A 113,914-nucleotide genomic window follows, 5' to 3' on the forward strand; every position below is an offset into this window, starting at 1 on the left:
GCGATGCTTTTTCCTCTGCCGACCATCAGCTGGATGCCCGTGGCCTGCGTTGCCCGGAGCCGGTGATGATGGTGCGCAAAACCGTACGCAGCTTGCAGGATGGCGAGACGTTGCTGATCATCGCCGATGATCCGGCCACCACGCGCGATATTCCCGGCTTCTGCCGCTTTATGGAACATGGCTTGCTGGCGCAGCAAACCGACACGCTGCCCTATCAGTTTCTGATCCGCAAAGGCATGGCGGGTTAACGACAGCCGTACAGGCCGCCGTTAACTTCACTCTTCTGATCAGAAGCCGCCTGCTCAGGCGCGGCGACGCAGTAACCTCAGCGCGTTGGCGGTGACCAGCGCGGTCGCACCCGAATCCGCCAGCACCGCCAGCCAGAGTCCGGTCAGACCCAGCAGGGTTGTAACCAGGAAAATCGCCTTCAGCCCCAGCGCAATACCGATATTCTGACGGATGATGCGCCGAGTCCGGCGTGCCAGCGCAATCATCGGAGCCAGATTGCTGAGCTGATTACGCGTCAGGGCAGCATCGGCCGCTTCCAGCGCCACATCGGTGCCGCTGCCCATCGCAATGCCCAGCGTTGCCGCTTTCATTGCTGGTGCGTCGTTAATGCCATCCCCGACCATCGCCAGCGGCTGTTGCTGACTCAGTTCACGGATCGCCGCGACTTTATCGGCGGGCAGCAGACTGGCGCGATAATCAATATCCAGCTGGCGGGCTATGGTCGCCGCAGCGCGCGGATTGTCGCCGGTCAGCATCAGGCTCTCAATACCCAGCTTTTTCAGCGCCTTTAACGCCTCGACGGCATCGTCGCGCAGCTGATCGCGCAGAGCCAGCGCACCCAGCGCTTCGCCATTGCGCATCAGCACCACCAGAGTTTCACCTTCAGCTTCCTGTTGCGCTATCTGCGCATTTTGCTGCGGCGTCAGACCGGGCGCATGGCCGGGCGTCAGCAGCTGAATCTGCTGGCCAGCGACTTTCGCGCTGATGCCGCGTCCCGCCTGCACCTGCTGATCCTGCGCGTCAGGAATCACCAGATCACGCGCCTGCGCGGCCGCCACGATAGCGCTGGCCAGCGGATGGGTGGCACCCTGTTCTGCAGCGGCGCTCAGCGCCAGCATCTCTGACTCGCTGGTCGTGCCAAACCGCAGGATCTGCGTCAGCTGTGGCTTGCCCAGCGTCAGGGTACCGGTTTTATCAAACGCCATTCTGCGCACCGAACTCAGCCGCTCCAGCGCCGCACCGCCTTTGATCAGTGCGCCCTGTCGCGCCGCCGCAGCCAGCCCGGAGGTAATGGCTGCAGGCGTGGAGATCACCAGTGCACAGGGGCAGCCAATCAACAGCAGTGTCAGCCCTTTGTAGATCCACGGCTGCCAGTCGCCTGCGCCGAGCAGGGGCGGTACCACCATCACCAGCACAGAGAGCAGCATGACCAGCGGCGTGTAAATACGGCTGAACTGGTCGATAAAGCGTTCGACCGGCGCACGATGCGTTTCCGCTTCTTCAATCAGTTGCAGGATACGGTCGATCGCGCTTTCACCCGGCTTCGACACTACTTCCAGCATCACCAGTCGATCAACGCTGGTGGCACCGGCGAGAATTTTTTCGCCGCTGGCCCGCGTTACCGGCAGTGATTCACCGGTCAGCGCGCTTTCATCGAAACTGGCAAGCGGACTGATTAAGCTGCCATCGACCGGCAAGCGACTGCCTGCCGCGACTTCAATCACATCGCCGGGTTGCAGCGCTGCGAGTGGTACCTCAGTACGTTTGCCCTGTTCTAGGCGAATCGCCGATTCAGGCCGCAACGCCATCAGGCTGGTAACGCCGCTGCGCGCCCTGGAAGCGGCATAGCTTTCCAGCTGTTCACCCAGTTGAAACAGCACCAGCACCATCGCGGCTTCAGCGTGTGCGCCAATAATCAGTGCGCCAGCTGACGCCAGCGTCATTAATGTCTCAATAGTAAAAGGCGATCCGCTGCGCAGACGCTGCCAGGCGCCGCGCGCCACCGGGATCAGGCCGACCAGCGTGGTCAGCACAAACAGCCGATCGCCCCAGGCGGGCGCGAACTGGCTGAGAATGCTACTGGCAAGCACCAGCAGCGCCAGCAAAATCAGCATCCGGTTATGCTGCCAGCCCGGCGTAGCGGGGGATGTGGCCGACGTGGCTGATGGGGTTGCGAGCTGGAAGCCAGCTTTTTTCACCGCCTGTTCAACGGCGTTTTGTACATCCTGGTCAGCGTTGACCACCAGTTTCTCGCTGCTGAACAACACACGGGCGTCGGTCACGCCACTTACCTGACGGACAGCGGTTTCAATGGTGCGGGCACACGACGGGCAATCCATCCCGCTGACCTGCCAGCTAAAGGGATAACTGTCGGCGCCTCGCCGGTCACTTTCCTCAGCGGCGTCGGCGTCGTTGCCAGGGCTGCAGTTACTGTCACAGCAACAGCCTGCCGTCTCCGCAGGTACAGGCGTCGCGGCGTGGATAGAAAGGGAGAGGGGGCGGGCCTGGCGAACCTGGCACAGCGGTTTTGCTGCGGCGTGACTGGCACGGGGTTTGCCGCAGCCACAGGCGTGATGTTGATGCATATGACCTCCAGAGTGTAAGAATAGTGGGATGAGCAACGCAGCCCATCCTTTATCCTACACTCTGGAGTGAACTCCAGAGTCAAGGCTATTTTCTCAGACGACCCACAATGAGCGCACGATCATAAAGTGACCGGCGAAGTAGCAGGCGGCGACAATCGCGCTGTCGGCGGAAAAGCGGCGACGATAGTGTGAGATAAACCAGACGGCGTTGGCCAGCAGCAGCAGACCGGCACCAACCATGATCGAGAAGCTGTAATCGGTCGGGCGGAAGAAGTACTGCTCGGTCGCTATCCAGGTCATCACCAGCGTCATGCCGATAAAGGTGCAGACAGGCCAGCGCAGATCTTCCAGTCGGCTCCAGATGACGCCAATTAGGGCGGCACCGATGATGAGCAGCGTCAGCGGAATCGGCCAGAAGAAGGTCATGGTCATGCTGGCGGCGAAGCAGAGGGTATAAAGCAGGTGCGACAGGAAGAAAGCCCCGATGGCATAGAGCATCTGCTGACGCGGCAGCAGCGTTAACGCATCACCGACCAGCGTCGCCACCAGACCGGCCAGAATCAGGTAGTCCGTAGTCTGCAGCACCGGTGCCTGCCAGGCCAGCCCGACAAGCAGCAGCAGCGTGACCGGCTTAAATAACCAGCGTTGCCATTGCGGGCCGCGATAGGTGGCGTCGACATAGAGCCAGCCGGAGAAAAGTACAGCGAGGAAAGACCAGAGCATTGTTTCTCCCTTTTTTGTTCAAAATGGTGAAAGATCCCAAAATATCCCTTCCAGTTTAGGTTAAGCCTCTGAGATGTGACAATCAGGCAACTCTGGTTGTATGCTTTGCCGCCTGATTAATCATCCTGCAGGCATGAGAGCGCTATGAGCAAACCGCCGCTAATCTTTATCATCGTTCTGGCGATTATCGCCGTGCTGGCGACCCGTCAGTTCATTAAGCAGCGCCGGGAAGTGGCGGTGAATGACGCTTCACCCGAGCGTTCTCTGCAGGCTGAGGTCAGAACCAAACGTGAATTTCCTTCACCCAATCGCCGTTCACGGCAGCGGGAAGTGATCGCCGGGGAAGAGATGCGCTACGAGGTGCTGTTTCACCCGCTGAACGGCGCCAGCGACATCAAAGTGCAGCTTAAAGAGGCGGAATATCATCAGCTGGACAAGGGCGCCAGAGGCGAGCTGAAGATGCAGGGCACGCGCTTTATCAGCTTCACACCCCGGCAGTAACCGGCGGGCATTGCGCCCGCCTGGGATTATTTCTTGCGTGGGAAGTTTTTCTTCTGCCAGGCGACCAGTTCGAACACCCCGAACAGAAACACTTTGGCCTGGGTGACGCGGTCAATCGGCGGCGCATCTTTGGTCTGCGTGGTGCGCAGTAACACCAGCTGCAGGCCATGCATCAGGATCATGAAAATCAGCGCAACGTTGATAAAATAAGTCAGCGGTTTCGGGTAGGGATGAATCAGGTTAGCCAGTAAAAATCCCCACACGCATAGCATCAACAGACGCCCCAAATTAAGTAACATCCTGCGTCTCCTGTTGACGTTGATACAAACGATAAGCCACTTGTCCGGCTATTTTCTCGCGATAAAGATCCCACTCTGGCGGCACCGGCGGTGCGCCATTTTCCACTTCACTTTCAACGTAAATCAGCGCCTGGTCGGCCAGCCAGTGATTCTGCTCCAGCAACTGTAATGTCTGTTCCAGCAATCCCTGACGAAACGGCGGATCGATAAACACTACATCGAACGGTTCACCTGGTTGTGCCAGCCAGTTTAACGCATTGGTCTGAATCACGGTGCCATTACTGGCGCGCAACGTCTGCAGATTTTTTGTCAGCTGCTGCGCCACCGGACGTTCCAGCTCCAGCAGCGTCGCCGATCCCGCGTAACGCGACAGGGCTTCCAGTCCTAATGCGCCGCTACCGGCAAAGCAGTCGAGGCAGCGCGCCTCTGGCAGCACCGGGGCCAGCCAGTTAAACAGCGTCTCACGTACCCGATCGGTGGTCGGGCGCAGTCCGGCGCTGTCCGGCACCGGTAATTTGCGTCCGCGCCACTGGCCACCAATGATGCGAATCTGCCCGGCACCGCCTGTACTGCGGGGGTTTTTATTCATCTTGCTCACAACTCGTCATAATTTGTTGCGTAGTTTAACGGGCGAATCGGTGAGAAGAAACGTTAAAAAAGGGTGCTGTGGTGAGCTGGCTGGAAAGTGTTAGACTACTGAGTTGCTGAAGTCATGCATTATTCTGCGGTTTACGCCGGTCTGGCGCTGACCAACTTTCATTGATTTACCCCTGGAAACCACGCGCGACCGGGACAAAGCCATCGAGGAGTGTCGTCACACAATGGCAAAAGAGAAAAAACGTGGCTTTTTTTCCTGGCTGGGATTTGGCAAAGAGGAAGAGAAACAACCTGTCGCGGAGGAGCAGACACAAGAGGTCGCAGAATCCGCACAGCAGCAGGCAGAACAGGAAGCCCCGGCATTAGGCCAGGCTGAAGCGCAAGCGGAAGAGACTGTCGTTATCACCGAAACGGTGGCCGGACAGCAGCGTGAGGCGGAAGTCACCGCGGCAGCGCCGCATGAGTCGGCACCCGCGGTGCTCGATGAGGCTGAGCCGATTGAGGCCGATCCTGAAGCGTTACTGGAGGTCTCCGCACCTGAACATGACGCGACGCCGGTTATTGACGCCGACGACGTGGTCACGCCGATCGCTGACGAGGCTCCGGCAGATGCGCCGTTAAGCGAAGAAGAGCTGACCGCGCTGGCACTGGGCGACGCCCCGATCGTTGAAACCCCTGACAGCGAAGCGGACGCGCCGTTAAGCGAAGAAGAGCTGACCGCGCTGGCACTGGGCGACGCCCCGATCGTTGAAACCCCGCACAGCGAAGCGGACGCGGCATTAAGCGAAGAAGAGCTGACCGCGCTGGCACTGGATGACGCCGGGATCGTTGAAACCCCGCACAGCGAAGCCGAAGCGCCGTTAAGCGATGAAGCGCTGACGCCGGACGAGGCTGCGATCGTTGAAACCCCGGACAGCGAAGCGGAAGCGCCGCTGACTGAAGAAGAGCTGACCGCACTGGCACTGGGCGAAGCTGAAGTCACCGACACGGAACCGGCAGAGACATTATCCGATACCGTCAGCGATCTCCCGCTGGCCGCCGCGCCACTCATCGTGCAGGAGCAGGAGCGTCCCAGCAAAGAGGGCTTCTTTGCCCGCCTGAAGCGCAGCCTGGTGAAAACCCGTCAGAACCTCGGTTCCGGTTTTGTCAGCCTGTTCCGTGGCAAAAAGATTGATGATGAGCTGTTTGACGAGCTGGAAGAGCAGCTGCTGATTGCGGATGTGGGTGTGGATACCACTCGCCGCATCATCACGCATCTGACCCAGCAGGCAAACCGCAAGCAACTGCGTGACGCGGAAGCGCTCTACGGTCTGCTGAAAGCGGAGATGGCCTCGATTCTGGCAAAAGTGGATGCGCCACTTGAAGTCTCAGGCAAAACGCCGTTTGTCATCCTGATGGTTGGTGTCAATGGCGTAGGTAAAACCACCACCATCGGTAAACTGGCGCGCCAGTATCAGGCCGAAGGCAAATCCGTGATGTTAGCGGCTGGTGATACCTTCCGCGCCGCGGCTGTTGAGCAGTTGCAGGTGTGGGGTCAGCGCAACAACATTCCGGTGATTGCTCAGCACACCGGTGCAGATTCCGCTTCGGTGATCTTCGATGCTATTCAGGCGGCTAAATCGCGTGGCGTTGACGTGCTGATTGCCGATACCGCGGGTCGTCTGCAGAACAAATCGCACCTGATGGAAGAGCTGAAAAAAATCACCCGCGTGATGAAAAAACTGGATGATTCAGCGCCACACGAAGTGATGCTGACGCTGGATGCCAGCACCGGACAGAATGCGGTCAGCCAGGCACGACTGTTTAATGAAGCCGTTGGCGTGACCGGGATTGCGCTCACCAAGCTGGATGGCACCGCCAAAGGCGGCGTGATCTTCTCGGTGGCCGATCAGTTCGGTATTCCGATTCGCTACATCGGCGTCGGTGAAGGCATTGAAGATTTACGGCCGTTTAAGGCGGAAGATTTTATTGAGGCACTGTTTGCCCGAGAGGACTAATTAGGATGATTCGCTTTGAAGAGGTCAGTAAGGCATATCTCGGCGGACGTCAGGCGCTGCAGGGAGTAGATTTCCGTCTGCGTCCTGGCGAAATGGCGTTTCTGACCGGCCACTCCGGTGCCGGTAAAAGTACCTTGCTGAAGCTGATTTGTGGCATTGAGCGCCCGAGTGCCGGAAAAATCTGGTTCAGCGGCCATGACATTTCCCGCCTGCGTAACAGCGAGGTGCCTTTTCTGCGTCGTCAGATCGGCATGATTTTCCAGGATCACCACCTGCTGATGGATCGTTCGGTTTATGAAAATGTGGCGATCCCGCTGATTATCTCCGGTGCCAGCGGCGAAGATATTCGTCGTCGCGTTTCGGCGGCACTGGATAAAGTGGGTCTGCTCGACAAAGCGAAAAGTTATCCGATTCAGCTTTCTGGCGGTGAACAGCAGCGTGTGGGCATCGCCCGTGCGGTGGTGAACAAGCCAGCCGTGCTGCTGGCCGATGAACCGACCGGTAACCTTGACGACGCGCTGTCAGAAGATATTCTGCGCCTGTTCGAAGAGTTTAACCGCGTCGGCGTCACCGTCCTGATGGCGACGCATGACAGCGGTCTTATCGCCCGACGCAACTACCGGATGATGACGCTGAATCAGGGACGTCTGCACGGAGGCCACGATGGTCAATAAACGCATTAAACGTCCGGCTGCGCCGAAAGCGAAGCAGCAGTCGAAGAGTAAAGCGCTGAAGGGCGGCTGGCAGGAGCAGTGGCGCTATGCGCTGCGCGGCACGCTTTCTGATATGTGGCGTCAGCCGCTGGCCACCCTGCTGACGGTGATGGTCATCGCCATTTCACTGACGCTGCCCAGCGTCTGCTACATGGTGTGGAAAAACGTCAGCCAGGCGGCAACGCAGTGGTATCCGGCGCCGCAGTTAACCGTTTATCTCTCCAAAACGCTGGATGACACGGCGGCAGAAAACGTGGTGGCGCAGCTCAAGCAGGTCGAAGGCGTGGATAACGTCAACTACCTGACGCGGGAAGAGGCGCTGAACGAGTTCCGCAACTGGTCAGGCTTTGGCGGCGCAATGGATATGCTGGAGCAGAATCCGCTGCCTGCGGTGGCCATCATCACACCTAAGCTCAATTTCCAGAACTCAGACACCATGCAAAGCCTGCGCGATCGGGTAACCAAAGTGCAGGGCGTGGATGAAGTGCGAATGGATGATAGCTGGTTTGCGCGGCTGGCGGCGCTGACCGGGCTGGTGGGGCAGATCGCCTCAATGATTGGCGTGCTGATGATCGTGGCAGTGTTCCTGGTGATCGGTAACAGCGTCCGGCTCAGCATTTTTGCCCGACGCGACACCATTAACGTGCAGAAGCTGATTGGTGCCACTGACGGCTTTATCCTGCGTCCGTTCCTCTATGGCGGGGCGCTGCTGGGCTTCAGCGGCGCGGTGCTGTCGCTGCTGCTGTCGGAAGTGCTGGTGCTGCGTCTGCAGTCCGTTGTTGCCAATGTGGCGACGGTATTTGGTACCACCTTCTCGCTGGAAGGCTTCTCGTGGGATGAGGCGCTGCTGCTGTTACTGATTGCGGCGATCATCGGCTGGGTGGCTGCGTGGCTGGCAACGGTACAACATTTACGTCGATTTACGCCGCAGTAAACGCCTGCAACATTTTTTTGTTATAATGGTCCTCTGCTACCGATGGCGGGTGCAGAGGATATTTCCCCTCTTCCCTTCCTGTCATCTGTGTGTAAAATATTCACCGCTATAATTGAACTTGTGGATAACTTTACTACTCTAAGTAGCACAGATTGCTTTCGGATTCCGCGCGACGTTGACGTAATGTATCGTCTGCGCAGGGAAATGTGCGGCAATTCCACTGAATTTGTGAGGGTTTGAATGACCAAAGAAATGCAAACTTTAGCTATTGCTCCTCTTGGCAACCTGGAGTCTTACGTCCGGGCTGCGAATACCTGGCCGATGCTCTCGGCAGAAGAGGAAAAAGCGTTGGCTGAACGGCTGCATTACCAGGGCGATCTGGATGCGGCAAAGACGCTGATCCTGTCTCACCTACGCTTTGTAGTTCATATCGCTCGTAATTACTCCGGCTACGGTCTGCCACAGGCTGACCTGGTCCAGGAAGGCAATATCGGCCTGATGAAAGCGGTACGTCGCTTCAACCCAGAAGTGGGCGTACGTCTGGTTTCGTTTGCCGTGCACTGGATTAAAGCGGAGATTCACGAATACGTGCTGCGTAACTGGCGTATCGTGAAAGTCGCGACCACCAAAGCACAGCGTAAGCTGTTCTTTAACCTGCGTAAAACCAAGCAGCGTCTGGGCTGGTTCAATCAGGACGAAGTCGAGATGGTTGCGCGTGAGCTGGGCGTAAGCAGCAAAGATGTGCGTGAAATGGAATCGCGTATGGCCGCGCAGGATATGACCTTTGATATGTCTGCCGACGACGAGAGCAGCGAAGGCCGCTCTATGGCACCCGTGCTTTATCTTCAGGATAAAACCTCTGACTTTGCTGACGGCATTGAAGAGGATAACTGGGATGCGCACGCGGCTGATAAGCTGAGCTATGCGATGGAAGGTCTGGATGAGCGTAGTCAGCACATCATTCGCGCCCGCTGGCTGGACGAAGACAATAAAACCACGCTGCAGGAGCTGGCCGATCAGTACGGCGTGTCAGCCGAACGTGTCCGGCAGCTGGAAAAGAACGCCATGAAGAAACTGCGTATGGCGATCGAAGCGTAACGCACTTCGACATCTTAAGGGGCGACTTTATGTCGCCCTTTTTGTTTTTCTGCGCCTGACTATTCTACCGCCATTATCCATCCATCACTCTGCGCCCTGAAGCCACACGCCTGCATAAAGGCTGCCCGCACCTGCTGATCGTCACTGCCATCATCGGCAATCCACCAGTCCGCTATCGACCCATTCTGCCTGATCGTCTCTTCCAGTAAATATTGTCCCACCCCGCGTCGGCGCGTGACATCGCGCACCGACAGCCGGTGAATTTTGCCGTGGATCCCGGCGATTTCCAGCTGCAAACCCGCCAGCAGCCGGTCGTTAAAACGGGCAGCATAGAGACGATAGCGCTCATCCAGCTGCTGCTCCAGTTGTTCAATCTCCAGATCCGGCCAGACTTTGCCAAGATCGATGCGGTCCTGCGCGGTCAGCGTGGTTAAACGCTGGATAGTGAGCTTCATAACAAAAACCTCTGTAACAGGGGAAAGTGCAGCGAAAATGTACAACCAGAGTGCCACCACATTTTCATCAATAAAACAGGTCAAAAGATGGTCGGGATGCCAGGATGATAGTTGTAAACAGGGAGAGCGTGCGATCAATCCAGCATAACGCGCTGGCAAAGCGGTGAAAAACCGGCCGTTGCCTCCAGTGTATTATGCTGTTTCACTCAGTCAATTCTGAATATGTCAGTTGATTTACAGAAGAAACTTCCTGTTTAATAACCTGAAAAATAAAGCCTTATTAATAAAAAATGTCAGAAAAGTACGCTAACTCATTCATGCTTAATCAGTTTTCGACTTTATCTGACAGCATAAACACTCACAACATACACGACAAAACAAATGGGGTAGTCAGGATGAAAATGAAAGGTCGCGCATTACTGGCGGGATGTGTAGCACTGGCGATGAGCCATGCGGCGCTGGCTGAAGATATCAAAGTGGCGATTGTCGGCGCAATGTCTGGCCCGGTGGCGCAGTACGGCGACATGCAATTCGCCGGTGCGACTCAGGCAATTGAAGATATCAACGCCAAAGGCGGTGTTAACGGCAACAAACTGGTTGCGGTGAAATATGACGACGCCTGTGACCCGAAACAGGCGGTTGCGGTAGCGAACAAGGTGATTAACGATGGCATCCGCTACGTGATCGGCCATCTCTGCTCTTCATCCACCCAGCCCGCTTCTGACATCTATGAAGATGAAGGCGTGCTGATGATTACCCCGGCGGCGACCGCACCTGACCTGACTTCCCGCGGCTATAAACTGATTATGCGCACCACCGGTCTCGACTCCGATCAGGGTCCGACCGCCGCGAAATATGTGATGAGCGAGCTTAAACCTAAGCGTATCGCTGTGGTGCATGACAAACAGCAGTATGGCGAAGGCCTGGCGCGCTCCGTACAGGAGAGCCTGAAAAAGCAGGGCGCTAATATTGTGATGTTTGAAGGTATCACCGCTGGCGATAAAGATTTCTCTACGCTGGTGGCGCGCTTCAAGAAAGAGAACGTCGATTTCGTCTATTTCGGCGGTTACTACCCGGAAATGGGCCAGATCGTGCGTCAGGCACGTGCTGCGGGCCTGAAAACCCAGTTTATGGGACCAGAAGGCGTGGGTAACGCCTCGCTGTCCAACATCGCCGGTGCCGCATCTGAAGGCATGTTGGTGACCCTGCCGAAACGCTACGATCAGGTTGAAACCAACAAACCGATCGTGGAAGCGCTGAAAGCGAAGAAACTGGATCCAACCGGACCGTTCGTCTGGACCACCTATGCAGCTCTGCAGTCGCTGGCAACCGGCATGGAGCGCAGCAAGAGCGCTGAGCCGGACGCTATCGTGAAAAACCTTAAGGAAGGTGCCGCGGTGCCAACCGTGATGGGCAACCTGAACTGGGATGAGAAGGGTGATCTTAAGGGCTTTGAATTCGGCGTCTTTAAATGGCACGCCGATGGCACCTCGACTGCTGTGAAGTAAACCAGGCTGTTTTGTGGTGAGCGGGAGGCTGGTTAACCGGTTTTCCCTGACCAGCGACACGAACGCCTGGTGCTTGTCTGCCAGGCGTTTTTTGTACCCCGATCGCCCATGATCGGTTAAGTAAGGGTCAAGGTATGTCCGAGCAGTTCCTCTATTTTATTCAGCAGATGTTTAACGGTGTGACCCTTGGTAGCACCTACGCGCTGATCGCCATCGGTTACACCATGGTTTACGGCATTATCGGCATGATCAACTTCGCCCACGGCGAGGTCTACATGATCGGCAGCTATGTCTCCTTTATCGTGATTGCCGCCCTGATGATGATGGGCATCGACACCACCTGGCTGATGATTGCGGCCGGCTTTGTGATGGCGGTAATTATCTCCAGCGCCTACGGCTGGAGCATCGAGCGCGTCGCCTACCGGCCTGTGCGCTCGTCCAAGCGCCTGATTGCGCTGATCTCCGCCATCGGGATGTCGATATTCCTGCAAAACTACGTCAGCCTGACGCAGGGTTCACGCGACCTGGCGCTGCCGAGTCTGATTACCGGACAGTGGACGGTAGGCGAGAGCAACGGCTTTGCCGCTACCATCTCCACCATGCAGATTGTGATCTGGGTGGTGACGTTCCTGGCGATGCTGGCGCTGACCACCTTTATCCGCTACTCGCGCATGGGCCGCGCCTGCCGCGCCTGCGCTGAAGACCTGAAAATGGCCAGCCTGCTGGGAATTAACACCGACCGCGTGATCTCGCTGACCTTTGTGATCGGTGCAGCAATGGCCGCAGTGGCGGGCGTGTTGCTGGGACAATTCTACGGTTCAATCAACCCCTTCATCGGCTTTATGGCAGGCATGAAAGCGTTCACCGCCGCCGTGCTGGGCGGGATTGGCAGTATTCCGGGCGCGATGATTGGCGGCCTGGTGCTGGGCATCGCCGAGGCGCTGACCTCGGCCTATCTCAGCACGGAATATAAAGATGTGGTCTCGTTTGCCCTGCTGATTGTGGTGCTGCTGGTGATGCCGACCGGGATTCTGGGCCGCCCGGAGGTCGAAAAAGTATGAAGACTTCCTTTATCAATGCCCTGATCTCCTCGGTGATGCTGCTGGTGCTCGCCACCTTCTTTATGGGGCTGCGCCTGAATCTGGACGGCACTAATCTGGTGGTGCAGAACGCCGGTAGCGTGCGCTGGAACTGGATCGCCACAGGCTGTGCGGTGGTGTTTCTGTTTCAGCTGCTGCGTCCGGTATGGCAAAGTGGCCTGAAGAAAATTTCCGGTCCGGCGCTGGTGTTACCGGGTCTTGATGGCTCGACGCCGAAGCAGAAGCTGGTGATGGCGGTGCTGATTATCGCCGCCGTTGCCTGGCCATTCCTGGTGTCACGCGGCACCGTCGATATCGCCACCATGACGCTGATCTACGTGATGCTCGGTCTGGGCTTAAACGTGGTGGTCGGCCTTTCTGGTCTTCTGGTACTGGGTTATGGCGGCTTTTACGCCATCGGTGCCTACACCTTTGCGCTGCTGAACCACTATTACGGTCTCGGCTTCTGGCAGTGTCTGCCGCTCTCCGGCATAGTCGCCGCGCTGTTTGGTCTGCTGCTGGGCTTCCCGGTGCTGCGACTGCGCGGCGACTATCTGGCGATAGTGACGCTGGGCTTCGGTGAGATCGTGCGTATTCTGCTGCTGAACAATACCGCCCTGACCGGTGGGCCGAATGGCATCAGCCAGATCCCGAAACCAACGCTGTTTGGTCTGGAATTTGGCCGTACGCCGCGTGAAGGCGGCTGGGATACCTTCCATAACTTCTTTGGGCTGAAGTACGATCCCAGCGACCGCATTATCTTCCTCTACCTGGTGGCGCTGCTGCTGGTGGTGCTGACGCTGTTTGTGATTAACCGGCTGCTGCGGATGCCACTGGGCCGTGCCTGGGAAGCCCTGCGCGAGGATGAGATTGCCTGTCGTTCACTGGGTCTCAGCCCGACCCGCATCAAGCTGACCGCCTTTACCATCAGTGCCGCGTTTGCCGGTTTTGCCGGCAGCCTGTTCGCGGCGCGTCAGGGCTTTGTCAGCCCGGAATCCTTTACCTTTGTCGAATCCGCCTTTGTGCTGGCGATTGTGGTTCTGGGCGGGATGGGTTCGCAGTTTGCGGTGATTCTGGCCGCCATCCTGCTGGTGGTGTCACGCGAGCTGATGCGCGATCTCAATGAGTACAGCATGCTGGTGCTGGGTGGCCTGATGGTGCTGATGATGATCTGGCGTCCGCAGGGCCTGTTGCCGATGAAGCGTCCGCATCTGAAGCTCAGGACTGGTAAACAAGGAGAGCAGGCATGATTCAGCCTTTATTAGCCGTTGAAGGCCTGATGATGCGCTTCGGCGGTCTGTTAGCCGTGAACAATGTGGCGCTGGAGCTGCGTCCGCAGGAGATCGTTTCGCTGATTGGCCCCAATGGTGCCGGTAAAACCACCGTGTTCAACTGCCTGACCGGCTTTTACAAGCCAACCGGCGGGACGATCACATTGCGTGAGCAGCATCTGGAAGGGTTGCCGGGCCAGAAGATTGCGCGGATGGGCATTGTGCGGACGTTCCAGCACGTGCGTCTGTTCCGTGAGATGACGGTCATTGAGAACCTGCTGGTGGCGCAGCATCAGCATCTGAAAAGCGGCGTATTTTCCGGTCTGCTGAAAACCCCGGCGTTTCGCCGCAGTGAGAGCGAGGCGCTGGATCGTGCGGCGACCTGGCTGGAGCGGGTAGGGTTGCTGGATCTGGCTAACCGTCAGGCGGGCAATCTGGCCTATGGTCAGCAGCGTCGACTGGAGATTGCGCGCTGTATGGTGACGCGCCCGGAGATCCTGATGCTGGATGAACCGGCGGCGGGCCTTAACCCCAAAGAGACCCATGAGCTGGATGCGCTGATTGCGGAGCTGCGTGGCGAACATAAGGTGTCGGTGCTGCTGATTGAACATGATATGAAGCTGGTGATGGGGATTTCTGACCGTATTTATGTGGTCAATCAGGGAACGCCGCTGGCTAACGGAACGCCGGAAGAGATTCGTAATAACCCGGATGTCATTCGTGCCTATTTAGGAGAGGCCTGAGATGGCAAATGCGATGTTAACCATTGAGAACGTCAGCGCCCACTACGGCAAAATTCAGGCGCTGCACAACGTCAGCCTCTATATCAATCAGGGCGAAATCGTCACCCTGATTGGCGCTAACGGTGCCGGAAAAACCACGCTGCTGGGTACGCTATGCGGTGAACCGCGCGCGACGCAGGGCACCATTACCTTTGATGGCAAAACCATTACCGACTGGCAAACCTCGCGCATTATGCGTGAAGCGATCGCCATCGTGCCGGAAGGCCGACGGGTCTTTTCGCGCATGACGGTGGAAGAGAACCTGGCGATGGGGGGCTTTTTTGCCAGCCGTCCGGACTATCTGACGCGGATCAAGCGCGTTTATGAACTCTTCCCGCGTCTGGAGGAGCGTAAAATCCAGCGCGCCGGGACGATGTCGGGCGGCGAACAGCAGATGCTGGCGATTGGCCGTGCGCTGATGAGCCAGCCGCGCCTGCTGTTGCTGGATGAGCCGTCGCTGGGACTGGCACCGATCATTATTCAGCAGATCTTCGACACCATTGAGCAGCTGCGCAGCGAGGGAATGACGATTTTCCTGGTGGAGCAGAATGCGAATCAGGCGCTGAAGCTGGCGGACAGGGGCTATGTGCTGGAGAACGGGCATGTGGTGCTCGAAGACACAGGTGCAGCACTCCTTTCCAACGAAGCCGTCCGCAGTGCGTACCTCGGAGCTTAACATTCAGAGGCCTGGCTTGCTTGCCAGGTTGCGGTTGGGCAGTGCTCGCCATCCTCACGTACTACGTGTACGCTCCGGTGGCTGCGCGCTGTCCGCCCGCAACCTGCCTGCGCCGCCGACGGCCTTGAGTGTCGGTGTTAGAGGGGCCGCCATCGTCTTTTGCGTTTGGTGAAGTGAAAACCCGCTGCGGGCTTTTTTACTGCCCAGACGCTCTGCAAATTATGTAACCAAAACCTGGCAGCGGTGACGCGTTACCGCTGCGCTGCCAGCGTCTTCTTTTCCGCTATTCAGTCTGTCACCCGGCTGTCATCTTTCTGTTATTAATCCTTCATTTCCCCGTGTCATGTTACTTCGCGAAACAGAAATCCGTGATTTCACGCGTATTTACCTGCACAGGAAAATTCTATGTCCGTCGTTACCTTTCGTCGTAGCCTGATGAGCGTGCTGCTCGGTCTGACGCTCAGCAGCCATGCCATGGCCGCCACTGAGATCCCTTTCTGGCACTCTATGGAAGGCGAGCTAGGCAAAGAAGTGGATTCGCTGGCACAGCGTTTTAACCAGACGCATCCCGATTACAAAATTGTTCCGACCTACAAAGGTAACTACGAGCAGAGCCTGGCAGCAGGGATTGCGGCAGTGCGCAGCGGCAAAGCCCCTGCGGTGCTGCAGGTTTATGAAGTCGGTACAGCGACCATGATGGCCTCGCAGGCGATTGTGCCGGTGCATCAGGTCTTCAAAGACGCCGGTATCCCCTTTGATGAAAAGCAGTTCGTGCCAACGGTGGCGGGCTACTACAGCGACAGCAAAGGTCAGCTGATCTCTCAGCCGTTCAACAGCTCGACGCCAGTGCTCTACTACAACAAAGACGCCTTTAAAAAAGCGGGTCTGAACCCGGACCAGCCGCCGAAAACCTGGCAGGAGCTGGCGACGGATGCCGCCGCACTGCGCAAATCGGGCATGAGCTGTGGCTACGCCAGCGGCTGGCAGGGCTGGATCCAGATTGAAAACTTCAGCGCCTGGCACGCTCTGCCGGTAGCGACCAAAAACAACGGGTTTGACGGACTTGATGCGGTGCTGGAGTTCAACAAGCCGGTACTGGTTCGTCATATCGAGCTGCTGGAAGCGATGAACAAGAAAGGGGACTTCACCTACTTTGGCCGCAAAGATGAGTCCACCGCCAAGTTCTACAACGGCGACTGCGGTATCACCACCGCCTCATCCGGTTCGCTGGCTGATATCCGTCATTACGCCAAATTCAACTTCGGCGTTGGCATGATGCCGTATGACGAGACCGTGCCGAATGCGCCGCAGAACGCCCTGATCGGCGGTGCCAGCCTGTGGGTGATGAAAGGCAAAGATGCCGCAACCTACAAAGGTGTGGCTGAGTTTATGCAGTTCCTCGCTAAACCGGAAATAGCCGCGGAATGGCACCAGAAAACCGGCTATCTGCCGATTACCACCGCCGCCTACGAGCTGACTAAGCAGCAGGGCTTCTACGATAAGAATCCGGGCGCGGATATCGCCACCCGTCAGATGATGAACAAGCCGCCACTGCCGTTCACCAAAGGCATGCGTCTGGGCAATATGCCGCAGATTCGTACCGTGATCGACGAAGAGCTGGAAAGCGTCTGGACCGGCAAGCAATCGCCGCAGAACGCGATGGATAACGCAGTGAAACGCGGTAATGAGTTGCTGCGCCGCTTCCAGCAGCAGGTGAAGTAATCTCTCCTTGCGGGCTAGCTCAGGCTGGCCCCTCTCTTTGACGCCAGGTATGCCATGTCTTCATCTCGTCCGGTCTTTCGCACCAGTCTGTTGCCCTATCTTCTGGTGCTGCCGCAACTGCTGATTACCGCCATCTTCTTTCTCTGGCCTGCCGGTGAAGCGCTATGGTACTCGCTGCAAAGCCTCGATCCCTTTGGCATCTCCAGCAGCTTTGTCGGGCTGGAAAACTTCAGACGGCTGTTTGCCGATCCTTACTATCTGGATTCGTTCTGGACCACCATAAAATTCAGCGGCATGGTCACGGTGTTCGGCATGGTGTTCTCGCTGCTGCTGGCGGCGCTGGTGGATTATGTGGTGCGGCTGCGCCGTCTCTATCAGACGCTGTTGCTGCTGCCTTACGCCGTTGCGCCTGTGGTGGCCGCGGTGCTGTGGATGTTCCTGTTTAATCCGGGCCTGGGCCTGTTCAGCTATCTGCTGAACCACATCGGCTACAACTGGAACTATGCGCAAAACAGCGGTCAGGCGATGTTCCTGGTGGTGCTGGCATCGATCTGGCAGCAGATGAGCTACAACTTCCTGTTCTTCTTTGCCGCACTGCAATCGATCCCGAAATCGCTGGTGGAAGCCGCCGCGATTGACGGTGCCGGACCGGTGCGTCGCTTCTTTAATCTCTCTCTGCCGCTGATTACGCCGGTCAGCTTTTTCCTGCTGGTGGTGAATCTGATCTACGCCTTCTTCGATACCTTCCCGGTGATCGATGCCGCCACCGGCGGCGGACCGGTGCAGGCGACCACCACGCTGATCTACAAAATCTATCGCGAAGGCTTTACCGGTCTGGATCTCTCCTCGTCCGCTGCGCAGTCGGTGGTGCTGATGCTGCTGGTCATCGGGCTGACGGTGCTCCAGTTCCGCTTTGTTGAACGTAAGGTGCAATACCAATGATTGAGAATCGACGCGGGCTGGATCTCTTCAGCCACATCGTGCTGGTGCTGGGCGTGCTCACCATCCTGTTTCCGCTCTATGTCGCCTTTGTGGCGGCGACGCTGGATAACGAAGCAGTCTATCAGGTGCCGATGACGCTGGTGCCCGGCACGCACCTGTGGGAGAACATCTCGCGCATCTGGACGCACGGCGTCAACGGCAACGGGCCGGCGTTTGGCCTGATGCTGCTCAACAGCATGATCATGGCGCTGGGCATCACCTTCGGCAAAATCACGGTGTCGATGCTGTCGGCGTTTGCGCTGGTCTGGTTCCGTTTTCCGCTGCGTACGCTCTTTTTCTGGCTGATCTTCATCACCCTGATGCTGCCGGTTGAGGTGCGTATTTTCCCGACAGTGCAGGTGATCGCCGATCTCAACCTGCTCGACAGCTACAGCGGATTAACCCTGCCGCTGATGGCTTCGGCCACCGCCACCTTCCTGTTCCGTCAGTTCTTTATGTCGCTGCCTGATGAGCTGGTGGAGGCGGCGCGTATCGACGGTGCCAGCGCGATGCGCTTCTTCATCGACATCGTTCTGCCGCTGTCGAAAACCAATCTGGCGGCGCTATTCGTCATCACTTTTATCTACGGATGGAACCAGTATCTCTGGCCGCTACTGATCATCAACGACGCCAGCCTCGGCACGGCGGTGGCGGGGATCAAAAGCATGATCTCCACCAGCGGCTCACCGACCCAGTGGAACGAAGTGATGGCGGCAATGTTATTAACCCTAATCCCACCGCTGGTGGTGGTGTTGGTCATGCAGCGTGCCTTTGTGCGCGGTCTGGTTGAGAGTGAGAAATAAGATGGCAGGCGTAACCCTTCAGGCAGTAACTAAATCCTACGATGGCAAAAATCAGATCATCCAGCCGCTGAATGTCACCATCAATGACGGCGAATTTATGGTGATGGTCGGGCCATCCGGCTGCGGTAAATCGACCCTGCTGCGCATGGTGGCCGGACTGGAGCGCGTCAGCTCCGGCGATATCTATATCGACGACCGGCGCGTTACTCAGGAAGAGCCAAAAGATCGCGGGATTGCGATGGTGTTCCAGAACTACGCGCTCTATCCCCATATGTCAGTAGAAGAGAACATGGCCTATGGCCTGAAAATCCGTGGCATGGGCAAAGAGCAGGTTCGCCAGCGGGTGCTCGACGCGGCGCGCAGTCTGGAGCTGGATCACCTGCTGATGCGTCGGCCTCGCGAACTCTCCGGCGGACAGCGGCAGCGCGTGGCGATGGGCCGCGCGATCGTGCGTGAACCGGCGGTCTTTCTGTTTGATGAGCCACTCTCCAACCTTGATGCCCGCCTGCGGGTGCAGATGCGGCTGGAACTGCAGCTGCTGCATCGCCGCTTACAGACCACCAGCCTCTATGTCACCCACGATCAGGTGGAGGCGATGACGCTGGCGCAGCGGGTGATGGTGATGAACAAAGGGGTGGTCGAGCAGCTCGGCACGCCAGTCGAGGTATATGAGCGTCCCGCCAGCCAGTTTGTTGCCTCGTTTATTGGCGCGCCCGCCATGAATCTGCTGAAAGGGCAGTTCAGCAGCGATGGATCACGCTTCGACCTCGACGCCTCGCACGCTCTGCCGCTCAGCGACAGTAAAGCGAAATGGGCTAACCGGCCGGTGGTGCTGGGCATCCGGCCAGAGCACATCCGGCTCAGTAGCCGCGAGCAGGGCGGCGTACCGCTGCGGGTCGATACGCTGGAAATGCTGGGGGCTGATAATCTGGCACATGGCCGCATCGGTGACACGCCACTGGTGGTACGCTTAGCCCACAGTGAACGTCCGCAGCCAGGCAGTACGCTGTGGCTGCATCTGCCGTCAGATGCGTTACACTTCTTCGATTCAACCCATGGAAAGCGTCTGGAATGAGCACACAACACTGGCCCTATCCCCACATCGTCGCCCATCGCGGCGGCGGTAAACTGGCACCGGAAAATACGCTGGCTGCGATCGACACCGGCGCGAAATATGGTCATCAGATGATTGAATTTGATGCCAAATTATCGGCCGATGCGCAGATCTTCCTGCTGCATGACGACACGCTCGATCGCACCAGCAACGGCTGGGGCGTGGCGGGTCAGCTGCCGTGGGAGAAGCTGTCGCAGCTTGATGCGGGCAGCTGGTTTGGCAACGCATTTACCGGTGAAAAGCTGGCGCGGCTGGATCAGGTGGCGGCACGCTGCCGTCAGCATCAGATGATGGCGAACATCGAAATCAAACCGACCACCGGCAGCGACGCTGAAACCGGACGCGCCGTGGCGCAGGCTGCCGCGATACTGTGGCAGGATCAGGTCGCACCGTTGCTCTCTTCGTTCTCTTTTGAGGCGCTGGAAGCCGCGATGAAGGCAGAGCCGCAGTTGCCGCGTGGCCTGCTGTCGCACAGCTGGGATCCGCAGTGGCAGGAGAAAACTGCTGCGCTGGCGTGTGTCTCAATTCATCTTAATCATAAGGTGCTGACCACTGAGCGGGTCGCCGAACTGAAAGCCGCAGGCCTGAAGATTCTGGTTTATACCGTGAACAGCCCGGATCGGGCGCGGGAATTGCTGAAATGGGGCGTCGATGCCATCTGTACTGACGCCATCGACATCATCGGCCCCGATTTTAGTTAGTTCTGGTTTAGATTCTGATTCTGATTCTGCTGGCCCGGCTGCGTGGTAATCACCCGCTGCTGGGCGCTGTTCCGCTGTTCCTGCATTTTACGCTGCGTGTCCTGCGTCTGACGCTGCTGATCCTGGCGCAGCTTCAGCTGTTGCTGCTGCTGCTGGGTCTGCATCTGCGACTGCATCCGCTGCTGGCTGGGGTTATAGCCAGGTTTATTCGGATCGTTAGTGCTGTTCAGCGTGTTCGCCTGACTGGCGAAAGGCAGCAGAGCGGCCAGAATAATCATCCACTTTTTCATCACTCCTCCTTCCTTAAAGCGACAGGGTTTTGGGTGCACAACCGCGTACACCGATATCAGGGTCGTAGCCATAAGTTTACCCGATATCACAGACCTTACTTTCCGATCTATTCCTGATTTGACTTAACCCCGGTTATTTTGCTGTATTTGTAGGCACTTGCAGAAATGATAAAAAAATGTAAATAACAATATGGGATGGTGGCAGGATGAAAATGCAGCAAACAGTGCGTCAGCTTAGCTGGTCGCTGGTGATGAGTTTCACCGTCGTGGCAGGCGCTAACGCCGCGCCAACGCAGGCTCCTCCGGTCTCCTACGGCGTGGACAGTGATACTTTTCACCCGGTAAAAGCGCAGCACGGCATGGTTGCGTCAGTGGATGCGATGGCAACACAGGTTGGCGTGGAGATCCTGCGTCAGGGCGGTAATGCGGTGGATGCCGCGGTGGCGGTGGGCTTTGCGCTGGCCGTGACCCATCCGCAGGCGGGCAACCTCGGCGGCGGCGGTTTTATGCTGCTGCGCACTGCCTCTGGCCGCGCCACGGCTATCGATTTCCGTGAGATGGCACCGGGACACGCGTCGCGTGACATGTTCCTGGATAAGCAGGGCAACGCCGACAGCAAGCTCTCGCTGACATCACATCTCGCCTCCGGCACGCCGGGCACCGTAGCCGGACTGGCGCTGGCTGCGCAGAAATATGGCACTCTGCCGCTGAGCACGCTGCTGGCACCGGCGATCAAACTGGCGCGTGATGGTATTCCGGTTAACGACGCGCTGGCGGACGATCTGAAAACCTACGGCAAAGAAGTGCTGATCACCCATCCCAACAGCAAAGCGATTTTCTACAAACCGGACGGCACACCGTGGCAGAAGGGCGATAGGCTGGTGCAGAAGAACCTGGCTCACAGCCTGCAACTGATTGCCCGTCAGGGACCGGATGCGTTTTACAAAGGTGAAATCGCGGATGAGATCGCCGGAGAGATGGCGCAACATGGCGGCTTGATCAACAAAGCTGACCTGGCGGCCTATCGTGCGGTCGAGCGTAAGCCAATTAGCGGAACATACCGTGGCTATGAAGTCTTCTCAATGCCGCCGCCGTCATCCGGTGGCATCCACATCGTGCAGATTCTGAATATCCTGGAGAACTTCGATCTGGCGAAGATGGGCTTTGGCAGTGCTGATGCCATGCAGGTGATGGCGGAAGCGGAGAAATATGCCTACGCGGACCGCTCGGAATATCTCGGCGATCCCGATTTCGTGAAGGTGCCGTGGCAGGCGCTGACCAGTAAAGCCTATGCCAAAACCCTGGCGCAGCAGATCGATGTGGCAAAAGCGCGACCTTCCAGCGAGATCAAACCGGGCAAGCTCGAACCTTATGAAAGCAATCAGACTACCCATTTCTCGGTGGTGGATAAGCAGGGGAATGCGGTCGCGGTGACTTATACGCTTAACACCTATTTCGGCAGCGGAATTGTGGCGGGCAACAGCGGCATCCTGATGAATAACGAGATGGATGACTTCTCAGCCAAGCCAGGCACGCCCAATGTCTACGGGCTGGTTGGCGGGGAAGCGAATGCGGTGCAACCGGCGAAACGTCCGTTGTCATCGATGTCGCCGACCATCGTCGCCAAAGGGGGAAAAACCTGGCTGGTGACCGGCAGTCCTGGCGGCAGCCGCATTATCACCACGGTGTTGCAGATGGTGGTTAACAGCATCGATTTCGGGATGAACGTGGCGGAAGCCACCAATGCGCCGCGCTTCCATCATCAGTGGCTGCCGGATCAGCTGCGGGTGGAGAAGGGCTTCAGTCCCGATACGCTGCGTCTGCTGGAAACCAAAGGTCAGCATGTGAAGGTACTGCCGTCGATGGGCAGTACGCAGAGCATCATGATTGGGCCGGATGGCATGCTCTATGGCGCTTCCGATCCGCGCAGCATTGATGATTTGAGTGCGGGTTATTGAGATTTAAAACTGCTGACAAACTCAAACCCGGGTGAATCTGACAGCAATAAATAAGCTTAATGCGCAGGGAACTGGGTCAGAAGAAGAAAGCGTCCCGCGCCAGGACGGCGCGGGCCGAGCATGTCATGGATGACGGCTTTTGCGTCTTTCCGATCTGACCCTGTTTCCTGCGCAGGCGCTAACTGACAGCGAACCTGGTCAGGGTTTATCAGCAGAAAGGGCGCCTTCGGTGCTCTTTCTGCTTCCACACGTCAGGCTTTAACCCGCGCCATATAATGCGCTTCGATCAGTTCACCGTGCCGCATTGCGAAGCCTTTAGCCGTTCCCTCAATCTCAAAACCGAAACGCTGATAAAGGGCGATGGCCGGGCCATTATCGACGAACACGGTCAGTTCCATTCGGCTCACCTGTAGCCAGTTGTCGCACAACGCGACCATTTCACGCATGAGTGCGGTTCCGACGCCACGCTGACGATAGCGTTCATCCACGCCCATACCCAGTGAGGCCACATGACGGCGTCTGGCACGCTCTTCCACATGCAGCGCACACTGACCGACGACCTCCTCATCAATACAGGCCACCAGCAGATGCGCATTCGACTGAGGCGTCGCGAGGCGGGTATGCCACATCTGGAGTGATGAGTGGGGCAAATGGAGTGTGCTGGCCTGGGTATCTGGCTGACCATAGATCCTGTGCAGCGCAGCAGCATCATCTGGCATGACATGGCGGACAACTATTTCACTCATGGTTTCTCCTTTAGTCCATTAAAACCCTTTAAACATCAAGGTATTCACCGCGTTAATCAAAGTAAAAAATGTGAAAATGACTTTACAGACGCGAATGATAATGATTATTATTGCCATGCGTTCTCGGGAGGTCGCCCGACAGCCTGAGAAAGCACGACATTGCTCACATTGCTTCCAGTATTATTTAGCCAGCTTATCCGCTGGCTTTTTTTTTGCCTGCCCTTCTTCAGTGCTTTTCAGTCACTGCTCAATGCTCATTCAACTATTTTGAACAGAGGCGTGAAGTTTTTCAGCTATCAATCAGACCCCCTCAGGGACAGACTATAAAAAACATTGAGGAGATTTGAACATGATTTATGTACGCAAAGCTGAAGAACGCGGTCACGCAAACCATGGCTGGCTGGATAGCTGGCACACATTCTCTTTCGCCAGCTATCACGATGCGAACTTTATGGGTTTCTCCGCGCTGCGGGTCATCAACGAAGATGTGATTGATGGCGGCCAGGGGTTTGGTACCCATCCTCACAAAGATATGGAAATCCTGACCTACGTGCTCTCCGGTACGGTTGAGCATCAGGACAGCATGGGCAACAAAGAGCAGATCCCGGCAGGGGAGTTCCAGATTATGAGCGCCGGCACTGGCGTACGTCATTCTGAGTACAATGCCAGCGAAAGCGAGCCGTTGCACCTTTATCAGATCTGGATCATTCCTGAGCGTACCGGTATCGAGCCACGCTACGATCAGCGCCGCTTCCCGGATGTGCAGGGGCGTCAGCTGGTGTTAAGCCCGGATGCCCGTGAAGGGTCGCTGAAAGTCTTTCAGGACATGACCTTATCGCGCTGGGTAATGGCTGCTGGCGAACAGGACAACGTCGCGATTGATGCGGGACGTCGTATCTGGATTCAGGTGGTGAAAGGTGATGTTACCGTTAATGGCAACGCGATCACCACCAGCGACGCCCTGGCGATCTGGGACGAAAGCGCGCTGACCATTGAAGCCAGCTCGGCTGCAGAAGTCCTGCTGTTTGATCTGCCACCGGTCTAAGCAGATAACGGGCGCGCATCGTCGCGCCCGGTTGGCAATTTTGTGACAGAAAAGTGATAGACTCATCGTACTTTAGCTTTAAGGGCGATCCCAGGCGCTACGATGAAGAAGAAAAGACCGGTATTACAGGACGTTGCCGATCGCGTCGGCATTACTAAAATGACCGTCAGCCGTTACCTGCGTAATCCAGAGCAGGTCTCCGTTGCCCTGCGGGATAAGATCGCGGTGGCACTGGATGAGCTGGGTTATATTCCCAATCGCGCCCCCGATATGCTTTCTAACGCCACCAGCCGCGCCATTGGCGTACTGCTGCCGTCACTTACAAACCAGGTTTTTGCTGACGTATTGCGCGGCATCGAAGCCGTCACTGACGAAGCCAACTATCAGACGCTGGTCGCCCACTTTGGTTACAACCCGCAAAAAGAGGAGCTGCAACTGCGCTCGCTGCTGGGCTGGAACATTGATGGGGTTATCCTCACCGAACGCACCCATACACCAGGCACGCTGCGCATGCTGGAAGTGGCCGGTATCCCGGTGATTGAGGTGATGGACAGCGTCACGCCCTGCCTGGATATGGCGGTAGGCTTTGATAATGTTGAAGCGGCCCGGCAGATGACGCAGGCAATCCTCAGCAAAGGTCATCGTCATACCGTCTACCTCGGCGCACGCCTGGATGAACGTACGCTGCAGAAGCAGCGTGGTTACGAAATCGCGATGCGCGAAGCGGGGCTGACGCCACGCAGTGTGATGATGGAAGATGCCTCTTCATTCAGCGCTGGCTGTGATCTGCTGCGTGAGGCGCAACGTCTCTATCCTGAAACAGATAGCCTGTTCTGTACCAATGATGATCTGGCGGTCGGCGCGATGTTTGAGTGCCAGCGCCAGGGATTGCAGGTGCCCTCTCAGATGGCGATTGCCGGTTTCCACGGCCATGACATCAGTCAGGTTGTCACGCCACAACTGGCGACAGTGCTGACGCCACGCGACCGCATGGGGCGTGAAGCCGCGGCGCTGCTGCTGGCGCGCATTGCCGGAGAAACCAGCACCTGCCAGCCGCTGGATGTCGGTTTTGAGATCAGTGAAGGTGGCAGCATCTGATTGTGGCGTTTTTATGAGTCAGCTCACACTTTCATGCATTTCCTGGTAAAAAGGTTGCCAGGCTGTTAAGCGGCCAGGAGAATGAGAAACGACATTGTTATCGGTAACATTGGCAAATTCTCACCTGCCGGAGCAGAAAAATGACAACGCAATCCCCGTCGCATCACGTTTTTATCCTGATGGGCGTTTCAGGCAGCGGAAAGTCTGCCGTCGCCAATCAGGTCTCTCACCAGCTGAATACAGCCTTTCTTGACGGTGATTTTCTCCACCCACGCGCCAACATCCTGAAGATGGCCGATGGTCATCCGCTGGATGACAACGATCGCCAGCCGTGGTTACAGGCACTGAACGACGCCGCGTTTGCCATGCAGCGCACCCAGGCAATTTCCGTGATTGTCTGTTCAGCCCTGAAGAAAAGTTATCGCGACATCCTGCGTCAGGGAAATGACAACCTGCGTTTCGTCTACCTGAAGGGCGATTTCGACACCATCGAAGCCCGCCTGAAAGCGCGTAAAGGCCACTTCTTCAAGCCGCAGATGCTGGTGACGCAGTTTGCGACGCTGGAAGAGCCGGGTAGCGATGAGCCGGATGTACTGGTGGTGGATATCGCGCATTCACTGGACGATGTGGTGGCGGCTACGGTTGCGACTATCCAGGACGCTATCAGCCAGGGTTAGAGATGAATACCGCAACACTCGTTTTGACCGCAGCAGGCTCCGTCCTGCTGCTGCTTTTCCTGGTGATGAAGGCCCGTATGCACGCCTTCGTCGCATTGATGTTAGTGTCCATCGGTGCCGGGCTGTTCTCCGGCATGCCACTGAATCAGATCGCTGAAACCATGCAGAAGGGGATGGGCGGCACGCTCGGCTTCCTCGCGATTGTGGTGGCGCTGGGCGCGATGTTCGGCAAAATCCTGCATGAAACCGGCGCAGTTGATCAGATCGCCATCCGGATGTTGAAAACCTTTGGTCAGAGCCGCGCCCATTACGCGATGGGCATTGCCGGTCTGATCTGCGCGCTGCCGCTCTTTTTTGAGGTGGCAGTCGTGCTATTGATCAGCATCGCTTTTGCAGTAGCACGGCGTACCGGCGGCAATCTGGTGAAGCTGGTGATCCCGCTGTTTGCCGGTGTGGCCGCAGCGGCGGCGTTCCTGCTGCCCGGACCGGCCCCGATGCTGCTGGCCTCGCAGATGCACGCAGACTTTGGCTGGATGATCCTGCTGGGTCTCTGTGCGGCGATCCCGGGCATGCTGATTGCCGGGCCGCTGTTTGGCAACTTCATTGGCAACCACGTTTCGTTCAGCGCGCCGCCGGAAGATCATCAACCGGATGTCGATGAGAGCAAGCTGCCGTCGTTTGGCTTCAGCCTCTCACTGATTCTGTTTCCGCTGGTGCTGGTTGGCCTGAAAACTATCGGCGCACGCTTCACGACCGAAGGCACCACCCTGTATGAGTGGCTGGAATTTATCGGCCATCCCTTCACCGCAATCCTGCTGGCGCTGCTGGTGGCGATTTATGGCCTGGCTTACCGTCAGGGTATGGATAAAGAGCGGGTAATGCAGGTGTGCGGCAGCGCGCTGCAACCGGCCGGGATTATCCTGCTGGTGATTGGCGCGGGCGGCGTGTTTAAGCAGGTGCTGGTGGACTCCGGCGTGGGTCCGGTGCTGGGCAATGCGCTGACCGGCGCAGGACTGCCGATTGCGCTGGCCTGCTTTATTCTGTCGGGTGCGGTGCGGGTGATTCAGGGATCGGCGACGGTCGCCTGTCTGACTACGGTGGGCTTAATCATGCCGGTGATTGAACCGCTGCACTACAGCGGCGCTCAGCTGGCGGCGCTGTCGATCTGCATCGGCGGTGGCTCAATCATTATCAGCCATGTGAACGATGCCGGTTTCTGGCTGTTTGGTCGCTTCACCGGGGCCAGCGAAGCGGAAACGCTGAAGACCTGGACGCTGATGGAAACCATTCTCGGCACTACCGGGGCTGTCGTAGGTATGATTGCTTTCGAACTGCTTTCCTGACCAACCCGGCGGGCTATCGGCCCGTCAGGTTTTTTTCCCGCGAGCGGGGGAAGAGTAAAAAAGGGAACAGCAGATAAGGCGCCACCACCAAAAGAACAATGACGCCGCGTGAATAGCCAGAGTCATTTATTCTCCTCACCCCGCAGGAAAAAACAGGCAAAATAAACAGTAGTAGCGCGACTAAGCCTATTTCATGCTGTGGCCCGGTAAACCATTGCAGATAACTGCAGAACCAGATCAGCTGAAACAGCAGGAAAATAAAATAGCTCGTCCTTCCTTCACGCCCCTCATAGTTAAACGTGCGCAGCAGACAGCTTTTGATAATCTGCAGCAGCCTGTTCATGCCCATTTTCTTCTTATCAGAGCAAAAACAACCAGCGTAATGGCGGCGGCAAGTAAGTAAACCCAGGCAAAATCAGTGACGTCAAGATGGATCAGCTGCACGTCATTCAACGCCGCTTTCCGGCCCGAGACGGATAATACGGTCAGTCCAGCTAAACAGAGTATATTTGCCAGAAAGAATAGTGCCTGAAAGGCTGTTTCTTTAGCCGCGGACAGGAAGGCAATTTTTCTGAAACCCCACCAGGCTACCAGATAAACCAGCAGCCAGAGCAACGCGCAGAGTAGCGGGGCAACCAGATAACTGCGCATATCTGTGATCACCCCTGAATGGCCGCTGTTGGCATACTGCAGCACTTCCTGAAGGGAGACGTAACCTGTTATCAGATAGAGCGCGCCGAAAAAAAAGGGTAATAACAACCTCATTATATAAATATTATTGTTCATTTGAATGCCGTGACTTTCTGATAATCAGGCTGAATTAATGCGGCTACCTGCCGGCTTGTCAGGTTAAAAGGACAAAGGTGCGCTTATAACTTCAGATAAGCCCGAATGCCATCGAGGAACATCTGAGTTGCCAGCATAATCAGAATCAATCCCATCAGCCGCTCCAGCGCATTAACGCCTTTATCACCCAGCAGCCGCAGGAACAGACCTGACATCAGCAGAATGCCCACCGTCACGCCCCAGGCGATCAGCAGCGCGCCGACCAGGTGCGACATCTGATGCGGATATTGATGCGACAGCAGCATCAAGGTCGCCAGCAGCGATGGCCCGGCTACCAGTGGAATCGCCAGCGGCACCAGGAAGGGCTCTTCACCCGCCGGTAAACCAGAACTGCTGCTTTCCGCCGACGGGAAAATCATTTTGATGGCGATAAGAAACAGGATAATCCCGCCGGAAATCGACACCGTTTCAGTACGCAGATTCAAAAATGCCAGGATGCGTTCGCCGGTAAACAGGAACAGCAGCATGATGATCAGGGCAATCAACATTTCACGGATCAGCACCACTCGCCGCCGTTTCGGCTCCAGATGCTTTAAAACCGACATAAAAATCGGCAGATTGCCCAGCGGATCCATAATTAACAACAATAATATTGTCGCTGAAATCATTTCAGTCATCGGTTTTACGCCATGTTGTTCACGAAAAAGCGGAGTTATTAGTTACGCTGCTGAAAAAGTTAGCGTAATCGAATTAATTCACTTGCTACCCGGCCTGCATTTTGTAGAGTGAAGGGACACAGGTAAATCTTATTATTACGCAGAGCGGCGTGAAAATAGCACGCCGCTCTCTCCTCTGAAATGAAAAGCAGGTGTAACTGCCTTAGACGGACACGACATGAAGAATGTAGGTTTTGTTGGTTGGCGCGGTATGGTCGGCTCCGTGCTGATGTCCCGCATGAGTGAAGAGCGTGATTTTGATGCAATCAATCCGGTCTTCTTCTCGACGTCGCAGCATGGTCAGGCGGCACCCGCATTTGCGGGCAAACAGCAGGGCACACTGCAGGATGCGTTTGATATTGAGGCGCTGCGGGCGCTGGATATCATTATTACCTGCCAGGGCGGCGACTACACCAGTGACGTTTATCCAAAGCTGCGCGCCAGCGGCTGGCAGGGATACTGGATTGATGCGGCCTCCACGCTGCGCATGAAAGATGATGCCATCATCATCCTCGATCCGGTCAACCATGCGGTGATTCGCCAGGGTATCGACAGTGGGATCAAAACCTTTGTCGGCGGTAACTGTACCGTCAGCCTGATGCTGATGTCGCTGGGCGGCCTGTTTGCTCAGGACCTGGTGGAGTGGGCTTCGGTTGCCACCTATCAGGCGGCCTCTGGCGGCGGCGCGCGCCACATGCGTGAACTGCTGACCCAGATGGGCATGCTGCACGATCACGTTGCGCCTGCGCTGCAGAACCCGGCCTCCGCCATCCTCGACATCGAGCGTAGCGTGACCGACTTCACCCGTTCCGGCACCCTGCCGACCGATAACTTCGGCGTGCCGCTAGCGGGCAGCCTGATCCCGTGGATCGACAAACAGCTGGAAAACGGTCAGAGCCGCGAAGAGTGGAAAGGCCAGGCGGAAACCAACAAGATCCTCGCCACCCGTAACGTCATCCCCGTTGATGGATTGTGCGTGCGCGTCGGGGCACTGCGCTGCCACAGCCAGGCCTTTACGCTGAAGCTGAAACGCGACCTGCCGCTGGCTGAAATTGAGCAGCTGCTGGCCTCTCACAATGAGTGGGTCAAAGTGGTGCCGAATGACCGCGAACTGACGATGCGTGAACTGACGCCCGCCGCTGTTACCGGTACGCTGACCACGCCGGTTGGCCGGTTGCGTAAACTGAATATGGGGCCAGAATATCTCTCTGCCTTCACAGTGGGCGACCAGCTGTTATGGGGCGCAGCCGAACCGCTACGTCGCATGCTGCGGTTGTTAACCAGCTAAACAGAAAACATCGCCAAAGGCCGGATTTATCCGGCCTTTTTTGTTTTTGTCGTACACGAAACAATCTGCCGTTTCGCTTACTCAGTGATCAACTTCCCTTTTTTGCCGGTCGGTAAAGATTATTTTGCTTTAGTCCATAGCAAGTGCCGTGACCAAGCTATGATTTAACCATGATGTGCCACAGGTAACTCTTGTGCTTTCCGGATTAAATGGTTGTGGTACACGGCAAAAACACTTTTCCCACGGAATGGCCTGACTTCTTTGTCGTTGTACGTATGGCTCAATGAAGAGCAGCGCAGGTGAACCGCGACAGGCTGTGTCGCGTTCATTTCGGCTGCCAATTATCACAGGAAGAAAGTCATGTCAGAGCTTCCCGATCGCGATGCGATCAATGCCCTGTTTGCGGGTAATTATGCCGACCCTTTTTCGTTACTAGGGATGCACCGAACTCAGCAAGGCCTTGAAGTCAGGGCATTGCTCCCCGAAGCGCTTGAAGTGTGGGTCATTGAAACCTCCACCGGGCGCAAACTGGCTCAGCTGGTGTGTGAAGATGCACGCGGCTTCTTCAGTGGCGTCATTCCACGCCGCAAAAACCCGTTCCGCTATCAGCTGGCGGTGAACTGGCACGGCCAGCAGAACCTGATAGACGATGCCTATCGCTTTGGCCCGCTGCTGCAGGAGATGGACCTGTGGCTGCTGGCAGAAGGGACGCACCTGCGCCCTTATGAGACGCTGGGTGCGCACGGTGACGTCATCGATGGTGTCTTCGGTACCCGCTTCTGCGTCTGGGCACCCAACGCCCGTCGCGTTTCAGTGGTTGGCGATTTCAACTTCTGGGATGGCCGCCGTCATCCGATGCGTCTGCGTCAGGAGCTGGGCATCTGGGAGCTGTTTGTACCGGGCGCGGTCAACGGCCAGCTCTACAAGTATGAAATCATCGACGCCAATGGCGAACTGCGCATCAAAGCGGACCCGTACGCGTTTGAAGCGCAGATGCGTCCGCAAACTGCGTCGATGATCTGTGGTCTGCCAGAGCCGGTTGAGATGAAAGCGGAGCGCAAGGCTGCCAACGCCTTTGACGCGCCGATCTCCATCTATGAAGTGCATCTGGGCTCCTGGCGTCGTCACACCGACAACAACTTCTGGCTGAGCTACAAAGAGCTGGCTGAACAGCTGGTGCCCTACGTCAAAGAGATGGGCTTTACCCATATCGAACTGCTGCCGATCAACGAACATCCGTTTGATGGCAGCTGGGGCTATCAGCCGCTGGGCATGTATGCGCCAACCCGCCGTTTTGGTACCCGTGACGAGTTCCGCGCCTTCATTGACGCCGCCCATGAGGCGGGCCTCAACGTGCTGCTCGACTGGGTGCCGGGCCACTTCCCCAGCGACGATTTCGGTCTGGCAAGGTACGACGGCACCGAGCTCTATGAGCACAGCGACCCGCGTGAAGGCTTTCACCAGGACTGGAATACCCTGATCTACAACTTTGGTCGCCGGGAAGTGAGCAACTACCTGTCGGGCAACGCGCTCTACTGGACGGAGCGCTTTGGCATTGATGGCCTGCGTGTGGATGCGGTGGCGTCGATGATCTACCGCGACTACAGCCGCAGCGAAGGGGAATGGGTGCCGAATCAGTACGGCGGCCGTGAGAACCTGGAAGCGATTGAGTTTCTGCGTCACACCAACCGTACGCTCGGCACCGTGGCATCCGGTTCGGTGACCATGGCCGAAGAGTCAACGGACTACCCTGGCGTGACGCGTCCCACCGAAGACGGCGGGCTGGGCTTCTGGTTCAAATGGAATCTGGGCTGGATGCACGACACCCTCGACTACATGAAGGTCGATCCCATCTACCGCAAGCACCATCACGACCTGATGAGCTTCGGCATGATGTACAACTACACCGAAAACTTTGTGCTGCCGCTGTCGCATGACGAAGTGGTGCACGGTAAGCGCTCGATTCTCGATCGTATGCCGGGCGATGCCTGGCAGAAGTTCGCCAACCTGCGTGCTTACTACGGCTGGATGTGGGGCTTCCCCGGCAAGAAACTGCTGTTTATGGGCAACGAATTTGCCCAGGGTCGCGAGTGGAACCACGACGTCAGCCTCGACTGGCATCTGCTGGAAGGGGACGACAACTGGCACCACGGCGTTCACCGTCTGGTGCGCGATCTCAACCACACCTATCAGTACTACACGCCGCTGCATCAGCTCGACTTCGATCCGGCAGGTTTCGAGTGGCTGGTGGTAAATGATGCGGAGCACTCCGTCTTCGCCTTTGTCCGTCGTGACCGTGAAGGCAACGAAGTGATCGTCGTCAGTAACTTTACGCCGGTGCCGCGTCCGGGCTATCGCTTTGGCGTTAACCAGCCTGGCTACTGGCGTGAAGTGCTGAATACCGATCAGCATGAGTATCACGGCAGCGACGTGCGCAATCATCGGGTGCATACCGATGAGCAGGAGAGCCACGGGCGACCGCAGTCGCTGAGCCTCAATCTGCCGCCGCTGGCAACGGTATGGCTGGTGCGGGAGGCTGAATGACCATCACTGCCGGAGATCCTGAACCGCTGGGTGCCAGTTACGATGGCAAAGGCGTTAACTTCACTCTGTTCTCACAGCATGCCGGGCGCGTAGAGCTCTGCCTGTTTGATGAGCAGGGCGCTGAACAGCGTCTTGACCTGCCTGGCCGCAGCGGGGATATCTGGCACGGTTATGTTCCGGCGTTAAAACCGGGACAGCGCTACGGCTACCGGGTGCATGGTCCCTGGGCGCCGCAGCAGGGACACCGTTTTAATCCGGCGAAGCTGCTGGTTGACCCCTGCGCCCGCGCAGTTGAGGGCGATGTACCGGATGACCCGCTGTTTCATGGCGGCGAGGCGCAGCCCGATCCGCATGACAACGCGGCGATTGCGCCGAAGTCACGGGTAGTCGCGGAGGATTTTGACTGGCAGGGCGATGTCGCCCCGCGCACCCCGTGGGGTAACACGGTGATTTACGAAGCCCACGTGCGCGGCCTGACGCAGCAGCATCCGGAAATTCCGGAAACGCTGCGCGGGACTTACGCGGCGCTTGGTCATCCTGTTATGGTGAATTACCTGCGCAATCTGGGGATTACCACCCTTGAGCTGCTGCCGGTGGCGCACTTCGCCAGTGAGCCGCGACTGCTGCAGCTCGGCCTCAGCAACTACTGGGGCTATAACCCCTTTGCGCTCTGGGCGGTGGATCCCCGTTACGCCTCCGGCCAGCCGGACGTGACGCCGTTGCAGGAGTTTCAGCAGGCGGTCAAAAACCTGCACGCCGCGGGTATCGAAGTGCTGCTGGATGTGGTGTTCAACCACACCGCTGAACTCGATGAGATTGGCCCGACGATCTCCATGCGCGGCATCGACAACGCCAGCTACTACTGGCTCGATGAGCAGGGCGATTATCAGAACTGGACCGGCTGCGGCAACACGCTGAATATTCATCATCCGCAGGTGATGACGTGGGCTTTAGAGGCGCTGCGCTACTGGGTGCGGGTCTGCCACGTCGACGGCTTCCGCTTTGACCTCGCGCCGGTGCTGGGCCGCACACCGGATTACCAGCGTGATGCGCCATTTTTTGAGGCCATACGCGCCTGTCCGCTGCTCTCTCAGGTCAAGCTGATTGCTGAACCCTGGGATATCGGCCCTGACGGCTATCAGGTTGGCCGTTTTCCGCCGCCGTTTGCTGAATGGAACGATCAGTTTCGCGACACCGCGCGTCGTTACTGGCTGCACGGCGACATAAGCAACGGCGAGTTCGTCCGCCGCTTTGCCGCCTCCAGCGATCTCTACCAGCATAATGACCGGCCGCCACACGCCACGGTTAACCTGATCACCGCCCATGACGGCTTTACGCTGTGGGATGTGGTGAGCTTCGAACGGAAACACAACGAAGCGAACGGGGAAGATAACCGTGATGGTCACGGCAATAACTACAGCCACAACCACGGCAAAGAGGGGCTGAACGTCAGCTTCGACGTGATTGAACGACGCCGTCGCAGCGTGCGGGCACTGCTGACGACGCTGCTGCTGTCACAGGGTACGCCGATGCTGCTGGCAGGCGATGAGCGCGGCCACACCCAGCGTGGCAATAACAACGCTTACTGTCAGGACAACGCCCTGAGCTGGCTTGACTGGCAGGCGGATGAGAAGGGATTAGTCGGATTTACCGCTGCACTGATCGAGCTGCGCCAGCGCATTCCGGCGCTGACCGCAGATCGCTGGTGGCAGGACGGTGACGGCAATGTGCAGTGGCTCAATGCTGGTGGCCAGCCACTGCAACACGATGAATGGGCACAGGGGATGCACAGATTGCAGATCCTGCTGTCCGGCCGCTGGTTAATAACAATAAACGCCACGGATACGGTGAATGACATCGTGTTACCAGACGGAGAATGGCGCGCCCTTCCTCCTTTCGCCGGGGACGACAACCCCATCCTGCTAACTGTCTGGCATGGTCCCGCACACGGTGTGTGCGTGTTCCAAAAGCAATCATAAGGAGTCAGACATGGTTAAGTTAGATAGAACAGATCACCTGATGCTGGCCCGCCAGCTCCCTACACAGACGGTTGCTCTGATCCTCGCTGGCGGACGCGGCACGCGCCTGGTCGATTTAACGGCCAAACGTGCCAAACCGGCGGTGCATTTCGGCGGCAAGTTCCGCATTATCGACTTTGCCCTCTCCAACTGCGTCAACTCCGGTATCCGACGGATTGGCGTGATTACTCAGTATCAGTCCCATACCCTGACTCAGCATATCCAGCGTGGCTGGTCGATCTTCAATGAAGAGATGAATGAGTTTGTCGATTTGCTGCCAGCGCAGCAGCGATTTTCGACCGAACAGTGGTATCGCGGGACGGCCGATGCCGTGACGCAAAACCTTGATGTGATTCGCCGCTATCAGGCGCAGTACATCGTGATCCTTGCCGGGGACCACATTTATAAGATGGATTATTCACGCATGCTGCTGGATCACGTGGTCAACGAGGCGAAATGTACCATCGCCTGTTTACCGGTGCCGGTGCATGAAGCCACTGCGTTTGGCGTGATGGCGGTGGACGAAGAGAACATGGTGATCGACTTCGTGGAGAAACCCGCGAAACCGCCCACCATGCCGGGTGATGATACCCAGGCGCTCGCCAGCATGGGGATCTACGTTTTCAACGCAGACTATCTCTATGAGCTGCTGGAAGAAGATCTGCAGACGCCAGGCTCTAACCATGACTTCGGCAAAGATATCCTGCCGAAAATCGTGGCAAGCGGCGAAGGCTATGCGCACTCCTTTGCGCTCTCCTGCGTACAGAACGACGACAATGCGCCGCCTTACTGGCGCGATGTCGGGACGCTGGAAGCCTACTGGCGCGCCAATCTCGACCTGGCATCGGTGATGCCTGAACTCGATATGTATGACGTCACCTGGCCGATTCGTACCCACATGGAGCCGCTGCCGCCGGCCAAATTTGTTCAGGATCGTTCCGGCAGTCACGGGATGACCATGAACTCGCTGGTCTCGGGGGGCTGCATCATCTCCGGGTCGGTGGTGGTTAATTCGGTGCTGTTCCCGCGGGTACGCGTTAACTCTTTTTGCAATATTGATTCAACTGTACTGCTGCCTGATGTGGTAGTGGGCCGATCGTGTCGTCTGCGTCGCTGCGTCATTGATCGCGCCTGCGAGTTACCCGAAGGCATGGTTATTGGCGAAAACCCGGATGAAGACAGTCGCCGGTTTCACCGTTCGGATGAAGGCATCGTACTGGTAACCCGCGCCATGCTGGCCAGACTGGCCAAAGCGGGGCTGTAAGCGATAAGCGAAACTTACGCAATCGGCACGCGGAGCGTGCCGGATAACTTAATGAGGTCGAGGATGCAGGTTTTACATGTCTGTTCGGAACTTTTCCCGCTGCTAAAAACGGGCGGACTGGCTGATGTCGTCGGGGCATTACCTCAGGCACAAATAGCGGGCGGCACGGATACGCGGGTACTACTGCCCGCTTTTCCCGCATTGCGCAAAGGCATACCTGATCTCCAGGTCGTGACAGAGCGAGAAACATTTGCCGGTCATGTACGTCTGCTATTTGGTGAATTTAACGGTGTGGGCATCTACTTAATTGATGCCCCCGGCCTCTACGATCGTCCGGGTAGTCCCTACCATGACGAATCGCAGTTTGCGTATGTCGACAACTATCTGCGCTTTGCGCTGCTGGGCTGGGTTGGCTGTGAACTGGCGTGCGGCATGGACGCGATGTGGCGTCCCGATATTGTGCATGCCCATGACTGGCACGCAGGCCTGACCTGCGCCTATCTGGAAGCGCGTGGTCGTCCGGCTAAATCGGTCTTCACCGTGCACAACCTGGCGTATCAGGGGCTGTTCATGGCGCACCACATGGAAGAGATTGGCCTGCCATGGTCGTTCTTTAACATGCATGGGCTGGAGTTCTTCGGTCAGATCTCCTTCCTGAAAGCGGGACTCTTTTACGCCGACCATATCACGGCGGTCAGTCCGACTTACGCCCATGAAATTACTTCTGCCGAATATGCTTACGGCATGGAAACCCTGCTGGCACAGCGGATGCGTGAAGGGCGTCTCAGCGGGATTCTTAACGGCGTTGATCCCTCTATCTGGGATCCGGCGCACGATCTGTTGCTCAGCGCGCGTTATAACCGCGACACGCTGGAAGCGAAAGCGGAGAACAAACGTCAGCTGCAGGTGGCGATGGGACTGAAGGTGGATGATAAAGCGCCGGTGTTCTGCGTGATCAGCCGTCTGACCAAACAGAAAGGGCTGGACCTGGTGCTGGAGGCGCTGCCCGGCTTGCTGGCGCAGGGCGGTCAACTGGTGCTGCTGGGCCAGGGCGATGCTGAACTGCAGCAGGGCTTCCTGGCGGCGGCGGCAGAGCATCCGGGCAGCGTCGGCGTGCAGATCGGCTATCACGAAGCGTTCTCACACCGTATTGTCGGTGGCGCAGACGTGATTGTGGTGCCGAGTCGCTTTGAGCCCTGCGGTCTGACACAACTTTATGGCCTCAAGTATGGTACGTTGCCATTAGTGCGCCGCACCGGCGGGCTGGCCGATACCGTGAATGACAGCTCACTGGAGAATCTGGCCGACGGCATCGCCAGTGGATTCAGTTTTGAAGATGCCAACGCCTGGTCACTACTTCGAGCCATCCGGCGCGCGTTTGTGTTGTGGTCCCGTCCTTCGCTCTGGCGCTATGTTCAGCGCCAGGCAATGGCGATGGACTTTAGCTGGCAGGTGGCAGCACAAGCCTACCGTGATCTCTACCAACGTTTGATGTAACGGATTGGGAAAACTGGATATGAATGCACCTTTCACTTACGCCTCACCAACGTTGACGGTTGATGCCTTAAAGCATTCGATTGCCTATAAATTGATGTTTACCATCGGCAAAGATCCCTCTATCGCCAATAAGCATGAGTGGCTTAACGCCTCGCTGCTGGCGGTGCGCGACCGGATGGTGGAGCGCTGGCTGCGTTCCAGCCGTGCTCAGCTGTCGCAGGATGTCCGGCAGGTCTATTACCTGTCGATGGAGTTTCTGATGGGCCGCACGCTGGGCAATGCGCTGCTAGCGATGGGGATTTATGACGATCTCAACCAGGCGCTGGATGAGATGGGCTTGGATCTGGCCGAGCTGATGGAAGAGGAGAACGATCCGGGGCTGGGCAACGGCGGTCTGGGTCGCCTGGCGGCCTGTTTCCTCGACTCGCTGGCAACGCTGGGCATGCCGGGCCGTGGCTATGGCATCCGGTATGACTACGGCATGTTCAAACAGAACATTGTGGAAGGTGAGCAGAAAGAGTCGCCGGATTACTGGCTTGAATATGGTAATCCGTGGGAATTCCAGCGTTTCAATACTCGTTACAAAGTGCGCTTTGGTGGCCGCGTCCAGCACGAAGGCGCGAAAGTGCGCTGGCTGGAGACCGAAGAGATCCTGGCGATGGCCTATGACCAGATCATTCCGGGCTTTGACACCGACGCCACCAACACCTTGCGGCTGTGGGGCGCGCAGGCGAGCAACGAAATTAACCTCGGCAAGTTCAACCAGGGCGACTACTTTGCGGCGGTGGAAGATAAAAACCACTCTGAGAACGTGTCGCGCGTGCTCTATCCGGATGACTCGACCTACTCAGGCCGCGAACTGCGTCTGCGTCAGGAATATTTCCTGGTCTCCGCGACGGTGCAGGACATTCTTAATCGTCACTGGCGGATGCATCAGACCTGGGACAACCTGGCGGATAAAATCGCTATTCACCTGAATGATACCCATCCGGTGCTGGCGATCCCCGAACTGATGCGCCTGCTGATCGACGATCATAAATTCAGCTGGGACAACGCTTTTGACGTCTGCTGTCAGGTCTTCTCCTACACCAACCATACGCTGATGACCGAAGCGCTGGAAACCTGGCCGGTCGATATGATCGGCAAGATCCTGCCGCGTCACCTCAGCATTATTTTTGAAATTAACGACTTCTTCCTTAAGACCATTCAGGATCACTATCCCGATGACCTGGATCTGCTGTCGCGCATTTCGATCATCGACGAAAACGATGGCCGCCGGATACGCATGGGCTGGCTGGCGGTGGTGGTCAGCCACAAAGTAAACGGCGTTTCGGAGCTGCACTCCAACCTGATGGTACAGTCGCTGTTTGCCGATTTCTCCCGCCTGTTCCCTGGCCGCTTCTGTAACAAAACCAATGGCGTTACGCCGCGTCGCTGGCTGGCGCTGGCGAACCCGGCGCTGTCAGAGGTGCTGGATGAGGAGATTGGCCGCAACTGGCGTACCGATCTCAGCCAGCTGGGCGAGCTTAAGGCGCAGATCGACTATCCGGCGTTTATTGAAAAAGTGGCGGTCGCTAAGTATCAGAACAAGCGTCGGCTGGCCGACTGGGTGGCGAAGAATCTGGACGTGGTGCTCGACCCGAACGCGCTGTTTGATGTGCAGATCAAGCGTATTCACGAGTACAAACGCCAGTTGCTCAACGTGCTGCATGTGATCACCCGATACAACCGTATCAAGGCCGATCCGCAGGCGGATTGGGTGCCACGCGTCAATATCTTTGCCGGTAAAGCGGCATCGGCTTACTACGTTGCCAAGCACATCATTCATCTGATCAACGATGTCGCCAATGTGATCAACAACGATCCGCAGGTGAAGAACAAACTGAAGGTGGTCTTCATCCCGAACTACAGCGTGAGCCTGGCGCAGATCATTATTCCGGCGGCCGATCTTTCTGAGCAGATCTCTACCGCAGGGACGGAAGCGTCTGGCACCAGTAATATGAAGTTTGCGCTGAATGGCGCGCTGACCATCGGTACGCTGGATGGGGCCAACGTTGAAATGCTGGATCACGTCGGTGAAGAGAACATCTTCATTTTCGGTAATACCACGCCACAGGTCGAAGCCCTGCGTAAAGGGGGCTATAACCCGCGTGACTATTACGAAAAGGATGAAGAGCTGCATCAGGTGCTGACTCAGATTGCTTCCGGTCTGTTCAGTCCGCAGGATCCGGGCCGCTACCGCAATCTGTTTGATTCACTGGTCAACTTCGGCGATCACTACCAGTTGCTGGCGGATTATCGCAGCTATGTGGATACCCAGGATAAGGTGGATGCGCTCTACCGTAAACCGGATGAGTGGCAACGCCGCGCGGCTAAAAACATCGCCGGAATGGGCTACTTCTCGTCGGACCGTACGATTCAGGAGTACGCTGATGAGATCTGGAATATCTCGCCAGTAAGGTTGTAAGGCGCGGGCAGTAAGGTTTCTGACTTTTTTGCGGCCGAGGGATCGGCCGCACTCTCCTGTGTTCTCTTTGCTCACCGCCCATCCTGCACCTCTTCAGCAGGTTCAGCCTCTTATCGCCTCTGCGTCCGTAAGTGCCTCTTGTGCGAGCCAGATCATTACACCCTGGCTGAGAATCGCTACTATGCGGGAAAGCAAAATGACCCTACAGGCAACAGCAGCAATGAGTGACAACATCAACCAGGAAATTACCTTCCGTAAACTCAGCGTCTTCATGATGTTTATGAGCAAGGGCAATATCGCCCGCACGGCGGAAGCGCTGGAGCTGAGCAGCGTCAGCGTGCATCGCGCACTGCATACGCTGGAAGAGGGCATCGACTGCCCGCTGTTTATCCACAAGGGCCGCAACCTGGTGCCGCTGCCTGCTGCCTGGACACTGCTGGACTATTGTCGCGATGTGACCACCCTGATGGGAAAAGGCATTGAAGAGGCGCGCAAAGTCGCAGGCATCGGCGGGGGGCGTCTGCGACTTGGCACGCTCTACTCCCTGACGCTGGAGACCATTCCCCGGCTGATCATGGGCATGAAGCTGCGTCGGCCGACGCTGGAGCTCGATCTGACCATGGGTTCCAATCAAATGCTGCTGAATATGCTGGAAGATGACGCGCTGGATGCGATTCTGATCGCCACCGATGACGGCGAACTCAGCGACGCACATTTTGATGTGATTCCGCTGTTTGAAGACAGGATCTTTCTGGCCACACCGGCCGGGGAGACGCGGGACGGAGCCGGTCCGGTGGATCTGCGTGATTATGCCGACCGTGATTTTGTCTCGCTGGCTGAAGGGTTTGCCACCTATGCCGGTTCGCAGGAGGCGTTTCAGATAGCCGGATTTGAACCGCGCATGGTCACCCAGGTGAATGACATCTTCTCGATGATAAGCCTGGTGCAGGCGGGCGTTGGCCTGGCACTGATCCCGGGACGGATGAAGAAGGTGTATGAAAACAACATTCAGCTGCTGACGCTCGCTGAGCCTTACCAGATGCGTCAGCAGATCTCGATTGTCTACTCACATCGCCGCGAACGGGATAATGACCTGCTGGCACTGGCGGCAGAAGGGCGGATGTACGCCCGCAGCCTTACTGACTCAGCCGTTTAACCAGATGGAGTGCAACCTCAACGCTGTTGCGCTCCAGACAAATCGCATCGCCCTGCCAGCCCGCCTGAAGCGTCAGGCCTGTCAGCACATTGCCAGGCGGCATCTCAATCGCCAGTCGGGCATCGCGCTGATTGGCTGAAACCATCGCATCATTCCACTGCACCGTACGCGCCATATTAAAGGCAAGATCGTCGGCAATCTTCTCCGGCTCCCAAATCACGCGTCCGGTTGAACCGCTGAGGTAAGCGCAATGGGGGCGGGAAAGGCTGACGGACCCGAACGCGCGCGCCAGTTCTGCGGCGGGCTTATCCAGCAGCGCGCAGTGCGACGGCACGCTCACCGCGAGTTTAATCGCTTTGCTGGCACCGGCATCCAGCGCTTTCTGCGCGACTACCGCCATATCCTCATCGCGGCCAGCAATCACAATCTGCGTTTCCGCATTCAGGTTGGCGATATAGGTGTTGCTGCCGGGCATCAGTTTCTCCAGACGACTCAGCGTCAGGCCGGTGATGGCAGTCAGGCCATATCCCTCCGGATAAGCCTGCTCCATCAGATCGCCGCGCAGCGCCACCAGCCGCAGAGCATCACTGAAATCCAGCGCGCCGGAAATCACCGCAGCAGGAAACGCACCAATCGACAGACCGCTGACGATATCGGGTTTCACCCCACTACGGATCAGCTCCCGCGCCCAGGCGACACCGCAAATCAGCAGACTGAGCTGTACGGCGCGCGTGTGGCGTAGTGCATCGGCACTGTCGAGCTGGTCAGTCTCGTCGCCCAGTACTGCACGCACGCTGTTTAACAGGGCGTCGCCGTCGGGCAGGTGCTGTAACATCCCGGCACGCTGAGTGCCCTGGCCGGGAAAGGTAAAGAGTATTTTCATTGTAGCTCCCTGCTCCAGGGTGAAGCGGTCAGTATCGGTCCGGTGACGGTTTTAACCAGCGCGCGGCCTTCACGCAGCCATTCGCTGAGGGCAAACGCGCCGGACGGCGTTTCTACCTGCGTATCGACCCGGCAGGCCAGCGTATCGGTTTGCGCCTGCCAGCGTTGCAGCACATCGCGCGTCAGCGGCTCTGGCGCGCGAATAACTAAATCAAGATCGCTGGCGGCATGCAGCGTGGGTTGCTGTGTTGCCAGTGCGTAACCGGTACTGCCGGTAATACCCCAGCGCCACGGCCAGTCGTGCTCACTGAGGGCAATCGCCGCGCCGACCGGCGCATAAGCGGTAAACGGCGAGGCAAGCAACTGTGCACGCGCCGCCAGCATCTCCGGCGTGACAACGCGAACGATATCCGCTGCATTGACCCATCCGGCGGCGCGCTGTTCGCGGCGCTCGCCGCGCACACCCACCGGTATCAGCCCGGTTTCGCTCCTGTCGCGCCGCACCACGACCGGAAGGCCCGGATGCCAGAACTGACTGACCCAGCTCTCACTGATGGCGGCTAAGGCGTTGCCGTCTCGCAGCCAGACCAGATCGTGGGGACGCGGAACAGAGCTCATATTACATTCCTGATGTCAGCGTAATGAACAGTGGTAATGACAAAATACAGAGAATGGAGCTGAGCAGCAGCACAGCCTCTGCATCCGGCGACTGCACGCCAAAGCGGTTGCCAAACACCACTCCGAAGAAACCGGCGGAGAGCGCAATCATCAGAATGGCGGTAATTGCCACCGGACCGCTGAGACCCAGCGCCAGCACCAGACCCCAGGCGATAAAGGGCTGAATCAGCAGCTTAGTTACCGTGCCGACGCCCACCACCGCGTTGAGTTTCAGTTTGCGTGCCGACAGGATGACACCGGTCAGGAAGAGTGCAGCGGCGGTAGCAGCCAGGCCCAGCGGTTTAATGGCGGCCAGCACCAGATCAGGCATTTTAACGCCCAGCGCTGATAACACCACGCCAATCAACGGCCCCAGTACGATCGGTTTTTTCACTGAACGCCACATCAGAATTGGCAGCATGGTCAGGGTTGAACCGTGTTCGGTGCCATCGGCAAACGCTTTTTCACGTTCCAGAATCAGCAGGCAAAGCGGTGTAAGCAGCACTGAACCACAGGCGATGGAGACCGCTACCGAGAGCGAGGTGGCACCATTTTCACCCAGCACGCTGGCCAGAATGGGCAGGCCCAGCGCGGCGTAATTTGGCAGCGCCACCGTCAGTGTTAACACAGCCGCATCCTGCGGTGACTTTTTGAAAACTTTTGTGGCCGCGAAATAGACAGCTCCATAGGTAATCCACATTGCGCCGGTAATAACCACAATCAGCGGCCATTGCGCCACGATGCCCGGCCAGGGCGTTTGTACCGTGGCACTGAACAGCGCGGCGGGCAGCGCAAAATCCATGACGAAAATATTCAGCAGAGAGACGTCTTTGTTGTTGACCATTCCGGCCTTACCGGCCCAGAAGCCCAGCAGCATGATGACAAAAATTGGAGCAAGGGCATGAACAATTATATAAATCATAAATCACCTGTATTTAAGAAAGAATTTTCTGTTAACAGCGATGTTTATAATTCTGAACACGGCCACTGCCCCGGGGCGCACTTAGCAATGCGCCCCGTCAGACCGGTTTCGGCAGGTTTATTTTTTTATTTAATTACCAGGTTGCGCGCATCCGCTCGCGAACCAGGGAGGAGCTGTGGCGATTGGATGCGCCCAGCCGGTTTTTCAGGCTCGGATCCTGGCGCGCATCGCTAATGGCTTTCTGCAAGGCGATCTCGACCATCGCCACATCGGCGTCAGAAGGTGCATCAGGATTGGCCACGTTCAGCAGATCGGAGAGCAGACCCAGCGTATGGAAGTTGCTGACGTCATAGGCCATCGGCGGAATGGTCGCCGCCAGTTTCTCCAGCGCTTCCACGGAACGCAGCGTGATACGCGCGGCGGACTCTTTACCCATCGCGTGCACCAGCACACCCTGATCGTTGAGCGCAATCAGGCGGTTGGCCTGATAACCGTGCGCCAGGAAGGCACCAGACATCGCTTTGCCAACAATCAGCCCAATTACCGGATGACCCGCAAGGCGTGCTTTGGCATAAGCGCCCGCAGCCCCGGCCAGCGCCTGATGAATACCGAACGCCTCTTCGCGACGGCCATAGGCCTGACTCGGTACGTCGATCACCGCCACAATCGGGCGTTTCACGTCGCTGTTCTTGTCCTCTTCCAGCGTTTCATTCACCACTTTCGCCAGCGTCCAGCCTTCCAGCAGACCGACTTCGCCCCGCGCGGCACGCGGATAGTGGTTTTGTGCATCGGGCACCACGGCGATAAAGCGCACGCTTTCGCCATTGAGCTGGCCGTCCGCCACCTGGACAGAGGCGCACAGGCCGCTGAGGCGCTGCGCATCAGGTGCAAGTTTTTCCAGCCAGGTTGCACCGCGGCTGTTTGTCTGGGTCATTATTTATCCTCCCGGGCGAAAAGCTGTTTAATCTGCGCCGTGTCCGCCTGCTGACGGGTGTCGAACTGTGTCAGACGTGGCAGGAAATCGGCATATTTATCGCTGCGGTGCTGCGCCGGAACGCCTTTGGCGATGCAGTCATTCATCGCACTTTTAACCGCATTGACGCCATCACCGACCAGCGCATCGACCAGGCCGCTGGCGTAGCGGATTTCACCGCCGGTCATGCTCCAGATAAACGGGCGATCGCGCGAGTCATACTCTTCAATGCCCGCTTCCTGTTCAATCACCTGCGGACCGTTCAGCCCCAGGCGCGCTTCACGCGTCACAATCAGGTAGCTGCACAGCGCAGCGGCGATGGACATCCCGCCAAAGCAGCCGACGGTACCGGCAATAATGCCGATAACCGGGGTATAGCGACGCAGGTCGACAATTGCGGCATGAATATCGGCAATCGCCGCCAGCCCCAGATTTGCTTCCTGTAAACGCACGCCGCCGGTTTCCAGGCAGAGCACCGCCTGAGTGGGTATTCCGTTGCGGTTGTCTTCGGCTGCCAGTTCCAGCGCCGCCGCCATTTTGGCACCGGAGACTTCGCCCATGCTGCCACCCTGGAAGGTGCCTTCAATGGCGATAACGACCGCAGGCTGACCGTTCAGCGTGCCGCGCGCCACCACCATGCCGTCATCTGACTGCGGCACCACACCCTGCGGGGCCAGCCACGGCGACATGATGCCTTCGAAAGGATCCAGCAGTTCGCGATAGCTGCCGTCGTCCAGCAGTGCACGGGCGCGCTCACGGGCGCGTAATTCAATAAAACTGGCATCGTTACGCATGGCTCACCTCCTCAAAAACCTGTTCAATACGGATACGCGCCACGCCGGGTGTCGCGCCGAAATCGTGAATAATCAGCTTTCCGGCAGGCAGACCGTTGGTTAAATTCAGGCGGTCAAACAGCGCCTTCCAGCGGGCGTCGCTGTTATCCAGTGAGGTGGTGATATCAATGCTAAGCGTTTGTCCTTCAGTTGCGGTGTACAGCACTTCCATATCACCGGAACCAACGACCCCTGCCAGAGCTTTACCGCTGAGTGCGCGGTTAGCAGGTAAAGATAATGTGATGTGTTCCATAATGGCCTCTAGAAATAAGAATGTTCAGGTGAACAGACCCGATCAATGAACAGCGTCGCGGCCAGCAAATCGGCGGCCCCGCCAGGCGAAGCGTTGAGCGACAGCATGCGCTGGTCGAGCTGCGCCAGCGCCTTCTGGCCGCCTGCTGTGCGACAGCCGCCAGACAGCAGCACGGCGCGTGCTCCCTGCTGCATCGCTTTCAGTCCGGTCATACCGGCCCGTGACAGCACGCAGGTATCGCTGAGCGAGGTCATGATCGCCATCAGCGCATCAAGGCGGGCTTCGCTTTCACTGGCACCCGTTGCACGACTTGTCAGCAGCTGTGGCAGCGCCAGCTTCATCACGTGAGGAAACGCCTGTTGCGCCTCTTCGCGTGCGCCGGGCACCTGATAGCGGTGCGTCGCTTTTAACCCTTTGCTGAACAGTTTTGGCGCGGCGCGGTCCGGCAGGCTGGCCAGCGCGGCTGCGGTGCGGGTCAGCTGGTCGGCACTGGCCGCGCCACCGTGCATGGCTGCAGCACTGACCAACAGTCCCAGCGCCCAGATCGCACCCCGATGGGTGTTGACGCCGCCGGTTGCCGCCATCATCTGCTGTTCACCGTCACGGCCCAGCCGACCCACCGTTTCGCGCAGGGCAATATCAGCAGGGCGCAGCCAGCTGTGACGGGCCAGCGCCAGAAAGGTCGGCACAAGGCTGTGAGCGGAACGCTCCATCAGCGCCAGTGTCAGGTCCTGATGCGCGCCGTTTCCCCGACTGTCTACCAGACCCGGCTTGGGGGTTAGCCGCGCTTCATCGGTCAGACAATCGCGCGCAATCGTCGCCAGCTGACTGGCCTGCGCCTCGGTTTGAGTCTGCGACAGAAGTTTCATTACCAGCTCCGGAATTTTGCCGGTGGGTTATAAAGACCACCCGACCATTCCACCAGGTCAGAGACGCTGCTGGCGGCGAGCAGTGAGCGGGTCGCATCTGAACGACGAATGCCCATATCTTCCGGATAGACCACTTTGCCGCTTTTACGCAGGGCCGCCACGCGCGCCGCATCGACGCCAAGGCCGATATCGGTGATGCCGGCTACCGCAGCGACCATCGCACGGCGCTCTTCAAGGCTTTCCGCGCGATAGAGATAGGCAATCCCCTCTTCGGTCAGCACGTGGGTGACGTCATCGCCATAGATCATCACCGGTGCCAGCGGCATACCGGTCGATTGCGCCACTTCAACGGCATCTAGCGTTTCAACAAAGGTCGGTTTGGCACCGGCCTGGAAGGTTTCCACCATCTGAACCACCAGCTTTTTACCGCGCTGCATCGGATCCGGTTCTGTGATCATATTGAGCCATGCAGGCGTGGCATGACGTCGGCCGTGCGGATCGTGGCCCATGTTAGGCGCACCGCCGAAACCGGAAAGGCGACCACGGGTCACGGTTGAGGAGTTTGCCAGGCCATCAACCTGCAGGGTGGCACCGATAAACATATCCACCGCATACTGACCTGCCAGCTGACAGAAGGCGCGGTTAGAGCGCATAGAGCCGTCGCTGCCGGTGAAGAAGATATCGGGACGGGCGCGAATGTACTCCTCCATGCCCAGTTCGCCACCGAAGCAGTGCACGCTCTCAACCCAGCCGCTCTCAATCGCCGGGATCAGCGTCGGATGCGGGTTAAGGGTCCAGTGCTTACAGATTTTGCCTTTCAGGCCAAGTTGTTCGCCGTAGGTGGGCAGCAGCAGTTCGATCGCGGCGGTGTTAAAACCGATACCGTGGTTAAGTGACTGCACCTGATGTTCGGCGTAAATGCCTTTAATCGCCATCATCGCCATCAGGATATGTTCCTGCTTAATCAGGCGCGGATCGCGGGTAAACAGCGGTTCGATAAAGAAAGGTTTATCGGCTACGACGATGTAATCGATCCAGGAGCCGGGAATATCGACGCGGGGCAGGTCGGTCTCGTCATCGACCAGCTCATTCACCTGGGCAATCACGATACCGTCACGGAACGCGGCGGCTTCCACCAGGGCAGGCGTATCTTCTGTACTCGGGCCGGTGTAAAGGTTGCCTTTGCGGTCAGCTTTATAGCCGGCAATCAGCGCGACGTTTGGACTCAGATCGACATAGAGGCGGGAATAGAGTTCGATATAGGTGTGGATTGCGCCTATTTCCAGCTGCCCGTCTTCTAACAACTGAGAAATACGCAGACTTTGCGGACCGGAAAAAGAGAAGTCGAGTTTACGGGCAATGCCTTTTTCGAAAATATCCAGATGCTCACTGCGGCCGACGCTCGGCATAATCATATGCAGGTCGTGTACTTTCGCCGGATTAACCTCAGCCAGGGTGCGCGATAAAAAATCGGCCTGCTTCTGATTATTCCCTTCCAGTACCACCCGGTCACCCGGTGCAATCAGTTTTTCGAATGCTTCTACAGCTCTTTCAGTAGGAATGACTTTGCCATCAACAGGGAAGGATGCCAGACGACGCGCTTTTTCACTGCGGCGCGTGTTCCATTCCCGGGCAGGCGTTTGGCCTGTGTTCATTTCAACCTCCTGATTAAAATAACGGTTGTTTCGTTTTTACTGAGGAAAGTTTGTGCTTTCTGATGACGTCGTTCAATTAAGCAAAAAGCCTGAACGTTATATTTACAGTAACAATAGGATGTGAACGTTTTGATATGCGAAGCAGAAAGAGTTGAGTTTAGGCGCTGACCAAAAATGTGATCGCATAAACGGATTTCTGTATAAAGAATGGTGTGAGCCTGGCATTTTTAATAAAAAGTACGTCGTACAAAAATAAACTCTGCTAAACGCTGAAAAGAGCAACCTGTCGGATCAGCACCCGGATACACCGACCCGCTATCGCAGACATAAAAAAAGCAGGCCGAAGCCTGCTTTCTGATGCTTTACTTAGGACAGTTTATGAAGCCAGTGACAGTGCGGGTTTGGCTTTCGCTGCCAGCCATTCGGTAACTCGCGCCTGCTGCTCTTTGGTCAGCCACATGCCCTGTTTGGTACGACGCCAGATAGCATCATCCAGCTCACGAACCCACTCATGCTGCACCAGGTAGCGTAACTCTGCTTCGTAAAACTCGTGACCGAAGTTCTCACCCAGATCGTCCAGGCTTTTCGCGCCAGCCAGCAGGGTTTCAGTACTGCTGCCGTAGGTGCGCGAGAAGTGGCGCGCCATATTTTCACTGATGAACGGATAGCGACGACGCAGGCTGGCCGCGTAATCTTCACGGGTGCCGGAGATATTTCCGCCTGGCAACACGCAGTTCTTCGTCCATGCCGGCCCCGCGTTCGGGTAGTACTTCGCCAGTTTCTCCAGCGCATGTTCTGCCAGCTTACGGTAGGTGGTCAGCTTGCCGCCAAACACCGACAGCAGCGGAGCCTGACCATTATCGTCGCGCACATCCAGGGTGTAATCACGCGTGATCGCCTGCGGCGAATCGGATTCGTCATCACACAGCGGACGGACACCGGAATAGGACCAGACGATATCGTCAGCGGTCAGCTGCTTTTTAAAGTGTCCGTTGAACACTTTCAGCAGATAGTCGGTCTCGCTGTCATCAATATTGACGTTTTTCGGATCGCCTTTGTACTCCACGTCGGTGGTACCGATGATGGAGAACTCATCCATCCACGGGATGACAAACACGATGCGGTTATCTTCGTTCTGCAGGATGTAAGCCTGCTTTTCGGTATGAACGCGTGGCACCACGATGTGGCTGCCCTTGATCAGGCGAATACCGTAAGGCGATTTCAGCTTCAGGCTGTCGTCGAATAGCTGTTTGACCCACGGGCCGGCAGCATTGACCAGGCCTTTCGCCTGCCAGGTAAAGGTTTTACCGCTGTCGACATCTTCCGCTTCGACCTTCCACAGGCCGCCTTCACGCCAGGCGCGGGTCACGCGGGTGCGGGTACGTACTTCGCCACCACGCTTCACGACTTCCTGTGCGTTCAGTACCACCATGCGTGCATCATCGACCCAGCAGTCAGAATATTCGAATCCGCGCGTAATTTCCGGCTTCAGGGCCGAATCCGCGCCAAATCGCAAACTTTTGCTGCCTGGCAGACTGGTACGCTTGCCAAGATGGTCATACATAAACAGGCCGGTGCGGATCATCCACGCCGGACGCAGATGCGGACGGTGCGGCAGACGGAAGCGCATCGGGAACGCCAGATGCGGAGCCATTTTCAGCAGCACTTCACGCTCGGCCAGTGCTTCACTGACCAGACGGAATTCGTAATGTTCAAGGTAGCGCAAGCCGCCGTGAATCAGTTTTGAACTGGCAGAGGAGGTCGCGCAAGCCAGATCCCGCGCCTCCAGCATTAACACCGACAGTCCGCGTCCTGCAGCGTCTGCTGCAATGCCGGCACCGTTGATGCCGCCGCCGATCACGATCAGGTCTTTGGTTTCCACGTCATCTCCTCCGATGTTCGGAATAGTTCACTAATGTTCGTTTTCGAGCATAATCATAATCGCAAACCAACATTGACGCCAGCTTTTAACCAGGTAAAAACATTTTTGCGTGATATAGCTAACATTCTGCCCACCAAAAAAACCGATAGCCGTAACGATTGTCAGGTTATCGGCGTGGATTCTCGGGTTACACTACGCGCTATTGTGACGCTGTTATGAGAGATCCCATGGAAACGTTCGAATGTATTGATGTGCAGCAGGCGCAGGCGCGTCTGGCGCAGGGTGCGCTGCTGGTAGATATCCGCGATCCGCAAAGTTATGCCCTGGGTCATGCGGCGGGCGCGTTGCATCTGACCAACAGCAACCTCAGCGATTTTGTCACTGGTGCCGATCACAGCCTGCCGGTGCTGGTGATGTGCTATCACGGCAACAGCAGCAAAAGCGCGGCACAATATCTGCTGGGACAGGGCTTCAGCGCGGCGTACAGCATTGATGGCGGCTTTGATGCCTGGCGTGCTGCCTTTCCTCAGCAGGTTGCCCTCGGCAGTGAATAGTTTGCCGCTCGTCACATGGAGAGTTACTGATGCGCATTACCCAATTTAATCAGCCCCGCATGGCGCAGGCCTTTGTTGACTACATGGCAACGCGGGGCATCACGCTGCGTATTGAGCATGAAAATCACTACGTCATCATGCTGGATGATGAGAGCAAGATTTCAGTGGTCGAAAACGAACTTCAGCAGTTTTTGCACGACCCTAACCATCCGCGTTATCAGGCCGCCAGCTGGCACAGCGGAAAAACCGACAGTGGCCTGCGCTATGAGCGCAGCAATATCTGGGCGAATATCCGTGAGCGTGCCGGTCCGCTGACCATGACGCTGATGGTGCTCTGCATCGCGATATTTATTCTGATGCAGGTCATGGGCGATCGTACCGTGATGGCGTGGCTCTCCTGGCCGGATGCCGATCAGCATCTTCAGGTCTGGCGCTGGTTCAGCCATGCGCTGCTGCACTTTTCACTGCTGCACATTCTGTTTAATCTGATGTGGTGGTGGTATCTGGGCGGCGCGGTTGAGAAGCGACTTGGCAGCGGCAAACTCTTTGTCATCCTGCTGATTTCGGCTCTGCTCAGCGGCTGGCTGCAGGCGAAGTTCAGCGGCATCTGGTTTGGTGGCCTGTCGGGCGTGGTCTATGCCCTGATGGGTTACTGCTGGCTGCGCGGGGAGCGCGATCCCGACAGCGGCGTCTATCTTGAACGGGGATTGATCGGTTTTGCACTGGTCTGGCTGGTGATTGGCTGGTTTGGCGTCTTTGGTCTGGCCATTGCCAACGCGGCGCACGTCGCCGGTCTGGTTGTCGGACTGGCGATGGCGCTGGTGGATACGCGTAAAGTCACGCGTCGTTAGACAGGATTATGCGGGTTAACAGGAGAGGAACGTGAAGCAGACGCAACGTCATGACGCGATTATCGATTTAGTGCGTCGTCAGGGATATGTCAGTACTGAGGAGCTGGTGGATCATTTTGAGGTCAGCCCGCAAACCATTCGTCGCGATCTCAACGATCTGGCCGATCAGAACAAAATTCAGCGTCACCACGGCGGCGCAGCGCTTCCCTCCAGCTCTGAGAATACCGCCTGGCACGACCGTAAAATGATGTGGTCAGCGGAAAAAGCGCGGATTGCCCAGCGCGTGGCCAGCCAGATCCCGGATGGTGCCACGCTGTTTATCGATATCGGCACCACGCCGGAAGCGGTGGCGCATGCGCTGCTCAACCACAGCGATTTGCGCGTGGTCACCAATAACCTTAACGTTGCGATGCTGCTGATGGATAAACCCGATTTCCGGGTCATTATCGCGGGCGGTGAAGTGCGGACCCGCGATGGCGCGGTAATGGGTGAAGCGACGCTCGACTTTATTTCTCAGTTCCGGCTCGACTACGGCATTCTGGGGATCAGCGGCATCGATATGGATGGTTCGCTGCTGGAGTTTGACTATCACGAAGTCCGCACCAAGCGCGCCATCATTGAAAATTCACGCTGCGTGATGCTGGTGGTGGATCATTCGAAGTTTGGCCGTAACGCCATGGTCAACCTCGGTAACATGAGTCTGCTTGACTACCTCTACACTGACAAAACGCCGCCTGCCAGCGTAATGAAGGTGATTGAGCAGCATGAGGTTCATCTCGAACTCTGCTGATTTCTGCCACGCCAGCCTCCCGGCTGGCGTTTTTCTTTGATTGCTGTCGCTTTTTTCCTCACTCCCGTCTTTACTTAACGGTTGCTGGCACCCGGTTGCCAGCCCGTGCGCTTTCTATTTTTGCTTCACCTCATTGCGTAACAGAAGGGAGTGATATGCCGCAGCAAAAATTTAACAAAGCCCGTTTTAATGCCGCCTTTACCCGCCAGTGGCAACAGTTAAGTCTCCGTTCCGCCCAGCAGATGACCCCGCACCAGGCGTGGCAGGCGGTCAGCGCCGCGCTGGCGGAGCTACTGGACGCGCAACCGGCACCGCGTCCGGCTGTGCGGCAGCGTCACGTTAATTACCTCTCGATGGAGTTTCTGATTGGCCGTCTGACCGGCAACAACCTGCTCAATCTCGGCTGGTATAACGACGTCAAAGCGGCGCTGGCTGAGCACGAGTTCGATTTGACGGAACTGCTGGAGCAGGAGGTCGATCCGGCGCTGGGCAACGGCGGGCTGGGGCGACTGGCCGCCTGCTACATGGATTCGATGGCAACGGTGGGGCAGTCCGCTACCGGCCACGGACTGAACTACCAGTACGGCCTGTTTCGCCAGTCTTTCGATGATGGCCAGCAGATTGAAGCGCCCGATGACTGGCAGCGTGAGCGCTATCCCTGGTTCCGCCACAACGCGGCGCTGGATGTGGAAGTCGCGATGGGTGGCCGGGTAGAAAAGCAGGAAAACGGCAGTGTAAGCTGGCTGCCCGATTTTACGCTGCGCGGCGAGGCCTGGGATTTGCCGGTAACCGGCTATCGCAACGGTGTGACGCTGCCGCTGCGCCTGTGGCAGGCAGTGAGTGCGCATCCGTTTGATCTCACGGCGTTTAACGACGGTAATTTTCTGCAGGCGGAGCAGCCGGGCATCGAGGCGGCAAAACTGACCAAAGTGCTCTATCCCAATGACAACCATCAGGCCGGCAAGCGGCTGCGCCTGATGCAGCAATATTTTCAGTGCGCCTGTGCGGTGGCGGATATCCTGCGTCGTCACCATCTGGCGGGACGCAGCATTCACAGCCTGCCTGACTTTGAAGTGATTCAGCTCAACGATACGCATCCCACTATCGCCATCCCGGAGATGCTGCGCGTGCTGCTGGATGAGCATCAGCTGAGCTGGGATGAGGCGTGGCAGATCACCAGCCGGTTGTTTGCTTACACCAACCACACGCTGATGCCGGAGGCGCTGGAGCGCTGGGATGAGAAGCTTATGCGCAGTCTGCTGCCGCGCCATATGCTGATCATCAAAGAGATCAACCAGCGGCTGAAAAAGCAGGTGAAGCAGCGCTGGCCGGATGACAAAGCGATGTGGCACAAGCTGGCGGTGGTCGCTGACGGTCAGGTGCGGATGGCCAATCTCTGCGTCGTCAGCGGGTTTGCGGTCAACGGCGTGGCGGCGCTGCACTCACGCCTGGTGGTCAGCGATCTTTTCCCGGAATATCACCAGCTCTGGCCGCAGAAATTCTACAACGTCACCAACGGCATCACACCGCGCCGCTGGCTGAAGCAGTGTAATCCGGCGCTGGCCGGGCTGATTGATGAGACGCTGAAAACCGAGTGGGCCAATAACCTTGAGGCGTTAAGCGGTCTGGAGGCCTATGCCGACGATCAGGTTTTTCGTCAGCGCTATCGCAGCATCAAACAGCAGAACAAAGCGCAGCTCACGGAGTATATCGCCCGCCACACGGGGATTATCGTGAACCCGGCCGCGCTGTTCGATGTGCAGATCAAACGGCTGCATGAGTACAAGCGCCAGCACCTCAGCCTGCTGCATATCCTTTACTGCTATCAGAAGCTCTGTAATAACCCGGAGGATGTCACCTTCACGCCACGCGTGTTCCTGTTCGGGGCCAAAGCGGCGCCCGGCTATTACCTCGCCAAAAATATCATTTACGCCATTAACAAGGTGGCGGAGGTGGTGAACAACGATCCACGCGTTGGTGACAGACTCAAAGTGGTGTTCATCCCCGACTACCGCATCACCGTGGCCGAACTGATGATCCCGGCGGCCGATCTCTCAGAGCAGATCTCCACCGCCGGATATGAAGCCTCCGGCACCGGCAACATGAAGCTGGCGCTGAACGGTGCGCTGACGATTGGCACGCTGGATGGCGCCAATGTCGAGATTGCCGAACAGGTGGGTGAGGAGAATATCTTTATCTTTGGTCACACCGTGGATGAGGTCAAAGCGCTCAAGGCGAAAGGCTATAACCCGAAAAAGGTGCGTAAGCAGAACAAGCCGCTGGACGATTTACTGAAATCGCTGGAGAAGGGCAAATTCAGCAACGGGGATAAACATGCGTTTGACCTGATGCTGGAGAGCCTGACGAAACATGGCGATCCCTGGCTGGTGCTGGCCGATTTCCAGGCCTATATCGAGGCGCAGCAACGGGTGGAAGCCCTGTGGCACGACCCGGAAGGCTGGACCCGCGCCGCCATCCTCAATACGGCACGAACCGGCATGTTCAGTTCGGACCGGTCAATTCGTGACTATCAGCAACGTATCTGGCAGGCACCGCGCTAAGGAGCAGCAATGAAGCAACATTCACTCGGTCAGGCCGCTCGTGCCGCGGGAATTTCACTGGACTACATCAACGTCAATGGCGAGAAAGAGGCGATCAGCGATGAGACCCTGCAGGCGCTGCTGGCGGTGATGGACGATCCGCAGGACGCAAAAAAATCGCCGCTGCCGCCGGTCGCGGTATTCAGCGGCAGTGGCAAGCGACAGCTGACGCCACAGGGCAGCGGCGTTTACCGCTGGCAGTTGCAGACTGAAAACGGCAAACAGCACAGCGGCGAGTTAACCGCCGGTGAGCCTTTTACGCTGCCTGGCCCGCTGGCGCAGGGGTACCACCAGCTCACACTCAGTAAGGGCAAAAAAAGCTGGCAGACGCGGATTATCGTCGCGCCGCGCCGCTGCTATCTGCCTCCGGCGCTGGAGGCGGGGGAAAAACGCTGGGGTGCGCTGGTGCAGCTCTACACCGTGCGCTCTGAACAGAACTGGGGCATCGGCGACTTCGGCGATCTCGACCAGTTGCTGGTGCAGCTGGCTGAGCGCGGTGGCGATTTCGTCGGGCTGAATCCGCTGCATGCGCTCTATCCCGCCAGCGCCGGTTTCGCCAGTCCGTACAGCCCGTCGTCGCGCCGCTGGCTGAACGTAATCTATATCGACGTCAGTCAGGTCGCCGATTTTCAGCAAAGCGCGGCGGCACAGAAGTGGTGGAAAAGCGCCAGAACCCGGAAGGCGCTGACCAAAGCGCGTGAGGCGGAGCTGGTTGACTACGAGGCTGTAATGGCGCTTAAGCTCGCTGCGCTGCGGCACGCCTGGGCGCACTTTCAGGCGCGAGACAGCCAGAGCGAAGAGCATCAATCCTGGGCGGCCTTTGTGCGTGAAGGCGGTGACAGCCTGCGTTATCAGGCCGCCTACGACGGCATACAGCTGGAGCGGCAGGCAGACAAGGCGCAGCAGGGCGGCTGGCCTGCGTGGCCGGAAGCGTGGCGCAACAGCCAGTTGCCGGAGGTGCAGCAGTGGTGTGCACAGCATGAAGAGGAGATCGCTTTCTGGCAGTGGCTGCAATGGCTGGCGCAGCAGCAGTTCTCTGGCTGCTGGACGCACAGTCAGGCGCTGGGTATGAGCGTCGGACTCTATCGTGACCTTGCGGTGGGCGTGGCGGAAGGCAGCGCGGAAACCTGGCACGACCCGGAGCTTTACCGCCTCAAGGCCTCGGTAGGTGCGCCGCCTGACCGTCTCGGTCCGCTGGGACAAAACTGGGGCTTACCGCCGATGGATCCGCACGTAATGAAGGCGCGCGGCTACCAGCCATTTATCGACATGCTGCGCGCCAACATGCGCGACTGCGGCGCGTTGCGCATCGACCATGTGATGTCACTGCTGCGTCTGTGGTGGGTGCCTGCCGGGGAGACGGCGGATAAAGGCGCCTATGTGGCCTATCCGGTCAACGATCTGTTGGGCATCCTGGCGCTGGAGAGCCACCGGCTGCGCTGCATGGTGATTGGCGAAGACCTGGGCACCGTGCCCCAGGAGATTGTCAGCCTGCTGCGTAAAAGTGGCGTCTTTTCATGGAAGGTGCTCTGGTTTGAGCAGGAGAAGGATGAGCGCTATCGCGCGCCGCAGGACTATCCGCGCCAGTCGATCGCCAGCGCCAGTACGCACGATCTGCCTACGCTGACCGGTTTCTGGGAGCAGGGCGACCTGGCGCTGGGGGAGAAGATTGGCCTCTATCCGGGCGATGCGGTGAAAGCGTTACATCAGCAGCGCGCCGCGCAGAAGCAGGCGCTGCTGGATGCGCTGCATCAGGCGGGTGCCTTACCGGCACGCAGCCAGAAGAAGGCGGAGAAGCTCGCCATGACGCCTGCGCTGAATCGGGCAATACATCGCTTCCTGGCGGATACCGACAGTGCGCTGCTTGGCCTGCAGCCTGAGGACTGGCTCGGTATGACCACGCCGGTCAACGTCCCGGGCACGGTGGATCAGTACCCTAACTGGCGACGCAAGCTGAGCAAAACGCTGGAGGAGATCTTTGCGGACAAGGAAGTGAATGCACTGCTGAAGGTGGTCAGCCAGCAGCGTCAGTCAGGACAGAAAGGGCAATAACAGAAGCGCGGCAGCCATGCTGCCGCGCTTAACATCAGTAGAACGAGTGTTCACCGCGCTGATGCTCAGTAATATCCCGCACGCCTTTGAGTTCCGGGAAGGCGGCCAGCAGCTCTTTCTCGATACCATCTTTCAGGGTCACGTCGATCATCGAACAGCCGTTACAGCCGCCGCCAAACTGCAGAATGGCGTAGCCCTCATCGGTGATCTCCATCAGCGACACGCGACCGCCATGGCCGGCCAGCTGTGGGTTGATCTGCGCCTGAAGCAGATACTCAACGCGCTCAACCATTGGCGCATCATCAGAGACTTTACGCATTTTGGCATTCGGCGCTTTCAGCGTCAGCTGCGAACCGAGGTTGTCGGTAACGAAGTCAATTTCAGCATCTTCCAGATAAGGCTTGCTCAGTTCATCAACGTAAGCAGAGAGCTTTTCGAACTTCAGTTCGGTGTCAGTAGCTTCAACGGCATCGGGCGGACAGTAAGAGACGCCACACTCGGCTGTTGGCGTACCCGGGTTAATCACGAATACGCGAATCTGGGTGCCATCTTCTTGTTTGGATAGCAGTTTAGAAAAATGTTCCTGGGCAGAGTCAGTAATTCGGATCATGTCGATTGCTCAATAGTTGACTAATTTAGTTGGTTATAATACGCCCATCAAAGACGCTCTACAAGGTACGGCACAGGCACCAGACCTGCACGCTGGCGGCACCCTGGGCTATTAACAGGCGGCTGATTTCATCTACCGTACTGCCGGTGGTAATGACGTCATCCAGCAGAGCGATATGGCGTCCCTGCACCGCCATTTCAAGGCGGAAAGCACCCCGTAAGTTGGTGCGGCGCTGGCGGGCGCTGAGCTGATGCTGTAATGCGCCCCCGCGCTTGCGGGAAAGACCTTCGCGCCATTCACATCCCAGCCAGTGCACCAGCGGTGCGGCCAGTAATACCGTCTGATTAAAGCCACGCTGCCAGCGTCGACGCCGATGCAGCGGAACCGGCAGCAGCAGATCGGGACGCGGCACACTGCCACGCCGGTAAACATTAAGCCAGCTTAGCAAAAGCAGCCGCGCCAGCATCACTCTGAGTGCGGTTATGTGAGAAAATTTAAGCTGGTTAACCCACTGGCTGAACGGCGGACAATAGTCATTGACGCAGACCAGCGCCTGCCAGGCGGGCGGTTTAAGCTGGCAGCGGCCACAGGCGACCTTTGCTGAACCTGCCGGCAATCCGCAGCGCGGACAGAGCAGCGGTAACGGCGGTAATCCGCGCAGACATAAGCTGCAGATGCCGTGCCGGGCTATCCGCAACGGCATCCGGCATAGCCAACACAGGGCGGGCATTGCTAGCATAGCGACCTCCTTATCATTTTCGGGATAGTAACTGATGACGTCGCTCTACTGGCACACCTGCGGAGAAGGAAAACGCGATCTTGTGCTGCTGCACGGATGGGGACTGAATGCCGAAGTCTGGCAAAGCATAATTCCGCGACTCAGCGCGCACTATCGCCTGCATCTGGTCGATCTGCCCGGCTATGGCCGCAGCCGGCATTTCGGTGCGCTGACGCTGGAGCAGATGGCAGCGCAGTTGCTGCCTGCGCTGCCACCGCAGGCGATTGTGGTCGGCTGGTCGCTGGGCGGACTGGTGGCGACGCAGCTGGCGCTGAGTGCGCCAGAAAAACTGGCTGCACTGATCACCGTTGCGTCGTCGCCCTGTTTCACCGCCACAGAGAGCTGGCTCGGCATTAAACCGGAGACGCTGCAGAACTTTCAGCAGATGCTCAGCAACGATTTCCAGCGTACGGTGGAGCGCTTTCTGGCGCTGCAGACGCTGGGTACCGAAACGGCTCGCGCCGATGCGCGGCAGCTGAAAGAGGTGGTGCTGTCGCAGCCGATGCCGGAGGTGGCGGTGCTGGATGGCGGACTGGAGATTCTGCGCCAGGTCGATCTGCGCGACGCGTTACCGCAAATTACGCTGCCGTTCCTGCGGCTCTATGGCGCGTTAGATGGCCTGGTGCCGCGCCGGATTGCGGCGGAGATAGATGAAATGTTGCCAGCATCGCCCTCAGTGGTTATTGAAAAAGCCGCACATGCGCCTTTTATTTCCCATCCTGAGAGCTTTTGCCAGCATATTGTTAATTTTATCAGTAATCTGCCGGGATAATGACGCTTTGAACTGGCAAAATCGCAGACAGCAGCAATACTTCTCTCTGTGAGCGAGGCCGTTGCAATTTTATGTGATTAGTCATGGAAATGACTATGCCGTTCCATACTGCCTTACGCGTTTAGCGGCTGCTTACATCTCACAATGGATCATGAATGAGGGTAAACATAATGAAGGTTTTTAAATGGGTTGTGGCTTCAATGATGATGGGCGCGATTTCATTTTCTGCGATGGCAGCGAAGGAAGTCACCAAAGAAGAAGTTAAGACAATGAACCTGCAGAAGATTGGCACCGTTAACACCACGGCGGAAACCACCTCGCCAATGGATGCTAAAAAAGTGCTGTCGCAGCTCGCTGACGAAAAAGGCGGTAAATATTACCTGGTGATCGCGGGTCGCGAACACGGCAAATTCAGCGCAACGGCTGAAGTGTACAAGTAATTAACGTAGCCACATGAACTGCCAGGCATCCAGCTTAACCGGCTGGGTGCCATCAATTTTCTCTCCGCTCACCACATCCTGCAACGTATGCGCCACCGGCAATTGCGTTTCCACTGATCGTCCACTGAGATTAAACACGCACAGCAGCCCGTCACCGCTTTCTGGCTGATGACGTCTGAGCACCAGCACGGCGTTTTCGCTCTCATAAAGCGTCATCGGATTATCCGGGTGAAACGCAGGCTGGCGACGACGCAGCTGAATCAGCTGGCCGAGCCGGGTATAGACCTGCTGGCGCAGCCAGTTACCGCCCGCCAGATCCGTTTCTATCTGCTGTAAATCATACTTCTGCCGATTAATCGCCCGGTTGTGTCCGGCGGCGCGCACGCCATCGTAATGGTTACGACCACCCAGAATGCTCTGGATATAGATGGCAGGCACGCCGGGAAAGACCAGCAGAATCGCATGGGCCAGCAAAAAACGTTTCAGCCGCGTGGCGTCGTCGTCGTCTTCACGGTTGAGCGCATCCAGATAGGTGACGTTGATTTCATAGGGGCTGGTGGTGCCGTCAGGGTTGTTTTTATAGGAGACCAGCGCGCCTTCCAGCGCCAGATCGCGCACCAGCGCGACAATCTCCACTTCAGACAAAATGCCGCGTGCCGGATTAAGGCCGATGCCGTCGTGTGACGCCAGGAAGTTGAAAAAGGTGGTGTCGTTGCTGCTGAGATCCAGAGCGCTCGCCCACTGCCGCAGGGCGCGCGCCGAGCCGGTGTGAATCGCATGCAGCACCAGCGGCGGCAGCGAAAACTGATAGACCATCTGCGCCTCATCGTGCCCGTTGCCCAGATAGCTGATGTTGTCCTGATGCGGCACGTTGGTCTCGGTGATAATCACCGTGCCTGGCGCAACCTGGTCGGCAATAGCGCGAAACAGCTTCACCAGCTGATGGGTCTTTTCCAGATGAATACAGCGTGTGCCGGGCGTTTTCCACATGTATCCGACCGCATCGAGACGCACATAGTCAGCGCCGCGTTTCAGGTAGTCGAGCAGCACATTGACCATGCGCAGCAGCACCTCAGGATTGGCAAAGTTGAGGTCGATCTGGTCGGCGCTGAAGGTGGTCCAGATAAAGCGGGTATCGCCATCCGCCATTTTAAACGGCGTCAGCAGCGGCGAGGTGCGCGGACGCGTCACGGCGCTGAGATCGGTGGCGGGCGGCATACTGATAAAGAAATCGTCCCAGCCGGGATCCTGCGCCAGGAAGTGGCTGAACCAGGCGCTGTGTGCCGACATATGGTTGCAGACAAAGTCGAACATCAGCCGGGTTTCCTGATGCAGCCGCGCGATATCCTGCCAGTCGCCGCACAGCGGATCGACCTGATGGTAATCAATCACCGAAAAGCCGTCATCGGACGACCAGGGGAAAAAGGGTAGCAGGTGAACCAGCGGAAACGTGGATTGGAGGTGCTGCTGATAGAACCGGGAAAAGGTGCTGAGCGTGGGTTTATCGGCTTCGCGAAACTGATCGGCATAGGTGATCAGCACCACATCCTGCTCATCCCAGTGTGCCTTGCGCGGCAGCTTAATGGCCTCGCGGGCTGTGGCGATGTCAGCCAGCAGGCGCGCAAAGGTCGCCTCCGGAAATGTGCCAGCATAAATCTTATCAATCAGATCGGTGATCGTTTCCATCGTGAATTGGGTGCCACAGCAGGTGTTGTTTTTATGACAGGCGTCTTTTTAGCGTAGCGCGATGGCGGGGATTTTCAACCGGGGAGAGGGGTGTGAAGAGGGGGCCAGGCAGTGGCCCCCTGAAAAGCTTAGCGTTTTTTACCGAAAGCAGCAGCCAGCGCATCACCCATCGCACTGTTACCTGCTGACGAGCTGACCGGACGCGGACGACCTTTTGCGTTGTTCTGACGTTTCTCTTCGCGCGGAGCAGCGTTCTTCGCGCCACCACGGGCATTGCCTTCGCCAGGCTGCTCATCAAGACGCATGGTCAGGGCAATACGCTTGCGCTGGAGATCGACCTCCATCACTTTCACTTTAACGATATCGCCCGCTTTCACCACCTGATGCGGATCTTCCACGAAGCGATCGGAGAGCGAAGAGATATGCACCAGGCCATCCTGATGCACGCCGATATCCACAAATGCACCGAAGTTGGTCACGTTAGTGACGGCACCTTCGAGGATCATGCCCGGCGTCAGATCGTTCAGCGTCTCTACGCCTTCAGCGAACTGTGCAGTTTTAAACTCAGGACGCGGATCGCGGCCCGGTTTCTCCAGCTCTTTCATGATGTCGGTGACGGTCGGCAGACCAAAACGTTCATCAATGAAATCGCGGGCGCTGAGATTACGCAGGCTGCCTGCGTTGCCCATCAGATCGCTCAGTGCCTGCTCGGTGGCGGCCAGGATGCGCTCCACCACCGGATAGGCTTCCGGATGCACAGTTGAGGCATCCAGCGGGTTATCGCCATGGTTGATGCGCAGGAAGCCCGCACACTGCTCAAAGGCTTTTGGCCCAAGGCGGCTCACTTTCAGCAACTGCTGACGGTTCTGGAAGCGGCCATGCTCATCACGCCAGCCGACAATATTCTGCGCCATCATGCGCGTCAGGCCCGCTACGCGGGTCAGCAGCGGCACCGAGGCGGTGTTGAGGTCAACGCCGACGGCGTTCACGCAATCTTCTACTACCGCGTCGAGTTTCTTCGCCAGCTGGCTCTGACTGACGTCATGCTGATACTGACCCACCCCGATCGATTTCGGGTCGATTTTCACCAGCTCAGCCAGCGGATCCTGCAAACGTCGGGCAATCGACACCGCGCCGCGCAGTGAAACATCGAGATCCGGGAACTCCAGCGCCGCCAGTTCAGAGGCCGAATAGACAGATGCGCCAGCTTCACTGACAATCACTTTCTGCGCCGTGACCTGCGGGAACTGCTGCTGCAGATCCAGGAAGAAGCGCTCAGTTTCACGTGAAGCGGTGCCGTTGCCAATCGCCACCAGCTCAACCTGATGCTTAGTGCAGAGTGCCGCTACGGCGGCTGCGGCTTTCGCGGCCTGGCCGGTATGCGGATAGACGGTATCGGTCGCGACGACCTTGCCGGTGGCATCGACCACCGCCACTTTGACGCCGGTGCGCAGGCCCGGATCCAGCCCCATGGTGGCGCGCATACCGGCGGGAGCGGCCATCAGCAGATCGTGCAGGTTGCGGGCAAAGACGTTAATCGCTTCATCTTCTGCGCGTTCGCGCACCGTGCCCATCAGCTCTGTTTCCAGATGCAGCATCACCTTGATGCGCCACGTCCAGCTCACCACCGCTTTACGCCAGCTGTCGGCAGGAGCGTTATTCAGGCGCAGGTTCAGGTGCTCAGCAATCAGCGTTTCGCCGTGGCTCTCACGCGGTGCTTCATCAAACTGTGGATCGGCATTCAGCGACAGTTGCAGCACGCCTTCGTTGCGGCCACGCAGCATCGCCAGCGCACGGTGCGACGGCACGCCGCTCAGCGCTTCGTGGTGATCAAAGTAGTCGCGGAACTTCGCGCCCGCTTCCTCTTTGCCTTCCACCACGCGTGACACCAGATGGGCATTTTTCCACAGGTAATTACGCACTTTCGCCAGCAGCGCGGCATCTTCAGCGAAACGCTCCATCAGAATGTAGCGGGCACCATCCAGCGCGGCACTGACGTCGGCGACGCCTTTGTCGGCATCGACATACTGTTCGGCAAGTTGCTCAGGAATGTGAGACGGCTCCTGCCACAGCGTCTCCGCCAGCGGCTCCAGACCCGCTTCGATAGCGATCTGTCCACGCGTCCGGCGTTTCTGTTTGTAGGGCAGGTAGAGGTCTTCAAGCTCGGTTTTGCTGAGGGTGGTGTTGATCGCGCGGGCGAGGTCGTCAGTGAGTTTCCCCTGATCGTCAATCGACTTCAGAATCGACTGGCGTCGCTCTTCAAGTTCACGCAGATAGCTGAGGCGGGTTTCCAGCTGGCGCAACTGGGTATCATCCAGCCCGCCGGTGACCTCTTTACGATAGCGTGCGATAAACGGCACGGTATTCCCTTCATCCAGCAGGCGAACGGCGGCGTCAACTTGCTCTGGACGCGCCTGGAGCTCACTGGCAATTATCTGGCTCAGAACTTTCATCATCAGGATTGTCTTGCTTTCCGGGTTGAGAAATAGCCGACAGTTATACGGATTGATGGTTAAAATTGCCAGAGACGCGGGCGGCTTTCAGCGATAATCTGAAGGGTTATTGCGGGTAGTCAATCGCATTGATATACCACAGCGCCGGCCCCACTGGCGTCTCGACGGTGGCGGCATCGCCGACCTCTTTTTTCAGCAGCGCCCGCGCCATGGGCGAGTCGATGGAGATGTAATCTTTGCGGCCAAAAATCTCATCGTAGCCCACAATGCGGAAGCGTTTGAGGTCGCCCTCATCGTTTTCAATTTCCACCCAGGCGCCAAAGAAGACTTTGCCATCCTGCTGAGGGGAATAGTCAACGATACGCAGCTGTTCAAGACTTTTGGTCAGATAGCGAACGCGACGGTCGATTTCACGCAGCCGTTTTTTGTTGTACTGATAATCGGCATTTTCACTGCGATCGCCAAGACTGGCAGCCCAGGTGACTTTTTTTGTCACTTCCGGTCGCTCTTCACGCCAGAGATAGTCGAGTTCTGCTTTCAGCTTATCGAAGCCTTCGCGGGTAATGAGTCGGGTTTTCATGCTATACCGGCCAGAGAGATCCAAAGAAGAACAGTGTAAGACAAAGGGGGCGCGGCAAAAAAGGGCGGGGAAAGGGTTTTTAAAGGCTAAAAACCCACGATGACTTCCCCGGCGGCGAAAGGGTTGGTGCTGAACAACAATCTGAAGCCAGTAATCTGAAGCTATAAAAGAAATCGTGATACTTATTTACCGGCGTGAGTCGCCGTGGTGGTCGATGTACCGGTGCTGTGACCGTCACCGCCGCCGCCGCCCATGGTGGCCAGTGCAACGCCCAGCAGGGCTGCGACTGCGCCAACACCGATGGCGTTAGAATTACCTTGTGCTGTGGTGGTTGCCGCTGCGCCAGCTGCTTCACCGGTGGCTGTGGCAGCATAAGCTGGAGTGACGCTGCTTAATGCCAGCGCGCTCAGCAGTAAAATTGTTTTTTTCATTGTGTGTAATCCCCGTTGAGACATCGAATGTTGCCTGAGCAGTCTGGTTGAAAACGGAGAAGGCGAAAAGTTGGCTTTACTGATTGATTTAACGGACTTTAATTTCAACTGGCCTTGCTGGTGGCACCGCTGAAACTAATCCGAGAGGAGAGTGGGGCGTTACGCAGGTTTGCTGGAATATTATGCTGCCTGGCCGCTGTTGAGGTAGATTATCTGGAGCTTATCCACAATGATGGCTGATCATTAAGTCAAATTGTCTGCTAACTTGCTGAATTCGTTCATCGAATAAAAACCGGACCGCTTCTGACGCCAGCGATTCAGAGAAACAGAGCCATTTTTTCAGATTTGCCGTAACAGGGGCCGGGCAGCGCCAGACGCGTTAAAACTGGCCCGGAATCGCCTTAAATCAAATATAAGCTCCTGTTTAATATGCTTTGTAACAATTTTGGCTAGAATATAAACCATTAATGACTGTCACTATAAGGCATCTTTTTTTAACAATGTTGGCTCAGGCAATAGCGCCTTTGGGAGTTGAAAATGCAAGAGAACTACAAAATTCTGGTCGTCGATGATGATATGCGTCTGCGTGCACTGCTTGAACGCTATCTCACCGAGCAGGGCTTTCAGGTGCGCAGTGTCGCTAATGCCGAGCAGATGGATCGTCTGTTAACCCGTGAATCCTTCCATCTGATGGTGCTCGACCTGATGTTGCCGGGCGAGGATGGTCTCTCTATCTGCCGTCGTCTGCGCAGTCAGAGCAACCCGATGCCGATTATTATGGTGACCGCCAAGGGCGAAGAGGTGGATCGTATCGTGGGGCTGGAGATCGGCGCTGACGACTATATTCCTAAACCCTTTAACCCGCGTGAGCTGCTGGCGCGCATCCGTGCGGTGCTGCGCCGTCAGGCCAATGAACTGCCAGGCGCGCCTTCGCAGGAAGAGGCGATCATCGCGTTTGGTAAGTTCAAACTTAACCTCGGCACCCGCGAGATGTTCCGTGAAGATGAGCCGATGCCGCTGACCAGCGGTGAGTTTGCGGTGCTGAAAGCACTGGTCAGCCATCCGCGTGAGCCGCTGTCTCGCGATAAGCTGATGAACCTGGCGCGTGGCCGTGAATACAGTGCCATGGAACGTTCGATTGACGTCCAGATCTCCCGCCTGCGTCGCATGGTGGAAGAGGATCCTGCGCATCCGCGTTATATCCAGACCGTCTGGGGTCTGGGCTACGTCTTTGTGCCGGACGGCAGTAAAGCATGAAGCGACTGCGCTTCTCGCCTCGCAGTTCGTTTGCCCGCACCCTGCTGCTGATCGTTACCCTGCTGTTTGTCAGCCTGGTAACGACCTATCTGGTGGTGCTGAACTTCGCCATTCTTCCCAGCCTGCAACAGTTCAATAAGGTGCTCGCTTACGAAGTTCGTATGCTGATGACCGACCGGTTGCAGCTGGAAGATGGCACGCAGCTGGAAGTGCCACCGGCGTTTCGCCGGGAAATCTACCGCGAACTGGGGATCTCGCTCTACACCAATGCAGCAGCAGAGGAGAGCGGATTGCGATGGGCGCAGCACTATGAATTTCTGAGCGAGCAGATGGGCCAGCAGCTTGGCGGTCCCACCGATGTGCGGGTTGAGGTTAACAAAAACTCGCCCGTCGTCTGGCTGAAAACCTGGCTGTCGCCCGATATCTGGGTGCGGGTGCCGTTGACTGAGATTCATCAGGGCGACTTCTCGCCGCTGTTCCGCTACACCCTGGCGATTATGCTGCTGGCGATTGGCGGTGCCTGGCTGTTTATCCGCATCCAGAACCGACCGCTGGTGGATCTGGAGCACGCCGCCCTGCAGGTCGGGCGCGGGATTATTCCGCCGCCGCTGCGCGAGTATGGCGCTTCAGAAGTGCGATCGGTGACTCGCGCCTTTAACCAGATGGCGGCCGGAGTGAAGCAGCTGGCGGATGACCGCACGCTGTTAATGGCGGGAGTCAGCCATGATTTGCGAACGCCGCTGACCCGTATTCGTCTCGCCACTGAGATGATGAGCGAGCAGGATGGCTACCTGGCCGAATCGATTAATAAAGATATCGAAGAGTGCAACGCCATTATCGAACAGTTCATTGACTACCTGCGTACCGGTCAGGAGATGCAGACTGAGCGCGCCGACCTTAACAGTGTGCTGGGCGAAGTGGTGGCCGCTGAAAGCGGCTATGAACGTGAGATCGAAAATGCGGTGATGCCGGAAGAGTTAATGCTGGATATCAACCCGCTGTCGATTAAACGGGCACTGGCTAACCTGGTGGTCAACGCCGCGCGATACGGTAATGGCTGGATCAGGGTCAGCAGCGGACGGGAACTGCATCGTGCCTGGTTCCAGGTGGAAGATGATGGACCTGGCATCAAGCCGGATCAGCTGGCGCATCTGTTTCAGCCCTTTGTGCGCGGCGACAGCGCCCGCAGCACCAGCGGTACCGGTCTGGGCCTGGCGATCGTGCAGCGTATTATTGATGCCCATCAGGGCTCGCTGGAGATTGGCGAGAGCGAACGCGGCGGTTTACGCATTCGTGCCTGGTTACCGTTAGTGGAAAGCATGGCGCTGAGCCACAACAACGGCAGCAACAGCGTGTCGGGATGATAAAAACGGCGCGGCAGTTTCATTGCCGCGCCGCTTCTTTTAGCGTTGCGGGCCAGCTTTCACCAGCGCAGCACCTGCGGCGTTATCCGTGTACTTGTCGAAGTTATCAATAAAACGCTGCGCCAGACCTTCGGCGGCGGCGGTCCACTTCTCCTCACTCTCCCAGCTACGACGCGGATCGAGCGTATCACTATCCAGTTCGCCCAGCGTAACCGGCATCTGCAGATTAAAGATCGGCAGCGTTTCCATCGGCGCATCATCCAGCTCACCCGCCAGAATGGCATTGATAATGGCGCGGGTATTCTTCAGTGAGATGCGTTTGCCGCTGCCGTTCCAGCCGGTATTGACCAGATAAGCCTGCGCACCGGACGCCTCCATCCGTTTCACCAGCACTTCTGCATACTGCGTCGGATGCAGCATCAGGAATGCCGCGCCGAAACAGGCGGAGAAGGTGGGGGTCGGCTCAGTGACGCCACGCTCGGTACCCGCCAGTTTGGCGGTGAAACCTGACAGGAAATGATACTGCGTCTGCTCCGGCGTCAGACGTGAAACCGGTGGCAGCACGCCAAACGCATCCGCGGTCAGGAAAATCACTTTCTTCGCGTGGCCCGCTTTTGAGACCGGCTGCACGATATTGTCGATGTGATTGATCGGATAGGAGACGCGGGTGTTTTCGGTTTTGCTGCCGTCGTCATAATCGACGCTGCCATCTTCGCGGACCACCACATTTTCCAGCAGCGCATTGCGGCGAATGGCGCGGTAGATCTCCGGCTCAGCCTGCTCAGAAAGGTTGATGGTTTTGGCGTAACAACCGCCCTCGAAGTTAAACACGCCATCATCATCCCAGCCGTGCTCATCATCGCCGATCAGCTGGCGGTCAGGATCGGTAGAGAGCGTGGTTTTGCCGGTGCCTGAGAGGCCAAAGAAGACCGCCACATCGCCCGCTTTACCCACGTTTGCTGAACAGTGCATCGAGGCGATGCCTTTCAGCGGCAGCAGGTAGTTCATGATGGCGAACAGACCCTTCTTCATCTCGCCGCCGTACCAGGTTCCGCCAATCAACTGCATGCGTTCAGTCAGATTGAAGGCGACAAAGTTTTCAGAGTGAAGACCCTGCGCCTGCCAGTCTGGATTGGTGCATTTGGCGCCGTTCATCACCACAAAGTCGGGGGTAAATTCGGCCAGTTCAGCTTCGTCAGGCTGGATGAACATGTTCTTCACGAAGTGTGCCTGCCAGGCCACTTCGGTGACAAAACGTACGCTCAGACGGGAATCGGCATTGGCACCACAGAACGCATCCACCACAAACAGGCGCTTGCCGGAAAGCTGGCGGGTGACGCAGCTTTTCAGCGCGTTCCAGGTCTCCTGCGACAGGGGCTGATTGTCGTTTTTGCCGGTGCCCTGGTCGTTCCACCACAGGGTATCGCGCGTGGTGTCGTCACGCACAATGTACTTATCCTTTGGCGATCGCCCGGTGAAAATCCCGGTGTCTACTGCAATCGCGCCGCTCTGCGTCAGGGTGCCACGAGCAAAACCTTCGAGGTCCGGGCGCGTCTCTTCCTGAAATAGCGTGTCGTAATCAGGGTTGTAAACCACTTCCGTGGTATCCACGATGCCCAAAGCGGCAAGGTCTTGCGAGGTCAGGCCGTTAACGCGCATTTTACTGCTCCTTAAATCGGTGTCTGTTCTGCAAAGCAGAGATAGGTTGGGATCGTGCCACCGGCTGTTGTATCGGCTGTGGCGAATCACTGACAGTCGACTGCGCTTCGTCACGACAGCCTGCAAAGATCACCGGGCTATTCAGGGCATCTGCCTCTGACTTCCGGGCGTTTGCACGATCGCGCGCAGTTTACTCTTCTGCGTTAAGGGAAAAAGGGCAGTGATCTAAAAATGCGACTCAGGGCGCGTTAAGGCTATGTTTCGAACGTTTAAAAGATGTTATGAAAGTAAAAAAAGATAATTTGTCTGAAAAATTATGGGGATAGGGATGGGCGGCGGGGAAGGGGCGGCAGAAGCCGCCCGATAAATCAGTGAAGCTGGTTATTATTCTCAAGGGAGTGGCTGCGGATAGCGGCGATATCGACGGCGTCAAACACGTAGTTTGAGCCGCAATAGTCGCAGTGCATGTCGATTTTGCCATCTTCCGCGATGATCTCATCCACCTCTTCCTGGGGCAGCGTGTTCAGTACTTCGCCACAGCGCTCACGCGAGCAGGTGCATTTGTAGATCACCGGCTGCGGATCGTAGAGGGTAACCTCTTCCTGATGGTAGAGACGCCACAGCGCTTCATTCGCAGGCAGATCGATCAGCTCTTCCGTTTTAATGGTTTCGGTCAGCGTTGCCAGATGGTCGAAAACCTCTTTCTCCGTATCCTGCGCCGGCATCACCTGCAGCAGAATACCCGCGGCGCCTTTGTCGCTGGTGCGGATAAACAGCCGCGTTGGCAGCTGCTCTGAGCGCATGAAGTAATCTTCCAGGCACTCCGCCAGAGTTTCACCTTCCAGTCCCACCACACCCTGATAACGTTCGCCCTTTTCAGGGGAAATGGTGATTACCAGATAGCCATTGCCCACCATGCTTTTCAGGGTACTGTCGTCCAGGATGTCGCCTTTGATACGCGCTACGCCGCGCAGTTCCTGGTTGTTGTTACCGTTGATCACCGCCAGCGACAGCGGACCGTCACCCTGCAATTGCACGGTGATTTCGCCATCAAACTTCAGCGTGGCAGTCAGCAGGCTGGTGGCGACCAGCATCTCACCCAGCAGCGTTTTAACCGGTGCCGGATAGTCATGGTTCTTTACGGTTTCACGCCAGGTTTCAGAGACGTTCACCAGCTCGCCGCGCACGGCGGCATTTTCAAACAGATAACGGTGCAGTTGATCCTGGACTGACATATTTTTTCTCTCACTGGTACGGGGCGATGGCGCGTCAGCTAAGACGGCGTTACTCATCGCCCGATAATTTAAACTTCATCAAATCGCGACGCTCTTTTTTGTCAGGTCGCCGATCGGGATGGGGCATAGTCAGCGCATTCATTTTGCGCGCCTGCGCCATTTTTTCGCGTTTTTCAATGCTGGCATCGGTTTCGCGATAGAGCTGCTGGGCCTCGCTGGCGGGACGGCGCTGAGCGCTGATGTCCGCCACCACCACGGTGCGTTCATCGTTGCCCTGACGCAGTGTCAGTTCCGCATTCAGCTCCACCACTTTGCCGGGTTTGCTGCGCTGGCCGTTGTAATGCACTTTGCCGCCTTCAATCATCTCCCGCGCAATTGCCCGGGTTTTGTAAAAGCGCGCGGCCCACAGCCACTTGTCGAGGCGTACCTCTTCGCTGCTTTTCTCTTTCTTCATTGCTGCTCCTGACTCAGATCAGCGTCCGGTAATCGCCGGTGGCGCGATGACGCTGAAAGATTTGCTCAGGGCGACCCGAATCGGGGTTCTTTACGCCTAAGCACTCGCCGATGCCCCATATCGTCGCAGCATCCAGAATCACTTCGCTATCATCGATAAACAGCGTGCGCGGCGCAGAAAAGCCGGTGTGCTGTTGTACCGCCTGCCATAAACGTTGGTCTTCTTTCGGATACCCAAAGGTATGGGTGGAAAGTAATAAATCAAGGTGCGGCGCTAAACCCGTCTGCGCCAGTTTGACGTCCAGATTGTAAGGATGCGCGTTGGTCAGCAGGATAGTGGACTTGCCCGCGCGACGCAGAGCCTGCAAAAAAGGCAGCGTATCGTCACGCAGCGCAATGCGGCTGCGCATCGCCCATGTCATGGCACGAATGTCCAGCGCCAGCGCTTCTGCCCAGTAATCCAGACAATACCAGTTTAGCGTATGGGCGACGGCCTGATACTTTTCCGCGATGATCGTTTCGGCTTCCGCTCGGGTAATGCCGCGTTGCTGACTGAGTTGTTCAGGCACATGCTCCAGCCAGAAGTGACGATCAAACGCCAAATCCAGCAGTGTGCCATCCATGTCGAGCAGCACGGTATCAATCTCAGACCAGTTGAGCATGCGGATGTTTCACCCTGTAAAAAAACCGGGCGACAGGGTAGCACAGAAGGGCAGGGCTCAGAATATCGGGCGCACGCTCTGCAAAGTGCCGAGGTTATGATTGAAGCACTTGTCGTAGTAGTGCTGGATATCGATCATGCGCTGGCGATTAAGGTGCATACGGCGTAGCGCCAGTAACCCATTGATCACACCGCAGGTCAGCAGCACCAGTAGCAGCAATACGGTGCCGAGATAGCGCCACTGCGCCATGGCATCCGGTTCATTGTGCAACACGATATGACGCGTGCCGTTGGCATCCGTTGAAACGCTGGTGATGATGCCGCTGGCGCTGAAAGGCGTATGCAGCAGCATGGCGGAGATACGTTGCAGTTCGCGCCACTGAGAGGGCGGATCGAGATCAAACAGAGACACGGTTGGCTGAGGCTGATTCACCAGCTGGCGACCCTCGTCGCTGACGATCAGGAACCCCCCTGGCGGCGGGCTGTTAAGATTTTCTGCCGCACGACGGGTTTCGCGGAAAAAGAAGGTCGAGGTGGCGGTATTAACCAGGTTTTCCAGGGCTTCGGCACTGACCGGCCGCAGCAGCACATTCATGCCGTTTAGCTGGCCGGAATCTGCGCGACGCATCAGCGCTTCCCAGTCTTTGGCATTGCCCAGGTTCACCAGCGCATTTTTCAGGCGCATACAATCCTGTGGCTGATTACAGAGATCCTGCGTTTTCATCACCAGATCGGAGAAGTCATCCAGCAGAATCATGCCGGACTTCTGAATCGCGGAGGCCAGCTGCGGATTCAGTTTAGGATCGGTATTGGTTTCCGGATGCAGTTGCTTTGTGGTGGTCTCCTGCAGAGCAGCGGCTTTATCAATAATGTCCGATTGCGGCTGCGGCAACGGCGTGGCGTTATTCCAGTAGACCGCCGAGCAGTCGAACGGCATGAAGGCGTAACTTCGGTTGCTCTGATAGTTGTCCGGCACCGAACACATGCCGGTACCGCTTACTTTGAGGTTGTCGCCAATATTCAGGGGCACGCTGCTGAGTTTATCGACGCTGCTGACCTCCAGGCTGTCGGTGCCCCTGGCCCAGGCCAGACTGAGCTTGATCGGCATGCCGAGCGGGATCCAGGTGACCAGCATGGTCAGCACCATCAGTGAACCACAGGCCAGCACTACGTTTTTCCGCCAGCGCTGAATAGGGAAGTTTTTGACTTCATCCTGCAGCGACAGGAAGCGGCCCTGACGCACCACCTGACGGTTGAGGTAGATCTCCACATCCGTCACCTGTCCGAGATCGTGCGCCACATAAGGCTGCCAGTGCGGTGGATAGGCGAGGTCAATAATCCCCAGTGTGATATTGCTCTGCTCCTGGTTCGATTCGCTGAACAGGCCCCAGCGCTTTGGCGCGCCGCGCAGGCAGTGTATGTCACGCAGGCCGCGCTCACCTGGAATGCGGTAGAGCAGCCACAGGCTGGCGGCAATCATGACTGCACCCGTCAGCACCAGCCAGATCATCAGCGTTGCGGGTACTAACAGGCTGAAGAAGAAGAGTAAGAAGGCAAGAGAGATGATCACCGCTTCACGCGTGCCATCTGGCCGCGACAGACGATACTCTTCCGGTGTCTCTTTGCGTACCTGCAGCAGTTCGACGTTTTCCGTTTCCGCTTTGCGGATAGAGGCGTTGGTCGACACCGGACGCATCAGCGTCGGCAACGATTGCTGATCCACGGCGTAATCCACCAGCGAGTGGCCGTTCAGCGAGATCACCAGCGGAATAGATTGGGTGCGGATTAACTCAACGTAGTTTTCGTCGGCGATGTACTGTTCCCACAGCGGCGGCAGATGAACTTCAACTTCATCAAGGTAGTAGCGCCATTTATGGGGATCGTCCGTAGAGAGTCCGTAGCGGGTAATCGCACGGGTAACGGGATAGACATTGTTGCTCTGTGCCGTCAGCGTCAGACGTTCGGACGCGCTGCGCTTATCGGTCGTCACCGTAGTACGGGGCTGCTTTTCCAGCGCGGCGACATACTTATCAACCGCCTCACGCTCCTGAGCAGAGAGTTTACGGCAGGGCGGACTGATAAATGGCAGAGGTTTCGCCAACGGCGGACGATGCCGCATAGCGTACCAGAACCCAATGCCTGCCAGTATTGAACAGGTCAGCACTATGGCCAGGATCATCAAGATTGTGCTCATGCTCTGCTCAATTCAGCCAAAATGCTGCCTTCACTTTAAACTTTCGCTTTCGGTTATGCTCGCTATAAAAGAGGCATTCCGGAAGATTATATAACCCTGAGGAGTCAGACACCCGATGAAATAGTGCCAGCGTATATCTGATTAGCATTTGTTAAACCCTGCCTTGTCCGAATGGTAACCGGCTCAGACTGGATTAAATATCGGTATTATCTGAAACTTATCGCAGCATATTGACTAATGCAAATTTAGTCTTAACTGATAACCAAAGGCTGTTATTCAATCGATGTAATCTGTGTAACGATAACGTGATTGTCTGACTGTCGCACAATTGCCTGTGGTTAGGTATGCTAATTCGCTCCAGATAGCCGGCGCAAAATAATTTGAGGCTGATATGAAAATTCCAAAAAAACCTGACATCCTCAATATCACCGCCGTGGCACGTTCACGGTTATTCACCATTGAATCGGTCGATCTGACTTTCAGCAATGGTGCGCATCGCGTTTATGAGCGGATGAAGCCCTCAGAGCGTGAAGCGGTGATGATTGTGCCGATTATTGATGACCATCTGATCCTGATTCAGGAGTATGCCGTCGGACTGGAAACCTATGAGCTTGGTTTCCCCAAGGGGCTGATCGATTCAGGTGAAACCGTGAATGAAGCGGCAGTTCGCGAACTGAAAGAAGAGGTCGGTTTTGGTGCTGATGAGCTGACAACGCTGGGCAAACTCACCATGGCGCCCTCCTACTTTTCCAGCAAAATGAATATTGTGGTGGCGGAAGGTCTCTACGCCGAAAAGCTGGAAGGCGATGAGCCGGAGCCGCTGATTGTCCACCGCTGGCCGCTGAGCGATATGATGTCGCTGCTGGATGAACCCGATTTCCGCGAGGCACGTAATGTCAGTGCGCTGTTTATGGCGCGCGAATGGCTGGTGAAGCAGGGGCGGCTGAGTTACTGCATATCATCTGTGACTGAATAAAAAAAGGCCGACTGACGTCGGCCTTTTTTACAGTGCGGTTTCGTGGGTCACATCAGAACAGCTCGTGACTCTCACCGTTATCCATAATGGTGGTACCCACATCATGAACCGAATATTCGGTTGGCTGGGTGCCATTGATGAAGTACTCCTGACGGGTGTTACCCCCTCCATTTGCCAGCTTGCCGGTGCTGCGATCGATAGTGACGGTGACCACACCATCCGGCGGCGTTAACGGCTGCACCGGTACACCATCCAGCGCACTCTTCATGTACTCATCCCATGCTGGTTGCGCGCTCTTGGCACCGCCTTCATAGCCCGAAATCTGATCGGGAATGGCACCGGAGAGCGTGCTGCGGCCCAGATTGCGGCGCGCATCATCAAAGCCGATCCAGACTGAGGTGACCACGCCAGGGCCGTAACCCGAGAACCAGGCATCTTTCGAGCTGTTAGTGGTACCGGTTTTACCGCCGATATCATTACGCTTGAGGTCACGCCCGGCACGCCAGCCGGTTCCCATCCAGCCCGGTTCGCCAAAGATATTACTGTTCAGCGCGCTCTTGATCAGGAAGGTGAGCGGGGTGTTGATCACGTGGGGTGCATATTGCTGCTCACCCTGTTGTGCCTGAGCGGGAACCTGCTCCAGTTCAGGCTGAGGAACGGCCTGATTCTGGTTGTTATTTGAGGCAGCAACGTTCTCGACGCTCTCTTCATTCAGAGCCAGCGCTTTTTTGGTCTCGCCGTAGATCACCGGCAGATTGCACTGCGGGCAGGCGATCTTCGGTTTCTCTTCAAATATGAGGCCGCCCTGTTCGTTCTCAATCCGGGTGATGAAGTAAGGATCGACCAGGAAGCCGCCATTCGCCATCACGGAGTAGCCGCGCACCACCTGTAACGGGGTAAACGAGGCCGCACCTAATGCCAGCGATTCAGTATGAACAATGTTCTGCGCCGGGAAACCAAAGCGCTGCAGATACTCCGCGGCGTAATCCACGCCCATTGCACGCATCGCACGCACCATCACCACGTTTTTCGACTGGCCTAAACCCTGACGCAGGCGAATCGGACCATCGTAAGTTGGCGGGGAGTTCTTGGGACGCCAGTCAGCACCCGCACCCGCATCCCAGCGTGAAATCGGCACATCGTTAAGGATTGAGGCGAGCGTCAGCCCGCGATCCATTGCGGCGGTATAGAGGAAAGGCTTGATGTTAGAGCCGACCTGACGCAGCGCCTGGGTCGCACGGTTAAACATGCTCTGGTTAAAGGCAAAGCCGCCTACCAGCGCGCGCACCGCACCATCATTCGGATCCAGCGAGACCAGCGCCGAGTTCACATCCGGCACCTGGCCCAGCCACCACTCATCACCCACTTTGCGTACCCAGATCTGCTGGCCTGCCTGCAATACCTGCGTCACGCTTTTCGGCGTCGGGCCCTGCACGGTGTCAGACTTATAAGGACGCGCCCAGCGCACACCGGCTAATGCCAGCGACACATTGCTGCCATCTTTCAGCATCACGGTCGCTTCATCGCTGCGCGCTTCCGTTACGACAGCCGGATTGAGCGGACCATAGACCGGCAGCGTCTTCAGCGCTTTTTCAATCTTCGTCTGATCCCAGGCCGGTTCACCCACTTTCCACAGCACGCTGGTCGGGCCGCGATAGCCATGACGCATATCGTAGGCCATGACGTTATTGCGAACGGAGGTCTGCGCGGCTTCCTGCAGGCGACGGGTTACGGTGGTGTAGACCTTGTAACCGTCGGTGTAGGCATTCTCACCGTAGCGTTTCACCATCTCCTGACGCACCATCTCGCTGAGATAGGGGGCAGAGAAAGCGATTTCCGGGCCGTGATACTTCGCTACCAGTGGCGTATTACGCGCCTCATCATACTGCTGCTGCGTGATGTAATGCTGATCCAGCATACGCGCCAGCACCACGTTGCGGCGCGACAGGGCACGACTTGGCGAGTAAAGCGGGTTAAAGGTGGAAGGGGCTTTCGGCAGACCGGCAATCATCGCCATCTCACTCAGCGACAGCTGGTCAACCGGCTTACCAAAATAGACCTGTGAGGCTGCGCCGACGCCATAAGCACGGTAGCCGAGGTAGATCTTATTCAGATAGAGCTCAAGGATTTCATCTTTGTTCAGCAACTGCTCAATGCGGATCGCCAGGAACGCTTCCTTTATTTTACGCATCAGGGTGCGTTCCGGGCTCAGGAAGAAGTTACGGGCCAGCTGCTGAGTGATAGTACTGGCACCCTGCGAGGCGTGACCGGAGACCAGCGCAACGCTGGCCGCACGGAAAATACCCACCGGATCAACACCATGGTGCTCGTAAAAACGGCTATCTTCGGTCGCAATAAACGCTTTCACCATCACAGGTGGCACTTGCTGCAGAGTCAAAGGAATACGGCGCATTTCGCCATACTGGGCGATCAGATCGCCATCGGCGCTGTAAACCTGCATAGGGGTTTGCAGACGCACATCTTTCAGCGTGTTTACGTCGGGCAGCTGTGGCTCTATGTATTTGTATAAACCATAAATCGAGCCAGCTCCCAACAGGATGCAACACACTGCAAGGATCAATAAATACTTTACGAACTTCACCTGGAATTTCCCATCTGTTGTCGTTTGAGCAGTTTATAAACAACCGCGCGGTAGTATAAAGGCAAGCCAGACGCTTTGATATGTCCATTTTCCCGGACGATAAGGAGATCGCGCGTATGGCTTTTCATACCTGGCAAATTGGGCTGGATATTCAGAATAGGCAGATTTGCGCCCTGGCCCTCCAGCCGCGTCGTGATGGCTGGCAGCTACGCCACTGGTGGCAGCAGCGGCTGCCGCAAGATACGTTAAGAAACGGCGTGCTGCAATCTTCGCCTGAATTACTGGCGGCCTTAACGACCTGGCGTCAGCGGTTGCCACGCCGTTATTCGCTGCGGGTCGGACTGCCAGCCCAGCTGGTGCTGCAGCGCCAGCTTCCCCTGCCCGCGCAGTCGCTGAATGAGCCCGCGCTGGGGCACTACGTGCAGGCGGCCGCACGCCGTCTCTTTCCGCTGGAGCCTACTGCGCTGGCGCTGGATTACCGGCCGGATGCGCAGAGCGGTCAGCTCTGCGTCACGGCAGCGCGGCTGGAGATTATCGACCAGTGGGCGGCCCCCCTGTTGCAGGCGGGTTTAAAGCCGCAGGTGTTCGAACTGACCACCGAGGCGCTGAAGCGGTTAGCCCGGCAGGCAGCCCTGCAGGACGATGCGGTGCTGGTTCTGCAGCAGGATAACCGCTGGCTCTGGAGCGATGCGCACACCGCTGCTGACACAGGCGAAGCCGCCACGCTGGAGGCACTGCAACAGCAGGCCTTTCCCGGGGCTCGCTCTGTCGCCTGGTGTACCGCAGAGCAGACGCCGTTGCCCGCAGACGTTAGCGCGTTTTCCCCTTTTGATCTGTTTCGTTATAAGCAGCCACCTTTGCCGGAGAATCCGGGCGCTTTTGCGCTGGCGGCCGGGCTGGCGCTGCGCGACGGAGATGAGTGATGGTCGCGGTTAATCTGCTGCCCTGGCGGCAGCGCCGTCGGCAACAGCAGCGGCGACAGAGCCTGATCATGCTGTCACTGGCGATGGGCACCCTGTTACTGGTGGTGATGCAGCAAACCTGGCGGATCCATCAGATGCGTCAGCAGGTGGCGCAGGCGAGCAGGGCGCAGCAGCAGGCGCTGGAAAGCCTGGGGCAGCAGTTAGCGCAACAGAAGCAGTTACTGGAGCAGCTCGCGGTCGTGCAAAAACAGCAGGCCAGGCATCGCCAGCAGGCTGCACAACTGGCCGCCTGGCAGCAGTTCTGGCTCGATTTACCCGCGTTACTGCCCGACACCGCCTGGCTGACCCGGCTGGAGAAGCGCGACAACCGTCTGACACTGGAGGGGCGGGCGCAGGATATCGCGGCAGTCCGACAGTTCCGCCAGCAGTTAACCACCGTGGCCCTGTTTGGTCAGGTGACGCAGGGCGGGGTTAAGCGTCAGGCTGATGGCCATTATCAGTTTTCACTGCGGGCAGAGATGCAGGAGGTGAACAGTGAGTGAATGGTGGGATCGCTGGTGGCAGATGGCCGCTATTGCGCGCTATGGCTCGCTCACCGCGCTCTTATCCGGTCTGCTGCTGCTCTCCTGGATCCTGTGGTTACGGCCACAGCAGCAGGCGCTAATTGCTGAACAGCAGACGCTGTTGCAGTTGACCCGCACTTTGCAGCTGCGTCAGCACCAGTGGCGTCAGAACCCTGATAATGCGCAGTTGCAGGCGCAGCTGCAGTCGATACAGATGGCGAGATCAGCATCTGCATCGGGCCGTGCAGTGGAAGAGATCCTGGCGGCACGCCGTAACCAGCTGGAAGAGTGGCAGCCGGACGCCCCCTCACGCATGCTGACGCTGCATCTGCAGTGGCCGGCGTTCCAGTCGCTTTTTGCCGAGCTTGCCCAGGTCTCCGCACCGTTTCCGGTGCATTTCCAGCTGCTGGCACAGCCGCAGTACCTGGAGGCTCAACTCTGGCTGGAACCTGACGATGCGCCATAGTCTGCTGATTTTACTGTTGTGCTGTGGCGGCTTACTGGCGCGCGATCCGTTCCGGCCTGTTGCCGGTTCCGTCTGTGAGGCATCAGTAGAACCGCTCAACGACTGGCGTCTGCAGGGGATCATTGGCCGGGAGGCGCATTTCCATGCCTGGCTGCTGACCCCGCAGGGAGAGAGCGTTACGGCCCGCACCGGCAAGCCATTTCCATTCGCACCCTGGCAACTGGCGGATATGACTCGCCGCAGCCTCACCTTAGCGGTGCCGAATAGCTGCAACGCACAACTGGCCGTATTTTATTTAAAAGGACGTTCGCATGATAAGGATAACCACTCTGCTGCTACTAAGCTGCCTGCTGCCGGTTTACGCCGCTGATGAGGAGCCTCTCAGTCTGACTTTCGATAACGCACCGGTAGAGCGTATTTTGCAGGCGCTGGCTGACTATCAGCAGATCAATCTGATGATTGCGCCAGAGGTTGAAGGTTCGTTATCGCTGCGGCTGGATAATCTGCCCTGGCATCAGGCGCTCGACCTGGTGGCGCGCATGGCAAAGCTGACGCTGGTTGAACAGGATAATGTCCTGCTGGTCTATCCGGAAAGCTGGCAGCAGGCTCAGCAGCAGGCACGTGAGGCTGAGCAGCAGCTACAGTTGCAGCAGGTTCCTTTGCAACAGCGCGCTGTGATATTGCGTTATGCCAGCGCCAGCGAGGTGTATACCAGCCTGCTGAGTGAGCGTCAGTCGCTGATGACGCCGCGCGGTAGCGTGACGGTCGACAAACGCACCAACGCATTGTTACTGCGCGATACTGCGGCGGCTTTGAAAGAGACGGAGCGCTGGATACGGGCGCTGGATCTGCCACTGGAACAGATTGAACTGTCAGCCCACATCGTCACTATCAGCGAGGAGCATCTGCAGGAGCTGGGCGTGAAGTGGGGATTGCAGGCGGGGGACGCCGCCGTAACTGATATTCTGCATCATCCCCGGCTGGATGTTCCGCTGGCGGTGAGTTCACCCGGCATCAGCGTGGGTATGGCGCTGGCGCGTATCGGGGGGCAGCTTCTGGATCTGGAGTTAAGTGCGCTGGAACAGGAGAACCAGATTGAAATCATCGCCAGTCCGCGTCTCTTTACCTCACATCAGCAGACCGCTTCGATTAAGCAGGGCACAGAAATTCCTTATGAGGTGTCGGCAGGAAACAGCGGTGCCACCAGTATTGAGTTTAAAGAAGCGGTGCTGGGTATGGAGGTGACACCGACGATTTCCGGCAATGGCCGCATCCAGCTGAAGATCCATATCAGTCAGAATATGCCGGGTCGCAGCATCAGAACCGGCGATAACGACATATTATCCATTGATAAACAGGAAATTGAGACTCAGGTCACGGTCAGTGACGGGCAAACACTGGCGTTAGGCGGTATCTTTCAGCAGCAGCGCACCCGCGGACAGAATCAGGTGCCGCTGCTGGGAAATGTGCCGCTGATTGGCGGGTTGTTTCGCCAGCAATCTGATCAGCGCAAAAAAAGAGAGCTGGTGATCTTCATTACGCCGCGATTGGTCAGGGAAGCAGCGCTTACGGCTGGATAAAACGGAAAATGCGTCCCTTAAGGCCATCTGCGTTGACGCAGGAGAGGAATTAGCTTACAAGGTTTAGCGATTTTCAATACGGTGTAACCGTCTATGCTGGGTAAATCCCGGCAAACAGATCAGAAAACTCCTCTGTACGCAGCGTTGTAAAGACGCAGCGCTGGCGCGTTACAGTTTCGCGAACACAGGCCAATTCAGAAATGGATGTGCTGAAGGCAATATAATCGGTTGCCAAACAGCCTTGAGTGTTGAGATAATTTTTCATCTGACTCTTGCTAACGCTCATGAGGTCTCAGTTCCTGTCCCGCCAGCAAATGCTGAACGCGGGGTATCATTAACGAATTCTTAGTAATACCGACAAAATGGCAGAGAAACGCAATATCTTTCTGGTTGGGCCGATGGGTGCCGGCAAAAGCACTATTGGCCGTCAGTTGGCTCAGCAACTCAACATGGAGTTCTTCGATTCCGATCAGGAAATTGAGCGACGCACCGGAGCGGATGTGGGCTGGGTTTTTGATGTCGAAGGCGAAGCTGGCTTTCGCGATCGCGAAGAAAAAATCATTAACGAACTGACCGAGAAGCAAGGCATCGTCCTGGCGACAGGCGGTGGTTCCGTCAAATCCCGGGAAACGCGTAATCGTCTCTCCGCCCGCGGTGTTGTGGTTTATCTTGAAACCACCATCGAGAAGCAACTTGCGCGCACCCAACGTGACAAAAAACGTCCGTTGCTGCAGGTGGATTCACCGCCGCGTGAAGTGCTCGAAGCGCTGGCTGGCGAACGTAACCCGCTCTACGAAGAGATCGCCGATGTAACCATTCGCACAGATGATCAGAGTGCGAAAGTGGTGGCGAATCAGATTATCCACATGTTGGAAAAAAGTTGATCCAACGTTCGAAGGCTCCTTAACAGGTATCGGGCATCATGGAGAAGATCACCGTCTCACTGGGGGAACGCAGTTACCCCATCACTATCGCTGCCGGACTGTTTAACGATCCGGCTTCTTTTTGGCCGCTAACCGCGGGCGAAAACGCCATGGTGGTGACAAACCAGACGCTGGCTCCGCTTTATCTTGACCAGCTGACGGCGCTGCTGACGGCGGCAGGTGTAAAAGTGGATCAGGTGATCTTACCCGACGGCGAGCAATATAAGACGCTGGCCGTAATGGATCAGGTTTTTACCGCGCTCCTGCAAAAGCCGCACGGTCGTGATACGACGCTTATCGCCTTAGGCGGCGGCGTTATTGGCGATCTTACCGGTTTTGCTGCGGCCAGTTATCAGCGTGGCGTACGCTTTATTCAGGTACCAACCACCTTACTGTCGCAGGTCGACTCTTCGGTTGGCGGCAAAACGGCCGTTAACCATCCGCTGGGCAAAAACATGATCGGCGCGTTTTATCAACCCGCGTCGGTGGTGATTGATACTGCCTGTCTGCAGACGCTGCCCGCGCGCGAACTGGCGTCGGGTCTGGCGGAAGTGATTAAGTACGGCATCATCCTCGACGGTGCGTTTTTCCAGTGGCTGGAGCAGAATCTTGATGCCCTGCTGGCGCTGGATGAACAGGCGCTGGCGTACTGCATTCGTCGCTGCTGTGAACTCAAAGCCGAAGTCGTGGCCGCCGATGAGCGTGAAAACGGTCAGCGGGCGTTGCTGAATCTGGGCCATACTTTTGGTCATGCGATTGAAGCACATATGGGCTATGGCAACTGGCTGCACGGTGAAGCGATTGCAGCGGGCATGGTGATGGCGGCACGCACGGCTGAACGCCTGGGGCAGTTCCAGGCGCAGGAGACGGACCGCATTATTGCCCTGTTCCTGCGTGCCGGTTTGCCGGTGCATGGGCCGGAGGCGATGAGTGCGGAGATGTATCTGCCGCACATGATGCGCGATAAGAAAGTTCTGGCGGGCGAATTGCGGCTGGTACTCCCGCTGTCGATTGGCCGCTCTGAAGTGCGTGGTGGCGTGGCACATGATATGGTGCTGGCTGCAATTAATGATTGTCAGCAATCCTGAGATTAAGCAGTTGAGTGGTGACGCGGCGCGCAGGGTGCGCAGTGCGGAATGCCGCTTTACGGAGGAGGCAAAATGGATGAGTTTAAACCGGAAGATGAGTTAAAACCTGACGCCAGCGATCGCCGTCCCTCGCGCCCTCGTAAGTCGTCTCCCGCAGCCAAAATACCGGTTTCGCGCCAGCGCATCATGATGGGTGTCGGGATCCTGGTTCTGCTGTTACTGGTACTGGGTATTGGTTCAGCGTTGAATGGCCCGGATGAGAAAAAACCTGCTACTGCGGGTAATACGCCTGCCGCTGGCGGTGGTTCCGGCAGCGAGAAGAACATCGACCTGGCCGGCTCCTCTTCCATGTCAGGTGGACAGACGAAGCCGACAGGCGAGCAGACCACGCCAGCTACCAGCGAAAATAACGCGGCGACCAGCGGTAATGCTGCATCTGACCCGCAGCGCGACGTCTCAATGCCGCCTGTGGCTTCAACGCCTACGCAGGCAGCCCCTGTTGAGACGCCAGCGAATCAGCAGCGTGTCACGCTGCCGGGCGATCTGAACAGCGCGCTGAGTAATCAGCAGCAGCAGGTCGACAGTGCCGCGATGGGCACGCAGGGTGGCAGTTCACTGCCAACGGCGCCTGCTACGGTCAGCGGCAATGCCGGAACGGCTGCGAATCCGGTTACGGCCCCTGCAGGCCGTCAGACGCCAAACAAATCAAACGCTTCTGCCCGTCCGGCGCACGATTCATCGCATAAAACTGCCTCGAAGCCTGCAACCCGTGACAGCAAAACGCATACCACGCCAGCACGTACGCCAGCCCCTTCTGCTCCGGCCACTGCGGCGGCAGGCAGCAGTTCAGCCAGCAAATCATTGCCAGGCGGCAGCTATACCCTGCAGCTGAGCGGTGCATCGAAGGGGGAAAGCCTGAATGCCTGGGCTAAGCAGCAGAATCTGAGTGGATATCACGTCTACAAAACCACCCGTAACGGTCAGCCGTGGTACGTGCTGGTGAGTGGTTCCTATGCCACACCGGCTGATGCCAAACGCGCGGTAGCCTCACTGCCTGCCGAAGTGCGTGCGAAGAACCCGTGGGTTAAACCAGTAAGCCAGGTGAAGAAAGAAGCCAGCCAATAGCGGATGTGGGGCCAGTTTCTGGCCCCGTTTTAAGCGCAGATCTGCTGTCGGTCCAGCCACAGCCTCACAATAAGATGTAATAACCACGACAGCATGAAAAAAAATCGCGCTTTCCTGAAATGGGCAGGGGGAAAATTTCCCTTAGTAGAAGAGATCCATCGCCATCTGCCGCAAGGCGACTGTCTGGTAGAACCCTTTGTTGGCGCGGGTTCGGTGTTTCTGAACACTGAATTTGATCGCTACCATCTGGCCGATATCAACAGTGACCTGATTAATCTCTATAACATTGTTAAAACGCGCACGGCGGATTTCATCCGTGACGCGCAGCTGCTGTTTACGCCGGAAAGTAACAACGAGATCTGTTATTACCAGCGTCGCACCGAATTTAACACCAGCACCGACGCCTACCTGCGCGCGCTGTTGTTCCTCTATCTGAACCGTCACTGCTACAACGGCCTCTGTCGCTATAACCTGCGTGGCGAGTTCAACGTGCCGTTTGGCCGCTATCGCAAACCCTACTTTCCGGAAGCAGAACTGTTATGGTTTGCCGAGCGTGCGCAAAAAGCGACGTTTGTCTGTGAATCGTACGATGTTACCCTGACCAATGCCGGTAAAGGCTCGGTAGTCTATTGCGATCCGCCTTATGCGCCGCTGTCGGCAACGGCCAATTTCACGGCTTATCACACCAACAGCTTTAGCCTGCGTGAGCAGGAGAACCTGGCGGCGTTAGCGGCAAAGCTGGCTTCGTCGGAGAACCGGATTCCGGTACTGATTTCTAACCACGACACTGCACTGACGCGTTTATGGTATCAGGATGCAGAGTTACATGTGGTCAAAGCCCGGCGTTCTATCAGCCGAAGCATAACGGGTCGCACCAAGGTCGACGAACTGCTGGCACTTTATAGCTAGTCTGTTTCGTCCGCGACCAACGCATTACGCCAGCCTGCGTGCTGGCGCACAACAGTGGGAGAATCGGATGAAACAATATTTGCTGGCCCCTTCAATCCTTTCGGCGGACTTTGCTCGCCTGGGCGAAGACACAGCCAAAGCGCTGGCGGCCGGAGGTGACGTGGTTCACTTCGACGTGATGGACAACCACTACGTGCCTAATCTGACCATGGGTCCGATGGTGCTGAAAGCACTGCGCGACTATGGCATCACTGCCCCCATCGATGTGCATCTGATGGTGAAGCCGGTAGATGCGCTGATCCCTGATTTCGCCAAAGCGGGTGCCACCTACATCACCTTTCATCCCGAAGCCAGCGAACACGTTGACCGCACCCTGCAAATCATTAAAGAGCATGGCTGCAAAGCGGGTCTGGTGTTTAACCCGGCGACCCCGCTGAGCTACCTCGATTACGTCATGGATAAGCTGGATATCATTCTGCTGATGTCAGTGAACCCCGGCTTTGGCGGTCAGTCATTTATTCCTGGCACACTGGATAAACTGCGTGAAGCGCGCAGGCGTATCGATCAGAGCGGTTACAGCATTCGTCTTGAAGTGGATGGCGGCGTGAAGATCGACAATATTGGCCAGATTGCCGCCGCTGGTGCCGACATGTTTGTCGCCGGTTCCGCGATCTTCGGTCACCCTGACTATAAAAAAGTGATCGACGATATGCGCAACGAACTGGAGAAGGCCAATGGCTCATTTCACTGATATTCGTGCGCTGGCGTTTGATCTTGATGGGACACTGGTGGATAGCGCACCCGGCCTGGCCGATGCGATTGATCGCACGCTGAACGATCTCCGTCTGCCGCAGGCGGGCCTTGAGCGTGTCTCAACCTGGATTGGCAACGGAGCGGATATCATGATGGCCCGTGCGCTGACCTTCGCGCTGGGCCGTGAGCCGCAGCCGGAAGAGCAGCGTGATGCGCGGGCGCTGTTTGACCGGCATTATGCCGATACCGTGGATGCAGGCAGTACGCTGTTTCCACAGGTAAAGCAGACGCTTGCCGCATTAAAGGCTGCCGGGCTGCCGATGGCGATAGTCACCAACAAGCCGACGCCGTTTGTGGCACCGCTACTGGATTCGCTTGGCATTGCTGATGCGTTTTCGCTGATTATCGGTGGCGACGATGTGCCGGTTAAAAAACCGCATCCTGCGGCAATCTTTATGGTGCTGGGTACCTTTGGTGTGTTGCCGAATGAGTTGCTGTTTGTCGGCGACTCACGCAATGATATCCAGGCGGCACAGGCGGCGGGCGTACCCAATATCGGCATGACCTTTGGCTATAACTATGGCGAGCCGATTGCCACCAGCCAGCCCGATTTAACCCTCGACTCTTTCGAAGAACTTTTGCCCGCTCTGGGGCTGTAAATATCAGGACTTAAGTATGAAACCCATCGTTTTCAGCGGCGCACAGCCGTCCGGCGAACTGACCATTGGCAACTATATGGGAGCGCTGCGTCAGTGGGTGCAGATGCAGGATGATTTCCACTGCATTTATTGCATCGTTGATCTGCACGCGATCACCGTGCGTCAGGATCCTGTTGCACTGCGTAAAGCGACGCTGGACACGCTGGCGCTCTATCTGGCCTGTGGTATCGACCCGCAAAAAAGCACCATCTTTGTTCAGTCGCATGTGCCAGAGCACACGCAGCTGAGCTGGATCCTGAACTGCTACGCCTACTTCGGTGAACTGAGCCGCATGACGCAGTTCAAGGATAAATCAGCGCGTTACGAAGAGAACATCAACGCCGGTCTGTTCGACTATCCGGTGCTGATGGCGGCTGACATTCTGCTCTATCAGACCAACCAGGTGCCGGTGGGTGAAGATCAGAAGCAGCATCTGGAGCTGAGCCGCGATATCGCGCATCGCTTCAATGCGATTTATGGCGATATCTTCCGGGTGCCAGAGCCGTTCATTCCGAAGTCTGGCGCACGCGTGATGTCGCTGCTGGAACCGACGAAGAAGATGTCCAAGTCTGACGATAACCGCAATAACGTGATCGGCCTGCTGGAAGATCCGAAAGCGGTCGTGAAGAAGATTAAACGCGCCGTCACCGATTCTGAAGAGCCGCCAGTGGTGCGCTACGACATCAAAGAGAAAGCGGGCGTCTCTAACCTGCTGGATATTCTGTCGGGCGTGACCGGTAAAACCATCGCCGAGCTGGAGCAGGAGTTCGAAGGCAAGATGTATGGCCACCTGAAAGGCGCAGTAGCCGATGCCGTGTCGGGTATGCTCTCTGAGCTGCAGGAGCGTTATCACAGCTTCCGCAACGATGAGGCACTGCTGGAGCAGGTGATGCGTGATGGCGCGGCCAAAGCACGCGCACAGGCGCAGGAAACGCTAAAGAAGGTCTATCAGGCGGTAGGCTTTGTCGCGATGCCGTAATGGCTGAGCAGACAACCAGGACGGCGGGCATTGTGCCCGCCGTTTTTATTTGCAGGACTCAGAACCAGCGCAGGCTGCCACGCAGACTCACCACGCTGCCGATGATCATCAGGCTGGGACTGGTTACCTGATCGGCTAACGCTTCCAGCTCGCTCAGTGTCCCGGTGACCACGCGTTGACGCGTAGTGGTGCCGTTTTCCACCAGCGCCACCGGCATATCGCTGCGCATACCGTGCTTTATCAGCTGCTGCTGAATCTCGCCGGCCTGCGTGAGCCCCATATAAAAGACCAGCGTCTGTTGTTCCGCCGCCAGCGTCTGCCAGGCGAGCGTGCCCTCTTTCTGCAGATGTCCGGTAACCAGTCTGACACTCTGCGCATGATCGCGGTGGGTCAGGGGAATACCGCTGTAAGCTGCACAGCCCGATGCGGCGGTGATCCCCGGCACCACGCTGAACGGAATCTGCCGCTGCGCCAGCGCTTCCAGCTCTTCACCGCCGCGACCAAAGATAAAGGGATCGCCGCCTTTCAGCCGCACTACGCGTTTTCCCCGCTGCGCCTGTTCGCAGAGCAGCTGGTTGATCTCATCCTGCGGCACGCAGTGATGTCCAGCGCGTTTCCCGACAAAAATGCGCTCGGCATCGCGGCGCACCAGATTCAGGATCTCATCAGAGACCAGCCGGTCATAGACGATGACGTCTGCCTGCTGGATTAGCTGTAAGCCTTTCAGGGTCAGTAATCCGGCATCACCCGGACCGGCACCGACCAGCGCCACTTCACCCTGTTGGCGAAGGTCAGACTTAAAGAGCTGGCCGGTAATCTGCTCCGCGCGTTCACTGTCGCCGTTGGCCAGCGTCTGGGCCAGACGCTCGCTGTTAAAGAAGCGTTCCCAGAAGTGGCGGCGGGCACTGACAGCGCTGAACTGTTGTTTAACCCGCGCGCGCAGGGTGCCTGCCAGCTGCGCCAGCTGGCCAAGGTGTTGCGGCAGCATCGCCTCCAGCTTCTCCCGCAACAGGCGCGCGAGTACCGGCGCGCGTCCACCGGAAGAGACGGCGACCATCAGCGGGGAACGATCGATGATCGACGGCATAATGGCGCTGGCCTGCTGCGGCGCATCCACCAGGTTGCAGAATATCTGCTGTTTTTCGGCGGCTTCAGCTACCTGCTGATTAACCGCATCGTCGCTGGTCGCGGCGACCACCAGCCAGCAGCCGGTGAGCCAGTGCGGATCAAACGCCCCTGGCAGCAGCGTGATGGTTTCCTGCTGCGCCCATTGCCGGAAGGCGGGGGAGAAATCAAGGGCACCGACCAGCAGTTCGGCGCCGGCCTCCAGCAGCAGGCGGGCTTTCCGCTCAGCCACGTCACCTGCGCCGACCAGCAGGCAGCGTCGGCCCTGCAGGCGGCAGAACAAGGGGAAGTAGTCCATCAGACGTCCTTAAAAAAGCCCGCGGAGGCGGGCTGTTGACGGGGGTTACAGGCAGACTTCGACCTGTCCGGCATTGACCCGCACCGGCCAGGCCGCCACGGAGCGCGTTTCATCCTCCATGCAGTAGCCATCGCTAAGACGGAAACGCTGCTTTTTCAGCGGGCTGGCAACCCAGAGCGCATCCTGATGTTCAGCAATAATGCCGCGTGACAGCACGCTGGCATCGGCAAAGGGGTCGATATTGCTGATGGCATAGAGCTGCTCATCGTTGCGGGGACGGAAGATAGCAACCTGCTGGCCTCTGACCAGCGCGCAGACGCCCGTGGCGGGCAGGATCTGCGTCAGCGGGCACACCGGATTCCACTGGCTCATGATTCGGTCTCCTCAATCAGGGTCACGGCAATGCGTTCATCGGCGCGTGCCGGGCGGTGCTGGTCGCGCTCCGCCACCCGCTGCACGCCAGGATCGCGCTGCGGCGAGTTGATAAAGTGGGCAAAGCGTGTCAGGTGATCCTTATCTTCCAGCGTCGCTTTCCATTCACAGCTGACGCTGGCGCGCAGTGCGGCCAGCTGCTGCTCCATCTGGCCGTTGAGGCCAAGTTTGTCATCCACAATCACCTTACGCAGATAGTCGATGCCGCCTTCCAGACTCTCCAGCCACAGCGAGGTGCGCTGCAGTTTGTCGGCGGTGCGGATATAGAACATCATGAAACGGTCGAGATAGGTGACCAGCGTCTGCTGATCGAGATCGGCCGCCAGCAGATCGCCATGGCGCGGTTTCATGCCGCCGTTGCCGCAGACGTAGAGGTTCCACCCTTTTTCCGTCGCGATAATGCCGACATCTTTGCCCTGTGCTTCCGCACATTCGCGGGTGCAACCAGAGACGCCAAACTTCATCTTATGCGGCGTACGGATGCCTTTGTAGCGATTCTCCAGCATCACGCCGAAGCCGAGGCTGTCACCCACGCCATAACGGCACCAGGCGCTGCCAACGCAGGTTTTCGCCATCCGCAGCGCCTTGGCGTAGGCCTGGCCGGTTTCAAATCCGGCGTCGATCAGCTGTGACCAGATGGCGGGCAGATCGTCTTTCTGCGCGCCAAACAGACCGATGCGCTGAGAGCCGGTAATTTTGGTGTAGAGCTGATAGCGCTCGGCGATCTCGCCAATCACTTTCAGTCCCTGAGGCGTGATTTCACCGCCAGGCGAGCGCGGGATCACCGAGTAGGTGCCATCTTTCTGGATATTGCCAAGGTAGAGGTCGTTGCTGTCCTGTAACGGCGCGTGCTGGGGCTTGAGCACATACTCATTCCAGCAGGAGGCGAGCAGTGAGCCAACCACCGGCTTGCACACTTCACAGCCGTAACCCTGACCATAGCGGACCAGCAGTTCGTCAAAGGTTTTAATCTCCTCTACCTGAATCAGATGATAAAGCTCCTGGCGTGACCAGGCGAAGTGGGCGCAAAGATGATTATTGATCTCAATGCCCTGACGGCTGAGTTCACTGTTGAGAACCTGGGTGATCAGTGGGATACAGCCGCCGCAACCGGTGCCGGCACGAGTGCTGCTTTTCAGTGCTGCCACAGTATGACAGCCACCCTGAACCGCCTTAATGATGTCGCCTTTACTGACGTCAAAACAGGAGCAGATTTGTGCGGTATCAGGCAGAGAATCGACGCCGATGGCCGGTTTATCACCGCTGCCGGCTGGCAGAATCAGCGCTTCCGGATTAGCAGGCAGCGGAATACCATTCAGCACCAGCTGCAGCAGGTTGCCATAGTCGCTGGTGTCACCCACCAGTACGGCACCCAGCAGGGTTTTCTGATCTTCACTGATAATCAGGCGCTTGTAGATCGATTTGCTCTCATCCAGCCAGACCACGCTGCGTGCGCCTGGCGTAGTGCCGCGCGCATCGCCAATGCCGCCGACATCGACACCCAGCAGCTTCAGTTTGGCGCTCATGTCCGCGCCGGTAAACGCATTGTCGCGGCCCAGCAGATGGTCGCTGGCGACCTGGGCCATTTTGTATCCCGGCGCCACCAGGCCATAGACACGATTCTGCCAGGCAGCGCACTCACCGATGGCGTAAATGGTGGGATCGCTGGTCCGGCACTGGTCATCAATGACAATGCCGCCGCGCGGACCCAGGGCTAATCCACACTGCTTCGCCAGCTTGTCCTGCGGCCGGATACCGGTCGAGAAGACGATAAAATCGACCTCCAGCGCGCTGCCATCAGCAAACTGCAGCGTTTTGCCGCCGTGCTCGTGATGCACAATCTGTCGGGTATTTTTACCGGTATGGACCCGCACACCCATCTGCTCAATCTTGCGGCGTAACTGCTCACCGCCTTGCTGATCTAACTGCTCCGCCATCAGCACCGGCGCAAATTCAATAACGTGGGTTTCAATGCCCAGATTTTTCAGTGCGCCCGCCGCTTCCAGCCCCAGCAGGCCGCCGCCAATCACCGCACCGCGTTTGCTGCGGCGCGAACAGGCTTCGATGGCGTTGAGATCCTCGATGGTGCGATAGACAAAGCAGTCGCTGCCTTCAGCACCGTTGATTGGCGGGATCCACGGATAAGAGCCGGTGGCAAAAATCAGCGTATCGTAATGCACCGCGCGACCGGTACTGGAGTGAATGAGCTTCTCATCACGGTTGATCGTGATGGCGCGTTCACCCAGCAGCAGATTGACCTGATGTTTGTCGTAATAGCCTTCACGAACCAGCGACAATTCTTCAGCGGTGTGATGGGAAAAGTAGGCGGACAGGTGGACACGATCATAGGCGACACGGGGTTCTTCACAAAAGACGGTCAGCGAAAACTGGTCAGGTTCCGCTTTCTCTAGTAATTCTTCTATGAAGCGGTGGCCGACCATGCCGTTACCGATAACGACGACATTGTGCTTGCTCATTTTTGCCTCAAATTTGCGATATCTGCGGCTACAATAGCGCGCCGTTTCCGGCACTTATTGATATACATCAACCACGACGCCATATACCTATTAAGAGGTATGTGTTTGATTTGAGGTAATTTTTTCTGGTGCGGATAACCCGCTGATTATTCGGGCTTGCGGCGGGTCACCTGAATCGTGTTAGTTTTAAAACACAAAACCGGAAAAGGAGTCGGCAATGATGTCACCTAAGTGGATCAATAACGTGCGTTTACCCTGGCGGGATGGGTTATGGCAGATCGCCATCGCCGATGGCAAAATTGCCCGGCTCTCAGCCCAGCCGCAGCACGCTTCACCGGCGGATGAATCGCTGGACGGCGAGGGTGGCTTAGCCTGCGCGCCTTTTATTGAGCCGCATATTCATCTGGATACGACCCAGACCGCTGGCGAACCCGCGTGGAACCAGTCCGGGACGCTGTTTGAAGGCATTGAGCGCTGGGCTGAACGCAAAGCCATGCTCAGTCATGAAGATGTTAAGCGGCGGGCGATGCAGACGCTGAAATGGCAGATTGCCAACGGCATTCAGTTTGTCCGTACCCATGTTGACGTTTCTGACCCGTCACTGACGGCGCTTAAAGCGATGCTGGAGCTAAAGGCAGAGATGGCGCCGTGGATCACTATCCAGATTGTTGCTTTTCCCCAGGAGGGTATTCTCTCTTATCCCAACGGTGAAGCGTTGCTGGAGGAGGCATTGCGGCTGGGCGCGGATGTGGTCGGCGCGATCCCGCATTATGAATTTACCCGTGAATATGGCGTTGAGTCGCTGCATAAAACCTTTGCGCTGGCTAACCGCTATGATCGGTTGATCGATGTTCACTGCGATGAGATCGATGATGAACAGTCGCGCTTTGTGGAAACCGTGGCGGCGCTGGCGCATCGCGATGGCAACGGCGCGCGCGTGACGGCCAGTCATACCACCGCGATGCACTCTTACAATGGCGCGTATACCTCACGACTGTTTCGACTGCTTAAGCTGTCGGGCATTAATTTTATCGCGAATCCGCTGGTCAATATTCACCTGCAGGGCCGCTTTGATACCTACCCTAAGCGGCGCGGCATTACGCGGGTGAAAGAGATGCTGGAGGCGGAGATTAACGTCTGTTTCGGCCACGACGATGTTTTCGATCCCTGGTATCCGCTGGGCACCGCCAGCATGCTGCAGGTGCTGCATATGGGCTTACACGTCTGTCAGTTGATGGGCTATGAGCAGATTGATGCGGGTCTGGATCTGATTACGCATAACAGCGCGAAGACGCTGCAGCTGTCAGGCTATGGCATTCAGACCGGTAACGATGCCAGCCTGATTATTCTGCCGGCAGAGAGTGGTTTTGATGCGGTAAGAAGGCAGGTTCCGGTGCGCTATTCACTGCGTCGCGGCATCGTGGTGGCAGAGACAAAGCCTGCAGAAAGCGAGATTTACTGGCGGGAGCGGGAGCGTATAGACTTCCGGCGTTAAACAGCAGGGCGGCGATCAATCGCCGCCCTGAATGATTAATGCGTAACGTGACCGTGCGAGCGATGTTTAGTGACCAGCCCCAGCAGGACACACATCACAAACACCACCGCGTAGAGGCCATTGGCGGTGGCCAGTGCCGTGTGCACGCCGCTCTTCTCGACAATCGGCGCGGTCACCACGAAGGTCAGCATGGTGCCGACGGTACCGCAGGTCAGAATGAAGTTCACCAGCTTCGGTGACGCCACTTTGGTCTGCAGCGAGCCGAGCGTGATGATGGTGGTGTAAATCGCGCTGGAGCTGAAGCCCAACACCATAATGATCCACTTCAGCATGCTGGCATCCTGGCTGCTGACGAACCAGTACATCAGCACGGTAGCCAGTCCCGCCAGCACCATCAGAATGCGTTGCAGATCGAAGAAGCGCAGCAGGAAGCTGAAGGCCCACATACCCACCATATACGCGGTCCAGAAGCTGCCCACCAGTTGTCCGGCATCATTAATATTCATGCCCATGACTTTGGTGGCATATTCCGGCACCCAGGAGATAAAGCCAAGCTGGCCCAGAATGTAGCAGAGCGCCGCCACTGCCAGCAGCAGCACGCCCACACCCCATTTTTCTTTCTCAACTGTCGGGCTGTTTTCAGGCTTACGCAGCACCGGGAATTCAACAAACAGCGTCATGATGAAGATCGCGACGTAGATAAAGCCGATGCAGACGTAGACCCAGTACCACGGCAGCTGACGCGCCAGCAGAATCCCTGCCAGCACCGGAAACAGCGTGCCCGCCATGCTGAAGAAGGAGTCGGTAAACAGCAGGCGTGAACCACGCTGACGGCCTTCATACATATGGGTGATCAGGAAGGTGCCGATCGACATGGTAATGCCGCTGACCACGCCCAGCACAAACATACAGAGCGAGAAGACGGTCAGATCGCGGCTGGTCATCAACCCGATTATCGCCAGTACCATCAGGACGAAGCCGAAAATCAGCTGACGCTTTAGTGGCACAATCACCATCAGCCAGGCGTTCAGGAAAACCGCAGCCAGGATGCCGCTGTTGAGGAAGGTGAAGGTATTACTCATGCTGGAGATGGGGATCTGGAAATCTTTTGCGATATCGCCCATTACCATGCCGGTAACGATCACCAGCGCGCCGGTAAGCGCGTAGGAGAAGAAGCTTATCCAGGTGAGGCCAATACGATTACGGTTTGTCATGTTCTGAACCTGTTGAGAACCGGGTGCCAAAAAGTGTCAGAAAGTGTAAACGGAACCGTGATCTTAATAAACAACCAGTGAAACCAGAGATCCATATTTCATGTGTTGTGTGATTTTAATCACGTAATTGCCGGGGTTTAACGTTTGCTCGCCCCATTTGCTGTCACAGCGTAAATATAGGTAAAACGCTGGCTCCTGGAATAGAGTCTCTTTACAATCAATCACGTTTTTGTGCCCGCTCTCCCAGGTAAGGAATCTTTCATGTTTAAACGTACTTTAACAGCGGCCATCACCCTGTTAGCGCTCTCTTCCGTTTCCGCCCAGGCGCTGGCTGCAAAAGGTGACACCCACGTTCTGCTCACCACCTCCGCCGGCAATATCGAACTCGAACTGAATAACCAGAAAGCGCCGGTTTCTGTGAAAAACTTCGTTGATTACGTCAACAACGGTTTTTACAACAACACCATTTTTCACCGCGTGATCCCGGGCTTTATGGTGCAGGGTGGGGGCTTCACTACGGACATGCAGCAGAAGCAGACCAACGCGCCGATCAAGAATGAAGCGGATAACGGCCTGCGTAACCTGCGCGGCACGATCTCCATGGCACGTACCGCCGATAAAGACAGTGCGACCAGCCAGTTCTTCCTCAACGTCGCGGATAATGCATTCCTCGACCACGGACAGCGTGATTTTGGCTATGCCGTATTTGGTAAGATTGTGAAAGGTCAGGATGTGGTTGAAAAAATTTCTCAGGTACCGACCAAAGATGTGGGTCCTTACCAGAATGTTCCGTCCAAACCGGTAGTTATCCTCTCCGCCAAAGTCCTGCCTTAAGTCCGTTCGTCGCCATCTGCGGATGGCGACCGCCTGCCGTATCCGGCAAAGCCAGAATTTGCTCTTATACTTAGGGCAAAAACCTGAGCAGGAGGCGGCATGGCGAACAAACTCACCGAAAAACAGAAGGTCACCCTGTGGCGACAGCGGCGTAGCGCCAGCTATCAGGCCAGCTGTCGGCTGGAAGGCTTTACGCCAAATGAAACCAGCGTAAACAGCGATGATGCGGCCGCACGTCTGGCGTCACTGAGGAGGCAATATGGACTCTAATACCGCCGTCAGCCAGGATCCCTACCTGTGGCAGCATGACAATGTGCTGAAAAACCTGCCCGATATTCACGATGCCGCGCAGCTGCGTAAGGCGGAGCTGAGCTTCAGTGCGGCGCGTGCCGCCACGCTGGAGCTTGGCCCCCGTAATCCTGGACTGCCTTACCTGCGCCAGATCCACCGTACGCTGTTTCAGGACGTCTACAGCTGGGCTGGTGAACTGCGCACCATCGATATCTGGCGCGATGAGACGCCGTTCTGTCATTTCGAATATATCGAAAAGGAAGGTAACGCCCTGATGGCCGCGCTGGAGGAGGAGAAGGGACTCGCTGACCTGCCGCGTGACGCGTTTATTGAGCGTGTTGCCCACTACTATTGCGAAATCAATATGTTGCATCCTTTCCGCCACGGCAATGGTCGGGCGCAGCGGATTTTCTTTGAACAGCTGGCGCTGCATGCCGGTTATCTGCTCTCCTGGGAAGAGACGGACGCTGAGAGCTGGAAAGCGGCGAATCAGGCCGGTGTGGCCGGAGACCTGACTCTGCTGGAGCAGGTATTTGCGAAAGTGGTGAGCGAGGCGGCTTAACCGCGTAGAATAGCGGCGCGGGTAATTATTCTGGACTGGCCATGCTGCTGCTTATCGACAATTACGACTCCTTTACCTGGAATCTTTATCAATATTTCTGCGAGCTGGGCGCGCAGGTTCAGGTGGTGCGCAATGATGCCATCACGCTGGAGCAGATGGCGGCATTACCGCTGACTCATCTGGTGATCTCGCCTGGTCCCTGCACGCCGTCGGAGTCAGGTATTTCACTGGCGGCGATCCGGCATTTCGCCGGTCAGCTGCCGGTGCTGGGCGTCTGCCTGGGCCATCAGGCAATTGCGCAGGCGTATGGCGCGCAGGTCGTGCGTGCGCGTCAGGTGATGCACGGCAAAACCTCTGCGATTCAGCACACCGGCCAGGGCGTGTTCCGCAATCTGAATAATCCGCTTACTGTAACCCGCTACCATTCGCTGATTGTACAGCGCGACTCCCTGCCTGATGCATTCGAGGTGACTGCCTGGACGGTGCGTGACGGCGAGCCTGACGAAATTATGGGATTCCGCCATAAAACCCTGGCGCTGGAAGGCGTGCAGTTCCATCCCGAAAGCATTCTCAGCGAGCAGGGACATCAGCTGCTGCGTAATTTCCTTGAGCAATAAGTTGCCTTTGAGTGATTTTTTATGCATATTTTGTGATTATTATTTCAAAGTTGCACATCAATCATCTAAATGGGGTCATCAATGGCAGCGGAAAAAATTGCGGTCACGCGGGAGACGTTCGATAACGTTATTTTGCCTGTTTATGCACCTGCGCAGTTCGTGCCGGTAAAAGGCAAGGGCAGTCGTGTATGGGATCAGCAGGGCAAAGAGTATATCGATTTCTCAGGTGGTATCGCCGTCACCGCACTAGGACACTGCCATCCTGCGCTGGTGGAGACGCTGAAAAGTCAGGGCGAGACGCTGTGGCACACCAGCAACGTCTTCACCAACGAACCGGCGCTGCGTCTTGCCAGTAAGTTAATTCAGGCGACCTTCGCTGAGCGGGTCTTCTTCGCTAACTCCGGGGCCGAAGCCAACGAAGCCGCTTTTAAGCTGGCGCGCTACTACGCCTGCAAACGTCACAGCCCGTTCAAAAGTAAGATCATCGCCTTTCATAACGCCTTTCATGGCCGGACGCTGTTTACCGTCACGGTCGGCGGACAGCCAAAATATTCTGACGGGTTCGGGCCTAAACCGGCGGATATCGTCCATGTGCCGTTCAATGACCTGAACGCAGTGAAAGCGGTGATTGACGATCACACCTGCGCCATTGTGGTTGAACCGATTCAGGGTGAGGGCGGCGTCGTGCCCGCAACGCAGGAATTTATGCAGGGACTGCGTGAGCTTTGCGATCAGCATCAGGCGCTGCTGGTGCTGGATGAAGTGCAGAGCGGCATGGGGCGCAGCGGCAAGCTGTTCGCCTATGAGCATTATGGCGTCCAGCCCGATATTCTGACCTCAGCCAAAGCACTGGGCGGCGGTTTCCCGGTCAGTGCCATGCTGACCACTAACGAGATCGCCTCGACCATGGCGCCGGGCGTGCATGGTACCACCTATGGCGGCAATCCACTCGCCTGCGCCATCGCCGAAACCGCGCTTGATATTATCAATACGCCGGACGTGCTGGCAGGCGTTGAGACACGTCGTCAGCACTTTGTCACAGCGCTGCAGGCCATCGATGCGAAGTATGATCTCTTCAGCGATATTCGCGGCAAGGGTCTGCTGATTGGCGCGGCGCTGAAACCGCAGCATGCCGGTAAAGCACGCGACATCCTGAATGCCGCGGCCGCAGAAGGCGTGATGGTGCTGGTTGCCGGAACCGACGTGATGCGTTTTGCCCCGTCACTGATCATTGAGCCTGCCGACATCGAAGAGGGCATGAGCCGCTTTGCCACGGCCGTCGGCAACGTGCTCAACGGCTAGCTTAGTTTTTACGTAAGCGTCTGATCAGCCAGCGGCCATGTTGCGGCCGCTGGTTCCACGCCAGCGATGAAATGGTGTACATCACGCTCAGATGATCGAGAATGCGCCGTACATGCTGCTCCACCACCGTGATCGGTCCCTCACTGATATTTTCCAGGTCATCCAGCAGGTTAACCTGTGAGCTTTCACCATCATATTCCAGCCGCTGCTGACACCGCTGCAGCGCGATTTCACAGGATTGCAGGTAACGCTCAGCCAGCGAGGCAGTGAGCATGGTGTGCTCCCGCGCCAGAATCGTCATAGCGTTGATATGTTCGACGATAAACTGACTGTGCGTGACCCAGAGCCGCATGTCACTCAGATAGCGGGAGTTGAACGCGGGTTCCTGCATCGCCTGATTCAGTGAGTTAAACAGCGCATTGTGTGCCTGATTGACCTTCACGCGCTGATAAGCCAGTTTCTCTGGTGACTGTTCGTCACCCAGCAACAGCCGTAGCGCATCCTGATAGGTTTCCAGTGCGTCATGGGCGTTCTGCCGCAGCAGGCCGCTCTGCCACTGCGGCCACAGCCAGAGCATCCCGCCAAAAGCGATCAGACAACCCATCAGCGTATCCATGAGTCGCGGCAGCAGAAACTGCGCGCCATTCAGCGACAGCAATTGCAGCGAGTAAACCGCCGTGACCGTAAAGCCAATCATCGACCAGCCATAGAACTGGCGGGTAAAGCGATAGCTGATAAAGGTAATCGCCAGCATGATCAGCAGCACCAGCGACTCTGGCACCGCCATGCGCAGCGTGGCGGCCGCGATCACCAGACCGGCAAAAGTGCCCAGCGCCCTGTGCTGAATGCGGACACGGGTAGCGCTGTAGCCGTTCTGGCTGACGAACATGATGGTCATCAGGATCCAGTAGGGTTTGGGGATGTTGAAGAACAGCGCCAGCGCGCTGCCCAGCATCAGCATCACCGCAAAGCGGCCGGCAGTGCGCAGGGCCGATGAGCGGAACGAGAGATAACTACGCAGCGCCGGTAACAGCGGCAGACGGCGCTGGCGGTCAGCCATCAGATCGCGCTGATAAAGGGGTTTCTGGGTGCGCAGGACCCGCGCGATGCGGTTGAAGTGGTAAAGGCAGAAGTTACCCACCGGATTGTCGGGATGCTGATGGGCGATTTTCTCCAGCGCGCCGAGCTGTTTATCCATCGCAAAGCGATCGGGTAGCTGGTGATAGAGAATGTTATCCGCCAGCACCCGCAACCGGGCCGAGATGGTTTTGGCATTCCAGCGGATCACCGCTTCGGCGTGGCTCTGTTCGACCAGTTTCTGCACCTCTTCCGGCCGATGCAGGCTGACCGAGATATGTTCCTGCAGATCCAGCGCCACCTGAAAGGCGCGCGTCAGCCGTTTATGGCTGTGATCGCGGCTTGCCGACAGCATATGCATCTGCTGATAACAGGTGTTAATCAGATCGACCACTTTCTGCTGGCGTGCCAGCAGCGGCGGCAGCGCCTTTTCCGGATCGGTCAGCTGCGTCAGCAGGGTATATTTTGCGTCGCAGTAGTTAGCCAGCTCGCGGTAGATCAGGCTCAGGCTTTCGCGCATCGGCTGCTCTTTCCACAGCCAGAACCAGAACCAGTTAAACAGCCCGTACCACAGCGTGCCACCGATATAGAGCAGCGGGGGGACATAGATTGGCATGCGGCCAATCAGGCTCAGGGTAAAGATGGCGGCAATCAGGGTGCCGGGCAGCAGACGACCATGTAGCGGGCTGATCTCCCCGGTAACGCCGAGCAATAAGGGCATGGCAAACAGGATGAGCGGCAGCGGAATAGCATGCAGGGTGAGCCACTGCATCAGAAAGCTGCCGAGGGCAAACAGGCTGCCGCCAACAATCAGGCGTTTGAAGAAGCGTTTATGCGGGGTATCCAGACCGGCAATGTTGCAGCAGGCGGGCACTAATGAGAACAGCAGACCTTTTTGCAGGTCGCCAGCCAGCCAGCCCAGCGCCACTGGCAGACAGAGCACCAGCGTTTGCCGCAAGGCGTAGTTAACTTCAGGATGGTAAATAATTCGACGCCACATCGGCCCAACACAAACAATAGCGGCGTGATGTTGCCATCACGCCGTGGGTGACAGGAATTAGCGGGTGCCGTAAACGACGATGGTTTTGCCGTGTGCGGAGATCAGGTTCTGATCTTCCAGCATCTTCAAAATACGGCCCACGGTTTCACGTGAACAACCAACAATCTGGCCAATTTCCTGACGAGTGATTTTAATTTGCATGCCGTCGGGATGCGTCATGGCATCTGGCTGCTTCGCCAGGTTGAGCAGGGTCTGTGCAATGCGTCCGGTTACGTCGAGGAAAGCGAGGTTACCCACTTTTTCAGACGTCACCTGCAGGCGACGCGCCATCTGCGATGAGAGTCGCATCAGGATGTCAGGGTTAACCTGGATCAGCTGACGGAATTTCTTGTAAGAAATCTCCGCTACTTCGCACGCGCTTTTCGCACGTACCCAGGCGCTGCGCTCCTGGCCTTCTTCGAACAGGCCAAGTTCACCAATAAAATCGCCCTGATTCAGGTAGGAAAGAATCATCTCTTTGCCTTCTTCATCTTTAATCAGAACCGCGACGGAACCTTTCACGATGTAGTAAAGCGTTTCTGCTTTTTCACCTTGGTGAATCAGCGTACTTTTGGATGGATACTTGTGAATATGGCAATGGGACAGGAACCATTCGAGTGTAGGGTCTGTTTGCGGTTTGCCGAGAACCATTCGCTATTATCCTCTGTTGTAATCGTGCCCAAAATACAGGGGGCAGTTTTCCCTGTCAGGCGGTGAAAGCTTCAAGCGTTTCCATTTCAGGAAATTATTCGGGCCGCATCAGGCGCATTGCGCATCATCCTTCCCGCCTTCGTCATCGGGTGACGAAAAATATTTTCAGCACTGTTTGTAGCACAGCTTTTGCCGACTGTCTTCTGTTGTCTCGCTTCAGCTACGGGCGGATTTCTCTGGATTGCTGTTTACCAGGCGAAAGCGTACTCTGGCGACAAAACAGCGTATTCCGGAGCAAAAATCATGCAGGCAAGAGTGAAATGGGTAGAAGGGCTGACATTCCTCGGAGAATCCTCATCCGGCCATCAGATACTGATGGATGGAAATTCGGGTGATAAAGCGCCCAGCCCAATGGAGATGGTGCTGATGGCGGCGGGCGGATGCAGCGCGATTGACGTGGTATCAATTCTGCAAAAAGGCCGAAACGATGTGGCTGATTGTGAAGTAAAACTGACCTCAGAACGTCGTGAAGAGGCGCCGCGAATCTTTACGCACATCAACCTGCATTTTATCGTGAGTGGTAAAGCGCTCCAGGATAAAGCGGTATCACGCGCCGTGGATCTTTCTGCTGAAAAATATTGCTCTGTGGCCATCATGCTGGGTAAAGGCGTCAACATTACGCATAGCTATGAAGTGATTGAGCTGTAGTAGCCGCAGGGGTCATTGCAGACCTGCTAACTTCACTTCCAGTATCTGATTCAGGTTGCTTTAAGACTGTGCCTGCATCGGGAATCCGCTTTGATACTGTGCCTGCGCTGGGAACCGGGTCAGATCGGAAAGTCGCTTAAGCCAATCTCTGGCCGCTCGGCCCGCGCGATTACGCACCTCATCCCTGAGGCGCGCCCGTAGCCGAGCCAACGCGTTGCGTTGTTCAAAAACGCTCCCGGCGTTTTTTCCGGGCGGCGGGACGCTTTCCTCTTCTGACCCGGTTCCCGGCGTGTTGAACTTATCTATTGCTGCCAGATTCTTTCTGCCCAGGCGTTGTCTGTAGCGACCTTCCTGAAACCGGATGCGGTTGCCGGACGTGAAGCGAAGGGAGCATATACCTGTAGCAAAGCATCGCGGGCCAGGGATGGCCCGCGCTGAGCCTGCCAGGGATGGCGGTTTTGCGTCTTTGCGAAAGGTGTATGCTCCCTGAAGCCTGCTCAGCGGTAAGTCTTTAGCCGCAGGAAAACCAGTTTTACCATCTTTGTGAAAGACATCTGCTCTCAGAGCGGTTTTTGCTGACCTCTTACTCTATTCGCTTACCTTCCATCAGCCGCTTCACCAGCGGGCCCATAATCAACTCCATCGCCAGACCCATTTTGCCGCCAGGCACCACCAGCGTATTGATGTGCGAGATAAACGAGCCCTGCAGCATCGCCAGCAGGTAGGGGAGGTCGATATCTTCCAGCGCCTGGAAGTGGATCACCACAAAGCTCTCATCCAGTGACGGAATAGCGCGGGCAGCGAACGGGTTTGAGGTATCGACCGTCGGGACGCGCTGGAAGTTGATATGGGTGCGTGAGAACTGTGGTGTGATGAAGTTGATGTAATCTTCCATCGAGCGCACTACCGAATCCATGACCGCTTCACGTGAATGGCCGCGCTCGCCGGTGTCGCGCACCAGCTTCTGAATCCACTCCAGGTTCACAATCGGCACCACGCCAACCAGCAGATCAACCTGTTCTGCTACGTTGTGCTGCGCCGTTACCACGCCGCCGTGCAGCCCTTCGTAGAAGAGAATATCGGTGTTCTGCGGCAGCGGTTGCCACGGCGTAAAGGTGCCGGGCACCTGATTCCACGGCACCGCTTCATCGTAGGTGTGCAGATATTTACGCGACTGCCCCTGTCCGCTCTGACCATACTCTTTAAAGCTCTGCTCCAGCAGGCCAAAGTCATTGGCTTCCGGGCCGAAGTAGCTGACATGACGTCCTAAATCGCGCGCCTTACGAATCGCCATATCCATTTCAGGGCGGGTAAAACGGTGAAAACTGTCACCTTCCAGCTCCGCCGCATGAAGATCGAGCTGCTGAAAGATTTTGCGAAACGCCACGCTGGTGGTGGTGGTCCCTGCGCCGCTGGAACCAGTCACCGCGATAATGGGATGACGTGCAGACATAGAAAAGCTCCCTGTGAGGTCGGGCAATAGGCATTGTTAACACGAAATGCCGTTGGGTGCATCAGCCACGAAATTCTTTGCGCGGCATGATATTGACCGATTCGTGCAGTTCCGACCACACCAGTACCACTTCACCCGTTTCCAGCTGACGTCGCACATCAGCCACTTTGTCAATCAAGCTGCGTTCCTGCTCTCCGTAGTCCGTGCCTTCGCGCAGCACAAAGGTTTCAATCAGATTTTCAAGGGTCTCAGGTGAGACCTGTTGCCAGGGAATAATCACGAGATCAGTTATCCAGAAAAGGGGCGATCCACTGGGGGATACGCTGTTCCAGCCACATTTCAGGCTGGCGTAATGTCCCACCAACAAAACCTACATGGCCGCCGTGTGGTGTCAGTTGATAAGTAATAGTGGCAGATAATTGGCTGCTGTGCGGGATCACCTCATCACTCATAAAAGGATCATCTTTGGCGTGGATGATCAGCAGCGGTTTCTCTGCGTGCTTCAGCCAGGGCATGGCGCTGGCACGATGATAGTAATCGGCCGCATCCAGAAAACCGTGGGCGCGGGCGGTAATGGCATCATCAAAATCGCGTAGTCGCCGTAGCGCTTTAAGCTGTGCCAGATTGACCGGCAGCGTATCCGGCCAGGCGTGCAGTTTGCGGCGGGCATTTTTCTTGAGCTGCGCCAGCAAATAGTATTGATAGAAGCGTGAGAAGCCGCGTTCCAGTTTTAGGCTACAGGGCTCCAGCAGCAGCGGAGCGGAGACAATGACCCCCGCGTCTACCTCAGCGGCTGCGCCCTGCTGGCCCAGCAGGCAGCCCAGCATGTTACCGCCCAGCGAGAAACCGACCGCGGCGGTGGGCACGCGGCCCCAGCGGGTGCGCAGCCAGTGCAGAAAAAAGCGGGCATCTTCGGTTTCGCCGGAGTGATAGATACGGTTGAGCCGATTCGGTTCGCCGCTGCAGCCGCGAAAATGCATCACCACCGCCAGCCAGCCGCGCGCACGGCAGATCGCCATCAGGCCATGAATATAGGGGCTGTGAAAACTGCCCTCCAGCCCATGAAACAGCACCACGCGCGGTTTATGCTGCGCGAACTGCGGGTCTTCACTCCAGGCGAGATCGACGAAGTCGCCATCCGGCAGGTCGAGACGCTGCCAGTGGGGATCGCCCGCGATACGACGACGTAGCAGGCGCGGCAGCAGGGTCTGCAGGTGCGCGTTACGCAGACTCTCAGGTGGCGTGAAGTGCTCGTTTTCTGGTCCGGTAAATTTCATGTGGTAAAAGCTTGTCTGTTCCATATCACACTGTTAGCTTCGATAAGTTTTTTCTTGCAGGGTAAGGAGTACCCGATTGCCATGGAACTGAGTCTTTTCTTATCAATGTTGGGATTTCTTTGGGTCGCGGCCATTACGCCCGGGCCTAATAATATGTTACTCACCGCCTCGGGCGCTAATTTTGGCTTTATGCGCACCATTCCGCTGATGATTGGCATCATGATCGGGATGCAGGTGATGCTGCTGATGGTGGCCTTTGGCGTCGGCGGGCTGATCCTGCTCTATCCTTCGCTTCACCTGGTGCTGAAAATCGCCGGTAGCCTCTATCTGCTCTGGCTGGCGTGGAAGATAGCGACGTCCAGTTATGAAAAGCTGGAAACCGATCAGGCGCCGGATGCGCCGATGCCCTTCTGGCAGGGCGGCTTGTTGCAGTTGATCAATCCCAAAGCCTGGCTGATGGCGCTGGGCGCGGTCGCCAGCTTCAGCCTGGCCGGTGACGCGTATCGCCATTCAGTGATGGCGATAAGCATCGGCATGTTTCTGGTTAATCTGGTATCGGGTGTTATCTGGATGGGATTTGGTGCGGTGATCGGCCGCATTCTGCGCAGCCGTCGCGCCTGGAAAATCTTTAACCTCGCCATGGGGCTGCTGACCGCTGCCTGCGTGCTGTTAATCTGGCACTAAGTTAGCTGGATGCGCGTTCAACGCGCGTCCAGGGCAGCACCTCGCGGATGACTGGCGCATTAGCGTTGCGGATCTTCTGTAGCAGCAATTGCACGCTACGCGCGCCCAGCTGGTTCATCGGCTGCTCGATGGTCGTCAGCGGCGGATTCAGGCTGCGGGTAAACGACACGCCATCAAACCCGACCACCGCCAGATCTTCCGGCACGCGCAGACCCGCTTCCAGCGCCGCATGTACCACGCCTACCGCCAGCACATCTGAAACCGCAAACACCGCATCCGGCGGTTCCGGCAGCGCCATCAACTCTCTTAGCCCCTGACTGCCCGCCTCACAGGAGATTTCGTAAGTGTAGGAGACGCCGGACCACGCATACCCCAGCTCCTCAATCGCCTGCCGGTAGCCCTTTTCACGATGATGCGAGTAAAGGTAACGCATGTCGCCATTGATCAGCCCGATGCGTTTACGCCCTTTACCCGCAAGGTAGTGGACGGTATCGCGTGCGGCTTCAAGGTGATCAATGCTGACCGAGGAGGCGGGAATATCCGGATCAAATTCGCAGCACTGCACCCAGGGCGCCCCGGCGATGAGCGCCTGCAAATCCTGTAAACCGGATGCCGCATCCATAGTAATTACGCCATCCACCACTTTTCCGGTCAGCAGGGAGAGATAGGCGGCTTCACGCTGGAGCTGTGAGGCGGAGTTACAGAGCAGGATGTGATAGCCGTGCAGTTCCGCTTCGGCCTCAATGCCCTGAACCACGCGTGAACAGAAGGGATTGGTGATATCCGAGATCAGCACCAGCAGCATGTTGCTTTGCGACGTACGCAGCTGACGCGCCAGTAAGTTGGGCTGATAGTCGCAGGCAGAGATTGCCGCCAGAACTTTCTCACGCGTATCGGGCTTCACGCCGGGATGCGCGTTGAGAACCCGCGATACCGTGGCTTTGGAGACGCCAGCCAGCTGAGCGACTTTCTCGATCGACATCGGATTCAGAAACCTTAACAGGCAATAATTGGGAACGCATATGAATAGCACAGGGACAATGTGAGCGCCTGACATTTTTGCTTACTTTAGCTATTTTCAGCATTTGCGATTTTTGACTTAGTTTTGCAGATAGTGATCTAAGAACTTATTTCTATTAGGGATAATTTTTAATTCCTTTATGAAACTATAGCGCGCAGAGACACTGCCTCCACTATAAAAACGGTGGGGTAGTGATCATGGCAGCAACACGTTTAACTTTTTTAGCCGCAGCGCTGGCGCTGCTGGCGTTTCGGGCTGATGCGGTCAATGTCACCGTGGCTTACCAGACCTCGGCTGAACCGGCGAAAGTGGCGCAGGCTGACAACAGCTTTGCGAAAGAGAGCGGGGCCAGCGTTGACTGGCGCAAGTTTGACAGCGGCGCAGGGGTATTACGTGCGATGGCGTCCGGTGACGTCCAGATTGGCAATATCGGTTCCAGCCCGTTAGCGGTAGCGGCGGCGCAGAAGCTGCCGATTGAAGCCTTTTTACTCGCCTCTCAGCTGGGCAACTCTGAAGCGCTGGTGGTGAAGAAGAACATCACCACGCCCAAAGATTTAATTGGCAAGCGCATCGCGGTGCCGTTCATCTCTACCACCCACTATAGCCTGCTGGCGGCGCTGAAACACTGGGGCATCAAACCGTCACAGGTACAGCTGGTCAATCTGCAGCCGCCAGCGATTATCGCGGCCTGGCAGCGTGGCGACATTGATGGCGCTTACGTCTGGGCACCGGCGGTTAATGAGCTGGAAAAAGAGGGCAAGGTGTTAACCGACTCTGCGGAAGTGGGAAGCTGGGGATCGCCGACGCTGGATGTCTGGGTGGTACGCAAAGATTTTGCTCAGCAGCATCCGGAGATCGTGACCGCTTTTGCCCGCAGCGCGCTTGACGCGCAGCAGGCCTACCTGAACAGCCCCGACAGCTGGCTGAAACAGTCCGATAACCTCAGCAAACTTTCTCGCCTCAGCGGTGTGCCGGAAGCACAGGTGCCCGGTCTGGTGAAGGGCAATACCTACCTCACGGCGCAGCAGCAGGTTGAGCAACTGGGCAAACCGGTCAATAAAGCGATCGTCGATACCGCGCAGTTTCTGAAAGCGCAGGGCCGGGTGCCGCAGGCGGATAATGACTACAGCAGCTATGTGACCTCCCGTTTCGTCGAGCCATTAGTTAAACCTTAAGGAGGCACTATGCTGCGCATCGCTCACCTTAATGCCCGTTATGCCGGACAGCCGGTGTTGCAGGATATCAATCTGCAACTGGATAGCCATGAGCTGCTGGTGGTGCTCGGCCCCTCCGGCTGCGGCAAAACTACACTGCTCAATCTGGTTGCCGGTTTCCTGCCGGTGGAGTCGGGCAGCATCACGCTGGATAACCAGCCGGTGACCGGGCCTGGTGCGGAGCGCGGCGTGGTGTTTCAGCATGAAGGATTACTGCCGTGGCGCAACGTGCTGGATAACGTCGCCTTCGGCCTGCAGCTGGCGGGGATGTCGCGCACGGATCGCGACACGATTGCCCGCCGGTTAATCAGGCAGGTGGGGCTGGAAGGTGCGGAAAAACGCGCCATCTGGCAGTTGTCCGGCGGTCAGCGTCAGCGGGTGGGCATTGCGCGCGCGCTGGCCACCGATCCACAACTGCTGTTGCTGGATGAGCCTTTCGGCGCATTGGATGCCTTTACCCGCGAGCAGATGCAAACCCTGCTGCTGACGCTGTGGCGCGACAGCGGTAAACAGATTCTGCTGATTACGCACGACATAGAAGAGGCGATTTTCCTGGCCAGTGAACTGATTCTGCTGTCGCCAGGACCGGGCCGCATCGTTGAGCGGCTGCGTCCTGGCTTTGGCCAGCGCTTTGCCGCAGGGGAGTCGTGCCGCAGCATCAAATCCGATCCGCAGTTTATCGCCCAGCGCGAGTATGTGCTGAGCCGGGTATTTGATCAGCGGGAGGCGTTTGCATGAGTGCACTCATCAATGACAAGTCTCTGCCGGTGCGCCGTCGTTTGCGCTGGCCGTTTTCAACCGCCTTTTCGCTGAGCATGCTGAGCCTCTCTCTGCTGTTGCTGCTCTGGTGGGGTGTGACCGCGCTGGGCCTGATTGCCCCGCTGTTCCTGCCGTCGCCACAGCAGGTGTTAAGCAAGCTGCTGCTGATTGCCAGTGCGCAGGGCTTTATGGATGCCACGCTGTGGCAGCATCTGGCCGCCAGCCTGACACGGATGCTGATTGCGCTGACTGCCGCTGCCGCCATCGGCATTCCGGTAGGGATCCTGATGGGCCTCAGCCCGGTCGCTCGCGGGTTGCTCGATCCCCTGATTGAACTCTATCGCCCGATTCCGCCACTCGCCTATCTGCCATTAATGGTGATCTGGTTCGGCATTGGAGAGACCTCGAAAATCCTGCTGATCTATCTGGCGATTTTCGCGCCGGTGACGCTCTCCACCCTGGCCGGTGTGCGTAACACGCAGCAGGTCCGACTGCGTGCGGCTCGCTCGCTTGGGGCTAATCGCTGGCAACTGCTGCGCTGGGTGATTCTGCCAGGCGCGTTGCCGGAGATCCTCACCGGTCTGCGCATCGGTCTGGGGGTTGGCTGGTCAACGCTGGTGGCCGCTGAGCTGATTGCCGCCACGCGGGGTCTGGGTTTTATGGTGCAGTCAGCAGGAGAATTCCTCGCCACCGATGTGGTGCTGGCGGGTATCGCGGTAATCGCCTTTATCGCTTTTAGCTTAGAACTCGGGCTCCGCGCGTTGCAGCGCCGTCTTACGCCCTGGAGTGGAGAACAATCATGAACGAACGTCTCAGTTTTACCCCGCTTGGCCCGTACATTGGCGCGCAGGTCTCAAACCTGGATGTGTCTCGCCCATTGAGTGATGCTCAGTTTGAGCAGCTTTATCATGGCCTGCTGCGTCATCAGGTGCTGTTTCTGCGTGACCAGAAAATAACGCCGGAACAGCACCGCGCGCTGGCAATCCGCTTTGGCGATCTGCATATCCATCCGGTCTATCCGCATGCGGAAGGCGTCGAGGAGATTATCGTGCTGGATACCCATCAGGATAATCCGCCGGATAATGACAACTGGCATACCGATGTCACCTTTATTGATACGCCGCCAGCGATCGCCTTGCTGGCCTCGAAGGTGTTACCGGAGTCGGGGGGAGACACGCTCTGGACCAGCGGCATTGCGGCTTACGAAGCGCTCTCTGAACCCTTTAAGCAGCTGCTGGCAGGTCTCCATGCCGAGCATGATTTCAAAAAGTCATTCCAGGAGTATAAGTACCGCAAAACGGAGGAGGAGCATCAGCGCTGGCAGCAGGCGGTAGCAAAACATCCGCCGGTGCAGCATCCGGTCATCCGCACCCATCCGGTCAGCGGCAAAAAAGCGCTGTTTGTGAATGAGGGCTTTACCACGCGGATCGTCGATTTAAGCGAGAAAGAGAGTGATGCGGTGCTGGGCTTTCTGTTTGCGCACGCCACCAAACCGGAGTTTCAGGTGCGCTGGCGCTGGCAGCCAGACGATCTGGCTATCTGGGATAATCGGGTCACGCAGCATTATGCCAATGCCGACTACTATCCTGCCCGGCGCATCATGCAGCGGGCAACGGTGCTGGGCGATAAACCCCGTTAAAAGAGAATCTCCCCCGCGAGCGGGGAGATTTTTTTATGAGGCCATAATCTGTTCGAGCTGTTCCTGCGCTTCCAGCCACGCCATCTCCACCTCTTCCAGCGCAGATTTGCTCTCCGCCTGACGCTGCAGCGCGGTGGTCAGGTCCGCTTTACGGCTCTGTTCATAGATAGCGCTGTCTGAGAGCTGAGCTTCGGCTTCGGCCAGCTGGCTCTGCCATTTGCTCATCTGCTTTTCCAGCTTCTCTATCTCTTTGCGCAGCGGCTGCGTCTGGGTGCGCAGTTCGGCATCACGACGCTTCTGGTCTTTACGCGCCTGGGCACTGTTGCCGTTATCCTGCTTCGGCGCGGCATCCTGTTGCGCCTGCTGCTTCTGCAGATCGCTCAGCCACTGCTGATAATCTTCGAGATCGCCTTCAAACACATCCACTTTGCCATTATGCACCAGATAGAGATCGTCGGTGGTCGCGCGCAGCAGATGACGGTCGTGCGATACCACGACCAGCGCACCTTCGAAGTCGATCAACGCTTCGGTCAGCGCCTGGCGCATATCGAGATCGAGGTGGTTGGTGGGTTCATCCAGCAGCAGCAGGTTAGGGCGCTGCCAGACAATCAGCGCCAGCACCAGTCGCGCTTTCTCTCCGCCGGAGAAGCGCTTAGTGATTTCAGTGACTTTATCGCCGCGGAAATCGAAGCCACCCAGATAGTCGCGCAGCTGCTGTTCCAGCACGTCAGGCGCAATACGCGACAGATGCTGCAGCGGTGACTCATCGGCTCGCAGGTACTCCAGCTGATGCTGGGCGAAGTAACCGAGCTTGATCCCTTTCGCCAGACCCATCTTGCCGTCCATCGCCTCCAGCTCACCCGCCAGCAGCTTAATCAGAGTCGATTTACCGGCACCGTTACGTCCCAGCAGGCCGATGCGTGAGCCGGGGACCAGGTTGAGCTTGATGGCGTCGAGAATAATACGATCGCCATAACCCGCGGTGACCTTCTCCATCTTCATCAGCGGATTAGGCAGGTTCTCCGGCTTGCGGAAAGTGAAGCTGAACGGGTTATCGACATGGGCGGGCGCAATCATCTCCATGCGCTCCAGCATCTTGATGCGGCTCTGCGCCTGCTTCGCCTTGGTGGCCTGAGCGCGGAAGCGATCAATGTAGCTGTGCAGGTGCGCCACTTTCTCCTGCTGGCTCTCATACAGCGCCTGCTGCTGAGCCAGTTTGGCGACGCGCTGCCGCTCAAAGGAGCTGTAGTTACCGGTATATTCGAACATCGACTCCTGTTCGATATGAATAATTTTATCGATGACGGGATCGAGGAAGTCACGATCGTGCGAGATCAGGATCAGCGTGCCTTCATAACTCTTCAGCCAGCGCTCCAGCCAGATCACCGCATCGAGATCGAGGTGGTTGGTCGGTTCATCCAGCAGCAGCAGATCGGAACGGCAAATCAGCGCCTGTGCCAGATTAAGGCGCATGCGCCAGCCACCCGAGAAGTCGCTGACCGGGCGTTGCAGCTGTTCCTGACTGAAGCCCAGACCATGCAGCAGGCTTGAGGCGCGCGCATGGATACTCCACGCCTGCACCGCGTCCAGCTTGCCATGCAGCAGCGCGATGGCATTGCCATCGTCACGCAGATTGGCGTCCGCCAGTTCTGCTTCAAGCTGGCGAAACTGGCGATCGCCATCAATCACGTACTCCAGCGCGGCTTTATCCAGCGCAGGGGTTTCCTGATTCACCCAGGCCAGCGCCCAGTGAGTAGGGAAAGTGACGGTACCGGCATCGCTGGTGATTTCACCTTTTAACAGCGACAGCAGTGTGGATTTTCCACAGCCGTTTTTACCCACCAGCCCGACCTTCTGGCCGGGATTGATGGTGGCGGTGGCGTTGTCGAGCAGGACGCGGATGCCGCGGCGAATTTGTAAGGCTGAGAAGACAATCATGTAAGCGCCGTATCGTCAGAATATGTTAATTTACTGGCAACATAATGAGATTTTGCTGCGTCGTGCATGGTAGCGGAAAACCGCACCAATGACGACGCTTTGGAGGGAAAGGATGTCGCAGCCACCCAGGGTTTTGCTGCTTTATGCCCATCCGGAATCACAGGATTCGATCGCCAATCGGATTCTGCTGCAGCCGGCTCAGGCACTGGAACACGTTACCGTGCACGATCTGTACGCAACCTATCCGGATTTTTTTATCGATATTCACCATGAACAACAGCTGCTGCGTGAACATGATGTCATCATTTTTCAGCATCCGCTCTATACCTATAGCTGTCCGGCGCTGCTGAAAGAGTGGCTGGACAGGGTTCTGTCGCGCGGTTTCGCCAATGGCGTGGATGGCAATGCGCTGGAAGGAAAGTACTGGCGCAGCGTCGTCACCACCGGAGAACCGGAAAGTGCCTTCAGACATCAGGGTCTGAACCGCTATTCGCTCAATGACATTATGCGTCCTTTTGAGCTGACCGCGCAGATGTGCCGTATGCACTGGATGCCGCCGATGATCGTCTACTGGGCGCGTCGTCAGAGTCCTGAATTAATGAAAAATTACGCTCGTGCCTATGGCGACTGGCTGGCGGCACCGCTGCCGAATGGAGGGGTATAGATGGAAGGGCAAACGCTGCTGACCGCCGGGGTGATTTATCTGGTCGCGGCGGTATTGATTGTACCCGTGGCGGCTCGCCTCGGTATTGGTGCAGTTCTGGGCTATCTGGTGGCGGGTATCGCTATCGGCCCGTGGGGATTAGGTTTTATCAGCGACGTCGACGAGATTCTGCACTTCTCTGAGCTCGGCGTGGTGTTCCTGATGTTTATCATCGGGCTGGAGCTGAACCCGGCAAAGCTTTGGGCGCTGCGCCGCTCCATTTTTGGCGTCGGCGCGGCGCAGGTGATCTTCTCAGCGGCGATTCTGGGCGGCTTATTGTGGCTGACCAACTTTAGCTGGCAGGCGGCGATCATTGGCGGGATTGGTCTGGCGATGTCCTCGACCGCCATGGCCCTGCAGCTGATGATGGATAAAGGCATGAACCGCAGCGAAGCGGGGCAACTGGGCTTTTCGGTGTTGCTGTTTCAGGATATCGCGGTGATCCCAGCCCTGGCGCTGATCCCGCTGCTGGCCGGAACCGACAGTGGTCATATCGACTGGATGAAGGTCGGCATGAAAGTACTGGCGTTTGCCGGCATGCTGGTGGGCGGACGCTATCTGCTGCGGCCTATCTTCCGTTACATCGCTGCGTCGGGCGTGCGCGAAGTTTTTACCGCCGCTTCGCTGCTACTGGTGCTGGGCTCGGCGCTGTTTATGGATGCGCTGGGTCTGTCGATGGCGCTGGGGACCTTTATTGCCGGGATCCTGCTGGCGGAGAGCGAGTACCGGCATGAGCTGGAAGTCGCCATCGACCCGTTTAAAGGTTTACTGCTGGGCCTGTTCTTTATTTCGGTTGGCATGGCGCTCAACCTCGGTGTGCTCTATACCCATATTGTGACCATCCTGCTGGGCGTCGTGACGCTGGTGGCGGTGAAAACGCTGGTGCTCTATCTGCTGGCGCGCATTTATGGCTTACGCAGCTCCGAGCGGCAGCAGTTCGCTGGCGTGCTGAGTCAGGGGGGCGAGTTCGCCTTTGTGCTCTTTTCAGCGGCCTCCTCGGCAAAGCTGTTCTCTGGCGATCAACTGCCGATGCTGCTGGTGACGGTGACCCTGTCGATGATGACCACGCCGCTGCTGATGAAGGGAATCGATCGTCTGCTGGCACGCCGCTTCAATGAGCCGGATGATGAGGCAGAGAAACACTTTGTCGAAGACGATCAGCCGCAGGTGATTGTGGTGGGCTTTGGTCGCTTCGGGCAGGTGGTGGGACGTTTGCTGATGGCGAATAACAAACGCATCACCGTGCTTGAGCGCGACATTAGTGCAGTCAGCCTGATGCGGAAATATGGCTATAAGGTCTATTACGGCGATGCCACTGAACTGGAGTTGCTGCGGGCAGCCGGTGCGGCCAGCGCTCAGGCGATAGTGATCACCTGTAACGAGCCCGAAGATGTGATGACAATTGTACATCTGTGCCAGCAGCATTTTCCGCAGCTGCAAATTCAGGCGCGCGCCCGGGGCCGTGTAGAAGCGCATGAACTGCTTCAGGCGGGCGTCACGCAGTTCTCGCGTGAGACCTTCTCCAGTGCGCTGGAACTGGGACGTAAGACGCTGATGACGTTGGGGATGCATCCGCATCAGGCGCACCGCGCCCAGCAGTATTTCCGCCATCTTGATATGCGGATGCTGCGCGAGCTGATGCCCAATCTCTCTGAAAGCGCGCAGGCTTCGCGCGTCCGTGAAGCGCGGCGTGAACTGGAAGATATCTTCCAGCGCGAAATGCAGCGCGAAA

The 113,914-nt window shown here is 57.1% G+C and carries 107 protein-coding genes (2 of these 107 only partly in view); 64 read left to right on the top strand and 43 right to left on the bottom strand.

The genetic code is table 11. The features are described 5' to 3' along the window. On the top strand, positions 1-248 hold the 3' portion of the coding sequence (tusA, locus tag FOV68_RS18835; protein WP_010253330.1) for a sulfurtransferase TusA. 4 nt of this gene lie to the left of the window's left edge; only the last 248 of its 252 coding nucleotides appear in the window; the start codon falls outside the window, past its left edge; its stop codon occupies positions 246-248. A gap of 54 nt (positions 249-302) precedes the next feature. Here the strand turns inward: tusA and FOV68_RS18840 are convergent, their stop codons facing one another. Together FOV68_RS18840 and FOV68_RS18845 are read right to left on the bottom strand one after the other, a co-directional pair. Then, a complete protein-coding gene (locus tag FOV68_RS18840) occupies positions 303-2,594 on the bottom strand; it encodes a zinc/cadmium/mercury/lead-transporting ATPase (RefSeq protein WP_137244604.1) in 2,292 nt (763 codons plus the stop codon). 93 nt (positions 2,595-2,687) lie between these two features. Next, positions 2,688-3,317: a lysoplasmalogenase gene (locus FOV68_RS18845; RefSeq protein ID WP_031594234.1), complete on the bottom strand. Its 630-nt coding sequence runs from the start codon at positions 3,315-3,317 to the stop codon at positions 2,688-2,690. A gap of 144 nt (positions 3,318-3,461) precedes the next feature. Here FOV68_RS18845 and FOV68_RS18850 point away from each other — a divergent pair, with 144 nt between their 5' ends. Beyond that, positions 3,462-3,818: a DUF2500 domain-containing protein gene (locus FOV68_RS18850; RefSeq protein WP_039387974.1), complete on the top strand. Its 357-nt coding sequence runs from the start codon at positions 3,462-3,464 to the stop codon at positions 3,816-3,818. A gap of 26 nt (positions 3,819-3,844) precedes the next feature. Here the strand turns inward: FOV68_RS18850 and FOV68_RS18855 are convergent, their stop codons facing one another. Together FOV68_RS18855 and rsmD are read right to left on the bottom strand one after the other, a co-directional pair. Further along, positions 3,845-4,117 carry a DUF1145 family protein gene (locus tag FOV68_RS18855; protein WP_031594235.1) on the bottom strand — a complete coding sequence of 91 codons (273 nt, stop codon included), beginning with the start codon at positions 4,115-4,117 and terminating at the stop codon, positions 3,845-3,847. Further along, positions 4,107-4,706 (bottom strand): 16S rRNA (guanine(966)-N(2))-methyltransferase, encoded by a 600-nt coding sequence (rsmD, locus tag FOV68_RS18860; protein ID WP_010671526.1) that lies wholly within the window; start codon positions 4,704-4,706, stop codon positions 4,107-4,109. The genes FOV68_RS18855 and rsmD overlap by 11 nt, the downstream gene beginning before the upstream one ends. 232 nt (positions 4,707-4,938) lie before the next feature. Here rsmD and ftsY point away from each other — a divergent pair, with 232 nt between their 5' ends. The 4 genes from ftsY (at position 4,939) to rpoH (ending at position 9,456) form a co-directional block, all read left to right on the top strand. Further along, complete coding sequence (ftsY, locus tag FOV68_RS18865) at positions 4,939-6,711, top strand: signal recognition particle-docking protein FtsY (protein ID WP_143991352.1); 1,773 nt, start codon at positions 4,939-4,941, stop codon at positions 6,709-6,711. Between the two features lie 5 nt (positions 6,712-6,716). Then, positions 6,717-7,385, top strand: coding sequence for a cell division ATP-binding protein FtsE (ftsE, locus tag FOV68_RS18870; protein WP_010253318.1), 669 nt, complete (start codon positions 6,717-6,719; stop codon positions 7,383-7,385). Continuing rightward, positions 7,375-8,358, top strand: coding sequence for a permease-like cell division protein FtsX (ftsX, locus tag FOV68_RS18875; RefSeq protein WP_039387969.1), 984 nt, complete (start codon positions 7,375-7,377; stop codon positions 8,356-8,358). The genes ftsE and ftsX overlap by 11 nt, the downstream gene beginning before the upstream one ends. Before the next feature lie 240 nt (positions 8,359-8,598). Further along, a complete protein-coding gene (rpoH, locus tag FOV68_RS18880) occupies positions 8,599-9,456 on the top strand; it encodes an RNA polymerase sigma factor RpoH (protein ID WP_010253314.1) in 858 nt (285 codons plus the stop codon). A gap of 59 nt (positions 9,457-9,515) precedes the next feature. On the opposite strand, the gene panM is transcribed toward rpoH, so the two are convergent. Further along, the gene (gene panM, locus FOV68_RS18885; RefSeq protein ID WP_064704124.1) at positions 9,516-9,911 is read right to left on the bottom strand and encodes an aspartate 1-decarboxylase autocleavage activator PanM; all 396 of its coding nucleotides are present in this window, start codon (positions 9,909-9,911) and stop codon (positions 9,516-9,518) included. 395 nt (positions 9,912-10,306) lie between these two features. Between panM and FOV68_RS18890 the strand changes: the two genes are divergently transcribed. From FOV68_RS18890 to ugpQ, 10 genes are all read left to right on the top strand, one after another. Further along, positions 10,307-11,419, top strand: coding sequence for a branched-chain amino acid ABC transporter substrate-binding protein (locus FOV68_RS18890; RefSeq protein ID WP_031592701.1), 1,113 nt, complete (start codon positions 10,307-10,309; stop codon positions 11,417-11,419). A 134-nt stretch (positions 11,420-11,553) separates the two neighbouring features. Further along, complete coding sequence (gene livH / locus FOV68_RS18895; protein WP_009087789.1) at positions 11,554-12,480, top strand: high-affinity branched-chain amino acid ABC transporter permease LivH; 927 nt, start codon at positions 11,554-11,556, stop codon at positions 12,478-12,480. Then, positions 12,477-13,748: a high-affinity branched-chain amino acid ABC transporter permease LivM gene (locus tag FOV68_RS18900; protein ID WP_010253305.1), complete on the top strand. Its 1,272-nt coding sequence runs from the start codon at positions 12,477-12,479 to the stop codon at positions 13,746-13,748. The genes livH and FOV68_RS18900 overlap by 4 nt, the downstream gene beginning before the upstream one ends. Next, entirely contained in the window at positions 13,745-14,512 is a 768-nt protein-coding gene (gene livG / locus FOV68_RS18905; protein WP_010253302.1) for a high-affinity branched-chain amino acid ABC transporter ATP-binding protein LivG, read from the top strand. The genes FOV68_RS18900 and livG overlap by 4 nt, the downstream gene beginning before the upstream one ends. 1 nt (position 14,513) lies before the next feature. Beyond that, positions 14,514-15,227 (top strand): high-affinity branched-chain amino acid ABC transporter ATP-binding protein LivF, encoded by a 714-nt coding sequence (gene livF, locus FOV68_RS18910; protein WP_022624013.1) that lies wholly within the window; start codon positions 14,514-14,516, stop codon positions 15,225-15,227. A 405-nt stretch (positions 15,228-15,632) separates the two neighbouring features. After that, positions 15,633-16,949 (top strand): sn-glycerol-3-phosphate ABC transporter substrate-binding protein UgpB, encoded by a 1,317-nt coding sequence (gene ugpB, locus FOV68_RS18920; protein WP_031592699.1) that lies wholly within the window; start codon positions 15,633-15,635, stop codon positions 16,947-16,949. A gap of 54 nt (positions 16,950-17,003) precedes the next feature. Then, positions 17,004-17,891: a sn-glycerol-3-phosphate ABC transporter permease UgpA gene (gene ugpA / locus FOV68_RS18925; protein ID WP_039387961.1), complete on the top strand. Its 888-nt coding sequence runs from the start codon at positions 17,004-17,006 to the stop codon at positions 17,889-17,891. Next, entirely contained in the window at positions 17,888-18,733 is an 846-nt protein-coding gene (ugpE, locus tag FOV68_RS18930; protein ID WP_039387959.1) for a sn-glycerol-3-phosphate ABC transporter permease UgpE, read from the top strand. Before ugpA ends, ugpE begins: the two co-directional genes overlap by 4 nt. 1 nt (position 18,734) lies before the next feature. Beyond that, positions 18,735-19,808, top strand: a complete 1,074-nt coding sequence (locus tag FOV68_RS18935; RefSeq protein WP_031592695.1) for a sn-glycerol-3-phosphate import ATP-binding protein UgpC — start codon at positions 18,735-18,737, stop codon at positions 19,806-19,808. Then, on the top strand, positions 19,805-20,548 hold the full coding sequence (ugpQ, locus tag FOV68_RS18940; RefSeq protein WP_143991353.1) for a glycerophosphodiester phosphodiesterase: 744 nt from the start codon (positions 19,805-19,807) through the stop codon (positions 20,546-20,548). The genes FOV68_RS18935 and ugpQ overlap by 4 nt, the downstream gene beginning before the upstream one ends. Here ugpQ and FOV68_RS18945 read toward each other — a convergent pair. Further along, positions 20,545-20,838, bottom strand: coding sequence for a DUF2756 domain-containing protein (locus FOV68_RS18945; RefSeq protein ID WP_010253283.1), 294 nt, complete (start codon positions 20,836-20,838; stop codon positions 20,545-20,547). The genes ugpQ and FOV68_RS18945 overlap by 4 nt on opposite strands. A 206-nt stretch (positions 20,839-21,044) precedes the next feature. On the opposite strand from FOV68_RS18945, the gene ggt reads away from it, so the two are divergent. Continuing rightward, the gene (gene ggt / locus FOV68_RS18950; RefSeq protein WP_031292113.1) at positions 21,045-22,796 is read left to right on the top strand and encodes a gamma-glutamyltransferase; all 1,752 of its coding nucleotides are present in this window, start codon (positions 21,045-21,047) and stop codon (positions 22,794-22,796) included. Positions 22,797-23,047: 251 nt separating this feature from the next. Here ggt and FOV68_RS18955 read toward each other — a convergent pair whose 3' ends face one another. Next, positions 23,048-23,542, bottom strand: a complete 495-nt coding sequence (locus FOV68_RS18955) for a GNAT family N-acetyltransferase (protein ID WP_143991354.1) — start codon at positions 23,540-23,542, stop codon at positions 23,048-23,050. A 349-nt stretch (positions 23,543-23,891) separates the two neighbouring features. On the opposite strand from FOV68_RS18955, the gene FOV68_RS18960 reads away from it, so the two are divergent. The 4 genes from FOV68_RS18960 (at position 23,892) to gntU (ending at position 27,705) form a co-directional block, all read left to right on the top strand. Then, the gene (locus FOV68_RS18960; RefSeq protein ID WP_010671535.1) at positions 23,892-24,587 is read left to right on the top strand and encodes a pirin family protein; all 696 of its coding nucleotides are present in this window, start codon (positions 23,892-23,894) and stop codon (positions 24,585-24,587) included. A 102-nt stretch (positions 24,588-24,689) separates the two neighbouring features. Then, positions 24,690-25,685, top strand: a complete 996-nt coding sequence (gntR, locus tag FOV68_RS18965) for a gluconate operon transcriptional repressor GntR (RefSeq protein WP_010253274.1) — start codon at positions 24,690-24,692, stop codon at positions 25,683-25,685. 140 nt (positions 25,686-25,825) lie between these two features. Beyond that, a complete protein-coding gene (gene gntK / locus FOV68_RS18970; protein ID WP_010253272.1) occupies positions 25,826-26,362 on the top strand; it encodes a gluconokinase in 537 nt (178 codons plus the stop codon). A 2-nt stretch (positions 26,363-26,364) separates the two neighbouring features. Then, a complete protein-coding gene (gene gntU, locus FOV68_RS18975) occupies positions 26,365-27,705 on the top strand; it encodes a gluconate transporter (RefSeq protein WP_031592692.1) in 1,341 nt (446 codons plus the stop codon). 13 nt (positions 27,706-27,718) lie between these two features. Here gntU and FOV68_RS18980 read toward each other — a convergent pair whose 3' ends face one another. The 3 genes from FOV68_RS18980 to FOV68_RS18990 form a co-directional block, all read right to left on the bottom strand. Beyond that, positions 27,719-28,048: a DUF805 domain-containing protein gene (locus FOV68_RS18980; protein WP_143789901.1), complete on the bottom strand. Its 330-nt coding sequence runs from the start codon at positions 28,046-28,048 to the stop codon at positions 27,719-27,721. Then, positions 28,045-28,491: a hypothetical protein gene (locus tag FOV68_RS18985; protein ID WP_235188741.1), complete on the bottom strand. Its 447-nt coding sequence runs from the start codon at positions 28,489-28,491 to the stop codon at positions 28,045-28,047. Before FOV68_RS18985 ends, FOV68_RS18980 begins: the two co-directional genes overlap by 4 nt. 83 nt (positions 28,492-28,574) lie before the next feature. Then, positions 28,575-29,168, bottom strand: coding sequence for a YhgN family NAAT transporter (locus FOV68_RS18990; RefSeq protein ID WP_003853054.1), 594 nt, complete (start codon positions 29,166-29,168; stop codon positions 28,575-28,577). A gap of 217 nt (positions 29,169-29,385) precedes the next feature. Between FOV68_RS18990 and asd the strand changes: the two genes are divergently transcribed. From asd to FOV68_RS19025, 7 genes are all read left to right on the top strand, one after another. After that, positions 29,386-30,495 carry an aspartate-semialdehyde dehydrogenase gene (asd, locus tag FOV68_RS18995; protein ID WP_010671542.1) on the top strand — a complete coding sequence of 370 codons (1,110 nt, stop codon included), beginning with the start codon at positions 29,386-29,388 and terminating at the stop codon, positions 30,493-30,495. Positions 30,496-30,855: 360 nt separating this feature from the next. Continuing rightward, the gene (glgB, locus tag FOV68_RS19000; protein ID WP_033780976.1) at positions 30,856-33,039 is read left to right on the top strand and encodes a 1,4-alpha-glucan branching enzyme; all 2,184 of its coding nucleotides are present in this window, start codon (positions 30,856-30,858) and stop codon (positions 33,037-33,039) included. After that, positions 33,036-35,018, top strand: a complete 1,983-nt coding sequence (gene glgX, locus FOV68_RS19005) for a glycogen debranching protein GlgX (protein ID WP_143991355.1) — start codon at positions 33,036-33,038, stop codon at positions 35,016-35,018. The genes glgB and glgX overlap by 4 nt, the downstream gene beginning before the upstream one ends. Before the next feature lie 10 nt (positions 35,019-35,028). Then, positions 35,029-36,321, top strand: a complete 1,293-nt coding sequence (gene glgC / locus FOV68_RS19010) for a glucose-1-phosphate adenylyltransferase (RefSeq protein ID WP_010253246.1) — start codon at positions 35,029-35,031, stop codon at positions 36,319-36,321. 63 nt (positions 36,322-36,384) lie between these two features. Then, positions 36,385-37,818 (top strand): glycogen synthase GlgA, encoded by a 1,434-nt coding sequence (glgA, locus tag FOV68_RS19015; protein WP_010253243.1) that lies wholly within the window; start codon positions 36,385-36,387, stop codon positions 37,816-37,818. Positions 37,819-37,837: 19 nt separating this feature from the next. Continuing rightward, positions 37,838-40,285 (top strand): glycogen phosphorylase, encoded by a 2,448-nt coding sequence (gene glgP / locus FOV68_RS19020; protein ID WP_010253240.1) that lies wholly within the window; start codon positions 37,838-37,840, stop codon positions 40,283-40,285. Positions 40,286-40,505: 220 nt separating this feature from the next. Next, positions 40,506-41,441, top strand: a complete 936-nt coding sequence (locus FOV68_RS19025; protein ID WP_033785688.1) for a LysR family transcriptional regulator — start codon at positions 40,506-40,508, stop codon at positions 41,439-41,441. On the opposite strand, the gene mdcH is transcribed toward FOV68_RS19025, so the two are convergent. From mdcH to glpD, 9 genes are all read right to left on the bottom strand, one after another. Further along, positions 41,422-42,324, bottom strand: coding sequence for a malonate decarboxylase subunit epsilon (gene mdcH / locus FOV68_RS19030; protein WP_039387941.1), 903 nt, complete (start codon positions 42,322-42,324; stop codon positions 41,422-41,424). The genes FOV68_RS19025 and mdcH overlap by 20 nt on opposite strands. Continuing rightward, the gene (locus tag FOV68_RS19035) at positions 42,321-42,941 is read right to left on the bottom strand and encodes a malonate decarboxylase holo-ACP synthase (RefSeq protein ID WP_039387939.1); all 621 of its coding nucleotides are present in this window, start codon (positions 42,939-42,941) and stop codon (positions 42,321-42,323) included. Before FOV68_RS19035 ends, mdcH begins: the two co-directional genes overlap by 4 nt. Before the next feature lies 1 nt (position 42,942). Next, positions 42,943-43,902 carry an AEC family transporter gene (locus FOV68_RS19040; protein WP_010253228.1) on the bottom strand — a complete coding sequence of 320 codons (960 nt, stop codon included), beginning with the start codon at positions 43,900-43,902 and terminating at the stop codon, positions 42,943-42,945. A 133-nt stretch (positions 43,903-44,035) separates the two neighbouring features. After that, positions 44,036-44,836, bottom strand: coding sequence for a biotin-independent malonate decarboxylase subunit gamma (gene mdcE, locus FOV68_RS19045; RefSeq protein ID WP_031592683.1), 801 nt, complete (start codon positions 44,834-44,836; stop codon positions 44,036-44,038). Beyond that, positions 44,836-45,669, bottom strand: a complete 834-nt coding sequence (locus FOV68_RS19050) for a biotin-independent malonate decarboxylase subunit beta (protein ID WP_031592682.1) — start codon at positions 45,667-45,669, stop codon at positions 44,836-44,838. The genes mdcE and FOV68_RS19050 overlap by 1 nt, the downstream gene beginning before the upstream one ends. Then, positions 45,662-45,961: a malonate decarboxylase acyl carrier protein gene (mdcC, locus tag FOV68_RS19055; RefSeq protein ID WP_031592681.1), complete on the bottom strand. Its 300-nt coding sequence runs from the start codon at positions 45,959-45,961 to the stop codon at positions 45,662-45,664. Before mdcC ends, FOV68_RS19050 begins: the two co-directional genes overlap by 8 nt. An 8-nt stretch (positions 45,962-45,969) precedes the next feature. Next, a complete protein-coding gene (locus FOV68_RS19060) occupies positions 45,970-46,830 on the bottom strand; it encodes a triphosphoribosyl-dephospho-CoA synthase (RefSeq protein ID WP_143991356.1) in 861 nt (286 codons plus the stop codon). Continuing rightward, positions 46,830-48,485, bottom strand: coding sequence for a malonate decarboxylase subunit alpha (gene mdcA, locus FOV68_RS19065; RefSeq protein ID WP_143991357.1), 1,656 nt, complete (start codon positions 48,483-48,485; stop codon positions 46,830-46,832). The genes FOV68_RS19060 and mdcA overlap by 1 nt, the downstream gene beginning before the upstream one ends. Positions 48,486-48,861: 376 nt before the next feature. Continuing rightward, a complete protein-coding gene (gene glpD, locus FOV68_RS19070) occupies positions 48,862-50,367 on the bottom strand; it encodes a glycerol-3-phosphate dehydrogenase (protein WP_010671548.1) in 1,506 nt (501 codons plus the stop codon). Between the two features lie 227 nt (positions 50,368-50,594). Here glpD and glpE point away from each other — a divergent pair, with 227 nt between their 5' ends. The 5 genes from glpE to malQ all read left to right on the top strand — a co-directional run bounded on the left by glpE (position 50,595) and on the right by malQ (position 57,214). Then, on the top strand, positions 50,595-50,921 hold the full coding sequence (gene glpE, locus FOV68_RS19080; RefSeq protein WP_052270778.1) for a thiosulfate sulfurtransferase GlpE: 327 nt from the start codon (positions 50,595-50,597) through the stop codon (positions 50,919-50,921). A 29-nt stretch (positions 50,922-50,950) separates the two neighbouring features. After that, on the top strand, positions 50,951-51,772 hold the full coding sequence (gene glpG / locus FOV68_RS19085) for a rhomboid family intramembrane serine protease GlpG (protein ID WP_064704138.1): 822 nt from the start codon (positions 50,951-50,953) through the stop codon (positions 51,770-51,772). A 31-nt stretch (positions 51,773-51,803) separates the two neighbouring features. Then, positions 51,804-52,562: a DeoR/GlpR family transcriptional regulator gene (locus tag FOV68_RS19090; RefSeq protein WP_010253201.1), complete on the top strand. Its 759-nt coding sequence runs from the start codon at positions 51,804-51,806 to the stop codon at positions 52,560-52,562. A 155-nt stretch (positions 52,563-52,717) separates the two neighbouring features. Continuing rightward, the gene (malP, locus tag FOV68_RS19095; protein WP_143991358.1) at positions 52,718-55,123 is read left to right on the top strand and encodes a maltodextrin phosphorylase; all 2,406 of its coding nucleotides are present in this window, start codon (positions 52,718-52,720) and stop codon (positions 55,121-55,123) included. A gap of 9 nt (positions 55,124-55,132) precedes the next feature. Then, entirely contained in the window at positions 55,133-57,214 is a 2,082-nt protein-coding gene (gene malQ / locus FOV68_RS19100; protein WP_143991359.1) for a 4-alpha-glucanotransferase, read from the top strand. Positions 57,215-57,248: 34 nt separating this feature from the next. On the opposite strand, the gene nfuA is transcribed toward malQ, so the two are convergent. Beyond that, on the bottom strand, positions 57,249-57,824 hold the full coding sequence (gene nfuA / locus FOV68_RS19105) for a Fe-S biogenesis protein NfuA (RefSeq protein ID WP_010253194.1): 576 nt from the start codon (positions 57,822-57,824) through the stop codon (positions 57,249-57,251). Between the two features lie 58 nt (positions 57,825-57,882). After that, positions 57,883-58,563 carry a DNA utilization protein GntX gene (gene gntX / locus FOV68_RS19110; protein WP_143991360.1) on the bottom strand — a complete coding sequence of 227 codons (681 nt, stop codon included), beginning with the start codon at positions 58,561-58,563 and terminating at the stop codon, positions 57,883-57,885. 34 nt (positions 58,564-58,597) lie between these two features. Between gntX and bioH the strand changes: the two genes are divergently transcribed. Together bioH and FOV68_RS19120 are read left to right on the top strand one after the other, a co-directional pair. Next, the gene (bioH, locus tag FOV68_RS19115) at positions 58,598-59,374 is read left to right on the top strand and encodes a pimeloyl-ACP methyl ester esterase BioH (RefSeq protein WP_143991361.1); all 777 of its coding nucleotides are present in this window, start codon (positions 58,598-58,600) and stop codon (positions 59,372-59,374) included. Positions 59,375-59,544: 170 nt separating this feature from the next. Then, positions 59,545-59,814 carry a YdgH/BhsA/McbA-like domain containing protein gene (locus tag FOV68_RS19120; RefSeq protein ID WP_010253187.1) on the top strand — a complete coding sequence of 90 codons (270 nt, stop codon included), beginning with the start codon at positions 59,545-59,547 and terminating at the stop codon, positions 59,812-59,814. On the opposite strand, the gene FOV68_RS19125 is transcribed toward FOV68_RS19120, so the two are convergent. The 4 genes from FOV68_RS19125 to yjbE all read right to left on the bottom strand — a co-directional run bounded on the left by FOV68_RS19125 (position 59,815) and on the right by yjbE (position 64,964). Beyond that, positions 59,815-61,500 (bottom strand): alpha-amylase family glycosyl hydrolase, encoded by a 1,686-nt coding sequence (locus FOV68_RS19125; RefSeq protein WP_143991362.1) that lies wholly within the window; start codon positions 61,498-61,500, stop codon positions 59,815-59,817. Between the two features lie 128 nt (positions 61,501-61,628). Further along, positions 61,629-63,956: a Tex family protein gene (locus tag FOV68_RS19130; RefSeq protein WP_143991363.1), complete on the bottom strand. Its 2,328-nt coding sequence runs from the start codon at positions 63,954-63,956 to the stop codon at positions 61,629-61,631. A 103-nt stretch (positions 63,957-64,059) separates the two neighbouring features. Continuing rightward, positions 64,060-64,533: a transcription elongation factor GreB gene (gene greB / locus FOV68_RS19135; RefSeq protein WP_010253180.1), complete on the bottom strand. Its 474-nt coding sequence runs from the start codon at positions 64,531-64,533 to the stop codon at positions 64,060-64,062. Between the two features lie 182 nt (positions 64,534-64,715). After that, entirely contained in the window at positions 64,716-64,964 is a 249-nt protein-coding gene (gene yjbE / locus FOV68_RS19140) for an exopolysaccharide production protein YjbE (protein ID WP_010253177.1), read from the bottom strand. Positions 64,965-65,501: 537 nt separating this feature from the next. Between yjbE and ompR the strand changes: the two genes are divergently transcribed. Both ompR and envZ read left to right on the top strand, forming a co-directional pair. Next, positions 65,502-66,221 (top strand): two-component system response regulator OmpR, encoded by a 720-nt coding sequence (ompR, locus tag FOV68_RS19145; RefSeq protein ID WP_003853014.1) that lies wholly within the window; start codon positions 65,502-65,504, stop codon positions 66,219-66,221. Next, positions 66,218-67,585 (top strand): two-component system sensor histidine kinase EnvZ, encoded by a 1,368-nt coding sequence (gene envZ / locus FOV68_RS19150; RefSeq protein ID WP_010253168.1) that lies wholly within the window; start codon positions 66,218-66,220, stop codon positions 67,583-67,585. Before ompR ends, envZ begins: the two co-directional genes overlap by 4 nt. A gap of 39 nt (positions 67,586-67,624) precedes the next feature. On the opposite strand, the gene pckA is transcribed toward envZ, so the two are convergent. From pckA to FOV68_RS19175, 5 genes are all read right to left on the bottom strand, one after another. Then, on the bottom strand, positions 67,625-69,244 hold the full coding sequence (gene pckA, locus FOV68_RS19155) for a phosphoenolpyruvate carboxykinase (ATP) (RefSeq protein ID WP_143991364.1): 1,620 nt from the start codon (positions 69,242-69,244) through the stop codon (positions 67,625-67,627). A 368-nt stretch (positions 69,245-69,612) separates the two neighbouring features. Further along, positions 69,613-70,479 carry an Hsp33 family molecular chaperone HslO gene (gene hslO, locus FOV68_RS19160; protein WP_143991365.1) on the bottom strand — a complete coding sequence of 289 codons (867 nt, stop codon included), beginning with the start codon at positions 70,477-70,479 and terminating at the stop codon, positions 69,613-69,615. Positions 70,480-70,528: 49 nt separating this feature from the next. Continuing rightward, on the bottom strand, positions 70,529-70,933 hold the full coding sequence (hslR, locus tag FOV68_RS19165) for a ribosome-associated heat shock protein Hsp15 (protein ID WP_010253159.1): 405 nt from the start codon (positions 70,931-70,933) through the stop codon (positions 70,529-70,531). A 13-nt stretch (positions 70,934-70,946) separates the two neighbouring features. Beyond that, entirely contained in the window at positions 70,947-71,594 is a 648-nt protein-coding gene (yrfG, locus tag FOV68_RS19170; protein ID WP_115387112.1) for a GMP/IMP nucleotidase, read from the bottom strand. Between the two features lie 57 nt (positions 71,595-71,651). Continuing rightward, complete coding sequence (locus FOV68_RS19175) at positions 71,652-73,787, bottom strand: intracellular growth attenuator family protein (RefSeq protein ID WP_143991366.1); 2,136 nt, start codon at positions 73,785-73,787, stop codon at positions 71,652-71,654. Between the two features lie 391 nt (positions 73,788-74,178). Here FOV68_RS19175 and nudE point away from each other — a divergent pair, with 391 nt between their 5' ends. Further along, positions 74,179-74,763 (top strand): ADP compounds hydrolase NudE, encoded by a 585-nt coding sequence (gene nudE / locus FOV68_RS19180; protein WP_143789910.1) that lies wholly within the window; start codon positions 74,179-74,181, stop codon positions 74,761-74,763. A gap of 52 nt (positions 74,764-74,815) precedes the next feature. Here the strand turns inward: nudE and mrcA are convergent, their stop codons facing one another. Next, positions 74,816-77,365: a peptidoglycan glycosyltransferase/peptidoglycan DD-transpeptidase MrcA gene (mrcA, locus tag FOV68_RS19185; protein ID WP_069025453.1), complete on the bottom strand. Its 2,550-nt coding sequence runs from the start codon at positions 77,363-77,365 to the stop codon at positions 74,816-74,818. Positions 77,366-77,481: 116 nt separating this feature from the next. On the opposite strand from mrcA, the gene pilM reads away from it, so the two are divergent. From pilM to hofQ, 5 genes are read left to right on the top strand one after another with little or no spacing between them, the layout of a single operon-like run. Further along, positions 77,482-78,288 carry a type IV pilus biogenesis protein PilM gene (gene pilM, locus FOV68_RS19190; protein ID WP_143991367.1) on the top strand — a complete coding sequence of 269 codons (807 nt, stop codon included), beginning with the start codon at positions 77,482-77,484 and terminating at the stop codon, positions 78,286-78,288. Beyond that, positions 78,288-78,830 (top strand): PilN domain-containing protein, encoded by a 543-nt coding sequence (locus FOV68_RS19195; RefSeq protein WP_143991368.1) that lies wholly within the window; start codon positions 78,288-78,290, stop codon positions 78,828-78,830. The genes pilM and FOV68_RS19195 overlap by 1 nt, the downstream gene beginning before the upstream one ends. Beyond that, entirely contained in the window at positions 78,823-79,317 is a 495-nt protein-coding gene (locus FOV68_RS19200) for a hypothetical protein (RefSeq protein WP_137230894.1), read from the top strand. The genes FOV68_RS19195 and FOV68_RS19200 overlap by 8 nt, the downstream gene beginning before the upstream one ends. Further along, entirely contained in the window at positions 79,307-79,687 is a 381-nt protein-coding gene (locus FOV68_RS19205) for a DNA utilization family protein (protein WP_143991369.1), read from the top strand. The genes FOV68_RS19200 and FOV68_RS19205 overlap by 11 nt, the downstream gene beginning before the upstream one ends. Continuing rightward, entirely contained in the window at positions 79,629-80,897 is a 1,269-nt protein-coding gene (gene hofQ / locus FOV68_RS19210) for a DNA uptake porin HofQ (protein WP_143991370.1), read from the top strand. The genes FOV68_RS19205 and hofQ overlap by 59 nt, the downstream gene beginning before the upstream one ends. A 91-nt stretch (positions 80,898-80,988) precedes the next feature. Here hofQ and FOV68_RS19215 read toward each other — a convergent pair whose 3' ends face one another. After that, positions 80,989-81,162 carry a hypothetical protein gene (locus FOV68_RS19215; RefSeq protein WP_223265993.1) on the bottom strand — a complete coding sequence of 58 codons (174 nt, stop codon included), beginning with the start codon at positions 81,160-81,162 and terminating at the stop codon, positions 80,989-80,991. 97 nt (positions 81,163-81,259) lie between these two features. Between FOV68_RS19215 and aroK the strand changes: the two genes are divergently transcribed. The 7 genes from aroK to trpS all read left to right on the top strand — a co-directional run bounded on the left by aroK (position 81,260) and on the right by trpS (position 87,372). Beyond that, complete coding sequence (gene aroK, locus FOV68_RS19220; protein ID WP_003852989.1) at positions 81,260-81,781, top strand: shikimate kinase AroK; 522 nt, start codon at positions 81,260-81,262, stop codon at positions 81,779-81,781. 38 nt (positions 81,782-81,819) lie between these two features. Next, positions 81,820-82,908: a 3-dehydroquinate synthase gene (gene aroB / locus FOV68_RS19225; protein WP_010253124.1), complete on the top strand. Its 1,089-nt coding sequence runs from the start codon at positions 81,820-81,822 to the stop codon at positions 82,906-82,908. Positions 82,909-82,980: 72 nt separating this feature from the next. Further along, positions 82,981-84,033 (top strand): SPOR domain-containing protein, encoded by a 1,053-nt coding sequence (locus tag FOV68_RS19230; protein ID WP_143991371.1) that lies wholly within the window; start codon positions 82,981-82,983, stop codon positions 84,031-84,033. A 93-nt stretch (positions 84,034-84,126) separates the two neighbouring features. Further along, the gene (gene dam, locus FOV68_RS19235) at positions 84,127-84,942 is read left to right on the top strand and encodes an adenine-specific DNA-methyltransferase (protein WP_022624047.1); all 816 of its coding nucleotides are present in this window, start codon (positions 84,127-84,129) and stop codon (positions 84,940-84,942) included. 67 nt (positions 84,943-85,009) lie between these two features. Beyond that, the gene (rpe, locus tag FOV68_RS19240) at positions 85,010-85,693 is read left to right on the top strand and encodes a ribulose-phosphate 3-epimerase (RefSeq protein ID WP_010253116.1); all 684 of its coding nucleotides are present in this window, start codon (positions 85,010-85,012) and stop codon (positions 85,691-85,693) included. Beyond that, on the top strand, positions 85,677-86,354 hold the full coding sequence (locus FOV68_RS19245) for a phosphoglycolate phosphatase (protein WP_143991372.1): 678 nt from the start codon (positions 85,677-85,679) through the stop codon (positions 86,352-86,354). The genes rpe and FOV68_RS19245 overlap by 17 nt, the downstream gene beginning before the upstream one ends. A 16-nt stretch (positions 86,355-86,370) precedes the next feature. Next, positions 86,371-87,372, top strand: a complete 1,002-nt coding sequence (gene trpS, locus FOV68_RS19250; RefSeq protein ID WP_031593902.1) for a tryptophan--tRNA ligase — start codon at positions 86,371-86,373, stop codon at positions 87,370-87,372. A 58-nt stretch (positions 87,373-87,430) separates the two neighbouring features. Here the strand turns inward: trpS and cysG are convergent, their stop codons facing one another. Genes cysG through nirB form a run of 3 tightly spaced genes read right to left on the bottom strand, consistent with a single transcriptional unit; the run spans position 87,431 to position 91,704 of the window. Then, complete coding sequence (gene cysG, locus FOV68_RS19255) at positions 87,431-88,795, bottom strand: siroheme synthase CysG (protein ID WP_143991373.1); 1,365 nt, start codon at positions 88,793-88,795, stop codon at positions 87,431-87,433. 45 nt (positions 88,796-88,840) lie between these two features. Then, positions 88,841-89,167 (bottom strand): nitrite reductase small subunit NirD, encoded by a 327-nt coding sequence (nirD, locus tag FOV68_RS19260; protein ID WP_137230914.1) that lies wholly within the window; start codon positions 89,165-89,167, stop codon positions 88,841-88,843. Next, complete coding sequence (gene nirB, locus FOV68_RS19265) at positions 89,164-91,704, bottom strand: nitrite reductase large subunit NirB (RefSeq protein WP_143991374.1); 2,541 nt, start codon at positions 91,702-91,704, stop codon at positions 89,164-89,166. The genes nirD and nirB overlap by 4 nt, the downstream gene beginning before the upstream one ends. A 217-nt stretch (positions 91,705-91,921) precedes the next feature. On the opposite strand from nirB, the gene FOV68_RS19270 reads away from it, so the two are divergent. Continuing rightward, positions 91,922-93,199, top strand: coding sequence for a cytosine deaminase (locus tag FOV68_RS19270; RefSeq protein WP_143991375.1), 1,278 nt, complete (start codon positions 91,922-91,924; stop codon positions 93,197-93,199). A gap of 35 nt (positions 93,200-93,234) precedes the next feature. On the opposite strand, the gene tsgA is transcribed toward FOV68_RS19270, so the two are convergent. Further along, positions 93,235-94,413 (bottom strand): MFS transporter TsgA, encoded by a 1,179-nt coding sequence (tsgA, locus tag FOV68_RS19275; RefSeq protein ID WP_031593897.1) that lies wholly within the window; start codon positions 94,411-94,413, stop codon positions 93,235-93,237. Positions 94,414-94,674: 261 nt separating this feature from the next. Here tsgA and ppiA point away from each other — a divergent pair, with 261 nt between their 5' ends. From ppiA to FOV68_RS19300, 5 genes are all read left to right on the top strand, one after another. Further along, positions 94,675-95,247: a peptidylprolyl isomerase A gene (ppiA, locus tag FOV68_RS19280; RefSeq protein ID WP_003852970.1), complete on the top strand. Its 573-nt coding sequence runs from the start codon at positions 94,675-94,677 to the stop codon at positions 95,245-95,247. 99 nt (positions 95,248-95,346) lie between these two features. Further along, positions 95,347-95,517, top strand: a complete 171-nt coding sequence (locus FOV68_RS19285) for a YhfG family protein (RefSeq protein ID WP_071941047.1) — start codon at positions 95,347-95,349, stop codon at positions 95,515-95,517. Continuing rightward, a complete protein-coding gene (locus tag FOV68_RS19290) occupies positions 95,507-96,100 on the top strand; it encodes a putative adenosine monophosphate-protein transferase Fic (RefSeq protein ID WP_022624052.1) in 594 nt (197 codons plus the stop codon). Before FOV68_RS19285 ends, FOV68_RS19290 begins: the two co-directional genes overlap by 11 nt. 41 nt (positions 96,101-96,141) lie before the next feature. After that, positions 96,142-96,717 (top strand): aminodeoxychorismate/anthranilate synthase component II, encoded by a 576-nt coding sequence (locus tag FOV68_RS19295; protein ID WP_039388916.1) that lies wholly within the window; start codon positions 96,142-96,144, stop codon positions 96,715-96,717. Between the two features lie 81 nt (positions 96,718-96,798). Continuing rightward, entirely contained in the window at positions 96,799-98,019 is a 1,221-nt protein-coding gene (locus tag FOV68_RS19300) for an aspartate aminotransferase family protein (protein ID WP_031593893.1), read from the top strand. Position 98,020: 1 nt separating this feature from the next. Here FOV68_RS19300 and FOV68_RS19305 read toward each other — a convergent pair whose 3' ends face one another. Continuing rightward, on the bottom strand, positions 98,021-100,096 hold the full coding sequence (locus tag FOV68_RS19305) for a YccS/YhfK family putative transporter (protein ID WP_083070469.1): 2,076 nt from the start codon (positions 100,094-100,096) through the stop codon (positions 98,021-98,023). 57 nt (positions 100,097-100,153) lie between these two features. Then, complete coding sequence (gene crp / locus FOV68_RS19310) at positions 100,154-100,786, bottom strand: cAMP-activated global transcriptional regulator CRP (protein ID WP_003852956.1); 633 nt, start codon at positions 100,784-100,786, stop codon at positions 100,154-100,156. A gap of 303 nt (positions 100,787-101,089) precedes the next feature. Here crp and FOV68_RS19315 point away from each other — a divergent pair, with 303 nt between their 5' ends. Beyond that, positions 101,090-101,494: an OsmC family protein gene (locus FOV68_RS19315; protein WP_010253071.1), complete on the top strand. Its 405-nt coding sequence runs from the start codon at positions 101,090-101,092 to the stop codon at positions 101,492-101,494. A gap of 583 nt (positions 101,495-102,077) precedes the next feature. Here FOV68_RS19315 and FOV68_RS19320 read toward each other — a convergent pair. The 3 genes from FOV68_RS19320 to FOV68_RS19330 form a co-directional block, all read right to left on the bottom strand. Further along, the gene (locus FOV68_RS19320; protein ID WP_039388919.1) at positions 102,078-102,947 is read right to left on the bottom strand and encodes a phosphoribulokinase; all 870 of its coding nucleotides are present in this window, start codon (positions 102,945-102,947) and stop codon (positions 102,078-102,080) included. Between the two features lie 61 nt (positions 102,948-103,008). Then, a complete protein-coding gene (locus tag FOV68_RS19325; RefSeq protein ID WP_010253066.1) occupies positions 103,009-103,227 on the bottom strand; it encodes a YheU family protein in 219 nt (72 codons plus the stop codon). 4 nt (positions 103,228-103,231) lie between these two features. Next, positions 103,232-104,248, bottom strand: a complete 1,017-nt coding sequence (locus FOV68_RS19330) for a hydrolase (protein ID WP_143789920.1) — start codon at positions 104,246-104,248, stop codon at positions 103,232-103,234. Positions 104,249-104,305: 57 nt separating this feature from the next. Between FOV68_RS19330 and FOV68_RS19335 the strand changes: the two genes are divergently transcribed. Further along, entirely contained in the window at positions 104,306-104,908 is a 603-nt protein-coding gene (locus FOV68_RS19335) for a LysE family translocator (RefSeq protein ID WP_039388920.1), read from the top strand. A gap of 1 nt (position 104,909) precedes the next feature. Here the strand turns inward: FOV68_RS19335 and FOV68_RS19340 are convergent, their stop codons facing one another. After that, the gene (locus tag FOV68_RS19340; RefSeq protein ID WP_031593718.1) at positions 104,910-105,890 is read right to left on the bottom strand and encodes a LacI family DNA-binding transcriptional regulator; all 981 of its coding nucleotides are present in this window, start codon (positions 105,888-105,890) and stop codon (positions 104,910-104,912) included. Between the two features lie 236 nt (positions 105,891-106,126). On the opposite strand from FOV68_RS19340, the gene tauA reads away from it, so the two are divergent. Genes tauA through tauD form a run of 4 tightly spaced genes read left to right on the top strand, consistent with a single transcriptional unit; the run spans position 106,127 to position 109,541 of the window. Beyond that, on the top strand, positions 106,127-107,104 hold the full coding sequence (gene tauA, locus FOV68_RS19345) for a taurine ABC transporter substrate-binding protein (RefSeq protein ID WP_010253052.1): 978 nt from the start codon (positions 106,127-106,129) through the stop codon (positions 107,102-107,104). Positions 107,105-107,113: 9 nt separating this feature from the next. Further along, positions 107,114-107,881: a taurine ABC transporter ATP-binding subunit gene (gene tauB, locus FOV68_RS19350; protein ID WP_039388921.1), complete on the top strand. Its 768-nt coding sequence runs from the start codon at positions 107,114-107,116 to the stop codon at positions 107,879-107,881. After that, the gene (gene tauC / locus FOV68_RS19355) at positions 107,878-108,705 is read left to right on the top strand and encodes a taurine ABC transporter permease TauC (RefSeq protein WP_031593720.1); all 828 of its coding nucleotides are present in this window, start codon (positions 107,878-107,880) and stop codon (positions 108,703-108,705) included. Before tauB ends, tauC begins: the two co-directional genes overlap by 4 nt. After that, a complete protein-coding gene (gene tauD, locus FOV68_RS19360) occupies positions 108,702-109,541 on the top strand; it encodes a taurine dioxygenase (protein ID WP_010253043.1) in 840 nt (279 codons plus the stop codon). The genes tauC and tauD overlap by 4 nt, the downstream gene beginning before the upstream one ends. 33 nt (positions 109,542-109,574) lie before the next feature. Here the strand turns inward: tauD and FOV68_RS19365 are convergent, their stop codons facing one another. After that, entirely contained in the window at positions 109,575-111,479 is a 1,905-nt protein-coding gene (locus FOV68_RS19365) for an ABC transporter ATP-binding protein (protein ID WP_143991376.1), read from the bottom strand. 112 nt (positions 111,480-111,591) lie between these two features. Between FOV68_RS19365 and kefG the strand changes: the two genes are divergently transcribed. Both kefG and kefB read left to right on the top strand, forming a co-directional pair. Continuing rightward, on the top strand, positions 111,592-112,143 hold the full coding sequence (gene kefG / locus FOV68_RS19370) for a glutathione-regulated potassium-efflux system ancillary protein KefG (RefSeq protein WP_010253037.1): 552 nt from the start codon (positions 111,592-111,594) through the stop codon (positions 112,141-112,143). After that, a protein-coding gene (gene kefB, locus FOV68_RS19375) for a glutathione-regulated potassium-efflux system protein KefB (RefSeq protein WP_010253035.1) crosses the window boundary here: on the top strand, positions 112,144-113,914 show its 5' portion. Its footprint extends 35 nt past the window's final position; only the first 1,771 of its 1,806 coding nucleotides appear in the window; its start codon is at positions 112,144-112,146; its stop codon lies beyond the right edge, outside the window.

The sequence above is a fragment of the Pantoea sp. paga genome (assembly GCF_007558755.1).
GTDB classification, from domain to species: Bacteria; Pseudomonadota; Gammaproteobacteria; order Enterobacterales; family Enterobacteriaceae; genus Pantoea; species Pantoea agglomerans.

Bases quoted from the DNA above. Each gene is read 5' to 3' on its own strand.
- rsmD (WP_010671526.1), bottom strand. From the start codon at position 4,706: ATGAATAAAAACCCCCGCAGTACAGGCGGTGCCGGGCAGATTCGCATC.
- kefG (WP_010253037.1), top strand. From the start codon at position 111,592: ATGTCGCAGCCACCCAGGGTTTTGCTGCTTTATGCCCATCCGGAATCA.
- mdcH (WP_039387941.1), bottom strand. From the start codon at position 42,324: ATGAAAATACTCTTTACCTTTCCCGGCCAGGGCACTCAGCGTGCCGGG.
- FOV68_RS18960 (WP_010671535.1), top strand. From the start codon at position 23,892: ATGATTTATGTACGCAAAGCTGAAGAACGCGGTCACGCAAACCATGGC.
- FOV68_RS19270 (WP_143991375.1), top strand. From the start codon at position 91,922: ATGATGTCACCTAAGTGGATCAATAACGTGCGTTTACCCTGGCGGGAT.
- ugpQ (WP_143991353.1), top strand. From the start codon at position 19,805: ATGAGCACACAACACTGGCCCTATCCCCACATCGTCGCCCATCGCGGC.
- ppiA (WP_003852970.1), top strand. From the start codon at position 94,675: ATGTTTAAACGTACTTTAACAGCGGCCATCACCCTGTTAGCGCTCTCT.
- aroB (WP_010253124.1), top strand. From the start codon at position 81,820: ATGGAGAAGATCACCGTCTCACTGGGGGAACGCAGTTACCCCATCACT.
- livG (WP_010253302.1), top strand. From the start codon at position 13,745: ATGATTCAGCCTTTATTAGCCGTTGAAGGCCTGATGATGCGCTTCGGC.
- glgP (WP_010253240.1), top strand. From the start codon at position 37,838: ATGAATGCACCTTTCACTTACGCCTCACCAACGTTGACGGTTGATGCC.
- ftsE (WP_010253318.1), top strand. From the start codon at position 6,717: ATGATTCGCTTTGAAGAGGTCAGTAAGGCATATCTCGGCGGACGTCAG.
- FOV68_RS18840 (WP_137244604.1), bottom strand. From the start codon at position 2,594: ATGCATCAACATCACGCCTGTGGCTGCGGCAAACCCCGTGCCAGTCAC.
- FOV68_RS19060 (WP_143991356.1), bottom strand. From the start codon at position 46,830: ATGAAACTTCTGTCGCAGACTCAAACCGAGGCGCAGGCCAGTCAGCTG.
- FOV68_RS18985 (WP_235188741.1), bottom strand. From the start codon at position 28,491: ATGAACAATAATATTTATATAATGAGGTTGTTATTACCCTTTTTTTTC.
- ompR (WP_003853014.1), top strand. From the start codon at position 65,502: ATGCAAGAGAACTACAAAATTCTGGTCGTCGATGATGATATGCGTCTG.
- FOV68_RS19300 (WP_031593893.1), top strand. From the start codon at position 96,799: ATGGCAGCGGAAAAAATTGCGGTCACGCGGGAGACGTTCGATAACGTT.
- ggt (WP_031292113.1), top strand. From the start codon at position 21,045: ATGAAAATGCAGCAAACAGTGCGTCAGCTTAGCTGGTCGCTGGTGATG.
- FOV68_RS19120 (WP_010253187.1), top strand. From the start codon at position 59,545: ATGAAGGTTTTTAAATGGGTTGTGGCTTCAATGATGATGGGCGCGATT.
- FOV68_RS18955 (WP_143991354.1), bottom strand. From the start codon at position 23,542: ATGAGTGAAATAGTTGTCCGCCATGTCATGCCAGATGATGCTGCTGCG.
- FOV68_RS19320 (WP_039388919.1), bottom strand. From the start codon at position 102,947: ATGTCTGCACGTCATCCCATTATCGCGGTGACTGGTTCCAGCGGCGCA.
- FOV68_RS19125 (WP_143991362.1), bottom strand. From the start codon at position 61,500: ATGGAAACGATCACCGATCTGATTGATAAGATTTATGCTGGCACATTT.
- tauA (WP_010253052.1), top strand. From the start codon at position 106,127: ATGGCAGCAACACGTTTAACTTTTTTAGCCGCAGCGCTGGCGCTGCTG.
- mdcE (WP_031592683.1), bottom strand. From the start codon at position 44,836: ATGACCCAGACAAACAGCCGCGGTGCAACCTGGCTGGAAAAACTTGCA.
- crp (WP_003852956.1), bottom strand. From the start codon at position 100,786: ATGGTTCTCGGCAAACCGCAAACAGACCCTACACTCGAATGGTTCCTG.
- FOV68_RS19050 (WP_031592682.1), bottom strand. From the start codon at position 45,669: ATGCGTAACGATGCCAGTTTTATTGAATTACGCGCCCGTGAGCGCGCC.
- yrfG (WP_115387112.1), bottom strand. From the start codon at position 71,594: ATGCTCAACTGGTCTGAGATTGATACCGTGCTGCTCGACATGGATGGC.
- FOV68_RS18900 (WP_010253305.1), top strand. From the start codon at position 12,477: ATGAAGACTTCCTTTATCAATGCCCTGATCTCCTCGGTGATGCTGCTG.
- glgX (WP_143991355.1), top strand. From the start codon at position 33,036: ATGACCATCACTGCCGGAGATCCTGAACCGCTGGGTGCCAGTTACGAT.
- FOV68_RS19330 (WP_143789920.1), bottom strand. From the start codon at position 104,248: ATGGAACAGACAAGCTTTTACCACATGAAATTTACCGGACCAGAAAAC.
- tauC (WP_031593720.1), top strand. From the start codon at position 107,878: ATGAGTGCACTCATCAATGACAAGTCTCTGCCGGTGCGCCGTCGTTTG.
- FOV68_RS18980 (WP_143789901.1), bottom strand. From the start codon at position 28,048: ATGAACAGGCTGCTGCAGATTATCAAAAGCTGTCTGCTGCGCACGTTT.
- trpS (WP_031593902.1), top strand. From the start codon at position 86,371: ATGAAACCCATCGTTTTCAGCGGCGCACAGCCGTCCGGCGAACTGACC.
- rpoH (WP_010253314.1), top strand. From the start codon at position 8,599: ATGACCAAAGAAATGCAAACTTTAGCTATTGCTCCTCTTGGCAACCTG.
- mdcC (WP_031592681.1), bottom strand. From the start codon at position 45,961: ATGGAACACATCACATTATCTTTACCTGCTAACCGCGCACTCAGCGGT.
- FOV68_RS19230 (WP_143991371.1), top strand. From the start codon at position 82,981: ATGGATGAGTTTAAACCGGAAGATGAGTTAAAACCTGACGCCAGCGAT.
- cysG (WP_143991373.1), bottom strand. From the start codon at position 88,795: ATGGACTACTTCCCCTTGTTCTGCCGCCTGCAGGGCCGACGCTGCCTG.
- livF (WP_022624013.1), top strand. From the start codon at position 14,514: ATGGCAAATGCGATGTTAACCATTGAGAACGTCAGCGCCCACTACGGC.
- nudE (WP_143789910.1), top strand. From the start codon at position 74,179: ATGAAAATTCCAAAAAAACCTGACATCCTCAATATCACCGCCGTGGCA.
- FOV68_RS18850 (WP_039387974.1), top strand. From the start codon at position 3,462: ATGAGCAAACCGCCGCTAATCTTTATCATCGTTCTGGCGATTATCGCC.
- malP (WP_143991358.1), top strand. From the start codon at position 52,718: ATGCCGCAGCAAAAATTTAACAAAGCCCGTTTTAATGCCGCCTTTACC.
- gntU (WP_031592692.1), top strand. From the start codon at position 26,365: ATGAATACCGCAACACTCGTTTTGACCGCAGCAGGCTCCGTCCTGCTG.
- FOV68_RS18945 (WP_010253283.1), bottom strand. From the start codon at position 20,838: ATGAAAAAGTGGATGATTATTCTGGCCGCTCTGCTGCCTTTCGCCAGT.
- dam (WP_022624047.1), top strand. From the start codon at position 84,127: ATGAAAAAAAATCGCGCTTTCCTGAAATGGGCAGGGGGAAAATTTCCC.
- FOV68_RS19305 (WP_083070469.1), bottom strand. From the start codon at position 100,096: ATGTGGCGTCGAATTATTTACCATCCTGAAGTTAACTACGCCTTGCGG.
- ugpA (WP_039387961.1), top strand. From the start codon at position 17,004: ATGTCTTCATCTCGTCCGGTCTTTCGCACCAGTCTGTTGCCCTATCTT.
- nfuA (WP_010253194.1), bottom strand. From the start codon at position 57,824: ATGATCCGAATTACTGACTCTGCCCAGGAACATTTTTCTAAACTGCTA.
- FOV68_RS19245 (WP_143991372.1), top strand. From the start codon at position 85,677: ATGGCTCATTTCACTGATATTCGTGCGCTGGCGTTTGATCTTGATGGG.
- gntX (WP_143991360.1), bottom strand. From the start codon at position 58,563: ATGCTAGCAATGCCCGCCCTGTGTTGGCTATGCCGGATGCCGTTGCGG.
- FOV68_RS19130 (WP_143991363.1), bottom strand. From the start codon at position 63,956: ATGATGAAAGTTCTGAGCCAGATAATTGCCAGTGAGCTCCAGGCGCGT.
- nirB (WP_143991374.1), bottom strand. From the start codon at position 91,704: ATGAGCAAGCACAATGTCGTCGTTATCGGTAACGGCATGGTCGGCCAC.
- FOV68_RS19365 (WP_143991376.1), bottom strand. From the start codon at position 111,479: ATGATTGTCTTCTCAGCCTTACAAATTCGCCGCGGCATCCGCGTCCTG.
- gntK (WP_010253272.1), top strand. From the start codon at position 25,826: ATGACAACGCAATCCCCGTCGCATCACGTTTTTATCCTGATGGGCGTT.
- FOV68_RS18990 (WP_003853054.1), bottom strand. From the start codon at position 29,168: ATGACTGAAATGATTTCAGCGACAATATTATTGTTGTTAATTATGGAT.
- hofQ (WP_143991370.1), top strand. From the start codon at position 79,629: ATGATAAGGATAACCACTCTGCTGCTACTAAGCTGCCTGCTGCCGGTT.
- panM (WP_064704124.1), bottom strand. From the start codon at position 9,911: ATGAAGCTCACTATCCAGCGTTTAACCACGCTGACCGCGCAGGACCGC.
- FOV68_RS19315 (WP_010253071.1), top strand. From the start codon at position 101,090: ATGCAGGCAAGAGTGAAATGGGTAGAAGGGCTGACATTCCTCGGAGAA.
- ugpE (WP_039387959.1), top strand. From the start codon at position 17,888: ATGATTGAGAATCGACGCGGGCTGGATCTCTTCAGCCACATCGTGCTG.
- nirD (WP_137230914.1), bottom strand. From the start codon at position 89,167: ATGAGCCAGTGGAATCCGGTGTGCCCGCTGACGCAGATCCTGCCCGCC.
- FOV68_RS19205 (WP_143991369.1), top strand. From the start codon at position 79,307: ATGCGCCATAGTCTGCTGATTTTACTGTTGTGCTGTGGCGGCTTACTG.
- FOV68_RS19295 (WP_039388916.1), top strand. From the start codon at position 96,142: ATGCTGCTGCTTATCGACAATTACGACTCCTTTACCTGGAATCTTTAT.
- pckA (WP_143991364.1), bottom strand. From the start codon at position 69,244: ATGCGCGTTAACGGCCTGACCTCGCAAGACCTTGCCGCTTTGGGCATC.
- hslO (WP_143991365.1), bottom strand. From the start codon at position 70,479: ATGTCAGTCCAGGATCAACTGCACCGTTATCTGTTTGAAAATGCCGCC.
- FOV68_RS19040 (WP_010253228.1), bottom strand. From the start codon at position 43,902: ATGATTTATATAATTGTTCATGCCCTTGCTCCAATTTTTGTCATCATG.
- FOV68_RS18845 (WP_031594234.1), bottom strand. From the start codon at position 3,317: ATGCTCTGGTCTTTCCTCGCTGTACTTTTCTCCGGCTGGCTCTATGTC.
- tauB (WP_039388921.1), top strand. From the start codon at position 107,114: ATGCTGCGCATCGCTCACCTTAATGCCCGTTATGCCGGACAGCCGGTG.
- tauD (WP_010253043.1), top strand. From the start codon at position 108,702: ATGAACGAACGTCTCAGTTTTACCCCGCTTGGCCCGTACATTGGCGCG.
- FOV68_RS19335 (WP_039388920.1), top strand. From the start codon at position 104,306: ATGGAACTGAGTCTTTTCTTATCAATGTTGGGATTTCTTTGGGTCGCG.
- FOV68_RS19290 (WP_022624052.1), top strand. From the start codon at position 95,507: ATGGACTCTAATACCGCCGTCAGCCAGGATCCCTACCTGTGGCAGCAT.
- malQ (WP_143991359.1), top strand. From the start codon at position 55,133: ATGAAGCAACATTCACTCGGTCAGGCCGCTCGTGCCGCGGGAATTTCA.
- tsgA (WP_031593897.1), bottom strand. From the start codon at position 94,413: ATGACAAACCGTAATCGTATTGGCCTCACCTGGATAAGCTTCTTCTCC.
- glpE (WP_052270778.1), top strand. From the start codon at position 50,595: ATGGAAACGTTCGAATGTATTGATGTGCAGCAGGCGCAGGCGCGTCTG.
- FOV68_RS19285 (WP_071941047.1), top strand. From the start codon at position 95,347: ATGGCGAACAAACTCACCGAAAAACAGAAGGTCACCCTGTGGCGACAG.
- FOV68_RS18935 (WP_031592695.1), top strand. From the start codon at position 18,735: ATGGCAGGCGTAACCCTTCAGGCAGTAACTAAATCCTACGATGGCAAA.
- livH (WP_009087789.1), top strand. From the start codon at position 11,554: ATGTCCGAGCAGTTCCTCTATTTTATTCAGCAGATGTTTAACGGTGTG.
- pilM (WP_143991367.1), top strand. From the start codon at position 77,482: ATGGCTTTTCATACCTGGCAAATTGGGCTGGATATTCAGAATAGGCAG.
- yjbE (WP_010253177.1), bottom strand. From the start codon at position 64,964: ATGAAAAAAACAATTTTACTGCTGAGCGCGCTGGCATTAAGCAGCGTC.
- FOV68_RS19340 (WP_031593718.1), bottom strand. From the start codon at position 105,890: ATGTCGATCGAGAAAGTCGCTCAGCTGGCTGGCGTCTCCAAAGCCACG.
- glpG (WP_064704138.1), top strand. From the start codon at position 50,951: ATGCGCATTACCCAATTTAATCAGCCCCGCATGGCGCAGGCCTTTGTT.
- ftsY (WP_143991352.1), top strand. From the start codon at position 4,939: ATGGCAAAAGAGAAAAAACGTGGCTTTTTTTCCTGGCTGGGATTTGGC.
- asd (WP_010671542.1), top strand. From the start codon at position 29,386: ATGAAGAATGTAGGTTTTGTTGGTTGGCGCGGTATGGTCGGCTCCGTG.
- hslR (WP_010253159.1), bottom strand. From the start codon at position 70,933: ATGAAGAAAGAGAAAAGCAGCGAAGAGGTACGCCTCGACAAGTGGCTG.
- FOV68_RS19215 (WP_223265993.1), bottom strand. From the start codon at position 81,162: ATGAAAAATTATCTCAACACTCAAGGCTGTTTGGCAACCGATTATATT.
- greB (WP_010253180.1), bottom strand. From the start codon at position 64,533: ATGAAAACCCGACTCATTACCCGCGAAGGCTTCGATAAGCTGAAAGCA.
- glgA (WP_010253243.1), top strand. From the start codon at position 36,385: ATGCAGGTTTTACATGTCTGTTCGGAACTTTTCCCGCTGCTAAAAACG.
- aroK (WP_003852989.1), top strand. From the start codon at position 81,260: ATGGCAGAGAAACGCAATATCTTTCTGGTTGGGCCGATGGGTGCCGGC.
- FOV68_RS19175 (WP_143991366.1), bottom strand. From the start codon at position 73,787: ATGAGCACAATCTTGATGATCCTGGCCATAGTGCTGACCTGTTCAATA.
- mdcA (WP_143991357.1), bottom strand. From the start codon at position 48,485: ATGAACACAGGCCAAACGCCTGCCCGGGAATGGAACACGCGCCGCAGT.
- envZ (WP_010253168.1), top strand. From the start codon at position 66,218: ATGAAGCGACTGCGCTTCTCGCCTCGCAGTTCGTTTGCCCGCACCCTG.
- glgC (WP_010253246.1), top strand. From the start codon at position 35,029: ATGGTTAAGTTAGATAGAACAGATCACCTGATGCTGGCCCGCCAGCTC.
- FOV68_RS19195 (WP_143991368.1), top strand. From the start codon at position 78,288: ATGGTCGCGGTTAATCTGCTGCCCTGGCGGCAGCGCCGTCGGCAACAG.
- glgB (WP_033780976.1), top strand. From the start codon at position 30,856: ATGTCAGAGCTTCCCGATCGCGATGCGATCAATGCCCTGTTTGCGGGT.
- ugpB (WP_031592699.1), top strand. From the start codon at position 15,633: ATGTCCGTCGTTACCTTTCGTCGTAGCCTGATGAGCGTGCTGCTCGGT.
- FOV68_RS18890 (WP_031592701.1), top strand. From the start codon at position 10,307: ATGAAAATGAAAGGTCGCGCATTACTGGCGGGATGTGTAGCACTGGCG.
- ftsX (WP_039387969.1), top strand. From the start codon at position 7,375: ATGGTCAATAAACGCATTAAACGTCCGGCTGCGCCGAAAGCGAAGCAG.
- rpe (WP_010253116.1), top strand. From the start codon at position 85,010: ATGAAACAATATTTGCTGGCCCCTTCAATCCTTTCGGCGGACTTTGCT.
- FOV68_RS19025 (WP_033785688.1), top strand. From the start codon at position 40,506: ATGAGTGACAACATCAACCAGGAAATTACCTTCCGTAAACTCAGCGTC.
- FOV68_RS18855 (WP_031594235.1), bottom strand. From the start codon at position 4,117: ATGTTACTTAATTTGGGGCGTCTGTTGATGCTATGCGTGTGGGGATTT.
- gntR (WP_010253274.1), top strand. From the start codon at position 24,690: ATGAAGAAGAAAAGACCGGTATTACAGGACGTTGCCGATCGCGTCGGC.
- FOV68_RS19035 (WP_039387939.1), bottom strand. From the start codon at position 42,941: ATGAGCTCTGTTCCGCGTCCCCACGATCTGGTCTGGCTGCGAGACGGC.
- bioH (WP_143991361.1), top strand. From the start codon at position 58,598: ATGACGTCGCTCTACTGGCACACCTGCGGAGAAGGAAAACGCGATCTT.